Annotated in this window: 89 protein-coding genes, 3 tRNA genes and 1 pseudogene; 58 read left to right on the forward strand and 35 right to left on the reverse strand. The window is 71.3% G+C overall.

Features of this window, described 5'->3' with window-relative positions:
- Window positions 1-48: 48 nt before the first annotated feature.
- From mshA to QSK26_RS27280, 3 genes are read left to right on the forward strand one after another with little or no spacing between them, the layout of a single operon-like run.
- Entirely contained in the window at window positions 49-1,326 is a 1,278-nt protein-coding gene (gene mshA / locus QSK26_RS27270; protein WP_285778117.1) for a D-inositol-3-phosphate glycosyltransferase, read from the forward strand.
- Window positions 1,327-1,335: 9 nt separating this feature from the next.
- Window positions 1,336-1,824, forward strand: coding sequence for a type III secretion system chaperone family protein (locus tag QSK26_RS27275; RefSeq protein ID WP_285778118.1), 489 nt, complete (start codon window positions 1,336-1,338; stop codon window positions 1,822-1,824).
- Window positions 1,825-1,834: 10 nt separating this feature from the next.
- Window positions 1,835-2,578: a phosphoglyceromutase gene (locus tag QSK26_RS27280; protein WP_285778119.1), complete on the forward strand. Its 744-nt coding sequence runs from the start codon at window positions 1,835-1,837 to the stop codon at window positions 2,576-2,578.
- Window positions 2,579-2,597: 19 nt separating this feature from the next.
- On the opposite strand, the gene phoU is transcribed toward QSK26_RS27280, so the two are convergent.
- Window positions 2,598-3,251, reverse strand: coding sequence for a phosphate signaling complex protein PhoU (gene phoU, locus QSK26_RS27285; protein WP_285778120.1), 654 nt, complete (start codon window positions 3,249-3,251; stop codon window positions 2,598-2,600).
- Window positions 3,252-3,412: 161 nt separating this feature from the next.
- On the opposite strand from phoU, the gene QSK26_RS27290 reads away from it, so the two are divergent.
- Together QSK26_RS27290 and QSK26_RS27295 are read left to right on the forward strand one after the other, a co-directional pair.
- Entirely contained in the window at window positions 3,413-4,597 is a 1,185-nt protein-coding gene (locus tag QSK26_RS27290; RefSeq protein ID WP_285778121.1) for a sensor histidine kinase, read from the forward strand.
- Window positions 4,594-5,283, forward strand: a complete 690-nt coding sequence (locus tag QSK26_RS27295; protein ID WP_285778122.1) for a response regulator — start codon at window positions 4,594-4,596, stop codon at window positions 5,281-5,283. The genes QSK26_RS27290 and QSK26_RS27295 overlap by 4 nt, the downstream gene beginning before the upstream one ends.
- Before the next feature lie 122 nt (window positions 5,284-5,405).
- On the opposite strand, the gene QSK26_RS27300 is transcribed toward QSK26_RS27295, so the two are convergent.
- The gene (locus tag QSK26_RS27300; protein ID WP_285778123.1) at window positions 5,406-6,092 is read right to left on the reverse strand and encodes a copper chaperone PCu(A)C domain-containing protein; all 687 of its coding nucleotides are present in this window, start codon (window positions 6,090-6,092) and stop codon (window positions 5,406-5,408) included.
- A gap of 292 nt (window positions 6,093-6,384) precedes the next feature.
- Between QSK26_RS27300 and QSK26_RS27305 the strand changes: the two genes are divergently transcribed.
- The 4 genes from QSK26_RS27305 (at window position 6,385) to QSK26_RS27320 (ending at window position 8,429) form a co-directional block, all read left to right on the forward strand.
- Window positions 6,385-6,867 carry a CarD family transcriptional regulator gene (locus QSK26_RS27305; RefSeq protein ID WP_285778124.1) on the forward strand — a complete coding sequence of 161 codons (483 nt, stop codon included), beginning with the start codon at window positions 6,385-6,387 and terminating at the stop codon, window positions 6,865-6,867.
- A gap of 17 nt (window positions 6,868-6,884) precedes the next feature.
- Complete coding sequence (gene ispF / locus QSK26_RS27310; protein ID WP_285778125.1) at window positions 6,885-7,343, forward strand: 2-C-methyl-D-erythritol 2,4-cyclodiphosphate synthase; 459 nt, start codon at window positions 6,885-6,887, stop codon at window positions 7,341-7,343.
- A 328-nt stretch (window positions 7,344-7,671) separates the two neighbouring features.
- Window positions 7,672-7,941 carry a GlsB/YeaQ/YmgE family stress response membrane protein gene (locus tag QSK26_RS27315; RefSeq protein ID WP_285778126.1) on the forward strand — a complete coding sequence of 90 codons (270 nt, stop codon included), beginning with the start codon at window positions 7,672-7,674 and terminating at the stop codon, window positions 7,939-7,941.
- A gap of 221 nt (window positions 7,942-8,162) precedes the next feature.
- Complete coding sequence (locus QSK26_RS27320; RefSeq protein ID WP_285778127.1) at window positions 8,163-8,429, forward strand: GlsB/YeaQ/YmgE family stress response membrane protein; 267 nt, start codon at window positions 8,163-8,165, stop codon at window positions 8,427-8,429.
- A gap of 272 nt (window positions 8,430-8,701) precedes the next feature.
- Here the strand turns inward: QSK26_RS27320 and QSK26_RS27325 are convergent, their stop codons facing one another.
- Window positions 8,702-10,078, reverse strand: a complete 1,377-nt coding sequence (locus tag QSK26_RS27325; protein WP_285778128.1) for a DUF2637 domain-containing protein — start codon at window positions 10,076-10,078, stop codon at window positions 8,702-8,704.
- A 435-nt stretch (window positions 10,079-10,513) separates the two neighbouring features.
- Between QSK26_RS27325 and cysS the strand changes: the two genes are divergently transcribed.
- The 3 genes from cysS (at window position 10,514) to QSK26_RS27340 (ending at window position 13,033) form a co-directional block, all read left to right on the forward strand.
- Window positions 10,514-11,911, forward strand: a complete 1,398-nt coding sequence (gene cysS / locus QSK26_RS27330; protein WP_285778129.1) for a cysteine--tRNA ligase — start codon at window positions 10,514-10,516, stop codon at window positions 11,909-11,911.
- Window positions 11,912-11,930: 19 nt separating this feature from the next.
- Window positions 11,931-12,869: a 23S rRNA (guanosine(2251)-2'-O)-methyltransferase RlmB gene (rlmB, locus tag QSK26_RS27335; RefSeq protein WP_285778130.1), complete on the forward strand. Its 939-nt coding sequence runs from the start codon at window positions 11,931-11,933 to the stop codon at window positions 12,867-12,869.
- A gap of 91 nt (window positions 12,870-12,960) precedes the next feature.
- Window positions 12,961-13,033 (forward strand) — tRNA-Thr (locus QSK26_RS27340).
- Between the two features lie 266 nt (window positions 13,034-13,299).
- Here the strand turns inward: QSK26_RS27340 and QSK26_RS27345 are convergent.
- The 4 genes from QSK26_RS27345 to QSK26_RS27360 form a co-directional block, all read right to left on the reverse strand.
- Window positions 13,300-13,680 carry a hypothetical protein gene (locus QSK26_RS27345; protein ID WP_285778131.1) on the reverse strand — a complete coding sequence of 127 codons (381 nt, stop codon included), beginning with the start codon at window positions 13,678-13,680 and terminating at the stop codon, window positions 13,300-13,302.
- A gap of 158 nt (window positions 13,681-13,838) precedes the next feature.
- Window positions 13,839-15,158, reverse strand: coding sequence for a sensor histidine kinase (locus tag QSK26_RS27350; protein ID WP_285778132.1), 1,320 nt, complete (start codon window positions 15,156-15,158; stop codon window positions 13,839-13,841).
- Window positions 15,155-15,826 carry a response regulator transcription factor gene (locus tag QSK26_RS27355; RefSeq protein ID WP_285778133.1) on the reverse strand — a complete coding sequence of 224 codons (672 nt, stop codon included), beginning with the start codon at window positions 15,824-15,826 and terminating at the stop codon, window positions 15,155-15,157. The genes QSK26_RS27350 and QSK26_RS27355 overlap by 4 nt, the downstream gene beginning before the upstream one ends.
- 184 nt (window positions 15,827-16,010) lie before the next feature.
- Window positions 16,011-16,619 (reverse strand): hypothetical protein, encoded by a 609-nt coding sequence (locus QSK26_RS27360; protein ID WP_285778134.1) that lies wholly within the window; start codon window positions 16,617-16,619, stop codon window positions 16,011-16,013.
- A gap of 231 nt (window positions 16,620-16,850) precedes the next feature.
- Between QSK26_RS27360 and QSK26_RS27365 the strand changes: the two genes are divergently transcribed.
- The 3 genes from QSK26_RS27365 (at window position 16,851) to QSK26_RS27375 (ending at window position 21,133) form a co-directional block, all read left to right on the forward strand.
- On the forward strand, window positions 16,851-19,610 hold the full coding sequence (locus QSK26_RS27365) for a helix-turn-helix transcriptional regulator (protein ID WP_285778135.1): 2,760 nt from the start codon (window positions 16,851-16,853) through the stop codon (window positions 19,608-19,610).
- Window positions 19,611-19,684: 74 nt separating this feature from the next.
- Window positions 19,685-20,599 (forward strand): quinone oxidoreductase family protein, encoded by a 915-nt coding sequence (locus QSK26_RS27370; RefSeq protein ID WP_285778136.1) that lies wholly within the window; start codon window positions 19,685-19,687, stop codon window positions 20,597-20,599.
- Between the two features lie 63 nt (window positions 20,600-20,662).
- Window positions 20,663-21,133 (forward strand): MarR family winged helix-turn-helix transcriptional regulator, encoded by a 471-nt coding sequence (locus tag QSK26_RS27375; RefSeq protein WP_285778137.1) that lies wholly within the window; start codon window positions 20,663-20,665, stop codon window positions 21,131-21,133.
- Window positions 21,134-21,298: 165 nt separating this feature from the next.
- Here the strand turns inward: QSK26_RS27375 and QSK26_RS27380 are convergent.
- From QSK26_RS27380 to QSK26_RS27415, 8 genes are all read right to left on the reverse strand, one after another.
- A tRNA-OTHER gene (locus tag QSK26_RS27380) sits at window positions 21,299-21,435 on the reverse strand.
- A gap of 117 nt (window positions 21,436-21,552) precedes the next feature.
- Complete coding sequence (locus QSK26_RS27385) at window positions 21,553-22,284, reverse strand: DUF7873 family protein (protein ID WP_285778138.1); 732 nt, start codon at window positions 22,282-22,284, stop codon at window positions 21,553-21,555.
- A 75-nt stretch (window positions 22,285-22,359) separates the two neighbouring features.
- On the reverse strand, window positions 22,360-23,406 hold the full coding sequence (locus QSK26_RS27390) for a threonine ammonia-lyase (protein WP_285778139.1): 1,047 nt from the start codon (window positions 23,404-23,406) through the stop codon (window positions 22,360-22,362).
- Complete coding sequence (locus QSK26_RS27395; protein ID WP_285778140.1) at window positions 23,403-31,595, reverse strand: non-ribosomal peptide synthetase/MFS transporter; 8,193 nt, start codon at window positions 31,593-31,595, stop codon at window positions 23,403-23,405. The genes QSK26_RS27390 and QSK26_RS27395 overlap by 4 nt, the downstream gene beginning before the upstream one ends.
- A complete protein-coding gene (locus QSK26_RS27400; protein ID WP_285778141.1) occupies window positions 31,592-36,415 on the reverse strand; it encodes a non-ribosomal peptide synthetase in 4,824 nt (1,607 codons plus the stop codon). The genes QSK26_RS27395 and QSK26_RS27400 overlap by 4 nt, the downstream gene beginning before the upstream one ends.
- A 514-nt stretch (window positions 36,416-36,929) precedes the next feature.
- Window positions 36,930-37,640, reverse strand: a complete 711-nt coding sequence (locus QSK26_RS27405; protein ID WP_285778142.1) for an SDR family oxidoreductase — start codon at window positions 37,638-37,640, stop codon at window positions 36,930-36,932.
- Between the two features lie 166 nt (window positions 37,641-37,806).
- A complete protein-coding gene (locus tag QSK26_RS27410; RefSeq protein WP_285778143.1) occupies window positions 37,807-38,700 on the reverse strand; it encodes a diacylglycerol/lipid kinase family protein in 894 nt (297 codons plus the stop codon).
- A gap of 218 nt (window positions 38,701-38,918) precedes the next feature.
- Window positions 38,919-39,431: a GNAT family N-acetyltransferase gene (locus QSK26_RS27415; protein ID WP_285778144.1), complete on the reverse strand. Its 513-nt coding sequence runs from the start codon at window positions 39,429-39,431 to the stop codon at window positions 38,919-38,921.
- Between the two features lie 166 nt (window positions 39,432-39,597).
- On the opposite strand from QSK26_RS27415, the gene QSK26_RS27420 reads away from it, so the two are divergent.
- A complete protein-coding gene (locus tag QSK26_RS27420; RefSeq protein WP_285778145.1) occupies window positions 39,598-40,758 on the forward strand; it encodes an asparaginase in 1,161 nt (386 codons plus the stop codon).
- Between the two features lie 82 nt (window positions 40,759-40,840).
- Here QSK26_RS27420 and QSK26_RS27425 read toward each other — a convergent pair whose 3' ends face one another.
- The 3 genes from QSK26_RS27425 to QSK26_RS27435 form a co-directional block, all read right to left on the reverse strand.
- Window positions 40,841-41,581 (reverse strand): copper homeostasis protein CutC, encoded by a 741-nt coding sequence (locus tag QSK26_RS27425; protein WP_285778146.1) that lies wholly within the window; start codon window positions 41,579-41,581, stop codon window positions 40,841-40,843.
- A gap of 25 nt (window positions 41,582-41,606) precedes the next feature.
- Entirely contained in the window at window positions 41,607-43,064 is a 1,458-nt protein-coding gene (locus QSK26_RS27430) for a M81 family metallopeptidase (RefSeq protein ID WP_285778147.1), read from the reverse strand.
- Window positions 43,065-43,125: 61 nt separating this feature from the next.
- Complete coding sequence (locus tag QSK26_RS27435; protein ID WP_285778148.1) at window positions 43,126-44,238, reverse strand: ROK family transcriptional regulator; 1,113 nt, start codon at window positions 44,236-44,238, stop codon at window positions 43,126-43,128.
- 314 nt (window positions 44,239-44,552) lie between these two features.
- Between QSK26_RS27435 and QSK26_RS27440 the strand changes: the two genes are divergently transcribed.
- From QSK26_RS27440 to QSK26_RS27455, 4 genes are read left to right on the forward strand one after another with little or no spacing between them, the layout of a single operon-like run.
- Window positions 44,553-46,391 (forward strand): peptide ABC transporter substrate-binding protein, encoded by a 1,839-nt coding sequence (locus QSK26_RS27440; RefSeq protein ID WP_285778149.1) that lies wholly within the window; start codon window positions 44,553-44,555, stop codon window positions 46,389-46,391.
- A gap of 59 nt (window positions 46,392-46,450) precedes the next feature.
- On the forward strand, window positions 46,451-47,404 hold the full coding sequence (locus QSK26_RS27445) for an ABC transporter permease (RefSeq protein WP_285778150.1): 954 nt from the start codon (window positions 46,451-46,453) through the stop codon (window positions 47,402-47,404).
- Window positions 47,401-48,294 carry an ABC transporter permease gene (locus QSK26_RS27450; RefSeq protein WP_285778151.1) on the forward strand — a complete coding sequence of 298 codons (894 nt, stop codon included), beginning with the start codon at window positions 47,401-47,403 and terminating at the stop codon, window positions 48,292-48,294. Before QSK26_RS27445 ends, QSK26_RS27450 begins: the two co-directional genes overlap by 4 nt.
- A 10-nt stretch (window positions 48,295-48,304) precedes the next feature.
- Complete coding sequence (locus tag QSK26_RS27455) at window positions 48,305-49,987, forward strand: ABC transporter ATP-binding protein (protein WP_285778152.1); 1,683 nt, start codon at window positions 48,305-48,307, stop codon at window positions 49,985-49,987.
- A 22-nt stretch (window positions 49,988-50,009) separates the two neighbouring features.
- Here the strand turns inward: QSK26_RS27455 and QSK26_RS27460 are convergent, their stop codons facing one another.
- On the reverse strand, window positions 50,010-50,981 hold the full coding sequence (locus QSK26_RS27460) for an NBR1-Ig-like domain-containing protein (protein ID WP_285778153.1): 972 nt from the start codon (window positions 50,979-50,981) through the stop codon (window positions 50,010-50,012).
- Between the two features lie 256 nt (window positions 50,982-51,237).
- Here QSK26_RS27460 and QSK26_RS27465 point away from each other — a divergent pair, with 256 nt between their 5' ends.
- Entirely contained in the window at window positions 51,238-51,567 is a 330-nt protein-coding gene (locus QSK26_RS27465) for a hypothetical protein (protein WP_285778154.1), read from the forward strand.
- Between the two features lie 98 nt (window positions 51,568-51,665).
- Here QSK26_RS27465 and QSK26_RS27470 read toward each other — a convergent pair whose 3' ends face one another.
- Window positions 51,666-53,012 carry a hypothetical protein gene (locus tag QSK26_RS27470; RefSeq protein WP_285778155.1) on the reverse strand — a complete coding sequence of 449 codons (1,347 nt, stop codon included), beginning with the start codon at window positions 53,010-53,012 and terminating at the stop codon, window positions 51,666-51,668.
- A 13-nt stretch (window positions 53,013-53,025) separates the two neighbouring features.
- Here QSK26_RS27470 and QSK26_RS27475 point away from each other — a divergent pair, with 13 nt between their 5' ends.
- The 8 genes from QSK26_RS27475 (at window position 53,026) to QSK26_RS27510 (ending at window position 60,430) form a co-directional block, all read left to right on the forward strand.
- Window positions 53,026-54,930: a glycosyltransferase family 2 protein gene (locus tag QSK26_RS27475; RefSeq protein ID WP_285778156.1), complete on the forward strand. Its 1,905-nt coding sequence runs from the start codon at window positions 53,026-53,028 to the stop codon at window positions 54,928-54,930.
- 70 nt (window positions 54,931-55,000) lie between these two features.
- On the forward strand, window positions 55,001-56,029 hold the full coding sequence (locus QSK26_RS27480) for an energy-coupling factor ABC transporter permease (RefSeq protein WP_285778157.1): 1,029 nt from the start codon (window positions 55,001-55,003) through the stop codon (window positions 56,027-56,029).
- Between the two features lie 4 nt (window positions 56,030-56,033).
- A complete protein-coding gene (cbiQ, locus tag QSK26_RS27485; RefSeq protein ID WP_285778158.1) occupies window positions 56,034-56,786 on the forward strand; it encodes a cobalt ECF transporter T component CbiQ in 753 nt (250 codons plus the stop codon).
- The gene (locus QSK26_RS27490) at window positions 56,783-57,562 is read left to right on the forward strand and encodes an energy-coupling factor ABC transporter ATP-binding protein (protein ID WP_285778159.1); all 780 of its coding nucleotides are present in this window, start codon (window positions 56,783-56,785) and stop codon (window positions 57,560-57,562) included. Before cbiQ ends, QSK26_RS27490 begins: the two co-directional genes overlap by 4 nt.
- 104 nt (window positions 57,563-57,666) lie before the next feature.
- A complete protein-coding gene (locus tag QSK26_RS27495; RefSeq protein ID WP_285778160.1) occupies window positions 57,667-58,008 on the forward strand; it encodes an STAS domain-containing protein in 342 nt (113 codons plus the stop codon).
- Between the two features lie 48 nt (window positions 58,009-58,056).
- On the forward strand, window positions 58,057-58,833 hold the full coding sequence (locus QSK26_RS27500; protein WP_285778161.1) for an SDR family NAD(P)-dependent oxidoreductase: 777 nt from the start codon (window positions 58,057-58,059) through the stop codon (window positions 58,831-58,833).
- Window positions 58,834-58,867: 34 nt separating this feature from the next.
- Window positions 58,868-59,632: a crotonase/enoyl-CoA hydratase family protein gene (locus tag QSK26_RS27505; RefSeq protein WP_285778162.1), complete on the forward strand. Its 765-nt coding sequence runs from the start codon at window positions 58,868-58,870 to the stop codon at window positions 59,630-59,632.
- 144 nt (window positions 59,633-59,776) lie between these two features.
- The gene (locus QSK26_RS27510; protein WP_285778163.1) at window positions 59,777-60,430 is read left to right on the forward strand and encodes a rhomboid family intramembrane serine protease; all 654 of its coding nucleotides are present in this window, start codon (window positions 59,777-59,779) and stop codon (window positions 60,428-60,430) included.
- Here QSK26_RS27510 and QSK26_RS27515 read toward each other — a convergent pair.
- The 3 genes from QSK26_RS27515 to QSK26_RS27525 form a co-directional block, all read right to left on the reverse strand.
- The gene (locus tag QSK26_RS27515) at window positions 60,404-60,997 is read right to left on the reverse strand and encodes a TIGR00645 family protein (RefSeq protein ID WP_285778164.1); all 594 of its coding nucleotides are present in this window, start codon (window positions 60,995-60,997) and stop codon (window positions 60,404-60,406) included. The genes QSK26_RS27510 and QSK26_RS27515 overlap by 27 nt on opposite strands.
- Before the next feature lie 136 nt (window positions 60,998-61,133).
- A complete protein-coding gene (gene serC / locus QSK26_RS27520; RefSeq protein ID WP_285778165.1) occupies window positions 61,134-62,246 on the reverse strand; it encodes a phosphoserine transaminase in 1,113 nt (370 codons plus the stop codon).
- 109 nt (window positions 62,247-62,355) lie between these two features.
- Window positions 62,356-63,462, reverse strand: a complete 1,107-nt coding sequence (locus tag QSK26_RS27525) for a citrate synthase 2 (RefSeq protein ID WP_285778166.1) — start codon at window positions 63,460-63,462, stop codon at window positions 62,356-62,358.
- Window positions 63,463-63,604: 142 nt separating this feature from the next.
- Between QSK26_RS27525 and pdxH the strand changes: the two genes are divergently transcribed.
- The 5 genes from pdxH (at window position 63,605) to QSK26_RS27550 (ending at window position 69,841) form a co-directional block, all read left to right on the forward strand.
- Window positions 63,605-64,285 carry a pyridoxamine 5'-phosphate oxidase gene (pdxH, locus tag QSK26_RS27530; RefSeq protein ID WP_285778167.1) on the forward strand — a complete coding sequence of 227 codons (681 nt, stop codon included), beginning with the start codon at window positions 63,605-63,607 and terminating at the stop codon, window positions 64,283-64,285.
- Window positions 64,286-64,361: 76 nt separating this feature from the next.
- Window positions 64,362-65,609, forward strand: coding sequence for an MFS transporter (locus QSK26_RS27535; RefSeq protein ID WP_285778168.1), 1,248 nt, complete (start codon window positions 64,362-64,364; stop codon window positions 65,607-65,609).
- A 277-nt stretch (window positions 65,610-65,886) separates the two neighbouring features.
- Window positions 65,887-66,591 carry an iron-dependent transcriptional repressor DtxR gene (locus QSK26_RS27540; RefSeq protein WP_285778169.1) on the forward strand — a complete coding sequence of 235 codons (705 nt, stop codon included), beginning with the start codon at window positions 65,887-65,889 and terminating at the stop codon, window positions 66,589-66,591.
- A gap of 123 nt (window positions 66,592-66,714) precedes the next feature.
- Window positions 66,715-68,940, forward strand: a complete 2,226-nt coding sequence (locus QSK26_RS27545; protein WP_285778170.1) for an ATP-binding SpoIIE family protein phosphatase — start codon at window positions 66,715-66,717, stop codon at window positions 68,938-68,940.
- 91 nt (window positions 68,941-69,031) lie between these two features.
- The gene (locus tag QSK26_RS27550; RefSeq protein ID WP_285778171.1) at window positions 69,032-69,841 is read left to right on the forward strand and encodes an alpha/beta fold hydrolase; all 810 of its coding nucleotides are present in this window, start codon (window positions 69,032-69,034) and stop codon (window positions 69,839-69,841) included.
- 35 nt (window positions 69,842-69,876) lie between these two features.
- Here the strand turns inward: QSK26_RS27550 and QSK26_RS27555 are convergent, their stop codons facing one another.
- Entirely contained in the window at window positions 69,877-70,890 is a 1,014-nt protein-coding gene (locus QSK26_RS27555; RefSeq protein WP_285778172.1) for an aldo/keto reductase, read from the reverse strand.
- 105 nt (window positions 70,891-70,995) lie between these two features.
- On the opposite strand from QSK26_RS27555, the gene QSK26_RS27560 reads away from it, so the two are divergent.
- Window positions 70,996-71,892 (forward strand): helix-turn-helix transcriptional regulator, encoded by an 897-nt coding sequence (locus tag QSK26_RS27560; RefSeq protein WP_285778173.1) that lies wholly within the window; start codon window positions 70,996-70,998, stop codon window positions 71,890-71,892.
- A 229-nt stretch (window positions 71,893-72,121) separates the two neighbouring features.
- On the opposite strand, the gene QSK26_RS27565 is transcribed toward QSK26_RS27560, so the two are convergent.
- On the reverse strand, window positions 72,122-73,678 hold the full coding sequence (locus QSK26_RS27565; RefSeq protein WP_285778174.1) for a methionine--tRNA ligase: 1,557 nt from the start codon (window positions 73,676-73,678) through the stop codon (window positions 72,122-72,124).
- Window positions 73,679-73,898: 220 nt separating this feature from the next.
- Between QSK26_RS27565 and QSK26_RS27570 the strand changes: the two genes are divergently transcribed.
- Complete coding sequence (locus tag QSK26_RS27570) at window positions 73,899-74,243, forward strand: MmcQ/YjbR family DNA-binding protein (protein WP_285778175.1); 345 nt, start codon at window positions 73,899-73,901, stop codon at window positions 74,241-74,243.
- Between the two features lie 10 nt (window positions 74,244-74,253).
- Window positions 74,254-74,586, forward strand: coding sequence for a YnfA family protein (locus QSK26_RS27575; RefSeq protein ID WP_285778176.1), 333 nt, complete (start codon window positions 74,254-74,256; stop codon window positions 74,584-74,586).
- Between the two features lie 90 nt (window positions 74,587-74,676).
- On the opposite strand, the gene QSK26_RS27580 is transcribed toward QSK26_RS27575, so the two are convergent.
- Entirely contained in the window at window positions 74,677-75,822 is a 1,146-nt protein-coding gene (locus QSK26_RS27580) for an acyl-CoA dehydrogenase family protein (protein ID WP_285778177.1), read from the reverse strand.
- A gap of 235 nt (window positions 75,823-76,057) precedes the next feature.
- On the opposite strand from QSK26_RS27580, the gene QSK26_RS27585 reads away from it, so the two are divergent.
- Window positions 76,058-77,416 carry a hypothetical protein gene (locus QSK26_RS27585; protein ID WP_285778178.1) on the forward strand — a complete coding sequence of 453 codons (1,359 nt, stop codon included), beginning with the start codon at window positions 76,058-76,060 and terminating at the stop codon, window positions 77,414-77,416.
- 16 nt (window positions 77,417-77,432) lie between these two features.
- A complete protein-coding gene (locus tag QSK26_RS27590) occupies window positions 77,433-78,269 on the forward strand; it encodes a class F sortase (RefSeq protein ID WP_285778179.1) in 837 nt (278 codons plus the stop codon).
- Window positions 78,270-78,418: 149 nt separating this feature from the next.
- Here QSK26_RS27590 and QSK26_RS41895 read toward each other — a convergent pair whose 3' ends face one another.
- Window positions 78,419-78,745, reverse strand: a complete 327-nt coding sequence (locus tag QSK26_RS41895; protein ID WP_352244400.1) for a SipW-dependent-type signal peptide-containing protein — start codon at window positions 78,743-78,745, stop codon at window positions 78,419-78,421.
- Between QSK26_RS41895 and QSK26_RS27595 the strand changes: the two genes are divergently transcribed.
- The 3 genes from QSK26_RS27595 (at window position 78,699) to QSK26_RS27605 (ending at window position 81,434) form a co-directional block, all read left to right on the forward strand.
- Window positions 78,699-79,334, forward strand: coding sequence for a hypothetical protein (locus QSK26_RS27595; protein ID WP_352244401.1), 636 nt, complete (start codon window positions 78,699-78,701; stop codon window positions 79,332-79,334). The two genes, QSK26_RS41895 and QSK26_RS27595, sit on opposite strands and share 47 nt — an antisense overlap.
- A 12-nt stretch (window positions 79,335-79,346) precedes the next feature.
- The gene (locus QSK26_RS27600; RefSeq protein ID WP_285778181.1) at window positions 79,347-80,210 is read left to right on the forward strand and encodes a class F sortase; all 864 of its coding nucleotides are present in this window, start codon (window positions 79,347-79,349) and stop codon (window positions 80,208-80,210) included.
- 78 nt (window positions 80,211-80,288) lie between these two features.
- The gene (locus QSK26_RS27605) at window positions 80,289-81,434 is read left to right on the forward strand and encodes an acetyl-CoA C-acetyltransferase (RefSeq protein ID WP_285778182.1); all 1,146 of its coding nucleotides are present in this window, start codon (window positions 80,289-80,291) and stop codon (window positions 81,432-81,434) included.
- 452 nt (window positions 81,435-81,886) lie between these two features.
- Here the strand turns inward: QSK26_RS27605 and QSK26_RS27610 are convergent, their stop codons facing one another.
- From QSK26_RS27610 to QSK26_RS27630, 5 genes are all read right to left on the reverse strand, one after another.
- Window positions 81,887-82,729 (reverse strand): carbohydrate ABC transporter permease, encoded by an 843-nt coding sequence (locus tag QSK26_RS27610; RefSeq protein ID WP_285778183.1) that lies wholly within the window; start codon window positions 82,727-82,729, stop codon window positions 81,887-81,889.
- Window position 82,730: 1 nt separating this feature from the next.
- Window positions 82,731-83,636 (reverse strand): carbohydrate ABC transporter permease, encoded by a 906-nt coding sequence (locus tag QSK26_RS27615; protein WP_285778184.1) that lies wholly within the window; start codon window positions 83,634-83,636, stop codon window positions 82,731-82,733.
- 75 nt (window positions 83,637-83,711) lie between these two features.
- The gene (locus QSK26_RS27620) at window positions 83,712-84,977 is read right to left on the reverse strand and encodes an extracellular solute-binding protein (RefSeq protein ID WP_285778185.1); all 1,266 of its coding nucleotides are present in this window, start codon (window positions 84,975-84,977) and stop codon (window positions 83,712-83,714) included.
- 208 nt (window positions 84,978-85,185) lie between these two features.
- On the reverse strand, window positions 85,186-87,060 hold the full coding sequence (locus tag QSK26_RS27625) for an acyl-CoA dehydrogenase family protein (RefSeq protein ID WP_285778186.1): 1,875 nt from the start codon (window positions 87,058-87,060) through the stop codon (window positions 85,186-85,188).
- Window positions 87,061-87,140: 80 nt separating this feature from the next.
- Complete coding sequence (locus tag QSK26_RS27630; RefSeq protein ID WP_285778187.1) at window positions 87,141-87,869, reverse strand: class I SAM-dependent methyltransferase; 729 nt, start codon at window positions 87,867-87,869, stop codon at window positions 87,141-87,143.
- A gap of 221 nt (window positions 87,870-88,090) precedes the next feature.
- Between QSK26_RS27630 and QSK26_RS27635 the strand changes: the two genes are divergently transcribed.
- Both QSK26_RS27635 and QSK26_RS27640 read left to right on the forward strand, forming a co-directional pair.
- A complete protein-coding gene (locus QSK26_RS27635; RefSeq protein ID WP_285778188.1) occupies window positions 88,091-90,388 on the forward strand; it encodes an ATP-binding protein in 2,298 nt (765 codons plus the stop codon).
- A gap of 182 nt (window positions 90,389-90,570) precedes the next feature.
- On the forward strand, window positions 90,571-92,595 hold the full coding sequence (locus QSK26_RS27640; RefSeq protein ID WP_285778189.1) for an ATP-binding protein: 2,025 nt from the start codon (window positions 90,571-90,573) through the stop codon (window positions 92,593-92,595).
- Between the two features lie 24 nt (window positions 92,596-92,619).
- Here the strand turns inward: QSK26_RS27640 and QSK26_RS27645 are convergent, their stop codons facing one another.
- A complete protein-coding gene (locus QSK26_RS27645; RefSeq protein ID WP_285778190.1) occupies window positions 92,620-93,648 on the reverse strand; it encodes an adenosine deaminase in 1,029 nt (342 codons plus the stop codon).
- Between the two features lie 98 nt (window positions 93,649-93,746).
- Between QSK26_RS27645 and QSK26_RS41900 the strand changes: the two are divergent.
- A pseudogene (locus QSK26_RS41900) lies at window positions 93,747-93,920 on the forward strand (sigma factor); the annotation flags it as partial.
- Between the two features lie 5 nt (window positions 93,921-93,925).
- Here QSK26_RS41900 and QSK26_RS27650 read toward each other — a convergent pair.
- Complete coding sequence (locus tag QSK26_RS27650; protein ID WP_285778191.1) at window positions 93,926-94,216, reverse strand: hypothetical protein; 291 nt, start codon at window positions 94,214-94,216, stop codon at window positions 93,926-93,928.
- 155 nt (window positions 94,217-94,371) lie between these two features.
- Here QSK26_RS27650 and QSK26_RS27655 point away from each other — a divergent pair, with 155 nt between their 5' ends.
- Entirely contained in the window at window positions 94,372-94,728 is a 357-nt protein-coding gene (locus QSK26_RS27655; RefSeq protein ID WP_285778192.1) for a hypothetical protein, read from the forward strand.
- Between the two features lie 99 nt (window positions 94,729-94,827).
- On the opposite strand, the gene QSK26_RS27660 is transcribed toward QSK26_RS27655, so the two are convergent.
- A complete protein-coding gene (locus tag QSK26_RS27660) occupies window positions 94,828-96,042 on the reverse strand; it encodes a pyridoxal phosphate-dependent aminotransferase (RefSeq protein ID WP_502888752.1) in 1,215 nt (404 codons plus the stop codon).
- Window positions 96,043-96,290: 248 nt separating this feature from the next.
- Between QSK26_RS27660 and QSK26_RS27665 the strand changes: the two genes are divergently transcribed.
- The 12 genes from QSK26_RS27665 to rpoB all read left to right on the forward strand — a co-directional run.
- Window positions 96,291-96,363, forward strand: a tRNA-Trp gene (locus QSK26_RS27665).
- A gap of 76 nt (window positions 96,364-96,439) precedes the next feature.
- Complete coding sequence (gene secE / locus QSK26_RS27670; RefSeq protein WP_285778194.1) at window positions 96,440-96,682, forward strand: preprotein translocase subunit SecE; 243 nt, start codon at window positions 96,440-96,442, stop codon at window positions 96,680-96,682.
- A gap of 64 nt (window positions 96,683-96,746) precedes the next feature.
- Window positions 96,747-97,556 (forward strand): transcription termination/antitermination protein NusG, encoded by an 810-nt coding sequence (nusG, locus tag QSK26_RS27675; protein WP_285778195.1) that lies wholly within the window; start codon window positions 96,747-96,749, stop codon window positions 97,554-97,556.
- Window positions 97,557-97,667: 111 nt separating this feature from the next.
- On the forward strand, window positions 97,668-98,099 hold the full coding sequence (gene rplK, locus QSK26_RS27680; protein ID WP_285778196.1) for a 50S ribosomal protein L11: 432 nt from the start codon (window positions 97,668-97,670) through the stop codon (window positions 98,097-98,099).
- Between the two features lie 74 nt (window positions 98,100-98,173).
- A complete protein-coding gene (rplA, locus tag QSK26_RS27685) occupies window positions 98,174-98,890 on the forward strand; it encodes a 50S ribosomal protein L1 (protein WP_285778197.1) in 717 nt (238 codons plus the stop codon).
- Between the two features lie 228 nt (window positions 98,891-99,118).
- Complete coding sequence (locus QSK26_RS27690; RefSeq protein WP_285778198.1) at window positions 99,119-99,943, forward strand: SCO4651 family lipoprotein; 825 nt, start codon at window positions 99,119-99,121, stop codon at window positions 99,941-99,943.
- Between the two features lie 289 nt (window positions 99,944-100,232).
- The gene (gene rplJ, locus QSK26_RS27695) at window positions 100,233-100,796 is read left to right on the forward strand and encodes a 50S ribosomal protein L10 (protein ID WP_285778199.1); all 564 of its coding nucleotides are present in this window, start codon (window positions 100,233-100,235) and stop codon (window positions 100,794-100,796) included.
- Window positions 100,797-100,866: 70 nt separating this feature from the next.
- Entirely contained in the window at window positions 100,867-101,259 is a 393-nt protein-coding gene (gene rplL, locus QSK26_RS27700) for a 50S ribosomal protein L7/L12 (protein WP_285778200.1), read from the forward strand.
- A gap of 186 nt (window positions 101,260-101,445) precedes the next feature.
- Window positions 101,446-102,687 carry an ABC transporter ATP-binding protein gene (locus QSK26_RS27705; RefSeq protein ID WP_285778201.1) on the forward strand — a complete coding sequence of 414 codons (1,242 nt, stop codon included), beginning with the start codon at window positions 101,446-101,448 and terminating at the stop codon, window positions 102,685-102,687.
- Between the two features lie 259 nt (window positions 102,688-102,946).
- Window positions 102,947-103,426 carry an Rv1363c family protein gene (locus QSK26_RS27710; protein ID WP_285778202.1) on the forward strand — a complete coding sequence of 160 codons (480 nt, stop codon included), beginning with the start codon at window positions 102,947-102,949 and terminating at the stop codon, window positions 103,424-103,426.
- Entirely contained in the window at window positions 103,423-103,974 is a 552-nt protein-coding gene (locus tag QSK26_RS27715; RefSeq protein ID WP_285778203.1) for an Rv1363c family protein, read from the forward strand. Before QSK26_RS27710 ends, QSK26_RS27715 begins: the two co-directional genes overlap by 4 nt.
- A 523-nt stretch (window positions 103,975-104,497) precedes the next feature.
- Window positions 104,498-106,646 (forward strand): DNA-directed RNA polymerase subunit beta (gene rpoB, locus QSK26_RS27720; protein WP_285778204.1); only part of this gene is annotated, 2,149 nt, incomplete at its 3' end.

A 106,646-nucleotide genomic window follows, 5' to 3' on the forward strand; every position in this document is an offset into this window, starting at 1 on the left:
ATCACTCGTGATTTCGGGTGGTTGAAAACCGCTTGGAGGTGGTGCCAGGTGAGGCGACGACGGGTGAACCGGGTCGCGACGATCAGTATGCACACGTCCCCGTTGGACCAGCCGGGCACCGGCGACGCGGGTGGCATGAACGTCTACGTCGTCGAGGTCGCCAAACGGCTTGCTCAGCTCGACGTCGAGGTGGAGATCTTCACCAGGCAGACCGCCCGCGACCTCCCGCCGGTGGCCGAGCTGGCCCCGGGGGTCCTGGTCAGGCATGTCACCGCGGGTCCCTACGAGGAGCTGGACAAGGCCGACCTGCCCGGCCAGCTGTGCGCCTTCCTGTCCGGCGTGCTGCGCACCGAGGCGATGTACGACCCGGGCCGCTACGACGTCATCCATTCGCACTACTGGCTTTCCGGTCAGGTCGGCTGGCTGGCCAAGGAGCGCTGGGGCGTCCCGCTGGTGCACACCATGCACACCATGGCCAAGGTGAAGAACCTGCTGCTCGCCGAGGACGACAGGCCGGAGCCGAGCGCCCGCGTGTTCGGCGAGGAGCAGGTCGTCGACGTCGCCGACCGGCTGGTGGCCAACACCGAGGCCGAGGCGGGCGAGCTGATCGACCTGTACGGCGCGCCGCGCGAGCGGGTCGCCGTCGTCAACCCCGGCGTGAACCTGTCGGTCTTCCAGCCCGCGTCCAAGGGCGCCGCCCGGCACCGGCTCGGCCTGCCGCAGGACGCCCACGTGCTGCTCTTCGTCGGCCGCATCCAGCCGCTCAAGGCGCCCGACGTGCTGCTGCGTGCCGCGTCCCGGATGCTCGTCGAGGAGCCGGGGCTGCGTTCCCGGCTCGTCGTCGCCTGCGTCGGCGGCCCCAGCGGCAGCGGGCTGTCCCGCCCCGCGCTGCTCGCCGAGCTGTCCGCCGAGCTCGGCATCTCCGACGTGGTCCGCCTGGTGCCGCCCGCCCCCCAGGACGAGCTGGCCGACTGGTACCGCGCCGCCGACGTGACCGTGGTCCCCTCGCACAACGAGTCCTTCGGCCTCGTCGCGCTGGAGTCGCAGGCGTGCGGCACCCCGGTCGCCGCCGCCTCGGTGGGCGGCCTGCGCACCGCCGTACGGGACGGCGTGTCCGGCGTCCTCGTGAACGGGCACGAGCCGGAGGAGTGGGCCCGGGTGCTGCGCAGGTTCGTGCACGAGCCGCGGTGGCGGGCCGGACTGGCCGCCGGGGCGGTCGAGCACGCGGCGGCCTTCGGCTGGACGGCCACCGCGGTCCGGCTCGCCGAGGTCTACGCGGGCGCGCTGGCCCATCTGCACCGTGCCCCCGTCGCGATCAGCTCGTAGGGTGGGGACATGACCGTCGCGGACGTGGTGGAGTCGGCGCTCAAGAGCGCCGACGTCTCCTACGAGCGCCCCCGGCCGGAGGCGTTCCTGGCCCGCCTGCCCGGAGCGCACAAACTGGCCACCATGACCTGGCTCATCGTCGGCGACCAGGCCCTGCACGTCGAGGCGTTCTTCTGCCGCAGGCCCGACGAGAACCACGCCGCGTTCTACCGCTGGCTGCTGACCAAGAACGGCTCGACGTACGGCGTGCACTTCGCGCTCGACCAGACGGGTGACGTCTACCTCGTGGGGCGGCTGCCGTTGGCGGCGGTGTCGGAGGAGGAGATCGACCGGCTGCTCGGCTGCGTGCTCACCTACTCCGACGAGTCCTTCGACCGGGCCCTTGAGCTGGGCTTCGCCTCCTCCATCCGGCGGGAGTGGGCGTGGCGGGCGAAACGTGGCGAATCCCTCGCCAACCTGCAGGCGTTCGCCCGTTTCGCCGACCCGGACCGTCGATAAGCTTGCCCCCATGGCGACTTTGGTGCTGTTGCGGCACGGCGAGAGCGACTGGAACGCGAAAGGGCTGTTCACCGGGTGGGTGGACGTCAGCCTCTCGGCCACCGGGGAGAGCGAGGCGCGGCGCGGCGGGCAGCTCCTGCTCGACGCCGCGGTCCGGCCCGACGTGGTGCACACGAGCCTGCTGACCCGGGCGATCCAGACCGCCAACCTGGCGCTGGGCGCGGCCGACCTGCTGTGGCTGCCGGTCAAGCGGTCCTGGCGGCTCAACGAGCGCCACTACGGCGCACTCCAGGGGAAGAACAAGGCGCAGACCCGCGAGGAGTTCGGCGACGAGCAGTTCATGCTCTGGCGCAGGTCCTACGACACGCCGCCGCCGCCGATCGCCGACGACGACGAGTACAGCCAGGCCGGCGAGGCGCGCTACGCGCTGCTGCCGCCGGAGCTGCTGCCGCGCACCGAGTGCCTCAAGGACGTCGTGGACCGCATGCTGCCCTACTGGTACGACGAGATCGTGCCCGACCTCTCCGCCGGTCGCACGGTGCTGGTGGTCGCGCACGGCAACTCGCTGCGGGCGCTGGTGAAGCACCTCGACGGGATCGGGGACGAGGAGATCGCCGGGCTCAACATCCCGACCGGCATCCCGCTGCGCTACGAGCTGGACGACAGCTTCAAGCCGCTGGTCAAGGGCGGCGAATACCTCGACCCGGAGGCGGCGAAGGCCGCCATCCAGGCCGTGGCGAACCAGGGTAAGTGACCCCGGCCGGGCCCCACCCTCAGGCGAGGTCCTGGGGGTGGGAGCCGGTCACCAGGTAGACGACGTCACGGGCCACCCGGACCGCGTGGTCGGCGTAGCGCTCGTAGTAGCGCCCGATCAGCGTCACGTCGATGGCCTGCTCCACACCGTAGGTGGAGTCCTTCGCGAGCAGCACCCGGAACAGCCGCCGGTGCAGCCTGTCCATCTCGTCGTCGTCCTGCTCCAGCTCCATGGCCGCCTCCACGTCGCGGGAGGCGACGCAACTGCCGGCCTTGGTCACCAGCCGCTCGGCGATCTGCCCCATCTCCAGGATGGTCGAGCGGATCTCCGGGGGGATGGCCGAGTCGGGGTGCCGCAGACGGGTGATCTTGGCGACATGCTCGGCGAGGTCGCCCATGCGCTCAAGGTCGGAGCCCATGCGCAGCGCCGTGATGACCATCCGCAGATCGACGGCCACCGGCTGCTGCCTGGCCATCAGGTCGTAGATGGAGGTCTCGATCTCCTTGTAGATCCGGTTGACCTCCTCGTCCTGCGAGATCACGCTCTCGGCGAGCTGGAGGTCGGAGTCGAGGAGGGCCGTGGTCGCCCGGGAGATCGCCGAGCGAACCAGGCGGGTCATCTCCACCAGACGATCGGTGAGGGCGTCAAGCTCTTCATGGTACGCGTCGCGCATGGGAAAACCGTACGGCCGCGACAATGAACGAACTCCTACCGGTACGTGAACTTTGTGGGAAACGGCGTGGTCATGAGCCTGTGACCATCCCTTGCCACGGAACCCCGCGCCTACCATCGAGGTATGGAAGGACAGGGTGAATCACCAGTGGTAGTGAACAGGTGAACGAGTTGTTGGCGAGCCTGACGGCGCTTGCCGGGTTCGTCGTCGGGGCCTTCGCCGTTCTCGCGATAAGGAATCACGGCGACAACCGGCGCGCCCTGGAACCGGCCGAAACGGTGGAGCCGGGAGTGCTGCCCCAGGGCGTCGCCTCCGTCCTCGCCGTCCTGCCCTCCTCGGCCGTGGTGCTCGACCACACCGACCGGGTGCTGCGGGCCAGTTCGGCCGCGCGGGCCTTCGGCCTGGTCAAGGGTGATCATCTGATGGCCGCGGAGCTGCTCGCGCTGGCCAGGCAGGTGCGCAGGGACGGCGAGATCCGGGAGAGCGAGATCGAGGTGGCCGGGCACAAGTTCGGCCTGGAGGCGACCACCTTCGCCGTACGGGTGGCCCCGCTCGGGTCGCACGGCCAGGTGCTGGTGCTCGCCGAGGACCAGACGGAGCGCCGCAGGGTCGAGGCCGTGCGGCGGGACTTCGTGGCCAACGTCAGCCATGAGCTCAAGACGCCGGTGGGCGCCCTCAGCCTGCTGGCCGAGACGATCCAGGACGCGGCGGACGATCCCGAGGCGGTCACCCGCTTCGCCGGTCGCATGCAGCACGAGGCCGCCCGCCTGACCTACCTCGTCCAGGACCTCATCACGCTGTCCAGGATCCAGGGCGGCGAACCCATCCCCACCCCGGGCCCCGTGCCGGTCGACGAGACGGTGCACGAGGCCATCGACCGATGCAACACCAAGGCGGCGGCCAAGGACATCACGCTCGTCGCCGGAGGCACCCAGGGCCTTCGCGTGTGGGGCGACGACGAGCTGCTCGTCACCGCCCTGCGCAACCTCATCGACAACGCGGTCGCCTACAGTCCGGAGCACACCCGAGTGGTGGTGAGCGCACGACCCGCCGGTGACGCGGTCGAGGTCAGCGTGAGCGACCAGGGCATCGGCATCCCGGAAAGCGCCCAGGAGCGGATCTTCGAGCGGTTCTTCCGCGTGGACGCCGCCCGCTCCAGGGCCACCGGTGGCACGGGCCTCGGCCTGGCCATCGTCAAGCACGTCTCCGTGGCGCACGGCGGCGAGGTGACGGTCTGGAGCAAAGAGGGCTCCGGATCGACCTTCACCCTGCGGCTGCCCGCCTTCGGTGGCACGGCGGTAGCCGTACCCAGCACGAACACCAATCCCCTGGAGGCCGCGAAGTGACCCGCGTACTCGTCGTCGAGGACGAGGAGTCGTTCTCCGACGCGCTGTCGTACATGCTGCGCAAGGAGGGGTTCGAGGTCGCGGTCGCGGCCACGGGCCCCGAGGCGCTCGACACCTTCGACCGCAACGGCGCCGACCTCGTCCTGCTCGACCTCATGCTCCCCGGCCTGCCCGGTACGGAGGTCTGCCGGTCCCTCAGGCAGCGGTCCAAGGTGCCCGTCATCATGCTGACCGCCAAGGACAGCGAGATCGACAAGGTCGTCGGCCTGGAGCTCGGCGCCGACGACTACGTCACCAAACCCTTCTCCTCGCGGGAGCTCGTCGCGCGGATCCGCGCGGTGCTGCGGCGGCAGGGTGACGTGGAGGAGGTCGAGTCGGCCATCCTGGCGGCCGGCCCGGTCCGGATGGACGTGGACCGGCACATCGTCGCCGTCCGCGGCCAGCAGGTGCAGCTCCCGCTCAAGGAGTTCGAGCTGCTGGAGGTCCTGCTCCGCAACGCCGGCCGGGTGCTCACCCGCGGCCAGCTCATCGACCGCGTCTGGGGCGCCGACTACGTGGGCGACACCAAGACGCTCGACGTGCACGTCAAGCGGCTGCGGGCCAAGGTCGAGTCCGACCCCTCCAACCCGCGCTGCATCCTCACCGTGCGCGGTCTCGGCTACAAGTTCGACCCCATCGAAGACTGATCCCCGCCACAGCCGGAAAACGCCACCACCCGTCCCGGGTGGTGGCGTTTCCTGGTTGTTCCGCTTGTTCCGGTCGCCTTCGTGGCAGGCCGCCGCGCGGGCCCAGGCGGGCCCAGGCGGGGCTAGTGGCCGGCGGCGGAGTCGGTGGGCGTCGCCGTCGGCGCGCCCTCAGGGGCGTCCGTCGGGGTCCCCGTGGGGGTCTCCGCCGGGGTCGCCGGCGCGGTGGCGCCGTCGGTCGGGGTCGCCGTGGCGGTGCCGGACGGGGCGGTGTCGGACGGGGCGGTGTCGGACGGGGCGGCGCTCTGGGCCGGGGCCAGGGACGCGAACTCGCGGCTGCGGGTGATCACCGGGAGGATGACGTCCACGACGCCGGCGTTGGTGAACTGCAGCTTCACGTTGACGTGCTCACCGCCGGTCAGCGGCTTGGCGAGCCCCTGCACGGTGATCTGGGGCGTCGGAACGCCGGTGTTGACCCGCTGGTTCTGCGGCAGCGAGATCGGGGCGGCGACCTGAACCCCGCTGGCGCCCTCGGCGGTCGCCGCGACCAGCGTGTCGGTGGTGCGGTTGGTGTTCACCACCGAGAGGTACATCGGGGCGGAACCGCCCGCGGGCAGCGTGGCGCCCGAGTCGGGGCCCAGGATGAACGCCTGGGAGATATGGATGTCCCCGCTGCTGAGGATCTTGGCCTCGGTGGGGGCGTACGGCTTGATCGTGTTGGCGTCGAAACCGGCGGCGCAGCCGGCCAGGACCGGGGCAGCCGCGAGGAACGCGGTGGCGGCGATCGCCCAGCTACGGCTGGTGCGGGTCACGGACGGATCTCCTTGTCACACGAACGGACATGTGGTACTTGTCGCAGGTATGGCATGTGGTAGTGCAGGCCAACCCTATCCGCCGCCGAGCGCGGTCTCCGCGCCGCCCCGACGCCTACGGCGCGGCTGCTAAGACGCAGGTCACCCCCGTGTAATGGCCCCGTGTTTCACATTGTCGAGCCGTTGTCAAGCCCTAAAATGGTGCTTTGACCTGCAGTTATGGGTATTTCACTGTTCCGGGAGTCCGTGAATGCGTGGTACCCTGGAGTACAGCGGAAGGGGTACTTGTCACATGACTTTCCAGGTCGGCGACACTGTCGTCTACCCCCACCATGGGGCTGCTCGCATCGAAGCCATCACAACCCGGACCATCAAGGGTGCGGAAAAGACTTACCTGGTGCTGAAGGTCGACAAGGGCGACCTTACCGTACAGGTGCCGGCTGAGAACGCCGAGCTCGTCGGCGTGCGCGACGTGGTCGGCCAGGAAGGCCTCGAGCGCGTCTTCGACGTTCTCCGCATGCCGCACACCGAGGAACCCACCAACTGGTCCCGTCGCTACAAGGCGAACCTCGAAAAGCTGGCGTCCGGCGACGTGAACAAAGTCGCCGAGGTCGTCCGCGACCTGTGGCGCCGCGACAAGGAGCGCGGTCTGTCCGCCGGTGAGAAGCGCATGCTGGCCAAGGCCCGCCAGATCCTGGTCAGCGAGCTCGCGCTCGCGGAGAAGACCAACGAGGACAAGGCCGAGGCCCTTCTCGACGAGGTTCTCAACACCTGAACACTTCACTTCCCAGGGTGGGCGTCGGAGTCGACGTCCACCCGTTCGCTTCTGGCCGGGAGCTCAACCTCGCGGGCCTGCACTGGCCCGGTGAGACCGGGCTCGCCGGTCACTCGGACGGCGACGCCGCCGCTCACGCGGCCTGCGACGCCCTGCTCTCCGCGGCCGGCCTCGGCGATATCGGCGGCCTGTTCGGCACCGCCGATCCCCGGTGGGCCGGCGCCTCGGGTCTCACCCTGCTGGAGGAGACCGCGCGCCGGGTGCGCGCGGAGGGCTTCACGATCGGCAACGTGGCGATCCAGGTGATCGGCAACCGCCCGAAGCTCGCGCCACGCCGCGCCGAGGCCGAGAAGGCCCTCAGCGAGGCCCTGGGCGCCCCGGTGAGCCTCAGTGCCACCACCACCGACGGCCTGGGCCTGACCGGCCGTGGTGAGGGCGTGGCCGCGGTGGCCACCGCTCTCGTGATCGCCCTCTGAGTCCCTCTTCTTCCCGATACCGCTGTGACTTGCGTGGTTGGCGGTATTGCGGTGATTCATGGTAACTTGACTGAGATCTTGACGGATGGCGTCTCGCGTTTGGCAACTTTTTCGTCAGGCGCCTGCCAACCCGGCGTAGGGGACGGACGTCTCATTTACGGATGCCGTTGCGGTCTCCCGGCGGGTGGCGCGGATGCTCGCCGATTCAAGTGGCGGGTGGTGGTCCGTTTACTGGCGCGGTGCGGACCACCGCCCGCTTTATCGTGTTCGGTTATGGGTAGTTCCTCCGGTTGAGAGAGACATGTCGGGCCTAACGGGGGAGCTGGACATGATCGGAACCATCATCTGGGCCATCGTGATCGGCGCCGTCATCGGTGCCGTGGCGCGGCTCATCGTTCCCGGCCGCCAGTCGATGAGCTGGGGCCTCACGCTCGTCGTCGGCATCGTCGCCGCGCTCATCGGCACGCTGATCGCGCAACTCCTCGGGGTGGCCACCACACCGGGAGTCGACTGGATCGAGCTGGTCCTGCAGGTGGTTCTCGCGGTCATCGGCGTGCTCCTGGTCACGCGGGTCATGGCGGGGCGTTCCAAAGCCTGACCCGGGGCCGTGCCCGGGCCCCTCTCGCGGACCCGCCCGAGGACCCGCCGCGGACCTCCCTGGGACCTGTCTGGACCTGCCTGAGGACCTGTCGCGGGACGGTCGTAGAGCTCGAAAAGGGCCTTCTACCTGCGAGTTTAAAAGTTCCGCGATAATCGCCCGATTCTGGGGTAACCGCTCCCCGTGAGAGTGAAGGTCTCGCCCTCACGGGGAGGTTGGACATGACCATCGAAAGCATCATCGGCGCCATCGTCATCGGCGCGATCATCGGCGCCATCGGTCGGCTACTGCTTCCCGGCAGGCAGGCGATCGGCTGGATCCTGACCATTGTCGTCGGCATCGTCGCCGCCCTCATCGGCACCCTGATCGCTCAGTCGGTCGGTGTCGAGACCACTTCCGGCATCGACTGGATCGAGCTGGTGATGCAGGTCGTCCTGGCGGTCGTCGGCGTCGGCCTGGTGGCAGGCCTGCGACGCAGCAGGGTGTAATCCCCAAAAGGCTTCGCGCCCGGCCCCGCACAGGGACCGGGCGCACGCCTGCGCCCCCGGTCCTCCCACCCGCCCACGCTCCACCGATCCGGGCGCGCTCGCCTGCGGTCCGCGGATCGCTCAGGTCGCCGTCCGTGCTTCGCGGGTTCTGTTCGATCGGCCACGGCGTGGGCTGTTCGATCGCCCGTCGCGCCGCCCGCTCCACCCGGGGCCCGTCGCACCGTATCCCTCCCACGGTGCCCGCCCCGACGAGTGGAGCGGGCGGCGGCGGGCTACTGTCCGGCGTCCTCCAAGGGGGGCACCGGGGTGCTGCGGGTGCGGGCGGAGGGCGGGGCCGACTCGTCCTCGCGCGCGCCGGCCGTACGGGGCTCGTCGCGGTCGGCCATCTCGGAGCCGTGGGCCCGGTCGTCGATCTCGATGGGGTCCATCGGCCCGGTGTCCTCCAGCGAACGCTCCACGGCGTCCTCGGCGGGCCTCTGAGCGCCTCTGGCGGCCGGCACGGCTCCGGGACGAGTGTCGGGGAGGGTGCGCAGCGGCTGGGTGTCCCGATCCTTCTCAGAGGCTCGGGCGGTCTGACGATCCGCTTCGTCCGTGTCGCCGCCGTGCCGCGAGGGCGCCGCCGCCCACGTCTCGACCCGCTCGCCGAGAGGGTGCGCGGACTCGGTCTCCCTGCGCGGGTGCACCAGCACGTCCTCCGGCTCGCGGCGCGGGTTGCTGCGGATCACGTCGCCCCAGCGCAGGGGCATGTCGGGCTGCCGCTGGGGCCGGGGGCGCCGCCCCAGGGCGGGACTCCCCGTGTCGTCGACCGCCTGGAACGCCGGGACCGGGTTGCCCGGAGCCGGTTCGTCCAGGGCCGCGCTCTCCGGAACCGCGCTCTCCGGAGCCGCGCTCTTCGGGGCCGGGCTCTTCGCGGCCACGGATGCGGCGTGGGCCACGGGCGCCCCGGAGGGCACGGAGGCCCCGGCGGAGGGCACGGGGGCCATGGGCTCGGCCGCCGGGACCATCTCGGGGAGGGGCCTGGCGGGCTCGGGCAGGGGGTGGGCGGGCTCGGGGAGCGGCTCGTCCCGCGCGGCGCGCTCCGCCGAGGGAGCGATCGGCAGCGGGGGCGCCGCCTCGGGCCGCTGGAACGGCACGAACTCCCCGGCCGCCGGCTCCGCGTCCACCGGCTCCCGCCGCGCGTGCGCGTGCTTGATCATCAGCAGCCAGAGCCACAGGGCGATCGTGAGCATCGCCCAGGGGGCCACGGCGACGACGATGGCGGCCTGCCGTACGTCGACCGTGGCCTGCATGGCGGTGGCGACGTCGGCGGCCACCGCGCCGGCGATCAGCAGCACCAGGACCGCGCCCGCCTGGAGGCGCACCGGCAGGCGGCCCGTGCACAGCAGCAGCACGCTGATCAGCGCGACCGCGAGCAGCGCGTCGAACGCGGCGGGATAGAGGTAGGCCAGGTCGGGGCGGGCCCGGCCGGTGACGGCCAGGGCGCGGAGGTCGTCGAAGGAGAGAACGCACGCCGTGGCGCCCAAGGCGGCGACGCCGAGGCCCACAACGGCGATCCCGAGGCGGCGCAGGGTCAGCGTCATGCCGCTCTGCCGGACTGGTGCGGACGGGCGGGAGGACGTGCCTGCCGCCGCGGGGGGAGTGACGTTCATGGCCCTTCGAGCCTACAGAAGGCGTCAGACATGATCGATGTGCCGGAAGAGCGGGTCTGGGCGCCCGGCGGCGTACGGGAAATGCCGGCCTCGTCCCGGTCACCGGTCATCCGGGGTGAAACCGGCGGTTGCCCGACCGCGGCCCGGTCCGGGGAAGCTGTGCGACCCGTGGACGTTCTCACTGGTCACCGGGCCGGTGGACGGCTGCCGCCGTGCCGGGCCGGGTGGCGCAGCCGGTTTCGCCGGGGCCCCGATCCGGGAGCTTTCCCGCAAATACCCCGACACGCCGTGGGCAAAGGACACGCCGGATGTACGACGCGGGATCGCCCGAATCACGTCAGACCGGGTTCACCTGCACGAGTGAACAACGTTCACGCGATTTCAACGTCGCGCAACGTGGCTTGTGAGGCGGGGTGAGGCGTTAGCCTAGCCTTCGTGAGCCTGCACCTCTACGACACCAGCACACGGACGATCCGTGAATTCGTACCGGTCGAGCCCGGAAGGGTATCCATCTACCTGTGCGGAGCCACCGTGCAGGCTCCGCCGCATATCGGGCACATTCGCTCGGGCGTCAATTTCGACGTCCTGCGGCGGTGGCTGCTCCGGTCCGGCTACGACGTCACCTTCTGCCGCAACGTGACGGACATCGACGACAAGATCATCAGGGTTGCCGCCCAGGACGACGTGCCGTGGTTCGCCGTCGCCGAGCGCAACCAGCGCGCCTTCACCTGGGCCTACCAGATGCTCGGCTGCCTGCCGCCGACCGTCGAGCCGCGGGCGACCGGCCACGTGCCGGAGATGATCGAGCTGATGCAGCGGCTCATCGAGCGCGGCCACGCCTACGCCTCGGCCGGCGACGTCTACTTCGACGTCGTGTCGTACGCGGATCGTTACGGCTCCCTCTCCAACCAGAAGCTGGAGAACATGCGGGCCGCCGGTGACACCGACACCGACTCCGCCAAGCACGACCCGCGCGACTTCGCCCTGTGGAAGGGCGCCAAGCCGGGCGAGCCCACCTGGCCCACCCCGTGGGGTCCCGGTCGTCCCGGCTGGCATCTGGAGTGCTCCGCGATGGCCACCAAATACCTCGGCGCGACCTTCGACATCCACGGCGGCGGCGTCGACCTGATCTTCCCGCACCATGAGAACGAGCTGACCCAGTCCCAGGCGGCAGGCGACGGCTTCGCCCGCTACTGGATGCACAACGGCCTGCTCACCATGGGCGGCGAGAAGATGAGCAAGTCGCTGGGCAACTCGCTGCTCATCCCCGAGATGCTGAAGAAGGTCCGCCCGGTCGAGCTGCGCTACTACCTCGTGGCCCCGCACTACCGCAGCGTCATCGACTACTCCGAAGAGGCGCTCCAGGAGGCCGCGACCGCCTACCGGCGGATCGAGGGCTTCGTCACCCGCGCCGCCGAGGTGATCCACGACGTCGACGCGCACGCGCCGCTCCCGCAGGCGTTCGCCGAGGCGCTCGACGACGACATGGGCGTGCCGCAGGCGCTGGCCATCGTGCACGAGGTCGTCCGCGAGGGCAACGTCGCGCTCGCCCAGGGCAACAAGGAGCAGGTGGCCCGGCTCCTCGCCGAGACCCAGAACATGCTCGACGTGCTCGGCCTCGACCCGCGCTCTGAGCAGTGGCGTTCCTCCGGCGAGGGCTCCGGCCTGCGCCAGACGGTCGACGCCCTGGTCGCGGTCGCGCTGGAGCAGCGCCAGGCCGCCCGCGCCCGCAAGGACTACGCCGCCGCCGACCTGATCCGCGACCAGTTGCACGCCGCGGGCATCGTCGTCGAGGACACCCCTTCCGGTCCGCGGTGGGAAGTGACTCGTTGAAGCCCTTAGGCTGATGGTCATGGCTGGTGGGGCGAAAGGGGCCGGTAGGCCCGCGAAGAAGAAAGGCCCGTCGAAGGGCACCGGTGGCAACCGCCGTCGTGGTCTTGAGGGCAAGGGGGCGACTCCGCCGGCCCATCTGAGGCACTGGTACAAGGACAAGCAGCGCGAGGCGGGCACCGCCCGCCCCGCGGCTTCCCGGCCCAGGGGCCCGCGCCGCGACGACGCGCCGGAGACGATCGGCGGGCGCAACCCGGTGCTGGAGGCGCTGCGCGCCGGCGTGCCCGCCAACACGCTCTACGTGGCCCAGCGCATCGACAACGACGACCGGGTCCGCGACTCGATCAAGCTGGCCACCGAGCGGGGCATCGCCCTGCTGGAAGTCACCCGTGAGAAGCTCGACCGTCTCACCGAGGGCTCGGTGCACCAGGGCATCGCCCTGCAGATCCCGCCCTACGAGTACGCGCACCCGGAGGACCTCGTCTCGGCGGCCCGCGAGGCGGCGGAGATCCCGCTGATCGTCGCCCTCGACGGCGTCACCGACCCGCGCAACCTCGGCGCCATCGCCCGCTCGGCCACCGCCTTCGGCGCGCACGGCCTCCTGGTCCCCGCCCGCCGCTCGGCCGGCGTCACCGCGGGCGCCTGGAAGACCTCGGCCGGCACGCTCGCCACGCTGCCCGTCGCCCGAGCCGCCAACCTCACGACCGCGCTGCGCGAATACCGCGACGCCGGCATCTTCGTGATCGGCCTGGACGGCGAGGCCACCGTCGACCTCGCCGACGCCGACCTCATCACCGAGCCCCTCGTCATCGTCATCGGCTCGGAGGGCAAGGGCCTGTCCCGCCTGGTCCGGGAGAACTGCGACCTGGTCGTCCGCATCCCCATGCGCGCCGCCGCCGAGTCCCTCAACGCCGGTGTGGCCGCCGGAATCGCCCTTTACGAGGTCTCCCGCAGCCGCTGACCGCGTCACGATCGTAAGCAGGTCGTTAGCGTGTTAGCACTGTCCGGCAGTGACTCTGAGCGTTCGACCCCACTAGACTTGTTAGGCCATTGCCGACGTAGCTCAATCGGCAGAGCAGCTGTCTTGTAAACAGCAGGTCAGGGGTTCGATTCCCCTCGTCGGCTCGCTGCTCGGAGGCCCTCCACGATCTTGTGGGGGGCCTCCATGTTAACGTCTTCGTCACCTGCCTGTCCCCGGTTCTTGATCGTCTCAGGGAAGATTTCGGACGCTGCGGCCGTGCGGGTTTGGGGCGGCCGGACGGGGGCGCCGGGGCGTTGTGCACTGGCGCGGATCGCTTCCGCCACGGCGGGCCGAGTCACCGGCGGCGCCGCGATCACCCCCTGCAGCCGCGCGGTACGCGGGTGGGGGACGTCCCGCCGCTTCCGCGGTCTCATCTGTCGTGGACGCGGCCCAGTTTGGAGGACAGCCCGATGTTCTGCTTGTTCTTGCAGGTGCGTAGTCCTCTGGTGCACTTGCCGAACTGAATGGCGGAACCTCCGTCGCCGGTGATGACGCTCTGGGTGCCTCGGATAATCTTGGGAGAGTTGACCGTGAAATCCAGCTGATTACGCCGGGCGCTGCCGGTTTTGATGATGACCGGCCCCCCGTCGTCGTCATGGGCCGCGAAGTCGTGATGTATCGCCGCCGTGCTCGCGCTCGCCGGGAGGGCGGCGGCGATGCCGCTCATCGCGATGGCGACCGGGATGAATATCATGAGCTGCCGGCAAGTGACCATGTTGCCGTGCGCGTCTGCCCGACGGTGCTTTGTCATGCTGGCCTGCCACTTCGCGGTACGGCATGGATGAAGACATTATCGACCACCTTGCGTATACCCAGGTCCTCGTCGCTGCTTTCCTGGCATGCCATGCGCGTTGCGTAAGATGACGGGCATTTTGTCTTCCCGCCTGGATGTGAAAGTGATGGGCCCGCTCAATGTGTGGGCGGGAGGGACATGCGGAGCTGTACGCCGCGGTTCAGTGGCTCGGCGGTGACGGTGCCGCCGTGGGTTTCGGCGACCTGGCGGACGATCGCGAGTCCGAGGCCGGAGCCGGGCATGGAACGGGCGGACGGGGAGCGGTAGAAACGGTCGAAGATGTGTGGCAGGTCGGCGGCGGGGATGCCGGGTCCCTGATCGGTCACCGAGACGGTGCCGCCCGCCTCGACCCGGACGAGGACGCGTCCGCCGCCAGGGCTCCACTTCACGGCGTTGTCCACCAGATTGCCCACCGCCCGCTCCACCGCGTCCGGGTCGGCGTGCACCAGGCACGGCGCCGACTCGACATGGAACTCCAGATGCGGGGCCCGGCGGGTGGCGCGTGCCACGACGGCTTCGGCCAGCAGGTCGAGCCGGGTGTCCTCGGTGTGGGTCTCGGTGCGACCGTATCTGCCCAGGTCGATGAGGTCGTTGACCAGTGCCTTCAGTTCCTCCGCCTGCCGGCGGGCGTCGTCGACCAGCGCCGGGGCCTCCGGATCGGTCAGCCCGTCCTTCTCGGCGAGCAACTCCAGATTGGTGTTGAGGCTGGTCAGCGGGGTGCGCAGCTCATGGGAGGCGTCGGCGACCAACTGCCGCTGCGTCCGGACCGACTCCTCGACCGCGCCCATCATCAGGGAGAACGACCGTGCCAGGCGGGCGATCTCGTCGTTCCCGCCGGCCTCGACCCGTGCGGAGAGGTCCTGTGTGGCGGTGACGTGCTCCACGGCCTCGGTGAGCCGGCTCACCGGCCGCAGGACCCCGCCCGCCGCGAGACGTGCGCCGCTCGCGGCCAGCACGGTGCCGGCGACAGTGATCATGCCGAGGAGGGCCAGCAGCCGGTCCAGGGTCGCGTCGATCACCGAGACCGGTACGGCGGCCCGCACCAGCAAGCCGTCCGCCCCCGGGTACGGGGCGGTGTAGACGCGGTAACCGACCCCGTCGTGCACGGCGTCATGGAAATACGGGGCCGCCTCCCGTGCCGCCACCCTGACGTCTCTGCGGTCGACCGGGAGGAAACCGCTTTTGATGCCCTCGATGCCCTCCAGCGGGAGTTGCAGCCATATGGGGCCGACGCTGACGACCACCGCAGGGGGCAGTCCCCGCTGCTTGAACGCGCTCAGCAGCTCCGGGGTCTGGGCGACGGCGGCGACCAGCTCGCTGTCGTGCCGGTCCCTCAGGTTGGCGCCCTGCCACAGGTAGAGGATCAGCGAGGTGAGCAGGAGGGCGCCGAGCACCACCGCGCCGCCGGCCAGGGTCACCCGGTTGCGCAGGCTCATCCGTGTTCCCGCAGGACGTATCCCAGTCCGCGCACGGTCTGGATCAGCCGGTCCTCGCCTCCGGCCTCCAGCTTGGCGCGCAGATAGCTGATATACACCCACAGCGCGTTGGAGGAGGGGCCGAAATCGTAGCCCCAGACCGACATGAAGATCAGGGTCCGGCTGAGCACTCTCCGGGGGTTGCGCAGGAACAGTTCCAGCAGCGCGTACTCGGTCTTGGTGAGGTCGAGGGTCCGCCTGCCCCGGCGGGCACGGCACGCCGCGGTGTCCAGCTCCAGGTCGGCGAAACGCAGGACGTCCTCGACGGCGCCGCTGCGCCGCAGCAGGGCGCGCAGCCGAGCGCGCAACTCTTCGAGCTCGAACGGCTTGACGAGATAGTCGTCGGCGCCCGCGTCCAGACCGGCGACCCGGTCGGCCACCAGGTCACGTGCCGTCAGCATGAGGATCGGGGTGCGGTCACCGAGCTCGCGGATCCGCCGGCACACCTCCAGGCCGTTGGGCTCCGGCATCAGGATGTCCAGGATCACCGCGTCATGGCGGGATCCGGTGATCATCCGCAGAGCCGAACCGCCGTCGGGCACCGCGGCCACCTCGTACCCGTCCCGAGTCAGCGCGTGGGCCAAGGAGCGGCGCACCGCGTCGTCATCGTCGACAACAAGTAATCGCATGTCTTGGCGGCCTTACTGGACGTGGGAACGGTAAGGAACAGCCAGTATCCGGCCCCGGGTGTCTGGCCGACGTGAAGCGGGACGGATCATCAAGTGGGCTTCCCTCCGTTCCGCCGGCCCTGGCCGGAGACCGGGACTCGGTTCCAGCCAGGGCCGGGCCGCGCGGGGCCGCGTGCCGTCGTGCCTATTGCCCGGTTTCCTTGAGGACCTTCAGCTCCTCCAGCCCGGAGGCCAGCCGCTTCGGCGAGACGCGCAGCTTCTTGGCGAACTCGACGCACTTGGGGTTCTTCGGGTCGACCTTGATGATCTTCCCGTCAGGCTTCGTCGCCCAGTCCAGCACCGGGTCCACCTGGAGTTCCTTCACTCCCAGCTTCTTGGCGAACCACTTGCCCTCGTCGAGGTCGGCGGGCGGGAGGCGCTTGCAGGACCTCGCGTGCCCGCCGATCAGCTGCTTGAGGATCGGGGCCGCCTCGGCGGGGGTGACTCCGAGCTTCCGGGCGAACCACGTGACGTCGGCGGGGTCGCCGAAGTCCCGGCCCTCCGCGGCCCCGCGCTCGAAGACGACCACGGCCTGCTTGAGCCGCTTCTCGGAGACGCCCGTCTTCTTGCCGGAAACCAGGAGCTTCCTGTCGGCCCTGAACTTGCAGCCCGGCTTCCCCGTCCACGAAACGGCCGCAGCAGGCACCCCGCCGGCCTGGTCCGCGGTCGAGGCCGAGGCGGCGGTCGTTCCACCGACGCCCATCATCACCCCGGCCACCAGCCCCGCGGCGAGCAGTCCAGTCCTGAAGCGCATCCGTGTTCTCCATTCCCGTTTCGGGTCCGGCCCTGTACCGGTCCCTTCCAGAGGGAAGAAGATCAGGCGCGACTCAGCGCAACTCTCGGGAAACCTTAGAATCACCGTAGATCTGAGGACCCGGACCGCCGGGATCTGCCCGGTCGCCGTTCGACAGGGGCGCGGCAGTGGCGACCTGACGGAGCCGTGGGGCCGGCGGGGGTCGCGTCGGCGGGTGGGGGAGTTTCGCTGATGGTTCGGACGGCCACGCTGTGGGGGCGCGACGCCGAGCGGGCCGAGTTCGCGCGGTTGACGGCGCGGGCGCGGGCGGGGCGGAGCGGGGTCCTGGTGCTGCGTGGGGAGGCGGGCATCGGGAAGTCCGCGCTGCTCGAACAGGCCGCCCGGGACGCCGCGGACCTTCGGGTGCTCCGGGCCACGGGGGTGGAGGCCGAGGCGGGGCTGCCGTTCGCCGGTCTGCAGATGCTGCTGCGTCCCGTGCTGGACCGGCTGGACTCGTTGCCGGGCGCGCAGGCGGACGCGTTGCGCGGCGCGCTGGGCCTGGCCGAGGTCGTGGGCGTGGACCGGTTCCTCGTCGGGCTGGCCGTGCTCACCATGCTGTCGGACCTGGCCGGGGAACGGCCGCTGCTCTGCCTGATCGACGACGCGCACTGGCTCGATGCGGCCTCCGCCGAGGCTCTGCTGTTCGTCGCCCGTCGCATCGACGCCGAGGGTGTCACGATGCTCTTCGCGGCCAGGGAGGGATTCGAGGCTCCCGCGCTGCCCGAGTTGCCCCTGGGCGCACTGGACCGCGACGTCGCCGCCGGTCTCCTCGCCGAGCGGGTCCCGGACCTGACCCCTGCGGTCCGGGGGCGGATCGTCGAGGAATCGGCCGGCAATCCGCTCGCGCTGACCGAACTGGCGGCCGGGCTCACCGCCGAGCAGCGTGCCGGGCGGGTGGACCCGCCGGCCGTGCTGCCCGTCGCCGGGCGGGTGCTCGCCGCGTTCGGGGCGCGGATCGACCGGTTGCCGCCCCGGGCCCGGCTCGTGCTGACGATCGCCGCCGCCGAGGGGACGGGCGACCTGGGGACGGTGCTCCAGGCGGCGCGGAGCCTGGGCGCGTCCGCCGGTGACCTGGACGCCACCGAGGAGGCCGGCCTCGTCCGGATCGCCGGTACCACGATCAGCTTCCGGCATCCGCTGATCCGCTCGGCCGCCTACCAGCGGGCCGCCTTCACCACGCGCCTGACCGTTCACGAGGCGCTCGCCGGGGTCGTCGGCGGGGAGCGGAGGGTGTGGCATATGGCCGCGGCCGCCGCGGCGCCCGACGAGAGCGTCGCGGCCGAGCTGGAGCACGTCGCCGAGAGCGCGCGGGGACGCGGGGCGGCCGCGGCGGCGGTACCCGTCTACGAGCAGGCCGCCCGGCTCAGTCCCGGCCGGGCCGAGCGGGCCAGGCGGATGACCCTGGCCGCCCAGTCGGCGATCACGGCGGGCCGTACCGAGCAGGCGGCCGCGCTGGCCGGGCGGGCGGCCGCGCTGACCGAGGACCCGTCGCTGCGGGCCGGTCTGGCCATGGTCCGGGCGACGGTCGAGTCGGAGCGCGGCGCGCCGGGTGGGGCCGCGCGGCTCCTGATCGAGAACGCGGTTCCCGTCGCGGGCGACGACCCGGAGCTGGCGCTCGTCCTGCTCGTCATCGCCGCGGGGAGCGCCTGGTCCGCCGGCGAGGACGCCGAGGTGCGGGAGGTGGCCCGGCTCGCCGGCGGCCTCGACCTCGGCGGCGGAGCCGACGCGTCGACCGTGGCGGCCATCGCCGGGCTCGGACGTCTCATCGACGGCGACTACGCGCGGGCACTGCCCGTTCTCGACGCCTTCGTCACGGAGATACGCTCGCGGCCGCCCGGCGGGCTCATCGTGCGCATCTTCGCGGGCAACGTCGCCCTGCTGCTCGGCGACGACGAGGCGGCGTTGGAGCTGTCCGCCGCCGATGTGGCCCGCGGTCGCCGGCTGGGCCAGGCCGGCGCGCTGCCCGGAGTCCTGCAGATCCAGGCGCAGGCACAGGTCGTGGCCGGTCTGCACCACGACGCCGCCGCCGCGGTCGCGGAGGCCCTGACCCTGGCCCGCGACACCGGCCAGAGTCACCGGGTCGGCCGCCTCGGCGCGGTCGCGGCCCGGATCGCGGCCGTGCACGGCGACGAGGACCGCTGCCGTGAGCTGGCCCGGGGCGCGGCGGCGGGCTTGCCCCGGGAAGGTGCAGCGGTCCGGGACGAAGGTGCGGTGGGTTTCGGGCGTATCGCGGAGGCGGCGGCGTACGCGGAATGCGCGCTGGGGCTGCTCGACCTCACCCTCGGGCGATACGAGCAGGCGGCGCGGCGGCTTGAGGAGATCGTCCGCGGGCCCGCCCGGCACACGGCCGCCGCCCTGTTCGCCGTCACCGACCTGGTCGAGGCCGCGGTCCGCGCCGGTGCGCCGGAACGGGCGCGGCAGCCGTTCGCGCGGTTCGCGGCGTGGGCGCGGGCGGCGGACAGGCCGTGGGCGGACGCCGTCGTGCTGCGCTGCCGCGCTCTGCTGAGCCCCGCGGGCGAGGCCGGTGAGCTGTACGCGGAGGCCGTGCGCCTGCACGGGCGGGGCGGGCGGCCCTTCGAGCGTGCCCGCACCGAGTTGCTGTACGGGGAGTGGCTGCGCCGGAGCCGTCGCAGGTCGGACGCGCGTACGCCGCTGCGCTCGGCGCTGGAGATCTTCGAGCGGCTGGGAGCGGTGCCGTGGGCCGAGCGCGTCCGGGCCGAGTTGCGCGCCTCGGGGGACGCCGTGCCGGGCGAGGCCGCCGGGCAGGACGCGCTCGGACGTCTCACCCCGCAGGAGTCGCAGGTCGTCCGGCTGGCCGCCGAGGGGGTGAGCAACCGGGACATCGCCGCGCGGCTGTTCCTCAGCCACCGGACCGTCGAGTACCACCTCTACAAGGCCTATCCCAAGCTGGGAATCGGTTCGCGCGCCGAGCTCGCCCGGTTCCGGTGGTGACTACCGTGGTGCCACGGATTCGGCCCGGTGCCGCCGGCCTCTAGCGTCGTGACCGGTGACGAGAGGAGCTCAAGGTGAGCAAGGCGATCGGGTTCTTCGAGCCGGGCGGGCCGGAGGTGCTGCGGCTGATCGAGGTGGACGAGCCGCAGGCCGGGCCGGGACAGGTGCGCGTCCGGGTCAAGGCGGCCGGCGTGCAGCCGTACGACGTCGCGGTGGTGGAGGGGTGGGTCCCCGCAGGCGTGGACCCCGGCTTCCCGCGGATCCCGGGCAACGAGTTCGCCGGGGTCGTGGACCGTGTGGGTGCGGGAGTGACCGGTTTCCTCCCGGGGGACGAGGTCCTCGGCTACGGCAGGCTCAACGGGTACGCCGAGCAGGTGGTGGTCCCGGCCGGCCAGATCACGGCCAAGCCGCCCGCCATGTCCTGGGAGGTCGCGGGCGGTTTCCCCGCCGGGGCGCTGAACGCCTACGTCGCGCTGCGGGAGCTGGGCGTGGGCGCGGGCGACACGGTGCTGATCCACGGCGCCGCCGGCGCGGTCGGCGCCGTCGCCGTGCAGTTGGCCCGCCGGTCGGGTGCGACGGTGGTCGCCACGGCCCGCGAAGCGCAACACGACTACCTGCGCGCACTCGGCGCGCTTCCCGTCGGCTACGGCGACGGCTTCACGGATCGGGTACGGGCCCTGGCGCCGGAGGGGGTGGACGCCTCCCTGGACGGAGTCGGCGGTGAAGCCCTCGACGCCACCCTCGACCTCGTCAAGGACCGGGACCGCATCCTCACCCTGGTCGAGCATGGGCGGGCGGCGGAACTCGGCATCCGCACCATGCCGCCCGACCGCTCGCCCGCGTGGCTGGCCGAGCTCGCCGACCTGTACGCCCGGGGCGAGCTGACCGTCCATGTCCGTGCGACGTTTCCGCTGTCCCGGGCGGCCGACGCGCTGCGGGCGTACCAGGCGGGGAACGGTCGCGGGAAGATCGTCATCCTCGTCGACTGACCCGCCCGCCATCGCTGTGCACACTCGCCGGCCGAGGCCGGCAGGACGAACGGGGACGAGACCATGGAGTACACCGACGCCGAGCTGGCCAGGCAACCGATCGGCTACTGGTCCGGGGCCGCGCACCGGGCGATCATCGCCTGCATCCGGGGCGAGCTGGCCGCCCTCGGCCTCTCCCAGCCCCAGTACTGGGTGCTGCGTTACCTGTCGGCGGGCGACCTGTCGCCCGACGGCCAGGGCCTGACCCTCGCGGAGCTGACCGACAGGGTACGGACCTACCTGGGCGACCGTGACGACCTGGAGGCGGATGTCGCGGACCTCCTGGAACGCGGGTGGATCACCCGGGACGCCGGCCACCGGTTGTGGATCACGGAGGCCGGGAAGGAGGCGCACGCCCGGGGGAAGGCGCACGCGCCGGGGCTGCGGGCACGCATCCACGACGGCATCGACGACGCCGACTATGTGACCACGCTGAAGGTGCTGCGCCGCATGATCCGCAACGTCGGCGACGACCCGGACGCGTCCGGCACCTGACGTCCAGGCCCGGGGAAACACCTGGCCGGGAAAAGGAGCGGCCCCCCGGACTGCCCAAGCCGGGGGGCCTTCGATGTGCCGCCATATGTGGTGCCGGCGTCTTTTAAGAGGGCGGATCAGCTCTTACGACGTGCGCCCTGCCATTGGGCCACCGGGGCAGGAAAGAGCCCCGGGCCGGATTCGAACCGGCATCTCAACCATCAAAGTCCACCCTCGTTCGATCCGGCACTCGACGGCGATACTGAATCTGGAGCGAGAATCTGAATGTGATCGGCCGCCTCTGCCAATTGGGCTACCGGGGCACGTAGGCGCCCCGGGAAGGATTCGAACCTTCGCTTGAACCGTCGGTCAGCTTCAGCCTCAGCCTCAGCTTGCGCTCCTGGCGCACCCTCGCACGATGGCGAGGGGGTTCATGGCGCCTACCCGAGCAGGTAGGCGAACACCCTGTCGCCGATCTTCTGATCGGTGACACCGGTGCCGTTGGCTTCCTCGCGGGCGTACTTCACCGCGTCCTGCAGCTTCTGCACGCGGACCAGCAGCTCGTTCACCCGGCGCTGCGGCAGGGCGCCGGAGAAGGCGACCTTCGTCCAGTAGCCGACCACGACGTCCTCGGTGAACACCTGCACCTGGGCGGGGTGCTTGTCCGTCGCCTCGGCGAGGACGTGGTTGCGCGGCACCTTCTTCGTCCGGGTCGTCCTGACCGGCTCGGTCCGCCACGTGTCGGTGTTCTCGTCCACGCTCCACGTCTCGGCCGGGTCGAGGACCGGCAGCTTGGAGATGAACGCGTGCACGTCGGTGAGCTGCTTCTCCAGGAACAGCAGGTACGTCACCGGGACGTCCTCCAGGAGGACCGTGCCGTCGATCCGCACGCTGGCCCTGGCCGCGCAGTTGGCCCAGTCCTTGGTCGCGGTGACGTCGAAGAGCCTCGTCAGCGCCGTTCCGACATCCTTCAGCACCTCGCCGGCCTGTACCTGGACGCGGGTCGATTCGGAGGGAAGCTGCTCGCCCTCGTCGTCGATAGGCTGATAAGTGCGCGAAATACCCGACAGAAGCGGCGTCTTCTGGATCGCGTGATATGCGTCCGTCACCTTACGCTGGACGTCGGACTTCACGCCTTTCTCGACGGCGAGGATCTGATTGAGCTTGGTCACAACACGACCTTAACGCCATAGAGCATCGCAACACACCTGAATTACGGCCGATCCAACACGTGAGTGGAAATGTCGTTATATGTGGCTGGGTTCGATGGCAATCCGGCGGGAAGTCGTCCGCCATTCCTCCGACGGGAGCGCGTCCTTCCTCGCCGGGGTGGCAGGGGCAGCGGTGGTCGCGTTGCCGCCGGACAGGACGGCGACGACGGGGCCGGGGGGCAGGGTGGCCCGGTGGGTGAGGTAGGCGGCGGTGGCGACCGCGCCGCTCGGTTCGGCGCGTTCACCGGTCTCCCGGGTGAGCAGGCCGGTGGCGTACTCGATGCTCTCCTCGGTCACGGTGAGCATGTCGTCCACGTATCGGTGGATGTGTTCCCAGGCCAGCGCGCCGAGGACCGGGGCGCGGAGGCCGTCGGCCCGGGTGCGGTAGGTGTCCTGGACCGGCCACTCGGTGCGTCGGCCGGCGCGGAAGCTGGCCGCGCCGTCGGCGGCCAGCTCGGGTTCCACGCCGATCACCCTGATGGCCGGATCGAACGCCTTGGCCGCCACCGCGATCCCGGCCAGCAGGCCGCCGTTGCAGACCGGCACCAGGATCGTGCCCGGCGCCCGGGGGCCGTAGCCGCCGGAGCCGGGGCCGCTGGAGCAGTCCGGCAGGTCTGCGGCTATCTCGGCGCCGGCGCTGCCGTGCCCGGCGATGATGTCGAAGTCGTCGGAGCGGACCACCGTGGCGCCGAACCGGTCGGCGAGGGCCAGGCAGGTGACTTCCCGCAGGGCGGGGGGCGCGATCACCACCTCGGCGCCGAGCCGGCGGGCGGCCGTCACCTTCAGCTCCGGCGCGGTGTCCGGCAGCACCACGGTCGCCCGCATCCCGTGCTCGGCCGCGGCGTACGCGATGGCCTGGGCGTGGTTGCCGGAGGACTGGGCGACGACGTGCCCGACCCCCCGCCCGGCCAGGCGCGCCACGGCGTTCACCGCGCCGCGTACCTTGAACGAGCGGGTGGGCTGCCGGTTCTCGGGTTTGATCCACAGGCGTTCGCCGGGCACCCGCAGCAGCGGGGTGCGCCGGACGTGGGGCGCGATCCGGGCCGAGGCGGCGGTCACGTCGGCCGTCGTCACGAGGTTCATCCGTTCAGCACCTTCCGCTGGATGGCGTCCAGGTCGGCTTCGGCCGCGGGGGGCGGCGCCGCGTCGGGGACGAGGTCCTCCAGGTGGCGCAGCGGGCGATACCGCAGCCCGAGCAGGCCCCAGAGCACCAGGAACACGCCGCTGGCCAGCAGCACCACGGCGGCGCCGCCACCGGGGCCGGAGGCGTACCCGTCGGCCCAGCCGGCGAGCGGGCCGGCGGCCAGGAAGCCGAGCGGCTGCATGGCCGTGGCGAGCATGACGTTGACGGCCAGCACCCGGCCCTGCAGCTCGGGGCCCACCTTCACCTGGATGATGGACAGCCAGTGGGCGTTGCCGATGCTCATGCAGGCCAGCCGGACGAACAGACCGGCCGCGATCAGCCACACCGCGGGCCACACGCCCATCAGCACCACGCCGACGCCGGACCCGACCACGAAGCCGATCATGCCGGTGGCCCGGCGCCGGGTACCGCCCCACACCAGCACCACGCCGGCGCCCACGGCCGCGCCGAGACCGCCGGCCGCGGTCACCGCGCCCAGGGCGGTCTCCGACCCGATGGCCAGCACGACCGGGGTGACCAGCACCCACATCAGCGCGGTGCAGAAGTTGACCACCGCGAAGTAGAACGCCATCACCAGCAGCGGCGGGCGCCGGCGCAGGAACCGCCAGCCGCCGGTCAGCGCCGCCTGGAACGTCTCCTCGCGGCGGTGGAACAGCCGGTCGGGGAAGCGGACCACCAGCAGGGTCACCACGCCCACGGCGAACGTGACCACGTCGACGGCCACCACCGCGGACAGCCCGAACAGGCCGATCAGCGCGCCTCCGGCGAGCGGCGCCACCACGTTCCCCGCCCCGAATCCCAGGTTGGCCAGGGCGTTGGCCTGCGGGAGGTACGGCTTGGGCACCAACTGGGCGATCGCGGCCAGATAGGCGGGCTGCTGGAACGCGGTGACCACCGAGGTGACGCCGACGATGGCGCACACGTTCCACAACGCCAGCCCGCCGGTGGTCATCAGCAGGACGAGCGCCACCATGGCCAGGCCGGAGATCGCGTCACAGGCCAGCATGACCTTGCGCCGGTCCACCCGGTCGGCCAGCGCGCCGCCCAGCGGGGTGAGCAGCACGGCCGGGATCTGGGACAGCATCGTGACCAGGGCCAGGTCCAGGATCCGGCCGCTCTGCTGGTAGGCCCAGACGCCCAGCGCGAACGAGCTGAGCGCCGTGCCGATCGCGGAGACGATCTGCCCGCCCGCGACGGTGTAGAAGGGGCGCAGCCCGGTCTTCCCCGAGGCGCGCACCGGGTCGGGCAGCCGCCCGGACGCCCAGTCCCGCAGGCGTCCGATCAGCAGGTCGGCCAGCGGTTCGGCCTGGTGCCGCAGGAAGTAGTGCCCGGCCCGGGGCAGCACGGCCAGCTCCGCCCGGGGCGCGAAGGCCGCCCACTCGGCGTAACGCTCCTCGTGCAGCTCGGTGGCCCGGTCGCGTTCGCCGACCACGCACAGGATCGGGGCGGCCAGCGGCCGGCCGTCTCCGGCGAGCTCCCGGGTGAACCACTCCTGCGCCTGGTCGGCGTCGTGGCGCATGGCCCGCACCGCGGTGCGCTTGGCGGCCTCGTCCATGTCGTCGAGCAGGCCGCCGGAGGCGCGCAGCGCGTCCCGGAACATCCGGTCGGAGACCCAGCGGTCACCGCCGAAGAGCCGCCGGGCCAGGCCGGGCAGCTTGGCGGTGGGGAAGCTGCCGGCCGCTATCACGCCCAGCACCGGGACGCCGTCGGCCTCCAGCCTGCGGGCCAGCGCCACCGCGGGCGCGGAGCCGACGCAGTGCCCGTAGATCGCGATCGGGCCGGACGCGGCCTTGGCCACCTCGGCGGCCAGCGCGTCCACGAGACCGGCGAGCGGCAGCGGCGTCTCGTCCGGCCGGGCCGGGTCGTGGCCCGGCGGCTCCACCGCGAGCACCTCCACCCGGTCGCCGAGCGCCCGGGCCAGCGGCTGGTACACCGCCGCCGACCCGCCGCCGTACGGCACGCACACCAGGGTGAACTCGCTGGCGGGGCCGCCGCCGAGGCGGTGCAGGAGCCCGCCGCCGTCCCGGTCGTCCAGGAACGCGGCCAGCTCGGCGACCGTCGGCCGGGTGAACAGGTCGATCACCCGCAGCCCGTGGCCGATCTCCTTGACCGCGCGCACCGCGGCGAAGGAGTCCCCGCCCAGGGCGAAGAAGTCGTCGTGCGCGCCGACCTCGGTCACGTCGAGCACCCTGGCCCACGCCCTGGCGACGAGTTCCTCGCCGGCGGTGCCCGGGGGCGTGAACTCGGTGACCTCAGGTCGCGGTTCCGGCAGGGCGGCCCGGTCCACCTTGCCGTTCGGGTTGAGCGGCAGCCGGTCGAGCACCACGAGCTGCGCCGGGACCATGTAGTCGGGCAGCCGCTCGCGCAGCGCGGACCGGACCGCGGGCGGGTCCACGGCGCTTCCGGCGGCCGGGGTCACCCAGGCGGCGAGCTGCCGGGCCCTGCCCTCGCCCGTCGGCAGCACCACGGCTTCGGCGATCTGTGGCAGGGCCCGCAGCGCGGTGCTCACCTCGCCCAGCTCGACCCGGTAGCCGCGCACCTTGACCTGGTCGTCCACCCGGCCGCGGAACTCCACCTGCCCGCCGGCGGTGACCCGCAGCAGGTCGCCGCTCCGGTAGCAGCGTCCCTCACCGGTGACCGGGTCGGGGACGAACCGTTCCGCGGTCAGCTCCGGCAGGCCGATGTACCCGCGGGTGACGCCGGGGCCGCCGACCACGAGCTCGCCCGGCACGCCCACCGGCACCGGCCGCAGGTTCGCGTCCACCAGGTGCCCGTACACCCCAGGCAGGGGCCGGCCGAGCGGCACGATCCCGGTGCGGTGCCCGGCCGGGATCTCCTCGGTGTCGCAGACGAGGCAGATCATCGTGGACTCGGTGTGCCCGTAGTGGCTCTGGATCCGCAGTCCCGGCCGCGCGGCCCTGGCGCGTTCCACCAGGTCCCACGGGCACGCCTCGCCGGCCAGGATGAGCAGCCTGCCCGGCAGCACGGCGGCGAGGTCGCCGCCCGCGGCCAGCAGTTCCAGGTGGCTGGGCACGCACTTGACCACGTCGACGTGGTGCTCGCTCAGATAACCGGCGAACGCGGCGGGGTCCATCGCGGTCTCCCGCGGCACCAGGTGCACCGTCCCGCCCGTGGTCAGCGCGCCGAACACGCAGGTGAGCCCGAAGTCGGCGGCGGGCGTGGAGACGACCGCGTACGAGCCGCCGGGCACGTCGATCCGGGGCAGCATGCCGCGCAGGTAGTTCAGCACCCCGCGGTGTTCGGCGGCCACCGCCTTGGGCGTGCCGGTGGAGCCGGAGGTGAAGATCACGTGGTGCAGGTGCTCCGGCCGCACCTCGACCCGTGGCCGGGTGTCCGGCAGGGACGGCGGCCGGTCCAGTGTGAGCACCTTGCGACCGGGTCCGGCACGGTCGGCGAACTCGGCCGTGGTGACCACGGCGGACACCCCGGCCGCGTCGAGCATGGCGGCGATCCGGGCGGGCGGGTAGGCCGGGTCCAGCGGCAGGTAGCCGCCGCCGGACTTCTGGATGCCGAACAGCGCGCAGGCCAGGCCCGCCCCCGGCTCCAGGAGCACGCCGACCGGCTGGTCGGCGGCCACCCCGGCGGCCAGCAGCCAGTGGGCGATCCGGTTGGCGACCCGCTCCAGCTCGGCGTAGGTCAGGCCGCGGTCCGCGCCCACCACGGCGGGCGCGTCGGGGGTGGCGTCCACCCAGTGCTCGATCAGCCGGTGCACCGGCAGGTCGGCCGCGTCCTGCCGCGGCTCACCGGCCAGGACCGGACCGGTCACCGGCGCGAGCGGCCACGCGCCCACCGGCGCGTCCAGGTCGGCGAGCATCCCGTCCAGCAGGGCCACATACCACCGGGTGAACCGTTCCGCGGTGGCCGCCTCGAACAGGTCGGTGCGGTATCCGAGCCCGCCGCGCAGCGGCCGGCCCGGTCCCGCGTCGATCACGTGCCAGTTCAGGTCGAACTTCGTGGTCTGCTCGGGCGACCGGATCTCGGTGACCTCCAGGCCGGACAGCTCCGGCAGGCCCCCGTCGGTGACGTAGTTGAGCATCACCTGGAACAGGGGAGTGGCGGCCAGGTTCCGTTCCGGGCGCAGCCGGTCCACCACCCGGTCGAACGGCGCGGCGACGTGGGCGAGGGCGCCCAGCGCGGCCTCCCTGACCCGGGCCAGCAGTTCGTGGCCGGTCGGGTCGCCCGCGACGTCGGTGCGCACCACCACCGTGTTGAGGAAGCAGCCCACCACGCCCTCGGTGTCCGGGTGGTCCCGGCCGGAGACCGGCACGCCGACGGCGATGTCGGATCCGGCCGACAACCGGGCCAGCAGGGCCTGCAACGCGGCCAGCAGCACGATGAACGGCGTCACGCGGTAGGCGGTGGCCACCGCCCTGACCCGCTCGCTCAGCTCCGCGGGCAGCTCCAGGTCCACCGAGGCGCCGCCGGGGTCGGCGACCGCGGGCCGCGGCCGGTCGGTGGGCAGGTCCAGCACCGGCGGCAGGCCGCGCAGTCGCTCGGCCCACCAGTCCAGCTCGGCCAGGTCGGGCACCGGGGCCACCTGGGCGTACTGCGCGGGCGGCGGTTGCGGCGGCGGGCACAGGCCGAGCCGGGCCGCGTACAGCGCGGACAGCTCCGACAGCAGCAGGCCGCGGGTCCAGGCGTCGGTGGCGACGTGGTGGAAGGTGAGGGAGAGCACGTGCTCCTCATCCCGGAGATCGTCCACCCGGACCAGCACGGCCCGCATCGGCGGCTCCCTGTCCAGCGTGAACGGCGTGGCGAGGTGCCCGGCCACCGTGTCCTCGACCCGTGACCGCTCGACGCGCACCATGGACACCGGCACCGCCTCGGCCGGCCGTACCACCATGACCGGTTCGGCGCCGGAGTCGTCGATCACGCCGCGCAGCACGTGGTGCCGTTCGGCCAGGTCGCGCACCGCGCCGAGCAGCGCCTCCTCCCGGACCGGCCCGCGCAGCCGCAGCGCCACCGGCACGTTGTACGCGGTGCTCGCGGGCTCCAACTGGGCCATGAACCAGAGCCTGGCCTGCGCCCCGGACAGCGGGACCGGCCCGTCCGACGGCGCCCGCCGGGTCCTGACCGCACGCTCCCGGCGGGGCAGGGCGGCGGCCAGGTCGGCGAGCACCGGGTGCTCGAACAGCAGCCGCACCGCGACCGGCGCGCCCAGCCGCTCCCGCAGCCGGCCGGCCACCCGGGTCGCGGCGAAGGAGTGCCCGCCGAGCGCGAAGAAGTCGTCGTCGGCCCAGAGCGTGGACCGCTCCAGCACCTCGGCCCAGACCTCGGCTACCAGGTGCTCCAGCGGTGTGCCGAGCGGCACCCGGGCCGCCGTGCCGGTCGTCTCGGGAACCGGCAGCGCGGCGCGGTCCACCTTGCCGTTCGGGGTGAGCGGCAGGGCCGCCAGCACGCCGATCGCGGCCGGCACCATGTAGTCCGGCAGCCGTTCCCGCAGCGCGGCCCGGACGGCCGCCGTGTCCACCGCGCCCGCGGCCGGGGTCACCCAGGCGGCCAGCCGCCGCCCGGCCCCGGAGCCGACGGGCTGCACGAACGCCTCCGCCACCTGCGGAAGGGCCCGCAGCGCCGCGGTGACCTCGCCCAGCTCGACCCGGAAACCGCGCACCTTCACCTGGTCGTCGATCCGGCCCAGGAACTCCACCAGCCCGGCCGGGTTCACCCGCACCCGGTCCCCGGTGCGGTACCAGCCGCCCGTGAACCGTTCCTCGGTCAGGTCCGGCCTGCCCAGGTAGCCGCGGGCCACGCCGGGGCCGCCGATCCACAGCTCTCCCGGCACGCCGGGGGGCAGCGCCCGCCCGGCGGGGTCCACCACCCGGCACACGACGCCGGCCAGCGGCCGGCCCAGCGCGACCGCGCCGGGCGGCGCCTCGGCCGCGTCGCAGCCCAGGGCAGACACCGTGGTCTCGGTGGGCCCGTAGTGGATCTGCACCGCGAGGTCCGGCCGCGCCTCGCCGATCCGCGCCACCAGGTCGGCGGGCACGGCCTCCCCGGCGAGGATCAGCAGCTTCGCCGGCAGGGCGGTCATGCCCAGGAGTTCGAGCTGGCTGGGCACCATCTTGACCGCGTCCACCGGGTGCGCGGCCAGGTAGGCGGCGTAGGCGGCCGGGTCGGTGGCCGTCTCGTGGTCGATCAGGTGCAGCGTGGCGCCCGAGGTGAGCGCGCACAGCACGTTGGTCAGCCCCAGGTCGGCCGCGGCCGTGGACACCAGGGCGAAGGAGGTCAGCCCGGCGGGGAGGCGTCCGGCGACCGCGCCCAGGTAGTGGGTGATCTGCCGGTGCTCCACGGCGACCCCCTTGGGCCGCCCGGTGGAACCGGAGGTGTAGATCACGTATGCCAGGTGGCCGGGCGGCACGGCCACGTCCGGGCGGTGCCCGGGCTCCGCCGCGGCCTGCGCGATCTCCGGCTCGGTGAGCACGATCCGGGCCCCGGCGTCGGCCAGCACGGCCTCGGTGCGCCCGGCCGGGTAGACCGGGTCCAGCGGCAGGTAGGCGGCTCCGGCCTTGAGCACCCCGAGCAGGGCGACGACCAGCTCGGGCCGCCGCTCCAGCAGCACGCCGACCGGTTCCTCCGGGCGCACCCCGCGGGCCAGCAGCCAGTGCGCCACCTGGTTGGCCCGCCGGTCCAGCTCCGCGTAGCTGAGCGAGCCGACCGCGACCGCGCCGGGCCGGGCGTCGGCCACCCTCTCGACCAGCGCGTGCAGCGGCAGGTCCACCGGGAGGCGGTCCGCGGCCGGGCCGCGCAGGTCGGAGCCGGCGGGCAGCAGGACGGGCGCGTCCGGATCGGTGAGCATCCCGTCCAGCAGCGCCAGGTACCACTCCACCAGCCGCCGGGCGGCGGGCTCGTCGAACAGGTCCGTCCGGTAGCGCAGTTCACCGGTGAACCGGGTCCCGTCGTCGCCGAGTTCCAGGTTCAGGTCGAACTTGGCCGTCGGCGCGGGCAGCGGTTCGGCCCGCGTCCCGATCCCGGGCAGGTGCGCCGGGGCGCCCGCGTCGTACAGGTTCAACATCACCTGGAACAGCGGGGTGACCGACAGGTTCCGCTCCGGCCGCAACCGTTCCACGATCCGCTCGAACGGCGTGCGGGCGTGCGTGAACGCGTCCAGCGCGGACGCCTTGGCCCTGGCCAGCAGTTCGGCGCCGGTGGGGTCGCCGGAGGTGTCGGTGCGGATCACCAGGGTGTTGATGAAGCAGCCCACGACCCGCTCGGCGTCCGGGTGGTGCCGGCCGGCGTGCGGCACTCCGACGGCGATGTCGTCGGAGCCGGACAGCCGGGACAGCAGTGCCTGCAGCCCGGCCAGGAACACCATGAACGGCGTGGCGCCGGGCACCGCGCGCACCTTGGCGGACAGCGCCTCGGACACCTCGACGCCGATCGCGGCGCCCCGCCCGTCGGCCACGGCCGGGCGCGGCCGGGCGGTGGGCAGGTCCAGCACCGGCGGCAGGCCGGCCAGCCGGTGGGTCCACCACTCCAGGTCGGCCTCGGGCTGCCCGGCCTCCCACGCGGCCACGTCGGCATACTGCAGGGCCGGAGGCGGAGGCGGCGGGGCCACGCCGATCGCGGCGGCGTAGAGGGCCGAGAGGTCCTGTGACAGCAGGCGTTCCGACCAGGCGTCGGTGGCGATGTGGTGCAGGGTCAGCAGGAGTACGTGGTCGTCGTCGCCGGTGCGGAACACCGTGGCCCGCATCGGCGGCTCGGCGTCCAGCCGGAACGGGCGCCACGCCGCGGCGGCCAGCTCCCGGTCCAGGTCGCCGGGGTCCACGTCCACCACCGAGACCGGCACGTCGGCCACCGGCCGCACCCTGTCGCCCGCCACGACGCCGCGCAGGATCCAGTGCCGCCCGGCCAGGCCGGACAGCGCGGCGGTGAGGGCGGCGACGTCCAGCGGGCCGGTCAGCCGCAGCGCAAGCGGCACGTTGTAGGCCGGGGTGTCCGGCTCCAGCTGGGCCAGGAACCACAGCCGCTCCTGGGCCGGCGACAGCGGCATGTCCTCGGCGGACAGCGCCGGGATGCCTCCTGTGCCGGGGATCTCCACCGCGGCCCTGGCGGCGGTCAGCCGGGACCGGAGCAGTTCCGCCATCCGGTCCTCTCGAACCTCGGTCATGCGTCGCTCCCGTTCGTCAGTTCGGTGACCAGCAGTTCTTCCAGACCGGCGGCGAAGTCGGCGAGAACCGGCCGGTCGAACAGCAACCGCACCGGAACGGCCAGTCGCAACGTCTCCCGGAGCCGCCCGGCCACCCGGGTCGCGGCGAAGGAGTGCCCGCCGAGGGCGAAGAAGTCGTCGTCGGCCCAGATCGTGGGCCGCTCCAGCACCTCGGCCCAGACGGTGGCGACCAGGTGTTCGGCGTCGGTGCCGGGGGCGACCCGGGCGGCCCGCGGGAGGCCGGCCGGGTCGGGCAGGGCCGTCCGGTCCACCTTGCCGCTCGGCAGCGTGGGCAGTTCGGGCAGCGCGACCCACCGGCGGGGCACCATGTGCGCGGGCAGCCGGGCGGCGACGTGCCGTTCGACGGCGGCGAGGTCGGCCGTCTCCGGCACGGCGTAGCCGACCAGGTGCGCCTGCGCCCCGGAACCGGCCACGGTCACCGCGCCGTGGGCCACCTCGTTCAGCACCGTCTCGATCTCGCCGAGTTCGATCCGGTAACCGCGTACCTTCACCTGGTGGTCGCCGCGGCCGTGGAACTCCAGCCTCCCGTCCGGCCGCAGGCGGACCAGGTCCCCGGTCCGGTAGCACCGGCCGCCGGGCGTGAACGGGTCCTCGACGAACGCCGCCGCGGTCAGGTCGGGCCTGCCCCGGTAGCCCCTGGCGACGCCGGCGCCGCCGAGCAGCAGTTCACCCGTCGTGCCGGGTGGCACCAGCCGCAGTTCGGCGTCGACCACGTAGGCGCGTTCTCCCGGCATCGGCACGCCGATCGGCACCCGCCCGTTCTCGTGCGGGCGCACCCGGTGCAGGGTCGAGGTGACCGTGGCCTCGGTGGGCCCGTAGGCGTTCCACAGCTCGCCGACCCGGGCCAGGATCTGCCCGGCGAGGGCCGGGTCCAGCGTCTCCCCGCCGACCACGGCCCGCAGCGCCGGGCCGCCGGTCCAGCCCGCGGCCAGCAGCATGCGGTACGTGGTGGGCACCAGGTCGATCACCGTGCTCCCGCTGATCGCGAGCACCCCGGCCAGCGCGTGCCCGTCCACGGCCGTGGCCCGGTCCACCACCACGCTGGTGCCCCCGGCGGCCAGCACGCTCCACAGCTCGGAGGCGGACGCGTCGAAGGTCAGCGGCGCCACGGCCGGCTGGACGTCTCCCGGGCCGAGCCGCAACGCGCCGGTCATCCCGGCGACCAGGGCCGCGAGCGCGCCGTGGGTGACCTCCACGCCCTTGGGCGTCCCGGTGGAGCCGGAGGTGTGCAGCACGTAGGCCAGGTCCTCGGCCGTCACCTCGGGCAGGTCCACCGGTCCGGCGTGCCCCTCCGCCAGGCGGTCGAGATCCAGGGCGGCGATGTCCGGGGCGGCGATGTCCGGGGCGGCGATGTCCGGGGTGGTCAGGTCCGGGGTGGGCGGGTTTGGGGGGAGCGGGTGCGGGGTGGTCAGGTGTGGGGCCGTCACGTCGCCTCGGGTGAGTACCAGGCGCGCCCCGGCGTCCCGCGCGAGCAGGCGCAGCCGCTCGGCCGGGTGCTCGGGGTCCAGCGGCAGGTACGCCGCGCCCGCCCGCCACACCGCCAGCAGCGCGGCCGGCATGAGATGGTCGCGCGGCAGGCACACGCCCACCACCTCGCCCCGAGTCACCCCGTGGGCCACCAGCGCCGCCGCCACCCGCCCGGACCACTCGTCCAGTTCGGCGTGGCCGAGCGAAGAACCGTCCGGCCCGACCACGGCCGTCCCCTCCGTGTGCGCGGCCAGCGCCCTCGGCACCGTGGGGAGGCCGTCCGGCAGCTCGGGACCGGCGGCGGCGGCCAGCAGGGCGGCCCGCTCGTCCGGCGTGACCAGGTCGAACGCGCGCAGCGGCCGGTCCGGGTCGGCGAGCGCGCAGGACAGCAGCCAGACCAGCCGGTCCAGGTAGGCCCGCGCCCGGACCGCGTCCAGGTGGGCCTCGGCGTACTCCACGTGCAGTTCGGCGCCCGCGGCGGTCCGGTTGACCAACACGCCGAGCTCGTGGACGGCGGCGCCCGAGCCCAGCTCGGTGAGCAGTTCCAGGTCGCCGAGACGCACCGGCACGTCCGCGTGCTGCATGGCCAGCAGCACCGGGGCGCGGGGCAGGGCGGCGGGCGGGACCTCCTGGTGGACCAGTGCCCGCGTGCTCGCGGCGGCGGCCTCCCTGACCAGGTCCCTGAAGGTCTTCGCGCCGGCCGGCCGCAGCCGCACCGGCAGGGTGTCCACCAGCGGGCCGATGACCCCGGTCAGCTCCGGCCGGGCCCGCCGCGCCGCGACCATCCCGACCAGCGTGTCCGGCTCGCCGCCGGCCAGGGCCAGCGCCGCCAGGTACACCGCGTACGGCGTCGCGCCGCACTCCCGGGCCAGCGCGCCGACGCCGGAGACGAACCCCGCGGGCAGCGGCCGGAACACCCGGCCCGCCGTCAGGTCCGCGGGCGGCGGGCCGGCCACCGGGGCGCCGGCCAGCTCGGTCCGCCAGAACTCGCGCAGCCGCGCGGAATCCCGCTGTTCCCCCTGCTGCGCGGCCACGTCGCCGACCTGGACCGCCGGACCGGGAACCGGCTCACCGGCGAGACCGGCGGCCAGCTCGCCCATCAGCACTCCGGCCGAGCCGCCGTCGAAGGCGATGTGGTCCACGACGACGACCAGCTCGGCCGTCCCGTCGTCCATCCGGCACACCTCGGCGCGGATCAGCGGCACCTCGGCGGCCAGGTCGAACACGTGCGCCGCCGCCGCCCTGGCCACCTTCTCCGGGTTCTCGCCCACGGCGTGCTCGACCAGCGGCACCGCGACCGGCGGGTGCACCACGGCGTACGGCAGGCCGTCCTCGCCGGTGGCGAACGTGCTGCGCAGCACCTCGTGCCGGCGCACGACCGCGTCCAGGGCCGCGCGCAGCGGCGCGACGTCGCGCAGGCCGCGCACCCGCAGCCGGACGCCGACGGTGGTGACCGGGCTGTGCGGGTGGAGCCGGCGGAGGGTCCAGAACTCGCGTTGCGTGCCGGTGAGCGGATGCCGGGTCCGGCCGCCCTGGCGCACCGGCGCAGGTCCGGCCTCGCGGAGCCGGGTGGCCAGGCCGGCCGCGGTCGGGTCGGTCAGGAAGGCGGCCAGCGGCACGGTGCGCCCCAGCCGGCGGGACAGCTCGGTGACGACCCCGGCCGCGGACAGGGAGTGCCCGCCCAGGTCGGTGAACCGGTCGTGCACGCCGACCTCCGGCAGCCCTAGCACGCCGGCGATCACCTCGGCCACCAGGCGCTCGTCGTCGGTGCGCGGCGCGACCGGCGCCGCGCCGCCCGCCCGGACCGCGCCGAGGGCGGGCAGGGCGGCCCGGTCCACCTTGCCGGTGGGCGCGATCGGGAGGTCCTCGACGACGCCGATCCGGGTCGGCACCAGGTGGTCGGGCAGCCGGGCGCGCAGCCAGTCCCGCAGCTCGGGCTCGCCGGTCCCGGTGGCCGCCACGTGCGCGACCAGATAGGCGATCCCGTCGTCGTCCGTGGCGGCCAGCACGACCGCCCGGCGTACGGCGGGATGCCGGTCCAGCACGGCCTCCACCTCGCCCAGCTCGACCCGGTAGCCGCGGATCTTGACCTGGTGGTCGGCCCGCCCGGCGTAGCGCAGCTCCCCGTTCACCCGGCGGACCAGGTCTCCGCTGCGGTAGACCCGGCTGCCGTCCGGCTCGGTGCGGAACGCGGACGACTCCCGCCCCAGGTAGCCGCGGGTCACCCCGGGCCCGCCGATCCACAGCTCGCCCAGCTCGCCGTCCGGGACGTGGCCGCCGTCCTCGTCGCGGACGGAGAACACCGCGCCGGCGGTCGGCTCGCCGAGCGGCGGCTCTCCTACGTAGTCCCGGGGCACCTCGACGCCCGCGCAGGCCGTGGTGCACTCGGTCGGGCCGTACAGGTTGAGCAGCCGGCGCACGCCGGGGTTGGCGTAGATCCGCCGCACCAGGGCGGAGGTCAGCGGCTCGCCGCCGGAGAACACCGCGCGCACACCGCCGGGCAGCGGCTCGCGCAGCAGCACCGACAGCGCGGAGGGGACCCCGTAGACCGTGGTCACCTCGTCCCGGGCCGGCAGGGTGGGCAGCGCGAGGACGTTGTCCGCCAGGATCACCGTCCCGCCGGCGACCAGTGGGACGAAGATCTGCGTGATCGAGGCGTCGAAGCAGATCGAGGAGCCGGCCAGCATGCCGCCCAGCTCCTCGGCGGTGTACGCCGACGCCTCCCAGCCGAGCAGGTTCATGGTGTTGCGGTGCTCCACGACGACGCCCTTGGGTGTGCCGGTGGAGCCGGAGGTGTAGATCACGTACGCCGCGTCGCCCGGTTCGCCGGGTACGTCCATCGTCCAGTCGTCCGGCGTCACGTCCTCGACGTACACGGCCTCGGCCCTGGTCAGGGCGGCGGTCTCGCGCAGCGCGGCGGAGGTGAGCACGGCGGCGACGGCGGCGTCCTGGGCCATGAACCTCAGCCGCTCGGCCGGGTAGGCGGGGTCCAGCGGCACGTAGGCCGCGCCCGCCTTCCACACTCCCACCAGCGCGGGCACCAGCCACTCGTCGCGTTCCAGGCACACGCCGACCAGGTGGCCGCGTCCGATGCCCCGCCCGGCCAGGGCGCGGGCGACGTCGTCCGCCCTGCGGTCCAGCTCGGCGTAGCTGAGCCGGACGGTGCCCGCCACGACAGCCGTGCGTTCCGGCGTGCGCCGGCTCTGCGCCTCGATCGCTTCGTGGACGCGACCGGGTATGCCGTTCCCGTCGCTCGCGGCCGGACGACGGCATGCCGCATCGAGGCGTGTCACATCAACGATCACTTCGTCCTCGTCTTCCCCAGCAAGATCCTGTGCGCTGACCGAGAATGCCCCCCAGTGATCAGCGTCTGCGGCACAGATCCTGAATTACGAGACTTGCAGTCACCTTGGAGTGCGGTTGCAGTCGTGGTGGGAGGGGATAAAGGCGCCCAGAGCGCCCGCGACCGGCCCTTCCGCGCCGCCCGAGCAGCCCGGCTGGGCCTTTACCGTCGCTTATGCCATCACTGCCGTCTCGACAAGAACGGGCGGACCGGATCACTCCGGCCCGCCCGCGGGCGTGTCGGCATGAGTCAGGTGAGGGGCGGGAAAGCGGTGGTCACGGCCATCCGTGCGCCGCTCGCCGGGCACACCCCTGGCATGCCGTGCGCACTCCGCAGGCGATATTCGCCGCCATTACCGGATGACGTGAGTTCGCTTACTCCAGGGAAAGGGATCGGCAATGGGATTTCTGACATGCGTGTTGACATAAAGGGTTTCTCGCGTGCGACCCCGATGGCCGAGAGGGCTAATTCGGCTTCGGCGTTTCCGGTTGGGCGCCGGAGGTGAGGCGGTGGGCGCGGCGGACGATCTCGTCGTGCCAGGGGGCCGGGATCACGGCGAACCGCCCCTCCCGGACGGCTTCGAGGGCCTCGGCGGCGACGGCCGCGGGATCCTCGCCCTCGGCGGACATGGCGGTGCGGACCAGGGCGGGGCACACGACGGTCACGCCGATCGGAGTGCCGGCCAAGGCCAGGGCGGACTGCTCGGCGAGGGTGACGACGGCGTGCTTGGAGGCCGCGTAGGCGCCGCCGGCGGGGAAGGTGGCCAGCCCGGCCAGGGAGGCGGTGATCAGGAGGTGGGCGGGGCGCCCGGCGGCGAGCAGCCGGGGGACGAAGGCGCGCAGTCCGTTGACGACGCCGCGCACGTTCACCGCGAAGACCCGGTCCCAGTCCTCTGGGCCGACCTCCCATGGCGCGCCCAGGTCCCCGCCGACGACGCCCGCGTTCAGGCACACCAACTGGACGTCCGGCACGGCGGCGGCCAGCGCTTCCATGGCGCCGGGGTCGGAGACGTCGGTCCGGACGGCCGCCGCCCCCAGCTCCAGGGCGACCCCGGCGAGGGCCGTCTCGTCGATGTCCGCGAGGACGACCCGGGTCCCGGCCGCGTGCAACCGGGTGGCCAGGGCCCTGCCGATCCCGCTCGCGGCACCGGTGACGACGGCGGTGGTGATGTCCATGACCTGCTTCCGGTGGGGCTCCGCTGGATGCCCAGATTATCCGCGTCCGCCGGGCCTGCGTCCGCCGGGCCCGGCGCGGTGTCACGGGTGGACGGATGGTTGCCCCGGATCCGGGACGGGTGGAACTCGTCGCCCTCGGGATCGCGGCGGGCGGTACCCGGGTCCGCTATGCCGGGTCGGCGGGGAGGGTCAGGTGCCAGGCGTGCGGTTCGACGGTCCAGGTGCGGGCGGTGTACGGGCCCGTGAGCTCGCCGTCGATGTTGACGTGGACCGGGGGGCCGGACAGGCGGACCCGCCTGCCGCGCACCGTGACGACCTCGGGGCGGGCGTCGTGCCGGCCGAGGCGGAGCAGGACGCCATACGCCAGGCGCTGGAACGGGCCGACGGCGAAGGAGACGACGACGTCGGCGAGCCGGTCGGCGGGGTGGGCGTCGGGGGTGAGCGGGGTGCCGCCGCCGATGGTCCTGCCGTTGCCGATCCCGGCCATCAGCACCCGGCGCCGCCCGTCGGCCACGACCTCGCCGTCCACCTCCACTCTCAGCGGCAGCCCCCTGGTCCGCGTCCCGGCGATGACGCTGCCCACCGCGTAGGCGAACCGGCGCAGGTACGGCTTGAGCGGCGTGGCGGTCTGGGCGGCCTCCACGCCCACCCCGGCGTGCACGGCGTTGACCACGATGCCGCCGTCGTCGTCGCGGAGCAGGTCCAGCGGGCGGGCCTCGCCCAGGGCGGCCACCCGTGCCGCCTCCACCGGGTCCAGCGGTACGCCGAGGCCGCGGGCCAGGTCGTTGCCGGTGCCCAGCGGGACCAGCCCGACCGTGCGCGAACCCAGTTCGCCGCGCTCGGCGAGGGCCGCCACCAGGCAGTGCAGCGAACCGTCCCCGCCCAGCGCCACCGGGTCCCGCTTCGGGTGCCCGGCCAGCAGTCCCGGCAGCTCGGCCGGGTCGCCGATCCGGGCCTCCACCGTGTCGGCGTGCTCCGCCAGCACGGCGAGGACGCGTGCCAGGACCTCTTCGTCGGCGCCTCCGGCCGAGGAGTTGACGATGGCGAGCAGTCGCCGCATCCCGGTCCCCTTTCCAGCGATGTCCACCGCGACTACCCGGTCCCGCGCCCGCGAACCCCGCGTGGCGTGTCCCGGCGCCGCGCACCACGGGAGGGCCCGCCCGTCCCGGCAAGCCGTCGCCGCCCGTCCCGGCAAGCCGTCGCCGCCCGTCCCGGCGAGCCGTGGGCGCCCGTCCCGGCGAGCCGTCGGCGGGCTCCGGTGGCCGGGCGCGGGATGGATCAGGCGGCGTCGGGCGGCAGGGGAGCGCGCCAGAGCCGTTCGCCGTGGTGGAACTCGTCGGTGGGTTCCAGGCCGACGCGGCGGGCCACGGCGGCGGAGGCGGTGTGGTCGGGGTGGATGTGCGCCACGATCTCCACGATGCCGCGGGAGCGGAGCCAGGCGACCATGGCCCGGGCGGACTCGGCGGCGTACCCCCGGCCCTGCCAGGCGAGGCCGACCACCCAGGCGATCTCGGCGCGCCCACCGTTCTCGGTGACCGTCGCCTGCACGTAGCCGACCGCCCGCCCGCCGGCCGTCGTGCGGATGATCCAGTTGTGCCACTCCTGCCGGGGGTCCGGGGACCCGGCGGCCTGCCGGGCGTAGCGGTGGCGGAGCTGCTCCAGGGTGGGCGCGGAGCCGCCGATGAAGGTGTAGAGGGCGTCCCCGGCGAGCACCTCGGCCATCTCCGCGGCGTCGGTCTCGGCCAGCGGGGTCAGGTGGACGCGGCCGGCGGTCAGGGGAGGGGTCCTCACGGTGTCGAGAGTGTAGAGGTCGTACGCCCGCCGCGGAGCCGGAACCGGAGCTTGTCCCATCCGCCCAATTAATCACTTCGGCATATCACAGAAACAAAGATCGCCATTGGTAACGATCTTCTTGGACGCGTACTTCGGGGGCAGAACGCGCACAAGGAGAACGTTGATGACCCGCAACGGTAGAAGGCTCGCGTCAGTCACCAGTCTGGTCCTTTTCACCGGGATGGCCGTCGTGTCCACCGGCGGTGCGGCGCAGGCGGCCCCGGAGCCCCCGCCGACCCCGGCGGCGGCCGTGGCGAAGCAGGGCGGCAAGCCGAGGATCGTCGTCATCGGCACCGGCGGCACGATCTCCGGGGTGTCCGACACCAGGGTGAGCTTCCAGAGCTACCGGTCCGGCCAGCTCAGGATCTCCGACATGGTGGGCGAGCTCCAGCCGGAGATCGGCCAGGTCGCCGACGTCTCCACGGTGCAGTTCGGCAACAAGGGGTCCGGCGGTTACACGATCAAGGAGTACTACGACCTCACCAAGGCCGTGGACAGGGAGCTGGAGCGGGCCGACGGCGTCGTCGTCACCACCGGCACCGACACGATGGAGGAGTTCGGCTACTGGCTGGACCTCACCGTGCGCAGCCGCAAGCCGGTGGTGCTGACCGGCTCGATGCGCCCCTGGACGGTGATCGGCACCGACGCCCCCGCGAACCTGTACAACGCCATCACCCTGGCCGCCAGCGGCAGGACCGAGTGCAACGGCGCCGTGATCATGCTGAACGACGAGATCCAGGCGGCCCGCGACGTCACCAAGACGAACGCGCTGCGGATGGACACCTTCCAGTCGCGCGAGGTCGGCGTACTGGGCTACGTCGACGAGACCAGGATCCGGATGCTCCGCTCGACCCCGCGCGCGCAGTACTGCGAGGACGCGAAGAAGTGGGCGACGCCGTTCGACCTGAAGCGGGTGGACCGGGAGAAACTGCCCAGGGTGGAGATCGTGTACGGCTATCAGGAGGCGGGCGGCGAGGCCATCACCGCCTTCGCGGACGCCGGGGTGCGCGGCATCGTCACCGCCGGGACCGGCTCGGGCGGCGTCTCCGGCGCGCAGAGCGCGGCCCGCGCCGCCGCCGTCGCCAAGGGCGTGACGTTCGTCAGCACCACCAGGACCGGCACCGGCGCGGTGTACGGCGGGTCCGACGGGGTCGTCCCCGGCGAGGACCTGCTGCCGCAGAAGGCCAGGCTGCTGCTGCTCCTGTCGCTGGCCAGGACGAGCGACAGGAAGACCATCGGCGAGTGGTTCGCCACCTACGGCGTGCCGCAGTTCTCCGCCGGATGACCGGAATCCGGTAGGAGGGCGGCCGGTGCCCTCCTACCGGCGCGGTGTCTCCCTGGCCCCCGAGGCGGGGAGACGGGTCCGCTCAGACCGCGGCGGCCATGATGCTGCGCACCCGGGTCGCCGTGGTGACGGCCTGGACCGTCTCCGGCGGGTAGAGCGCGCCGCCCATGTAGATGCCGTCGCGGGTGAACCGGGAACGCGACGAGACGGCCTCGGTGGCGGTGAAGTGCAGCTCGGTGGCCCCGGTCTCGCGGGCCACCCGGGCGGCGGTGGCCTCGGTGATGCCGCCCGCGGGCAGGATGATGATCCGCCCGCCGGCCTTCCCGACCAGCTCGGCGATCAGCTCGGAGCCCTCCAGCGCGCTCGGCGCCGCGCCGGAGGTGAGCAGCCGGTCCACACCCAGCGAGATCACGTCCTCGAACGCCGCCAGCGGGTCGCGGGCCACGTCGAAGGCGCGGTGGAAGGTGACGCTCAGCGGGCGGGCGGCCTCGACGAGCCGCGCGCACAGCTCGGTGTCGATCTCGCCCTCCGGGGTCAGCGCCCCGATGACGACGCCGTCCGCGCCGGCCGCCTTCACGGCCTCGATGTCCTCCAGCATCACCTCCACCTCGGACGGGGTGTAGATGAAGTCCCCGCCGCGGGGCCGGATGATGACGTGGACCTTGATCCGGCCGGCCGCGACGGCGACCGCCTCCTTGATCATGCCGAGGCTCGGCGTGATCCCGCCCTCGAACAGGCCGGCGCAGAGCTCGACCCGGTCGGCCCCGGCCTCCGCCGCCGCGGCCACGCCGTCAGCGGATTCCAGGCAGATCTCGTAGCGCACTTTCTTGGGTTCCTTTCGAAGAGGATCAGAGGAGTTCGGGCGTGAGGTCGGGGGAGGTCATATCGGCGTCGAACGGGAACAGCGGACGCCGTACACCGTGGTGGCCGAGCCGCAGCAGGTCCTGGTCCACCCCGCCGGGCGTGAGGGCGAGCAGCCAGTCGGCCGCCAGGTCGTACAGCTCCGGCTCCAGGTAGCCGATCTTGACGATCACGAGGTCGGTCTCCGCAGGGGCGAGCCCGAGCCGGGTGAAGTCGGCGATCTCGTGGTACGGCTTGCGCAGCGAGGTCAGGATGACCCGCAGCCCGCCGGTCTCGATCACGGCGATGTCGCCGCCCACCGGGTCGTCGCGCAGCAGCGAGTACACGGTGCCGGTCAGCTCGACCGGTCCGGCCGGGCCGGGGTCGATCTTGCCGCCGGCGTAGACGGTCACCGTGGCCCCCTGACCGGCGGTGCGCGCGACGGCGACCGCGTCCGGGTCCACGATGCTCGCGTAGATGCCGCTCACCGCGCCGGAGCGGAGCTCGTCCACCTCCAGCAGCCGGCCCAGCGTGGCGGACACGTCGCCGGCCCCGCCCGCGGTCGGGTTGTCCCCGGAGTCGCTGATCAGAAAGGGCTTGGCGCCGGCGATGGCCGCCGTGACGCACTCGTCCAGGGTGCCGGTGGGGGCGACGAAGGCGAAGTCGTCCCTGGCCGCCCAGTAGGACTCGGCCAGCGTGCGGGCCTGCTCGGTGATGACCTCGGCGTCGTCGCCGGTGACCACCACGGCCGCGCGGCAGCGGGGCTCGTCGGCCCACGCGTACCCCACCCAGATCGCCGCGTCCAGCACGCCGGGGAGCGCCTCCACCTCGGGGACGCGGGCGTAGATGCCCTTGGCCGGCTCGATGCGGGTGCTGGTCTTCTCGCCGGGCAGCAGCACCGGCACCTGCACCCACGCCTTGAGCGGCCGGCCGCCGTCACGCAGCCGGGCCACGAGGTTGCGGGCCGCGCGCTCCTTGGACTCCCAGGCGTCCTCGTGCGGCGCCATCCGGTAGCAGGTGATCAGGTCCACGGTGGTGGCCAGCTCGCGGGAGACGTTGCCGTGCAGGTCCATCGAGGTGGAGATCAGGGTGTCCGGCCCGACCGCCTCGCGGACCGCCCGCGCCAGGCCGGCCTCGGCGTCGGTGCGGCCGACCACGCTCATGGCGCCGTGGATGTCGAAGAACAGCCCGTCCAGCGGGCCGGCGGCCTCGGCGCGTGCCACGATCTCGGCTTCCAGCGCGTCGTACACCTCGGGCTCGACCGCGCCGCCGGGCAGCGAGACCGCGTGCAGCAGCGGCACCCAGGTGACCTCGGCGCACCACGGGCGCGGCTCCTGGATCCACGGGTACCGGGCCAGCAGCGCCTCGTCGCGGGTGACCCTGAAATCGGGCAGGCGGGTGCGATGCGGCGAGAAGGTGCTCGACTCGATCGCGATGCCGGCGATGCCGATGCGCAGTGGTGTCACGGGTTCTTCCTTGATTCGTGGTGCGATTCGTGAATGCGGTTCGTGGGTGCGGTTCGAGGGGTCAGGAGGCCGGCGCGGGCATGCCCTGGTCGATGACGAGCCTGCCGATGCCGAGCAGCCCGGCGTCCGGCCCCGCGGTGCTCTCCCCGATCTCCAGCTCCTGGGTGGTGAGCGGCAGGCAGCGCTCGTAGAGGACGCCGCGGGCGGCGGCGACGAAGAGGTCGCAGCCGCTCAGCGCGCCGCCGAGGATGACCGCCTGCGGGTTGAAGAAGTTGACCACCGTGGCCAGCACCTCGCCGAGCTGGCGACCGGCGAAACGCAGGTTCGTGGTGACCGTGGGGTTGCCGTCGTGGGCGAGGCGCACCAGGTCGGCGGTGTTCCGTACGGCGACGCCGTCCCTGCGGACGGCCGCGACCAGGGCGGCGCCGCTGGCGATGGTCTCCAGGCAGCCGAAGTTGCCGCAGCTGCACGGCTGGTCGCCGCCGGCCGGGACGCGCAGGTGACTGATGTCGCCGGCGACCCCGCGGGCGCCGCGGTGCAGCCGGCCGTCGGTGACGACGGCGGCGCCGACGCCGGTGCCCGCCTTGATGAAGACGAAGTCGCGCAGCTCACGCCCCCGGGCGACCGCCTCGCCCATGGCCATCAGGTTGGCGTCGTTCTCCACGACCAGCGGCGCGCCGAACCGTGCGGCCAGCCAGTCGCGGACGGAGAAGCCGCTCCAGCCGGGCATCCGGGACGGGCCGACCACCACGCCGGTCAGGCCGACGGGCCCGGGCAGCCCGACGCCGATGCCGCGCACCGGCCGGCCCGCGCACAGCTCGCCGAGGGCCTCCGCGACCCGTTCCAGGACCGGTGCCGGACCGGCGGCGATGTCCAGGTCGATGTCCTCGATCCTCTGCGGTCGTCCGGTGCCGTCCAGGACGGCGACCCGGCCGTGGTGGCCGCCGAGGTCGGCGCCCAGGATCACGCCGTCGCCGTCGCGGACGGAGAGCAGGCGGGGCCGCCGCCCGCCGCGCGAACTTCCTTCGCCGGATTCCTCCAGCAGGCCGGAGTCGAGCAGCTCCTGGACGTGGGCCGACACCGTAGAGGGGGCCCAGCCGAGCACGCGGGACAGTTCCGCGCGCGAGGTGGCCTGGCCTGACGCGACGAGCCCCATGATCTGTGCGGCCGACATGGTGGCTCCTTCACTTCTGTGATCCACGGTTGCGATCCAACCATGAGCCTCGATCATCGATACCTGCCCGAACTAAGTGGCAACTTACTTCGGAAACGAACGTTGTCGAGGCAAGCTGAGCTGGACGATAGCAAGCGCGCTGGCCCTAGTCCACCAGGAGACGGACATATCGGACGTGTTACGACCGAGTTACCTGGGCCTCCTGTGCCTACTTTCTTCGATCGAAGGTTGTTTTCGTTCAAAGTTGCGATGTATCGTCGCCGCCAACGTCTAGCCGAACTTCGCAGACGAGGCACCTCGCATCAGGAGCACCGATGAACAGACCCCTGCCATCCCTTTTGAGGGCTGCCCGCCCGCTGGCCGTACTGGGCGTGGCCGCGACCCTCCTGGCGGCCGGATGCTCCTCGGGCGACGGTTCGGCCCCGGGCGGCGGATCGGCGAGCGGCGGCAAGCCGCAGCAGGGCGGCTCGATGACCTTCGCGATGCCGCCGAACGCCACCCCCAACTGGATCTTCCCGATCGGCACCCCCGGCCACAGCGCGAGCTACAACGGCGCGATCCGGCAGCAGGTCTTCCTCCCGCTCTACACCTTCAACGGGAACGACAGCAGCAAGCCGGACATCAAGGCGGGCGCCGCCGAACTGCCGGAGTACTCCAGCGACGGCAAGTCGGTCACCATCACGCTGAGGGACAACCTGACCTGGGCCAACGGCCAGAAGGTCACGTCCAGGGACGTCGAGTTCTGGTTCAACCTGGTCAAGTACAACAAGGAGAAGTGGTCCGCCTACAACAAGGGCCAGTTCCCCGACAACGTCGCCAAGTTCACCGTGGTGGACGACAAGACGTTCAAGATGGACCTCACCCGGGCCTACAACCCCGACTGGTTCACCGCCAACCAGCTCGTCCGGATGTCCCCGATGCCGCAGGCGGCCTGGGACATCCAGCAGGCGGGCGGCCAGGTCGGCGACTACGACCGCACCGAGGACGGCGCCAAGAAGGTCTTCGACTACCTGATCGGCGAGGCCGGGAAGCTGTCGGAGTACGCGACCAACCCGCTGTGGAAGGTCGCCAACGGCCCCTTCACGGTCAAGGAGTTCACCACCACCGGCCAGGTCACCCTCGCCAAGAACCCCAAGTACACCGGGGACGACGCGGCCCACCTGGACAGCATCACCTTCAAGCCGTTCACCTCGGCCCAGGCCGAGTTCAACGTGCTGCGCTCGGGCGGCGTCGACTACGGGTACATCCCCGCGCTGGCGCTGTCGCAGCAGAAGACGATCGAGGGCATGGGCTACTCGGTCAAGCGGTGGGACGGCTGGGCCATCACCTACATCCCGTACAACTTCAACAACCCGGAGATGGGCCCGGTCTTCAAGCAGCTCTACATCCGCCAGGCCGTGCAGATGTCGGTCGACCAGGACACCATCAGCAAGGTCATCTGGCACGACCAGGCGACCCCCGGCTACGGACCGGTGCCGCAGATCCCGCCGTCCTCCTACCAAGGTGAGGGCCAGAAGACCAACCCCTACCCGTTCGACGTCGAGAAGGCCAAGGCGCTGATCGCCTCGCACGGCTGGGAGATCCAGAACGGCGTGGCGACCTGCACCAAGCCGGGCACCGGCGACGACCAGTGCGGCGAGGGCGTCGACCAGGGCACGCAGCTCAAGTTCGAGCTGCTCACCCAGAGCGGCAGCACCGAGACCGACAACATGATGCAGGAGCTCCAGTCGTCCCTGTCAAAGATCGGCGTCGCCCTGACGATCAAGTCGGAGCCGCTGAACTCGGTGCTCGACCACTCCCCGGTCTGCAAGCCGGCCGACTCGACCTGCTCCTGGCAGCTCTCCTTCTTCGGCACCTCGGGCAGCTGGTACTACCCGGCCTACCCGAGCGGTGAGGAGATCTTCGCCACCGACGCCGGCACCAACCTGGGCAGCTACAGCGACCCCAAGGCCGACGAGATCATCGAGCGGACGACCAGCTCCACCGACTCCACGGCGATGCAGGAGTACAGCGACTACCTGGCCAAGAACCTGCCGGTGATCTGGATGCCGAACCCCGCCTACCAGGTGTCCGCCATCAAGAACACCATCGGCGGCGTCGAGCAGGACCCGATGGCCGGCATGACGCCCCAGCGCTGGTACCTGGTCAAGTAACCGATCCGCCCGGGACGGCCACCCCGTCCCGGGCCCCAACCCCTGGTCGGAGGCTCCTCGTGATCCGCTTCCTGGCAAAGCGGTTCGGGCAGGCGCTCGTCGTCATCGCACTGGTGACGGTGATCGTCTTCCTGCTGCTGCACTCGGTCCCCGGCGGACCCGCCCGCGGCATCCTCGGCCCGCAGGCCACCACCGAGGCGATCGCGGCGTTCAACCACGAGCACGGCTTCGACCGGTCCCTGCCGGAGCAGTACTGGATGTACGTCAGCGGCCTGCTGCGCGGCGACCTCGGCGAGTCCTACACGCTCAACCAGTCGGTCAGCTCGCTGATCGGCCAGCGCATCCCCAAGACGCTGGTGCTGACCGGCCTGTCCACCCTGCTCGCGCTGCTCATCGCGATCCCGCTCGGGGTGTGGCAGGGCCGGCGGCGCAAGGGGCTGGCCGACTACGCCATCACCACCCTGGTGTTCATCGGGTACGCCACCCCGGTCTTCTTCCTCGCGCTCATCCTGGTGATCGTGTTCGCGGAGAAGATCCCCATCCTGCCGGTCCAGGCGCCACAGGCCGAGACGCTGGCCGGGCTGTTCGCCGACTCGCGCGGACTCATCCTGCCCATCCTCGCCGGGGCCATCGCCAGCGTCGCCGTGTTCAGCCGCTATATGCGCTCGGCCGTGCTGGACAACCTCGCCGAGGACTACGTGCGCACCGCGCGGGCCAAGGGCGCCTCCGAGCGGCGGGTCGTGTGGCTGCACATCATGCGCAACTCCCTGACGCCCATCATCGCGATGCTCGGCTACCAGCTCCCGGTCCTCTTCTCCGGCGCGCTCATCACCGAGTCGGTGTTCAACTATCCCGGCATGGGTCTGCTCTTCTGGAACGCCGCGCAGACCTCCGACTTCCCGATCCTGCTCGGCTCGGTGCTCGTGATCGCGGTGGCGACCGTCGTCGGATCGCTGATCGCGGACATCCTCCAGGCGTTCGTCGACCCGCGGGTGCGAGGAGCCATCACATGACCGTTTCCACGCCGCATGTCGAAGCCGAGCACGTCCCGGTGGCCGGGCCCTACCGGCGCATGGTGAAGCTGTTCTTCGCCAACAAGCTCGCCGTGACCGGGCTGATCATCCTCGCGCTGCTGCTGGTGTTCTGCTTCCTCGGCCCGCTGGTGCACCCGACGGACCAGATCCACACCCAGCTCGCCGACGCCAACCTGGCCCCCGGCACCAAGGGCCACCCGCTCGGCACCGACGACGTCGGCCGCGACGTGCTCGGCCGCCTGATGATCGGCGGCCAGACCTCGCTGGAGATCGGCATCGCCGCCGGGCTGCTGGCCACCCTGATCGGCACCGTGTGGGGCGCCATCGCCGGGTACGCCGGCGGCTGGCTGGACACGGTCATGATGCGTGTCGTGGACGCGGGCATCGCGATTCCGGCGCTGTTCCTGCTCCTGGTCAGCGCGACGATCTTCCGGCCCACCGTGCCGGTGCAGATCGTCATCATCGGCTGCGTCTCGTGGCTGGTGCCGGCCCGGCTGGTGCGCGCGGAGGCGCTGTCGCTGCGCAGCCGCGACTTCGTGCAGGCGATGAAGGCGATGGGCGGCGGCCACGGCCGCGCGGTGTTCCGGCACATCATCCCGAACGCCATCGGCACCGTCGTGGTCAACGCGACCTTCCAGGTGGCCGACGCGATCCTGCTCATCGCCTACGTCAGCTTCCTCGGCCTCGGCGTGGCCCCGCCCGCCACCGACTGGGGCGCCATGCTCAGCAAGGGCATCTCCTACACCTACGACGGCTACTGGTGGCTGATCTTCCCCGCCGGCATCGCCATCGTGCTCGTGGTCTCCGCCTTCAACTGCATCGGCGACGGCCTGCGCGACTCGTTCGAAGTACGGCTGCAAGGCCGATGAGGAGGATCCAGTGACCGAATCTCCAGCGCTCGCGATCCGCGACCTGCGGGTCTCCTTCGGCAACGGCGGCAACGGCGGCAACGGGGCCAACGGCGGCGACGGCGGCGACATCGTGCGCGCGGTCGACGGGGTCACCATCGACGTGCGCCCGGGGGAGATCGTCGCCGTGGTGGGCGAGTCGGGATCGGGCAAGAGCGTCACGTCGATGTCCACGCTGGGCCTGCTGCCGCGCACCGCCGAGGTCTCCGGCTCGATCCAGGTGGGCGGCGTCGACGTGACGACCCTGGACGCCGGCCGGCTGCGCGCGATCCGCGGCGCCGAGGTGGCGATGGTGTTCCAGGAGCCGATGACCGCGCTGAACCCGGCGTTCACGGTCGGCTGGCAGGTGGCCGAGGCGCTGCGCCTGCACATCGAGGACATGTCCAAGAAGCAGGCTTACGACCGGGCGGCCGAGCTGCTGGCCATGGTCGGCATCCGCGACGCGCGGCGGCGGCTGGACCAGTTCCCGCACGAGCTGTCCGGCGGCCTGCGCCAGCGGGTGATGATCGCGATGGCGATCGCCTGCGAGCCCAAGGTGCTCATCGCCGACGAGGCCACCACCGCGCTCGACGTCACCGTGCAGGCGGAGATCCTGGACCTGCTGCGCGACCTGCGGACGAGATTCGGCATGGCGATGCTGGTGATCACGCACAACATGGGCGTCGTCGCGGACATCGCCGACCGGGTCGTGGTGATGTACCAGGGCAAGGTCGTCGAGCAGGCCACGGTGGAGGACCTCTTCGCCCGCCCGCGGGCCGACTACACGAAGAAGCTGCTGACGTCGGTGCCCCGGCTCGCCCCCGGGCAGCGGCGGGCGCGGACCCGGGCCCGCGAGCAGGGCGAGGCTCCCGCGCTCGCCCTGGACAACCTCGTCGTGGAGTTCCGCGGCAAGGGCGGCGGCACGAACCGCGCGGTGGACGAGGTGTCGCTCACCATCGGCAGGGGCGAGGTCCTCGGCCTGGTCGGCGAGTCGGGCTCGGGCAAGTCCACCGTGGGCCGGACCGCGATCGGCCTGATCAAGCCGGCCTCGGGCGCGGTACGGCTGCTCGGTGAGCCGCTGACCGGCGCCAAGGGCCGTGACCTGCGGCGGTTGCGCCGCCGGTGCAGCATCGTCTTCCAGGACCCGGCCTCGTCGCTGGACCCGCGGATGACGGTGGGCGACTGCATCGCCGAGCCCATGGTGATCAACAAGGTGGGCGACCGGGGCGACCGGGACGACCGGGTGGCCGCGCTGCTGAGGAGCGTGAAGCTCGACCCGGCGGTCCGGTCGCGGTACCCGCACGAGCTGTCCGGCGGGCAGCGGCAGCGGATCGGCATCGCCCGGGCCATCGCCCTGGACCCCGAGCTGATCATCGCCGACGAGCCGACCAGCGCGCTCGACGTGTCGGTCCAGGCGGCCGTGCTCGACCTGTTCCTCGAACTCCAGGACCGGCTCGGCTTCGCCTGCCTGTTCATCACGCACGACCTCGCCGTGGTCGGCCTCGTCGCCGACCGGGTGGCGGTGATGAACTCCGGCCGCCTGGTCGAGGAGGGCCCGCGCGACCAGGTGCTCTTCGACCCGCGGCAGGACTACACCCGCCGTCTGGTGGCCGCCGCCCCCGTCCCCGACCCCGCCGCCCAGCGTGAACGCCGCGCCCAGCGCCTGAGCCTCTGACCTGCGGGCCCGCAGCGGGCGGTCAGGATCTCACGGCGACGGTGAGGTCGAACGTCACCGGTTTCCGGTCCGGGAACAGCAGGAAACCGTGCGCGTCGGTCATGTTCCACTCCGCGTAGCACCGGGTGGGCACACCGGGCGTGGCGACCTTGACGCTGATCTCGGTGGTCTCGCCGGGACGGGTGTACGGGATGGGCACCCGCCGCGCCGTGAGGCAGTCGTGGTCGACGGTCATCTCGCCCATGCGCTGCAGGAAGCGGTTCCGCCAGGGGACGGAGCCGGAGTTCTTCAGCGCCCAGATCTTGAGGTAGGACCGGTTGGGGGCGAGCTGGATGCCGTCCGTCAGCGTGATGCCGGTGACGTGCATCGCGTCCCCGGTGGCCAGCGGGGAGGGCCCGGCATGGTGCTTCTCCTTGGCCGGGCCGGTGATGCGCATTTCGTCGGGCGCGTTGAGCAGGCCGAAGAGCCCGGCCACCACGGCGGTGAGGACCGCGCCCGCCAGGCCGATCAGGGCGACGACCAGTGGTCCGGCCCGCCCTTCCAGCCGCGGCTCCGGCTCGGGGGGCGCTAGCAGCCGCCGCGCGTCCCTGGCCGTCGCGGGCGACCCGGTGACCAGCACGCAGCCCCCGTCGCGGACGCGGCCCGAGGCCAGGGTGAGCGCCTCGCCGAGACCCGCGGCCGTGAGCACCCGGTCCGGCCCGAAGACCTCGGCCGCCCGCGCCGCGAGCGCCTCCGGCGGCAGTGAGCGATATGCGGAGTTCCCCGTGACGACGAGCGTGCCGACCGCCGGCTCAAGCGTTTTAAGAATGTTGAGGGTGTCGGCCTGGCTGGTGACCGCGAGCACGCCCACCACGTCGGTGAAGGAGTAATCGCTTTTCAGCGCCGCCAAGGTCGAAGCGACGGCCTCCGGCCCGCGCGCGGGATCGACGAGCACCGGCGGGTCGCCGCGCAACAGGTCGAGCCGGCTTGTCGGAGCATCGGAGTTTCTGGCCATGGTGAGCCCTATTATGCGCCGCCCCAGTTTCCTCCGCCGCGCCGCCGAGCTCGCTTTTCAGAGCTCGATACACCGTCTTGGCGGGAGTAATACGAAAACCGCTCTTTTGGCGGAGTGGCGGGACCGTCGCGTTTTTCGAGGACCGGCTCATGGATAAGCAACAAAAAGCACGATAAATGAGAAAATTTGATGCAAAAGCCTGAAGTTGGATGACATAGTGGTCGTCGGTGAGCCGGTAGATCGTTAGGCTGGGGCGATGCCCTCCGCGACGCCGGGAAGAGACCCCGAGCTACACGTCGACCAGCACAGCCTCCGGACCGCGTCCGCCGACATCCACAGGGTGGCCGACCGGCTCGACGAGCTCGTCAGGCGGACGCTCGGCGGCGTCCCCGGGCAGCCGGTGGAGGACCCCGAGCATCCCGGGGCCGAGTTCGACATGGAGTACGCGAGCCTGATGGGCTTCACGCCGCAGGCGTACGCGTCGCTGGTGGCGAGGCTGCGCGGCGTCGCGGGCGGCGTGTCGGAGCACTCGGGCAGCCACGAGCGGGCCGAGCGGGCCAACGAGGCGGTGTCGCGGGAGGTGTGAGGGAGATCTCCCGCGGGTCGCGGGGGTCAACGGCCGCGGGAGCCCCGCGTCCGTGGGAGAACCGCGTCTGTGGGAGAACCACGTCCGTGGGAGAACCGTCAGCCGTCGTGCAGAAGCCACTGCAAGGCGAACTGCTCGGGGTATGACGTGTTCCTGATGAGGAAGGTCTTCAACTCCGCGCGGCCCCCGAGATCGCCGATCGCGTGCAACTCCGCGCCGGCCGCGGGCGGATCGCCGCGCAGTCGCCGGGCTTCCTGTTCCGCGTAGACCGCGTGGTCATACCCGGCCTTGTAGGCGTCGTACCCGTAATTCTCCTGAACGTCCGTGCCACGCTCCTGCTCCAGCGCGGCGGCCAGTTCGAAGGACTTCACCTTCCCGTCGACTTCTTCGTCGATGGCCTTGCTTATGTAGTCCTTTTGTGATGGGTTCGACGGATCCGGTGCCCCGGAATGGCGGGCGTGGTTCACCTCGTGCACGAAAGTCTGGGCGAGCTGGTCCGCGGGCGAACCGTTGGTGTTGAGCTTGATCTCGTTCCGCTCGTCACTGTAGGTGCCACCGGTCCCCGGTTCGAGGTCGACGTATTCGATGTCGATCCCGTGTTCGCGTGCGTACGCCAGCGCCTCCCGCCCGAGGGCCGTCTCGTTCAGCACCTTTTCCGTTCTCTCGCGTGCCGTCACAGGGGAGAGTGTTCTGTTCTCCAGGTACATGAGGGCGCCGAGCGGGCCGCCGCCCAGCGTCAGCAACAGCAGCGCGGCGCGTTTGACGGTCTTCACGACGAGCTCGCCGATGTTCCGTTTGACCGCCTGACGGAGCGCGTGCAGCGCGGCGCGTACCCCACGGATCTGGCCGGTGGCGAGGGCCCGGCCCGCCACCGGGCCCGAGAGCGCGGCCCACACCAGGGAGATCGCCAGGACGCCGAGCAGGAAGATGACGGCGCTCACCCACAGCTTCCGCAGGACCGCGACGAACAGGGTGCCGATGCCGATGTCGTCGGCCGCCTCGGCGCTGTCGAGCAGTTGCCGGCGGGGTCCCTGGTCGGCGTTCCAGTGGGCGTGGAAGGCGGTGGCGTCGCCGCCTTCGTTCGCGGTCCACACGTGCGCGGCGGCGGGTTCCACTTCGCCGACAGCTTTCTTCAGGTCGGCGCTCAGGGCCAGCCATGCCCGGCCCGTTCGCAGCCGCTCTTCGGTGTCGTCGGGTGGCAGCGGCGCCAGATCTTTGACCAGCCCGTACACGCGCGCGAGATCCGGTGGGAGTTCCACGCTCAGACCTCCCGCTTCGGACACACGATGTCCACGTCCGGCGGCCCGGCCTGCGGGCCGCCATGTTCGTCGATGTGCACGGTTGAGTGTACCGATCATGCTCGCGACGACGCGAAGCGCGGTGGGGGTCCCGGGCGGCGGGCGGGAAGATTGCGGATCCGCCGCGCGAAGCGCGCTCGTCGTCACATAATGAAGCGCAATGGATGCGGAACGTGAGCGCTTTGCCGTACGCGCGGAGCCTTGGGCGCCGGCCGAGCATGACGTGGACGTCAGCGTGCTCGTGCCGGTGTACAACTGCCGGCCGTGGCTCGACCGTTGCCTGACCTCGCTGCTGGTGCAGCGGGTGGCCAAGGAGATCGTGGCCGTGGACGACGGCTCGACCGACGGCGGCGGCGCCCTGCTCGACCTCTACGCGGCGCAGCACCCGGGCGTGATCAGGGTGCTGAGGCCGGGCCCGCCGCACGGGGCGGGGCGGGCGCGCAACCTGGCGCTCGCGCAGGCCCGCGGCCGCTACGTGTTCTTCTGCGACGCGGACGACTACATGGGCCCCGAGGCGCTGGAGCGGATGCTGGCCATGGCCGACCGCAACGCCTCGGACATCGTGCTCGGCAAGATCGTCGGCCACGGCCGCCGGGCGCCCTCCTCGATGTTCCACGTCAACGCCGACCGCGTCGCGCTCCAGGACAGCCCGGTCTACAACAGTCTGAGCTGCTTCAAGCTGTTCCGCAGGGCGATGCTGGAGACGCACGGCATCCGCTTCGACGAGTCGCTGCGGGTTGGCGAGGACATCATCTTCACCACCCACGCCTACTGCCACGCCGAGGTGATCTCGGTGCTGGCCGACTACGACTGCTACCACCTGGTGGACCGGCCCGACGGCTCCAGCGTCATGCAGCAGCCCGGCAGCCGCGACCCGGTCGGCTGGCTGCGGATGATCAGGCGGCCGATCGAGCTGATGGCCCGGCACGTGCAGCCCGGCCCGCTCCGCGACCACATGCTGCGCCGGCACTTCAAGATCGACGCGCTGGCGCAGCTCGGCGCGCCGTTCCTGGCCGCCGACGACATCCAGCGCAAGGAGATCGCGGCCGAGGTGGCCGACCTGTGCGTGCGCTGGCTGACCGACGGCGTGCGGGCCCGCCTCGACGAGGTCGACCGGCAGCGGCTGCTCTCCCTCGCCGACATCGACCGCCTGGTACGGCTGGCCAGGATCGAGGCGGCCACGATCCGCCGCACCCTCGCCGAGCTGCGCTGGGAGGGCACCCGGCTCGTGCTGCGCGGCCGGGTGGGTCTTGAGGGGGTGCGTACGGCCGGTCCGACGAGCTGGGGCGCGGGCCGGGCGCACTGGTCCGCCGATCCCCGTACCTTCGAGCTCTCGCTGGTGCTGCGGCCCAGGCGGGAGAGCGAGGGGGTGGCCGAGCGGGTCTTCCCGGTGACCCGGCGGGATGAGGAGTTCACGGCCGTGCTGGAGGTCGCCGACCTGCCGCCGGAGGTGTGGAGCGTGTACGTCGCGATCGAGTGCGAGGGCGTCACCCGCCGGGTCAGGCTCGGCGCCGACCGCGACTCGCGGATCGCCCGCCCGGCCCCGCTGGCCGTCGGCCCCACCATCGTCCTGCCCTACTTCACCAGGTCGCACGGCAATCTCAGCATCGACGTCGGCGGCCACGTGATCGCGGTGCCGTGCGGCGTGCGGCTGGCCAGGGCACGCTGGGGGTTCGGCCACCGGCTGCACCTGGACGGGCGGGTCACGGTGGGGGACGGCGTGCCGGCGGCCGGGGCGGTGCGCAGGATGGTGTGGCGGGAGCGGCAGTCCGGGCGGGAGCGGAGCGGCGCGGTCGCCCTGCTGCCCGGCGGCGCGTTCTCCGCCAGGCAGGCGCTCGGCCGGTTCGGCCCCGGCATCTGGGACGCCTACCTGGAGCTGGCCTTCGGCGGCCCGTCGATGCGCATCAGGATCGAGACGGGGACCGACCCGCTGCCGGCCAGGACGTGGTGGCGGTGGGCGGTGCGACGGACCGTGCGCCCCTACTCCACGGCGGGCAAAGGCCGCCTGAGCGCGGTGGTCCGCATCGTTACTCCACGATCTTTGCTACGGCGTATCCGAGGTTAATGCGAAATTCTTGCAATAGTACCGATCTTCCGTAAAGTGTGCTTAAAAATGCCCACTTGGGAGGCTTGGGGTGCACGTACCCGATGGATTCTTCAACGCCGTGGTGTCCGTATCGGCGGGTGCCGTGGCGGCGGCCGGTGTCGCGGTCTGCCTGCGCGGCGCCCGGCGTGAGCTGGACGACCGTACGGCGCCGATGGCCGGGCTCGTGGCCGCGTTCGTCTTCGCGGTGCAGATGCTCAACTTCCCGGTGGCGGCCGGCACCAGCGGCCACCTGATGGGCGGCGCGCTGGCGGCCGTGCTGGTCGGGCCGTACACGGCGGTGTTGTGCGTGGCCGTGGTGCTGGCCGTGCAGGGATTCTTCTTCGCCGACGGCGGGCTGACCGCGCTCGGCGTCAACATCACGATCATGGGCATCGTCACGGCCGTGGTCGGCTGGGCGGTGTTCCGGCTCATCGCCAGGTTCGCCGGCGGGAGCAGGGGCGGCCTCGCGGCGGCGGCGTTCGCGGGCGCGCTGGTGTCGGTCCCCGCCGCGGCGCTCGTGTTCACCCTGCTGTTCTGGATCGGCGGCAACGCCCCCATCGCGGTGGCCGACGTCGCGCTCGCGATGGGCGGCGTCCACCTGCTCATCGGCATCGGCGAAGGGCTGATCACCGCCCTCACGGTGAGCACCGTGCTGGCCGTACGGCCCGACCTGGTGTTCGGCGCGCGCGGGCTCAAGCGCTCCCTCGTGCTGCGCGGCGCCGACGGCGCGACCGAGCAGGTGCCCGCGCAGGCGCCGCGGCAGGCCGCGCCGGGCAGGCCGGGCCGGTTCGTGCTCGGCGGCATCGCGGTGACCGCCCTGCTGGCCGGGATCGTCAGCTTCTACGCCTCCTCCTCGCCCGACGGCCTGGAGCGGGTGGCGCAGGACACCGGCTTCGGCGTCGTGGCCACCGACCACCAGCTCGTCGGGCAGCCGCTGGCCGACTACGGCGAGGCGGGCGGGATCCCGGTCGGGGTGGCCGGGCTGATCGGCGTGGCGGTCACGCTCGCCGTGGGCGGCGGGCTCTTCTTCGCCGTGCGCCGCCGCGCCGGGGAGACCCGCGAGAGCGTGGGCGCCTGAACCGATGGGCGCGGGACACCACCACCACATCTACCGGCCGGGCGACACCGTCGTGCACCGGCTGCCGCCGCAGTGCAAGCTGCCGGCGGTGCTCGGCTTCGCCGTGGTCGTCGTGGCCACCCCGAGGGAGATGTTCGCGGCCTTCGCCGGGTACGCGCTGATCCTCGCCGGGGTCGCCGCGGCGGCGAGGGTGCCGCCGTGGTTCGTGCTGCGGCGGATGGCGGTGGAGCTGCCGTTCGTGGTCTTCGCGCTGGCCCTGCCGGTGATCGGGCTGGGCGAGCGGGTGTCCTTCGCCGGCATGTCGCTCAGCCTCGAAGGGCTGTGGGCGGCGTGGAACATCCTGGTCAAGGCCACGCTGGGGGTGGTGGCGAGCATCCTGCTGGCCGCCACCACCGAGCCGCGGATGCTGCTGCTCGGCGCCCAGCGGCTCAGGGTGCCGCCGCTGCTGGTGCAGATCGCGATGTTCATGCTGCGCTACATGGACGTGATCCTCGACGAGATGCGGCGGATGCGGATCGCCAGGGAGTCGCGCGGGTTCACCGCCAGGGACGTCCGGCACATCCCGGTGATCGCGCGGTCGGCGGGCGCGCTGTTCATCCGCTCCTACGAGCGGGGCGAGCGGGTGCACCTGGCGATGCTGAGCCGGGGCTATGGTGGCTCGATGCCGATGATTTCCGACCTGTCGGCGTCGTGGAGGCAATGGATGCTCGCCGGACTGCTGCCGGTCCTGGCGCTGCTGGTCCTGGGAGTGCTGTGAACGCCGTGGAGACGCCCGCGGGGGAGACCCCCTCACTGGAGGTCAGCAGGCTCGCCTACGCCTATCCCGATGGCACACAGGCGCTCTACGGGGTCGATCTGCGGATCGGCCGCGGCGAGCGGGTGGCGCTGCTGGGCCCCAACGGCGCGGGCAAGACGACCCTCGTCATGCACCTCAACGGCATCCTCACCGCCGGGCACGGCACGGTGAGCGTCGCCGGGCTGCCGGTGCGCCCCGGCACGCTCAAGGAGATCAGGCGCAGGGTCGGCCTGGTCTTCCAGGATCCCGACGACCAGCTCTTCATGCCGACCGTGCGGGAGGACGTCGCGTTCGGCCCGGCCAACCTGGGCATGCGCGGCGACGAGCTGGCCCGCCGGGTCGAGGACGCGCTGGCCAGGGTCGGCATGCTGGAGGCGATCGACCGGCCGCCGCACCACCTGTCGTTCGGCCAGCGCCGCCGGGTCGCGGTGGCCACCGTGCTCGCCATGGAGCCGGAGATCCTCGTGCTCGACGAGCCCTCCTCCAACCTCGACCCCGCCTCCCGGCGCGAGCTGGCCGAGATCCTGCGGTCCCTGGAGGTGACGGTCCTCATGGTCACCCACGACCTGCCGTACGCGATGGAGCTGTGCGAGCGCTCGCTCATCCTGTCCGGCGGCGTGATCGCCGCCGACGGGCCCACCCGCGAGCTTCTCGCCGACCCCGCGCTGCTCGCCGAGCACCGCCTGGAACTCCCGTACGGCTTCGCGGTTCCCGCCCCGGGTGTACCGGGAGTGTGACGATCTCCCGCCAGTCCCTCGTGCCGGACCCCCCGTAGGTCATTCGGGAAGTAAAGTTGGGGCTGGCCTCGTCGCCGTGAGGTGTCGCCGGGGAGGATGGGCAGATGAAGCTACGGCTGGCACGGCACGCGGTGGGCGATGCCGTGGTGGTGGCCGTCGAAGGTGAGCTCGATCTCTTCACGGCCCCGTTCCTGCGTGACGAAGTCCGCGACGCGATCAAACAGGACGGCTCCCGGCTGGTGCTCGACCTCACCGCGCTGTCGTTCATGGACTCCAGCGGGCTGTCCGTGCTGATCGAGGCGTGGCGGCTCGCGACCGGCGAGGGCGGCGGCGTGTGCCTGGCCGCGCCGCAGGCGCCGGTGGCGCGCATCCTGCGGACCACCGGCCTGGACCGCCGGATCAAGGTCTACCCGGATGTGAACACCGCCGTGGCTACCGAAATTTAGCCCACCCTGAGTAGAACTTCATTCGGTGCGGGCGTTAGGGTCCGCATCATGGAGCTGAATGGAGCAGCAGCAATCATCTCGGGCGGTGCCAGCGGTCTCGGTGAGGCGACGGCCCGGGACCTCGCGGCGCAGGGCGTGACCGTGGTCATCGCCGACCTCAACGAGGAGCGCGGCAAGGCGATCGCGGACGAGATCGGCGGGGTCTTCGTCAGGTGCGACGTCTCCGACGAGCAGCAGGTGCAGGCGGCGGTGGACGTCGCCGTGGCCACCGGCAAGCCGCTTCGCGTCGTCGTCAACAGCGCGGGCATCGGCTGGGCCTCGCGCACCGTCGGCCGGGACGGCTCGCCGCACGACCTGGCGAGCTACCGCCGGGTGATCGACGTCAACCTGATCGGCACGTTCAACCTCATGCGCATCGGCGCGGCGGCGGTCGCCAGGACCGAGCCGGTCGACGCGGACGGCCAGCGCGGCGTCGTCATCAACACGGCGTCGGTGGCGGCCCTGGAGGGCCAGACCGGCCAGGTGGCCTACTCGGCGTCCAAGGGCGGCATCGTCGGCATGACCGTGCCCGCGGCCCGCGACCTCGCGGCCATCGGAGTCCGGGTCAACACCATCTGCCCGGGGATCATCGACACCCCCATCTACGGCTTCTCCGGCGGCGACGCGGAGGCGTTCAAGGCCAAGCTGGTCGCGCCCGTGGTCTTCCCCAAGCGGATGGGCACCGCCGCGGAGTTCGCCCACCTGGTGCGCTCGCTCATCGAGAACGACTACGTCAACGCCGAGGTCATCCGCTTCGACGGCGGCATCCGCTTCCAGCCGAAGTAGCCCGTGCCGCGCGGTTCACGAAACGGAGGTCAGTGTGTCTGACGAGGTTCTCGTCGAGGTCGACGGCGCGGTCGCCGTCATCACGATCAACCGTCCGCAGTCCAGGAACGCGGTGAACGGCGCGGTGGCGCGCGGGATCGTGGCCGCCGTCGACGAGCTGGAGGAGCGCGCCGACGTCTCGGTGTACGTGCTCACCGGCGCGGGCGGCACCTTCAGCTCCGGGATGGACCTGAAGGGCTTCCTCAGCGGCGACCTCCCCGTGGTCAGGGGGAGGGGCTTCGGCGGGCTCGTCGAGTCGCCGCCGAAGAAGCCCATGGTCGCCGCCGTGGAGGGGTACGCGCTGGCCGGCGGCTTCGAGATGGTGCTCTCCTGCGACGTGGTGGTCGCCTCGCAGGAGGCGAAGTTCGGGCTGCCCGAGCCCAGGCGCGGACTGGTCGCGGGCGCGGGCGGCGTGATGAGGCTGCCCCGGCGCATCCCCTACCACGTGGCCATGGAGATCGCCCTGACCGGCGACCACTTCTCCGCCGCCCGGCTGTACGAACTCGGCCTGGTCAACCGGATCACCCCCGCGGGCGAGGCGCTGACCGGCGCCCTCGACCTGGCCCGCAGGATCGGGGCAAACGCGCCGCTGGCGCTGGCCGCGACCAAGCGGGTGATCGTCGAGTCGGCCGACTGGAGCATCGACGAGATGTTCGCCAGGCAGGCCGAGATCGTCAACCCGGTCTTCTCCTCCAAGGACGCCATGGAGGGCGCGGCGGCTTTCGCCGAGAAGCGCACGCCCCGCTGGAAGGGCGAATGACCGGAGAATGACACGACCGCGTCGCTCCCGGGCACTCGATGCCGGGGGCGACGCGCTTTTGTGATTTCCTGCGTACGGTAAAGGTGTGAGCGGGTACGCAAAGGGCAGATCCCGCACATCCCATCGGTCGGGCCAGGAGAGTCAATGGACAACTTCCCGAGCGGCTACCGCGCGTCGAGATCCGAGCGTTTCAAGCGCGAGGGGGTCAACCTCATCACCGGCGCCCTCGGCAGCGCCCTGGTGATGATCGGCATCGTGGCGGTCATGTGGGCGGTGGAGATCATCGACTACATCTCGCCCGCCGACCTCGACCTGTACGGCATAGTCGCCGGCGATCCCGACCACCTGTCCGGCATCCTCCTCGCGCCCTTCCTGCACGCGGGATTCGCGCACCTGATGGCCAACTCGCTGCCGCTCGCCATCCTGGGCTTCCTGGCCGCGATCCGGGGCATCGGCAGGTTTCTCGCGGCCAGCCTGATCATCATCCTGATCAGCGGGGCGGGGGTGTGGCTCACCAGCGACCCGAGGTTCGTCACCGTGGGGGCCAGCGGGCTGGTCTTCGGCTACTTCGGCTATGTGGTGGCGCGCGGGCTGTTCGACCGGAGGATCTTCGACATCGTGGTGGGCATCGGCGTCGCCATCGCCTACTACTCGCTCGTGTGGGGGCTGTTCCCGAACCAGGAGGGCATCTCCTGGCAGGGACACCTCTTCGGCCTCATCGGCGGCGTGGTGGCCGCGTGGGTGCTGCGCCGCAAGCGGGCCGTGCGCGGCTCAGACGTGCGCGCGCTCGGGTACTGACGGGCGCAGCAGGCGGTCGATGAACGCCAGCCCGATCGCCGAGATGACGAACGTCAGGTGGATCAGCGTCTGCCACATGAGGTTCTTGGAGTCACTGCTGTCGGCCTTGATGAAGCTGAGTAAAAGGTGCACCGACGAAATGCCGATGATCGCGGTGGCCAGCTTCACCTTGAGCACGTTGGCGTTCACATGGGAGAGCCAGTCGGGCTCGTCGGGGTGGCCGTTGAGCCTTATCTTCGACACGAAGGTCTCGTAACCGCCCACGATCACCATGATCAGCAGGTTGGAGATCATCACGACGTCGATCAGTCCCAGCACGGCCAGCATCACCGCCACCTCGGGTTTGAACTCCGAGGGCAGCGTGCTGTACACGATGTTGTGGATGAGATGACAGAGCTCCACCATGAACTGGTAGACGTAGACGCCCTGCGCCACGATGAGACCCAGATAGAGCGGCACCTGGAGCCACCGGCTGGCGAACATGAGATAGCCCAGGCTGCGCGCTTGGGCGGGGGCGGGGCGCAATCCGGTCGCCGCCCTCCATTCCGCCACCGTGCTGAAGCTCACGTCTTGACCTCCCGTCAGACTCTTCAGTCAACTCGCTGCGAGAGCAAACTCTAATCAGGTTCCGCGCCGGAGGGCACGGAACCTGTAAGACCGAGTCAACGGAGAGTAATCGGCGGGCGGCGATTCGCCCCTATCGTCAGAGCCGCTCGACCACGTGGTCGATGCAGACGGTGAGCGCCTCGACGTCGGCCGGGTCGACGGCCGGGAACATCGCGATCCGCAGCTGGTTGCGGCCGAGCTTGCGGTAGGGCTCGGTGTCCACGATGCCGTTGGCGCGCAGCACCTTGGCCACGGCGGCGGCGTCGACGCTCTCGGCGAAGTCGATCGTGCCCACGACGCTGGACCGCTGCGCCGGGTCGGTGACGAACGGCGTGGCGTAGGACGACTTGTCCGCCCAGGTGTACAGGCGCTGCGCGGAGTCGGCCGTGCGGGCCGTGGTCCAGGCGAGGCCGCCCGAGGCGTTCATCCACTCGATCTGGTCGGCGAGCAGGAACAGCGTCGCGACCGCCGGCGTGTTGTAGGTCTGGTCCTTGGCCGAGTTGTCGATCGCCGTGGGCAGGCTGAAGAACTCGGGGACGAACCGGCCGCCGGCGTCGATCTCCTCGACCCGGGCCAGCGCCTTGGGCGAGAACAGCGCGACCCACAGGCCGCCGTCGGAGGCGAAGCTCTTCTGCGGCGCGAAGTAGTACACGTCGAACTCGCTCGCCCGCACGGGCAGGCCGCCGGCGCCGGAGGTGGCGTCCACCAGGAGCAGCGAGTCGTCGTCGGCGACCCGCTTGATCGGCATGGCGACGCCGGTGGAGGTCTCGTTGTGGGTGAGCGCGTAGACGTCCACGCCCTCCTCGAAACGGGCCTGCGGGTGGGTGCCGACCTCGGACTTGATCACGGTCGGCTCGCCCAGCCACGGCGCCTTCTTGGCCACGGCGGCGAACTTCGAGGAGAACTCCCCGAAGCTGAGGTGCTGCGACCTGTCCCTGATGAGCCCGAAGGCGGCGATGTCCCAGAACGCCGTGGTGCCGCCGTTGCCCAGCACCACCTGGTATCCCTCGGGCAGGTCGAACAGGCTGGTCAGCCCCTCGCGGACCCGGCGGACCAGGTCCTTGACCGGTTTCTGCCGGTGGGAGGTGCCCATGACCGCGCCTCCGGCCGAGGCCAGGGCGGCGAGCTGCTCGGGGCGCACTTTGGAGGGACCGCAGCCGAAACGGCCGTCGGCGGGTTTGATGTCAGCGGGAATCACGATGTCAGCCACCCGACCTAGGTTAGTGAGCCGGACGGATGCTTCCCGCCGCAGGTCCGGATGATGAGATGACTCCGGGCGTGACCATTACCCGGTCACGCCCGGACACCCGGTACCCGGGTCAGTGCTTGCCGACGACCTCGGCCGCACCCGGAACTTCGTTGACCGACCGCTGCGGCGGGCCCACGTACCTCGCGCTGGGGCGAACGAGCCTGCCCGTGCGCTTCTGCTCCAGGATGTGCGCGGCCCAGCCCGCGGTGCGGGCGCAGGTGAACATCGAGGTGAACATGTGCGGGGGGACCTCGGCGAAGTCCAGCATGATCGCGGCCCAGAACTCCACGTTGGTCGCGAGCACGCGGTCCGGCTTGCGCGCCTGGAGCTCGGCCAGGGCGGCCTTCTCCAGGGCCGCGGCCACCTCGTAGCGCGGCGCGCCCAGCTCCTTGGCGGTGTGCCGGAGCACGCGGGCGCGCGGGTCCTCGGCGCGGTAGACGCGGTGGCCGAAGCCCATGAGACGCTCGCCGCTGTCGAGCGCCTGCTTCACGTAGGTCTCGGCGCTGCCGATGCGCTCGACCTCTTCGATCATGTGCAGCACGCGGGCGGGGGCCCCGCCGTGCAGCGGGCCCGACATGGCGCCCACCGCGCCGGACAGCGCGGCGGCGACGTCGGCGCCGGTGGAGGCGATGACCCTGGCGGTGAACGTGGAGGCGTTCATGCCGTGCTCGGCGGCCGAGGTCCAGTAGGCGTCGATGGCCTTGACGTGGCTGGGGTCGGGCTCTCCGCGCCAGCGGATCATGAAGCGCTCGACGATGCTCTGGGCCTCGTCCACGCGGCGCTGGGGGACCATCGGCAGGCCGAGGCCGCGCGCGGACTGGGCGACGAAGCTGAGGGCGGTCACACTGGCCCGTGCGAGGTCATCGCGGGCCTGTGCCTCGTCGATGTCGTGCAGCTGGCCGAAGCCGTACGCCGGGGCCAGCATGGCCAGCGCGCTCTGCACGTCGACGCGGATGTCGCCGGAATGGACGGGGATGGGGTAGGGCTCAGCCGGGGGGAGGCCCGGCTGGAACTTGTTGTCGACCAGCAGGCCCCAGACGTGGCCGAAGGAAACCCGGCCGACCAGCTCTTCGATATCGACGCCCCGATATCGCAGGGCGCCCCCTTCTTTGTCCGGTTCCGCGATCTCCGTCTCGAAGGCCACCACGCCTTCGAGCCCGGGTTTGAAGTCGGACATTCTCGGCCGCCTCCCTTTCTTGAAGTCAAAGCCTTGATGTCGAGATACCGGCGGGTCTTATTCAACCCCCTGCCTGGGGGAGACTTGTTGCCGGACCCGCCGAAACGCGAAACTCCCTGGTGGGGGGTGTCGCGACAGGAGCATGCCAGGACCGGGAGAATGGTGTCCCGTGGACGCCGTATCGCCCCTGCCCCGGTTGGCGGGGCTCCGCCGTACGTACGAAGGTCTGCCCTTGCTTGAGGCGGACCTCGCACCCGACCCGTTGACGCAGTTCCTCGCCTGGTTCGACGAGGCGGTGGCCGCGGGGTTGCCCGAGCCTAACGCCATGGTGGTGGCCACGAGCTCCGCGGGGGGCCGTCCGACCGCGAGGACCGTGCTGCTCAAGGACTGCTCGCCCGAGGGTTTCGTCTTCTACACCAACTACGAGTCGCGCAAGGGCCGCGACCTGCGGGAGAACCCGCAGGCGTCGCTGCTCTTCCCCTGGCATCCCATCCGCCGCCAGGTCCGGGTGGAAGGCCGGGTGGTACGGCTGTCGCGCGAGCAGTCGGCCGCGTACTTCAACTCGCGGCCCTACCCTTCGCGGATCGGCGCCTGGGCCTCGCGGCAGTCGGCCGTGGTCGGCTCCAGGGAGGACCTGGACCGGCGCTACGAGGAGCTGACGCGGCGCTGGCCGGAGGAGCCGCCGGTGCCCGACTTCTGGGGCGGTTTCCGGGTGATCCCGGCGGAGGTGGAGTTCTGGCAGGGGCAGCTCGCCCGGATGCACGACCGGCTGCGCTATCGCCTGTCCGGTTCCGAGTGGATCGTCGAACGCCTGGCGCCCTGACCCCGTTGTCCCCTTTGGCCCGATCACATGGTTCCCTTTTGGGGTATTTGTTCGGGCCAGTGTAGGGAGTTGGCGCATGCCTGGGGGCCTGTGGAGCCGGATCGCCGTGGACACGACCCCCCTGAAGATCCTCGACTACCGGCGCCTGTGGGCCGGCCAGGGCATCTCCTTCATCGGCTTCCAGCTCACCACGGTCGCGGTCAGCGCCCAGATGTACGAGATCACCGCGTCGTCCTTCTGGGTGGGCATGCTCGGCCCGGCGACGCTCGTCCCGCTGGTGGTCTTCGGGCTGTGGGGCGGCGCGGTCGCCGACGCGGTGGACCGCCGCCGGCTGCTCATCTACGGCTCGCTGCTCGCCTGGGTCGCCACGGCCGCGCTGATGGTGCACGCCGCGCTGGGCATCGACAGCGTCGGCCTCCTGCTCGTCATCGTGGCCCTGCACTCCACCGGGTTCGCGGTCACCGGCCCGACCCGCGGCGCCATCGTGCCCAGGCTGGTGCCCGCCGAGCAGGTGCCCGCGGCCAACACGCTCAGCTTCCTGGTCAGCAACGCGGGCTCGGTCGCCGGGCCGCTGATCGCCGGCGTGGTACTGGCCACCGGCGGCTACGCCACCGCCTACCTCATCGACACCGTGCTCTTCGCCGCCGGTTTCTACGCCGCCGTGCGGCTCCCCGCGCTGCCGCCCCTCAACGAGACCCCGGCCAGGCCGGGCCTGCGCGCCGTCGTCGAAGGGCTGCGGTTCATCGCCGGGCACCCCGTGGTGCTGATGTCGTTCGTGGTGGACATCATCGCCATGGCGTTCGCGCTGCCCCGCGCGCTCTTCCCCGAGTACACCGCCGAGCACTTCGGCGGCTCCCCCGTCGCCTTCGGCTGGCTGTCGGCGAGCATCGCCATCGGCTCCGTCGCCGGCGGCCTCATGTCCGGCTGGGTGGGCAGGGTGCGCAACCAGGGACGCGCCCTCACCCTCGTCATCGCGGTGTGGGGGCTGTCGGTGGCCGCCGCCGGGCTGTCCAGGGAACTGTGGCTCATGGTCGCCCTGCTCGCCGTGGGCGGCGCCGCGGACCTCGTCTCGTCGGTCTGGCGGCAGACGATCCTGCAGACCTACGCCCCCGACGACATGCGCGGCCGGCTCCAGGGCGTCTTCTATGTGGTGGTGGCGGGCGGCCCGCGCCTGGGCGACCTGCGGGCCGGCGCGACCGCGGCCGTGGTCGGCGTCGTGCCCGCCTGGGTGGGCGGCGGCGTGGCGGCGGCCGTGCTCGTGGTCGCCGCGGGGCTCGCCGTACCGGCCTTCTGGACGTACCGGCCCGAGCGGCTCCGGCCGTGATCGCTGAGTCGCCCCCGGGCGTACGGGAAACGCGTGGCGGGCGCACCTCGGCGAACACCGCGGGAACGGCCGCGCCATGTAGATCACAACATCGACAACCGGCCGCCGGGTGCCGTAATCCCGGTAGTGTGAACCCGGCAGGAACGAAACGCTCCGCGCCGGTGTTGCCGTTGTCAACCAGCTGGATCGTTCGTGCGATCGAATGGTTTTGTGCCCTCGGCATGTGGTCTCACTCCCAGGACGACGGGCGTAGCATCGAAAGTGGACGGGAGGAGCCTTGACCGCACACGGCCTGATCGACACGACGGAGATGTATCTCCGCACGATCTACGAGTTGGAAGAAGAGGGCATCGTCCCACTCCGGGCGCGCATCGCCGAGCGGCTGACGCAGAGCGGGCCGACGGTGAGTCAGACGGTCGCGCGGATGGAGCGCGACGGTCTGGTGCGAGTCGAGGGCGACCGTCACCTCACCATGACCGAGCTGGGCCGCGCGCTGGCGACCCGCGTCATGCGCAAGCACCGTCTCGCGGAGTGTCTGCTCATCCAGGTGATCGGCCTGCCCTGGGAAGAGGTGCACGTCGAGGCCTGCCGGTGGGAGCACGTGATGTCCGAGTCGGTGGAGGCCAGGCTGGTCACCCTGCTCGGCCACCCGACGATGTGCCCGCACGGCAACCCCATCCCCGGCCTGTCCGAGCTCGGCGTCAGCGACGCCGGGGACGACGCCGAGGACCCCGTGATCGCGATGCTCGACGTGGCCGGCGCCAAGGGGCTGGCCGTCGTCGTGCGCCGAATTAGCGAACAAGTGCAAAGCGATCCTGCTGTGATGCTTAAACTCAAGCAAGTTGGGATACAACCCGGACGCGAGGTGACGCTCGCGGCGAGCGACGACGGTGTGCGGGTGACAGGTGACGACGAGACGGACAACTCTCTCGCGGAGCTACCGCGTGATGTTGCCGCGCACGTTTTTGTCTCCAAGCGCTGACCTCGCCGCGACTGCTTGGTTGAATCCCATAGGGGAGCGCCCGGCCCACTCCCCGGCCGAGACTGCAGCAGGAGCGCCCGTGGTTCTTAACGCGCACGGTCACCGCCAAGAGGTGGTAACCGGATGAAGCGCTGGGGGGATCTGTCACAGGATGCCACCGATCACCTGTCGCCCGGTTCCGTCCTGGACCACGCGGAGATGGCGGTGGTCGTCACCGACAGGTTCAGCAATCTCCTCTACTGGAACCCGTTCGCCGAGAAGCTGTTCGGCCGTCCCGGGCGGCACGGCCCGCGTGACCAGCCGGTGCTCTCCCTGGGGATCATGGAGCGGGACCACCCGCTGTCGGTGGAGCTCGCCAAGCACGTGCTCAAGGGCGGCGTGTGGGAGGGCACCGTAGACGTCCGGCGCGGCGACGGCACGATGATCTACGTCCGGGCCCAGGCCGTGCCGCTGCGGCACTCCTCGGGCTCGGTGACCGGCATCGTCATCACCGCCCGCGAGGCGATGCGCAGCAACGAGCGGGAGAAGGACCGCTTCGGCCTGCTGGAGCGCATCGGCGAGCGGCTGGCCGGATCGCTCTACGTCGAGGAGACCCTGAAGCGGGTCGCCGAGATGCTGGTCCCGCAGTTCGCCGACCACTGCTTCATCGAGCTGATGGAGAACGACCGGCTCATCCGCCGGGTGTCCACCCACGTGCCCGGCTGGTCCCCGCCGCCCGGCACCTGGCTGCCGGTGGGCTCGGAGATCCGTTACCCCGCCGGGCATTACGTCGACGCCGCGCTGCGCCGCCAGGAGACCATCCTCGTCGAGGACTTCTCCCAGGTCAGCTACCCCGCGCCGAGCCCGGGCAGCGTGCGGCTGTCCGGCGAGATCGGCCTGACCTCGGCGATCGCCGCCCCGCTGGCCGTGCGCGGCGAGATCCTCGGCCTCATGTACCTCGGGCTGTCCAACCTGACCGACCGGCGCAGCCCGCACTACGACGCCTTCGACCGCGACTTCGTCGGCGCCATCGCCACCCGCGTCGCCCTGGCCGTGGACAACGCGCTGCTCTTCGAGGAGGAGCGGCACACCGCCGAGTCCTTCCAGAAGTACCTGCTGCCCCGCGCCCTGCCCCAGCTCGACGGGCTGGACATCGCGGTGCGCTACTTCCCCGCCGCCCCGCTCGCCTCGCACGGGCAGGGCATCCAGACCCAGGTGGGCGGCGACTGGTACGACGTGATCCCGCTGTCCGCCGGCCGGGTCGGCATCGTCATCGGCGACGTCGAGGGCCGGGGCGCCAAGGCGGCGGCGGTCATGGGCCAGCTCCGCGCCGCGCTGCGCGCCTTCGCCCAGGACGACAAGTCGCCCGCCGACATCCTCGCCAGGCTGGACGACTGGACCCGCATCGTGGCCGACCGGGGGAGCGGTGAGGCCGACGTCGACGGCCCGGCCATCGTGACCTGCCAGTACATGGTCTACGACGCCTGGTCCCGGCAGCTCTCCTTCGCCAACGCCGGGCACGCCCCGCCGCTGCTCCTCATCGACGGCGTCTGCCAGGAGCTGGAGATCTCCGAGGTGGGCCAGCCGCTCGGCGTGCACGCCAAGGGTCTGCCCGCCGACCTCGTCTACAAGGAGGAGACGCGCACGCTGCCGCCCGGCGCGGCGCTGCTCCTCTACACCGACGGCCTGGTCGACCGCCGCCCCTCCCGTGACGCCGACGGCAACATGCCCGGCGAGGCGGAGACGCTCGGCGTGCTGTGCGACAAGCTCGCCAAGATGCACACCGCGTCCGTCGAGCAGATCGCCGAGGCGGCCACCGCCGCGGTGCCCGGCGAGATCGACGACGACATGGCGATCCTGGTGATCCGCTCCAGCTCCACCGACCTCGACGTCGAGGAGCGCACCTTCCCCGCGCAGCCGATCATGGTGGGCGAGGCGCGGCGGATGGCTTCAGAGGCATTCTCCAGCTGGAACGTGCCGGAGGAGCGGGCCGAGCTGGCCTGCCTGCTCGTCTCCGAGGTCGTCACCAACGTCGTGCTGCACGCCGCCGCCGCGAGCACTCCGCGCCGGGGGCTGGCGATGGAGGGCCCGCCGCTGCCGTTCGAGGACCCGTGGGATCTTCCCGAGCTGGAGGAAGCGGAGACCGTGGGCGAGAAGGAGTTCATCCTCCGCCTGCGCCGGGGCAGGGACGCCGTCTGGGTCGAGGTGTTCGACCAGGATCTCCGCCTGCCGCGCATCCGCAGCGCGGGGGAGAACGACGAGGGCGGCCGCGGCCTCTACCTCGTGGACCAGCTCGCCCGCCGCTGGGGTTCGCGCCCCACCAGGGAGGGCAAGGCCGTCTGGTTCGAGATCCCCACCCGTTCCCGCTGATCCGGGACCGTCTGGGCCGGGCCGGCTGAGCGGGGCCGCCGCCTGGGGTTCCAGGCGGGCGTCGGTGGTAGGCAGCGGCGGGGATCGGTGCTTGACTCGGATTATGGAGCTGACCTACGAACGTCGTGGTCACGGCCCGCCGCTGGTCCTGCTGCACGGGATCGGGCACCACTGGCAGGCGTGGGCGCCGGTGCTGGACCGGCTCGCCGCCGCGCATGACGTCATCGCCGTGGACCTGCCCGGGTTCGGCGGCTCACCGCCGCTGCCGCCCGGCACGCCGTACACCGCGGAGGCGATGGCCGACGCGATCGACGCGTTCTGCACCCGGCTGGGCGTGCGCGAGCCGGACGTGGCGGGCAACTCCTTCGGCGGGTACGTCGCCCTTGAGCTGGCCTCGCGCGGGGTGATCAGGACCGCCGCGGCGCTGTCGCCCGCCGGGTTCTGGTCCGAGCCCGAACTGGTCTACGCGCGGGCGGTGCTGAAGCTGCTGCGCTCGGCCACGAGCACCATGCCGCCCGGCCGCAGGGCCGCCGTCGCCGAGTCCCCCCTGGGGCGGATCCTGTCGCACGGCCTCCTGGTCGCGCACCCGTCGAAGCTGAGCCCCCAGGCGGTGACGGACGCGGCCCAGGCGCTGCGCGAGTCCCGGGGGTTCGACCAGACGCTCGACTCCTTCGTCTGGATGATGCCGCCCGCGCCGCCCAAGGTGCCGGTCACCATCGCCTGGGGCGAGCGCGACCGCCTGCTGCTGCGCCGCCAGGCCGTACGGGCCGCGCGGTGGTCCGGGCAGCGGGTCAAGCTGCTGAAGGGGTGCGGCCACGTGCCGATGAGCGACGATCCCGCACTGGTCGCCCGGGTGCTGCACGAGGCCACCCTGCCCGGCGCACCCGAAACGGCGGACTGACCCCGTGGGCCGAGCGGGCGTGGGCCGGTCCGGCCTCAGGGTTTGATCGGGCCCTGGCCTGCCCCGGTGTCGGCCAGGGCCGAGGCGATCTCGGTGAGTTCGGCGGGGGTGAGGCGCAGCGCGTCCGCCCCGGCCCAGCCGTCGACGTGTTCCGGCGTGCGGGCGCCCACGACGGCGCCGCTGACGCCGGGCCAGGCGAGCGTCCAGGCGACCGCCATCGCCGCGGTGGAGACGCCGCGCTGTTCGGCCAGCGCGGTCAGGGTGCCGGTGACGGCCAGGTTCGCGGCGAGGCGGGTGGTGAACGCCGGTTCGTGGCGCCGCCAGTCGTCCCGGGGCAGGCCGATCGCCCGCCGCCGGGAGAACGTGCCGCTCAGCAGGCCCGAGTGCATCGGCGAGAACGCGATCGCCGCCGAGCCGTTCTCCCTGGCCCAGGCCAGTTCGGCGGTCGCGGACCGGTTGATCAGCGACAGCGGGAAGCTGACGGCGTCGACGTGGGCGACGCGTTCCGCCGCGTCAAGCTGGACGATGTCGTGGTTGGACAGCCCGATCGCCCCGACCTTGCCCGCCCGCCTCAGATCCGCCATGACCTGCCAGTACTCCTCCAGCGGGGTCGGATCGCCGGACACGCCGGCCAGGCCGACGGCGTCGCCCAGCGGCGGCCAGTGCACCCCGTAGAGGTCGATTCGCTCGGTGCGCAGCCTGCGCAGCGAGTCCTCCACCGCCCGCCGCACGCCGACCGGCGTCATGATCCGGTACGGCCCGCCGCCCCGGTCGCCCTCCTCCCACATCATCCCGGTCTTGGTGAAGACATGCGGACGATCAGCGGCGGGAAGGGCGGCGAGCGCCTTGCCGAGGATCTCCTCCGCGTGGCCGAAGCCGTAGATGGCGGCGGTGTCGATCCAGTCGATCCCCCGCTCGACCGCGCGGTAGACGGTCGCGATCGAGTCGGTGTCGTCGGCCGGGCCCCACGAGAACCGCCAGCCCGAGCCGCCCATGGCCCAGGTGCCCAGGCCGACGCCGCCGGACATCCGCATGTCTGCAAGGTCCATGGCCACCACTGTCATGCCGGGAGCGGGGACTTACCCAGGGCCGCGCGATGCCTAGGAGTCATACGGCTAGTCACACCTGTGGGAATGCTGTGGATACTGTGTGGTATGGGTAGGGACCTGGGAGAATTCCTGAAATCGCGCCGTGCGCGGGTCCGCCCGGAGGATGTGGGGTTGCCGACCTTCGGACGCCGTCGCGTACCCGGCCTGCGCCGTGAGGAGCTGGCGCAGCTCGCCGGAATGAGTGCGGATTACTACATGCGCCTCGAACAGGGACGTTGCGGGAACGTGTCGGAAGAGGTGCTCGACGCGCTGGCCCGCGAACTTCGCCTGGACGCCGACGAACGGACGTACCTGTACAACCTGGTCAAGCCGGTCCGCGGCCGGGTGCGGACGACGCACACCGTCGTGCCGCACCTGCGATACCTGCTGGACTCGATGGACAGCACACCGGCCTACGTGATCGACCATCGCGTCGACATCCTGGCCTGGAACCGGATGGCCGCCGCGCTGATCTTCGACTTCGGGGAGCTGCCGGCGGACCGGCGCAACTGGCTGCTGCTCTGCTTCCTCGACGACCGCGTCCGCGACATCTTCCCCGACTGGGAACGCAAGGCCAGGGACACCGTCGCCATCGTCCGGCTCAACGCCGCCCGCTTCCCGGACGACGCCCGGCTGACGGCCCTCATCGGCGAGCTGTCGGTCAAGAGCGAGCTGTTCCGCCAGTGGTGGGCCGACCTCAACGTGCGGGAGAAGACCTACGGGACCAAGCGGTTCACGCATCCGCTGGCCGGCGAGATGACCCTGCACTTCCAGACCTTCGGCGTCGCCGGGCGGAGCGACCAGTCGCTCGTGGCCTACGCCGCCGAGCCGGGCACCGCCGCGGCCAGGGGCCTGTCCCTGCTGGCGAGCTGGACGCTAGCGGAGCGTCTGGCCCCAGACCGCGAGCATGACGATGATGAACGCGACCATCACGCCGGCATAGCCGATCGGGCTGAGCCGTAGCGTCCGCCGGACCCGGTTGAGCCCCCAGGCGAACAGCAGAGCCAGGAACACCAGCAGTATCAGACCGCTGTCCACCGCCACCGCCTCCGTCCGGGCCCGCCTGCCCCCCAGTATGCGCCGCCCGGGTCCCGCGCGTCAGGATCTCACGCCGGGTGGGCTGTCACGCGGGGCGAGTTCTCACGCCGTGGGGGTTCGTACCCCCTTGCGCGTGCTTATGCCGGGCGGGTGCTCATGCCGGGCGGGGCGGGCGCGCCGGTGAGCCGAGCCTTGTGAAGAGCGGGCGGGGCGCGGGCAGGACGCCGTCCACCGGCGCGCACTGCGCGGTGACGCGGGCCGCGGCGCCGGGCAGGAAGGGCTCCAGGTGGTCGCCGACCGTCCGGCAGGCGCGCAGCAGGGCGGCGAGGACGGCGTCGAGGGCGTCGTCGCCGTCCCTGGCCAGTTCCCAGGGACGGGCCAGGTTGACGTAGCGGTTGGCCTCGTCGGCCACCGCCCACACGGCCGAGGCGGCCCGGCGGAAGTCGAACTCGGCCAGCGCCGCGGCGACCCGCTCCGGCGCCTCCCGGCAGGCCCGCTCCAGCTCCGCCGTGCCGGGCGCCCCCGCCGCGACCCGCTCCAGCTCCGCCGTGCCGGCCGCGCCGGCCGCGCCCGGCACGTGGCCGGCGCGGTAGCGATGGATCATGGAGACCACCCGGTTGACCAGATTGCCCACGCCGTTGGCGAGCTCGTCGTCGGCGCGGGCGATCAGCCGTTCCACGGTGAAGTCGGCGTCGCCGACGCGGGGCACCTCGCGGAGCAGCCACCAGCGCACGGCGTCGGTGCCGTACGCCCGGGTGAGGGCCACCGGGTCGGCGGCGTCCCCACCGGAGTTCCCGCCGGACTTGCTGATCTTCCTGCCGTTCGCGGTGAGGTAGTCGTGCACCACGACGTGGGTGGGCAGCGGCAGGCCGGCCGACAGCAGCATCGCGGGCCAGTAGACGGCGTGGAACCGGAGGACACCCTTGCCCACCAGGTGGACCCGCCGGTCCGCGCCGGTCCACCAGCGGCGCAGGTCGTCGCCGCCGGTGCCGTAGCCCAGCGCGGTGAGGTAGTTGCCGAGCGCGTCCCACCACACGTAGACGACCTGGCCGGGGTCGCCGGGCACGGGGATGCCCCAACCGCGCGCCCGTGCGGTGGACCGGGAGATGGAGAAGTCGGCCAGGCCGCCGGCGATGAAGGCGAGGACCTCGTTGCGGCGCTCGGCGGGCTCGACGCGCAGCCGCCCCCCGGCGATGGCGTCGTGCAGCCGGTCGGCGTGGCGGGACAGCCGGAAGAACCAGTTCTCCTCGGCGACCCGCTGCGGCTCGGTGCCGTGTTCGGGGCATCGCCCGCCGGTCAGCTCCGCCGGTTGGTAGAACTGCTCGCAGCCGACGCAGTAGAGACCCTCGTAATGCTCGCGGTAGAGGTCGCCCGCGTCGGCGCAGGCCCGCCACAGCCGCTCCACGCCCGGCCGGTGCCGCGGGTCGCGGCTGGTGCGGATCACGTCGTCCACCGCCAGCTCCAGCGGCTCGCGCAGCGCGACGAACGCCTCGGCGTTGCGGTCCACGAACTCCTGGACGGGCACGCCGGCGGCCTCGGCGGCCAGCACGTTCTTCAGCGAGTTGTCGTCGGTGCCGGTCTGGAACCGGACCGCCTCCCCCCGGCGGCGGTGGAACCGGGCGAGCACGTCCGCCTGGACCAGCTCCAGCGCGAATCCCAGATGGGGACGGGCGTTGACGTAGGGAATCGTGGTCGTGATGTAGACGGTCACCGGAACCTCCGGGGGAGAAGGGGGCTCCGAAACGCGTCGAGGCCCCGTGAACAGGGCCTCGGAAGATCGTCCGTACGCGCGTCAGCGGCCCCGTGAGCGGGGCGCCATGGTCTGGCGTGCGGATGCGGACATGAGATCAGGATAGGCGTCCTCCGCGCGCGGCACCGCCGGTTTTCCGCCGCATCCCGGAACGTCGGTGGCATCTGGTTACATGTGGGCCATGAGCGTGAGCGTCGAGGACTTCCTGTCCATGCTGGACGAGCTGCCCGAGGTGCAGCAGAGCGACGGCGGTTCCTGGGTCTCGCTGAAGGTGCGCGGCAAGGGGTTCGGCTACCTGTGGGAGAAGACGGAGACCGTCGGCCTCAAGGCCACCATCGAGGAGCAGATAGCCATGGTCGCCGAGCGCCCCGACGTCTTCGAGCCGCAGTTCACCGCGGGCCGCTTCGGCTGGGTCGTCGTCCACCTGGCCAGGATCGACCCCGACGAGCTCTTCGAGCTGGTCACCGAGGCATGGTCCCTCACCGCGCCCAGACAACTGGTCGAGTCCCACGAGGCCGGCCGGTAGCGTCGCGCTCATGACGGTGCTGCGGTCACTGTTGCTGTTCGGGCTGGCGGCGCTGGCTGAGATCGGCGGGGCGTGGCTGGTGTGGCAGGGGGTGCGGGAGCAGCGCGGGCTGGTGTGGATCGGGGCGGGGGTCGTCGCGCTCGGGCTCTACGGGTTCGTGGCCACCTTGCAGCCCGACGCCAACTTCGGGCGCATCCTCGCCGCCTACGGCGGGGTGTTCGTCGCCGGGTCGCTGGTCTGGGGCGTGCTGATGGACGGGTTCCGGCCGGACCGCTGGGATGTGATCGGCGCCGCCGTGTGCCTGGTGGGAGTGGCCGTGATCATGTACGCGCCGCGCGGCTGAGACCGGTACGGCGGCGCCGGCTGGTCAAAGGCCGGATGCTGGGTGGGCAGAGGCCGGGTGCCGGGTGGGAAGGGGCCGGGGGCTGGGTGGTCAGAAGCCGAAGGAGCGGCCGATGATCTCCTTCATGATCTCGGTGGTGCCGCCGTAGATGGTCTGGACCCGGCTGTCCAGCCACGCCCTGGCCACCGGATACTCCATCATGTAGCCGTAGCCGCCGTGCAACTGGAGGCAGCGGTCGATGAGCCTGGTCTGCAGCTCGGTGGTCCACCACTTGGCCTTGGCGGCGTCGACGGCGGTCAGCTCGCCCGCGTTGAGGGCGAGGACGCACTTGTCGACGTAGTGCCGGGCGATCTCGACCTCGGTGGCCAGCTCGGCGAGCACGAAGCGGGTGTTCTGGAAGCCGCCGATGCTGTGCCCGAACGCCGTGCGATCGCGGCAGTACTCGACGGTCAGGTCGAGCACCGTCTCCGCGGTGGCCACCGCCGCGACCGCGATGGACAGCCGCTCCTGCGGCAGGTTGCGCATGAGCTGGTAGAAACCCTGCCCGTCCTGGTCGCCCAGCCGGTTGGCCACCGGGACCCGGACGCCCTCGAAGAACAGCTCGGCGGTGTCCTGGGCGTGCATGCCGACCTTCTCCAGGTTGCGACCGCGGCCGAACCCCTCCATGCCGCGCTCGACCACGAGCAGCGTGGTGCCGCGCGCCCCCTTCTCCGGGTCGGTCTTGGCGACCACCACGACCAGGTCGGCGTTGATGCCGTTGGTGATGAAGGTCTTCTGCCCGTTGACGACGTAGTGGTCGCCGTCGCGGACAGCCGTGGTGCGGATGCCCTGCAGGTCGCTGCCCGCGCCCGGCTCGGTCATCGCGATCGCGGTGATCAGCTCGCCGGACGCGAAGCCGGGCAGCCAGCGTTGCTTCTGCTCCTCGTCGGTGAGGTCGGTCAGGTAGGGGGCCATGACGTCGTTGTGCAGCGAGAAGCCGAGGCCGGTGGCGCCGATCCGGAGGATCTCCTCCAGGATCACCGCGTTGTAGCGGAAGTCGGTGATCCCCGCCCCGCCGTACTCCTCCGGCACCCCGAAGCCGAACATGCCCAGCTCGCCGGCCCGCTTCCAGATCTCGCGCGGGACGATGCCGTCCTTCTCCCACTGCGCGTGGTGCGGGGCCACCTCGCGCGCCATGAACTCGCGGACGGTGTCACGGAAGAGCAGGTGCTCCTCGTCGAAGAGATCTCGCCGCATTCGTGCCTCCCTGGGGCCAGAACAAGGTTCATGTTACTCTCCGGTACGGCAAAGTGGCCGAGTCGTGTTGGATGCGTCATTGTCACAAGTCCGCCACATTCGCTATAAGTGCGTCTTGCCCCTTTCCGTAGTGAGTACGATCCCACGGGGCTTGTGATCAGCCGGCTGGTTTCCGGCCGGATCCGTGGGATCGGAGAATGCGGTGGTCAGGTGGGGAGTTCGGCTCCGTAGAACGGTGGCCGCCTCGGCGTTGACGCTGGTGGCGGGGGGATTGTTCGTACTTCCAGGGGTTCCCGCCGTCGCCGACACGGTCGGTGTCGTGCTGGATTACACATGTGAGGGCGGCGTTGGAGACGGCACCAAGCTGCGAGTCACAGTAACGGCGCCGACCACAATGACCGTCGGTGCTCCGATAGATGTGAAGTGGGACATCAAGTATCGGGACCAGACAGCTTTCACTTCGCCCGGTTACCTGGCTGAGGGATCGGCGCTTTCCGCCAAGGGATTCCTGAACATCGCGGGCCCCTGGACCGGTAATGACGCCGCCGAAGGGTCCATCGATCAGGCGGCGCTCCGCATCGGCGAGCGGCTCAGACTGCCCGAGTTGGTGACAGGTGAGGTTGGCGCGAGCGCGCCGGGCGAGATCACGATCTCACCGCGCAGGTTGGTGGTCGATTTCACGCCCTCGGCGTCCGACCGGATTGTCAACGACGATGACCCTGCGCTGGACTACAGGAACGGAACGGGCTGGGGCGACTACAACAACAGGGAACTGGCGTGGAACAACCACGGTCGTGACGTGCACGGCACCACCACGGCCAACGACAGCGTGACCCTGACCTTCGCCGGCACGGGCGTGGAGTTCATCACCGAGAAGGACCTCAACGCGGGCAACCTGCACTTCTGGCTCGATGACGCCAACGGCGTCCCCGCGAACGCCGACCCGTCGAAGAACGACGACGGTACGACGGTGAACACGGTCAACGCGGGCGGCTACACCCTGTGGAGCATGCGCAACCTGCCCTACAAGGCGGACCACAAGCTGACGATCACCAATCTTCAGCAGGACAAATGGGCGATCATCGACGCGTTCAAGGTGATCACCAGGGACCTCAACAACCCGCCGCCGATTTTCAGGTCTACCTGTACCCCGGACGTTCAGCGCGCCTCGTTCAAGATCACTGTTGGCGGCGGGGCCTCCGAGAGCCCGAGCCCGACCCCGAGTGCGACCCCGACGGACGAGGAGACGCCGCCGGACGATGACGACAACGGCGACGACAACGGGAACAACGGCGACAACGGGAACAACGGCAACAACAACACGGGCAACAACACCACGACCACCGGTACGCAGACGACCTTCACCACCACGACGCCGCGGCCCACGACCACGGTGACCGCCACCGCGACCGCGCAGGTGCGGGTGACGCCGCTGGGCGCGGCGCAGACCGGTGAGGCGCCGGAGCGCGGCCCGATGGGGGCGATGCTGATCGGCGGGGGCGGGGTCATGCTCGCCGGAGCGGTGCTGGGCGGGGTCGCGGTACGGCGACGGGCCCTGCACGCCGGCGCGCGCTCGGACGCAGGACTCGGCTGAGAGCGGGGGAGACGCGGTGTCAGATCCAGGTACGCGGCCGTCCGGCCCGGTGAACGACCCGGGCCCCGGTGCGAAGCGCGCGCGTGCGGCGGCCCTGCCCACGCTTCTCGTCGTCGGCTCCCTCGGCGGGATCGCGGCGATCATGGCCGGGTTGCTGACCTACCTGACGCCGGCGTCGAGTGAGGGTGAGCCGGTCGCCAACGCGGCCGCGCTCGCCCCCGTGCCGGGACCGGGGCAGGTGCCGGACGCGGCGACCGTGCAGCAGGTGGCGCAGCCGGTGGTGCTGCCGAGCGTCGGCCCGGGGGGTCCGGGTGTGCCGCTGACCCCGGCGGAGCCCGCCGCGCCGCCGCCGCTGCCCGCCGTACAGGCGCCGCCGCCGGTGAAGACCGCCAAGGCGACCCGGCCCACCAGGCTGTCCATCCCGCACATCGGCGTGTCGGCGCCGCTCAGCTCGCTCGGCCTGCAGAAGAACCGTGAGATCGAGGTGCCGCCGCTGAACGAGCGCAACCTCGCCGGCTGGTACCGGCTCGGTCCCGTCCCGGGGGAGATCGGCCCGGCCGTGATCGTGGGGCACGTGAACAACAGGCAGGGGCCCGCGGTCTTCAGCCGGCTGCGCGAGGTGAAACGCGGGGACAAGATCAAGGTGTCCCGCTCGGACGGCAGGACGGTGGAGTTCACCGTGGACGGTGTCGAGCAGGTCAGCAAGAGCACGTTCCCGACGAACCGGGTCTACAGCAACCTGAACGACGCGAGCCTGCGGCTGATCACCTGCGGCGGGGTCTTCAACCCGGCCAAGCACAGTTACACGGACAACATCATCGTCTATGCGACCCTGTCGAAGACGCCCCGTTGACACGCGCTTTACACTCTACGTGAGGGATCTCCCGTTACGAGGGAGAATCTATGCCCGATTTCTACGGACAGACACCATTTGGCAGTCCGAGTTCATAGGATCTCCATCGAACCGTGACTGGCGACTGGGATGCTGGCCTGTCGAATCGGTCAAGCCGCGTGGAAACGGAGTTGGACAGTGCATATGTCGAAGGCGCGACGTCGCGTCGCCCTGAAGACCGCTGCCCTGGGTGTCGTCGGAGGAGGTCTGGTCTTCGGAGCTCTCCCCGCCATCGCGGTGCCCTCGACCGTGACGTACACCTGTACCGACGCCGATGCCACCGACGGCGTGGGCGGCGGGGGCCCCACCCAGACCGTGTCGTTCCAGATGGAGCTCGTGCCCCCGGCGGCCACGCCCGCGGCGAGCGCGACGGCCACGATCACCTGGAACGTGTCGCAGCCCGCCAGCAACGCCCTCACGGCCACCGCGGCGGTCACCGCGAACGCCCCGGTGGACGTCTACGCGACGGTGACCGCCAGCGGCACCCCGCTCACCACGGCGACGACGGGCGTGAACGTCCCCGCCGACGGCTCCGCCACCCAGGCCGCCGCCCTCGCGGCCGGCGCCACCCTGCCGGTGCCGCCGATGACGCTGCTGATCACCCCGACGGCCACCGGGACGGTCGCGCTGAAGGCCGGCGCCTTCAACCTCGACGTGGGCAACCAGGCTTACCTGTGCAGCCCGGGAACCGGCGGCGGCCCCTCGCTCAACGTCGTCGTGGCCTCGGGGACCGCCAGCACCACGCCGAGCGCGACCCCCAGCAGCACCACGACGAGCGGCACCCCCACTCCCACCCAGACCACCCCCAGGCCGACGACCACGACGACGCACACCGTCACGGCGACCCCGCCCGGCGGGAACGAGCAGGTCACCAGGACGCCCGGTGGTGGCGCGGCGACCGGTGGCGGCGGCGAGATCGGCCCGGACGGGCGGATGTTCCTGCTGGTCGGGTCGCTGCTGGTGATGGGCGCCGGGGCCGGCGGGCTCTTCCTGCGCCGCCGTACGGCTGCCGGCCCACGATCCTGAGCTGGGACGACGGTGACCACGCCACCCGGACAGCCGCCCTATCCCGGGGACCCGCAGGGGTACCCGCAGCAGTACTACGGGCAGCAGCCGCCGCCGATGGTCTTCCCTCAGCCGCAGCCGCAGTGGGAGGCGCCTGAGCCGGCGACCGGCGGCACGGGGCTGAAGCCGGTCGTGATCATGCGGTCGGTGCTGATCCTGGCGGCGGTGGTCGGTGTGGTCACCGTGCTGGTCGGGCTGCTGTTCATCGGGTCGAACCCGGAGGAGTACGACCTGAGCGACGGGCGGAGCGACCTGCCGATGCAGGCGCAGCCGCCGGTGCCGAACAACGGGGGACAGGCGCTGTTCGAGGCTCCGGCCAGCGTGCCGCCGCCGCTGCCGCCGATCCAGCCCGCGCCGCCGATGCAGCCCTCGACCCCGCAGCGGCTGATCGTGAAGAAGCTGGGCATCAACGCCCCGATCAGGTCGGTGGGCACGGCGAAGGACGGCACGATCCAGGTGCCGCCGGCGGACAACCCCAACCTGGTCGGCTGGTACCGGTACGGGCCGACGGCCGGGCAGGCGGGTCCCGCGGTCATGCTGGGCCACAAGGACACCCGCACCCGCAGCGCGGTCTTCAGCCGGTTGCACGAGTTGCGCAACGGCGACCAGATCGAGGTGCAGCGGCAGGACGGCACGGTGGCGGTGTTCACGGTGGGCGGGGTCGAGCAGGCCGACAAGAGGACCTTCCCCACCGAGCGGGTCTACGGTCCGCAGGCGAACGCGCAACTGCACCTGATCACCTGCGGCGGCACCTACAACAGGACGACCGGCCACTACACCGACAACGTCATCGTCTACGCCACGATGACCGGCAGCCACCGCGCCGGTCGGTCCTGAACCGTCCCGCCGAGCGTGGCCGGACATGTTGTAACCTCCAAGTAACCGAACTTTGCTCGGTTTGGCAGAGGAGGAACTGTGGCAGAGGCGTACATCGTCGGGGCGGTCCGCACCCCGGTGGGGAAGAAGAAAGGCGGGCTGTCCGCCGTCCATCCCACCGACCTGGCCGCACACACCCTCAAGGCGCTCATCGAGCGGACCGGCGTCGATCCCGCCGCCGTCGACGACGTCATCATGGGCTGCGTCATGCAGTTCGGCCCGCAGAGCATGGACATCGCGCGCAACGCGTGGCTGTCCGCCGGCCTGCCGGAGAACGTCGCGGGCGTCACCATCGACCGGCAGTGCGGGTCCTCCCAGCAGGCCATCCACTTCGCGGCCCAGGGCGTGCTGTCCGGCACGCAGGACCTCGTCGTGGCCGCCGGGGTGGAGTCGATGAGCATCGTCCCCATGGGGTCGAGCATCACCGCCGCACTGGAGAAGGGCATGCCGTTCCCGTTCGGCGAGGGCTGGGTGGCCAGGTACGGCAAGCAGGAGATCTCGCAGTTCCGCGGCGCGGAGCTGATGTGCCAGAAGTGGGACCTCAAGCGCGACGAGCTGGACCGCTACGCCTACGAGAGCCACCAGCGGGCCGCCAAGGCCATCGTCAACGGCCACTTCAAGGAGCAGATCGCCCCGATCGCCGGGGTGTCGGACGACGAGGGGCCGCGGCCGGACAGCACCCTGGAGAAGCTGGCCCAGCTCAAGACGCTGCGCGAGGACGGCCAGATCACCGCCGCCACCTCCAGCCAGATCTCCGACGGCTCGGGCGCGGTGCTGATCGCCTCCGAGGCGGCGGTGAAGGCGCACGGGCTCACGCCCAGGGCCAGGATCGTCACCCTCGCGCTCACCGGCGACGACCCGGTCTACATGCTGACCGCGCCGATCCCGGCGACCCGCAAGGCGTTGCGGAAGTCCGGCCTGTCCATCGACGACATCGACGTCGTCGAGATCAACGAGGCGTTCGCCCCGGTGCCGCTGGCCTGGCTCAGGGAGCTCGGCGCCGACCCGGCGCGGACCAACCCGAACGGCGGCGCGATCGCCCTCGGCCACCCGCTGGGCGGCACCGGCGCGATCCTGATGACCAAACTGCTGCACGAGCTGGAGCGCACCGGCGGCAGGTACGGCCTGCAGACCATGTGCGAGGGCGGCGGCCAGGCCAACGTCACCATCATCGAGCGGCTCTGACACCGCCGGCGGTCACCTGACCGGCCAGGGCCTCGGCGGCTCCCGGGCCGGTGCTGACACCGGTGCCCCGCGCCGCGCTGGGCGCGGGGCACCGGCGTTCTCCCTGCCGGCCTACTTACTCTTGGGCAGCCGCCGCGGCTGCTGAATGGGCCGCAGCGGCGTCTTCGGCATCGGCACCCGCCTGGGCTGGTGCCGGGGCAGGGGCGGGAGCTGGCCAGGGTTCTTACCGGTTTTGCCAACGAAACGGGCACGCATAAAGGTCTCCTTCACGGATACGGCGACGCGGCGACGAGAAAGTCGAACCGTGCCGTGGTCTCAGCCACCACGTCTGCGACGAACGGGGTCGGAAAGCTGAGCCGAAGCGGACCGGGATGAACCGGTCGACGCCGACGATCAGGAGAAAATCCACATGCCTGGACCGTACGTGGCGCCCGCGCGCGCCCGCAACCGAATTATTTGATGGAGCCCGCGGTCAGCCCGCCGACCACCTTCCGCTCGATGAGGGCGAACAGGATGATCACCGGGACGGTCGCGATCACCGAACCGGCGAAGAGGTTCTGCCAGTCCACCTGGTACTGCCCGATGAAGGAGTTCAAGGCCACGGTGAGCGGCTGGTTCTCCGGCGAGGTGGTCAGCGTCAGGGCGACCACGAACTCGTTCCACGCGGCGATGAACGTGAAGATCAAGGCGGTCACGACGCCGGGCATGGCCAGCGGCAGCGTGATCCGGAACAGCGCCCCGGCCCGCCCGGCGCCGTCCATGAACGCCGCCTCCTCCAGCTCCCTGGGGATGGAGGAGAAGTAGGCGTTGAGGATCCACACCGCGAACGCCAGGTTGAACCCGCCGTTGACCAGGATCAGCGACCACACCGAGTCCACCAGGCCGAGCTGGAAGAACTCCCGGTAGATGCCCACCAGCATCGCGGTCGGCTGGAACATCTGGGTGACCAGCACCAGGATCAGGAACGCCGTACGCCCGCGGAAGTCGAACCGCGCGGTGTAGTAGGCGGCCGGCAGCGCCACCAGCAGCACCAGCACGGTGGACCCGGCGGCCACCTGGAGCGTGACGCCGAGGTTGCCGACCAGGCCGCCGGTCCAGAAGTCGGTGAAGTTGGACCAGGCGAAGGTGCTCGGCAGGTAGGTCGGATCGCGCAGCTCGTCCTGCGGGCGCAGCGCGGTGAGGATCATCACCAGGTAGGGGAACAGGAAGACGAACGCGACGACGTAGGCGCTCGCGGCGACGACCACCGTCCTGATCGACGGCAGGCCCCGCCGGGGCAGCGGCTGCACGGTCATCTCAGGCCACCTCGCTCTTCCACCGGCTCACCTTGAGGAACACGATGACCAGCACCACGACCATGCCGAAGTTCACCACGGACATGGCCGCGGACTCGCCGATGTCGGAGCCCTTGAGGATGAACATGAAGATCGTCGAAGTGGCGGTGGAGTAGCCGGGCTGGCCGTGCGTCATCGCCCAGATGATCGGGAAGTTGTTGAAGACGTTCATGACGTTGATGAGCATCGCCACGGTGAGCGCGGGACGCAGCATCGGCAGCGTGATCGACCAGTAGATCCGCGCCCGGGAGGCGCCGTCCATCCGCGCGGCCTCGTAGACGTCCGCCGGGATCGTGGACAGCCCGGCCAGCAGCGCGTACGTGGTGAACGGCACCGAGACGAAGACCGCGACGAAGATCAGCCACGGGAAGGCGGTCGAGGCGTTGCCCAGCGGGTCGGCGCCCGCGCCGCCCATCGCGTCCAGGAGGCCGAGGTCGTGCAGCACCATGTTGACGAACCCGACCTCGGGGTCGAGCATCCACTTGAAGATGATCGCGGTCATCAGCACCGACGCCGCCCAGGGCGCGATCAGCGCCCAGCGGGCGACGTTGCGCAGCGGGAAGCGCTGGTTGAAGAGCTGGGCCAGGGCGAGCGAGATGAGCACGGTGAGGGCGACCACCGCGACCACCCAGACCAGGCTGCGGACCATCACCCCGCCGAAGTCGGGCTCGGCGAAGAGCTTGGCGTAGTTGTCGACCCCGTTCGACCCCCTGACCACGCCGAACCGGCTGATCTCCAGGAACGACGACTGGATCATGACGACGACGGGCCACACCACGACCACGCCGATCAGCGCCACCGCCGGGCCCACCCAGGCCAGCGGCACCAGCGCCCGCCCCACCCGGGTCAGGGGGGATTCGTGCTGCATGAGAACTCGATTCTCCGATCGAAGACGTGCGCCACGCCGCCCCCACCGGGCACGGCGGGGGCGGCGTGGCGGGGATCAGCCGGCCGCGGTCTTCTGGATGGCGCCGAGGACCTGGGCGGGATCGCCGGTGACGGCGCCGCCGATGGTCTGCTTGATCTGTGTGTTCACCTCGGACCACTTGGGGTCGGTGAAGGGGTAGAACGTCGCGTTGGGCAGCGCGTCCAGGAACGGCTTGAGGTTCTGGTCCGACGACAGCTTCTCGATGCCCGACTTGGTCACCGGGAGCAGCTTGTACGTGTCGCTGATCCGCTGCGCGGCGTCACCGGAGTAGAAGAAGTCGAAGAACTTCTTGATCTCCGCGGCGTGGCCGTTCTTGTTGAACGCCATGATCCAGTCCTGCACGCCGAGCGTGGTGGACAGCGGGCCGGTCTTGCCCGGGATCGGGACGACGCCGAAGTTCTTCAGGCCGCCCTTCTCGAAGATCGGGATGGACATGGGGCCGCCGTTGACCATGCCGACCTTGCCCGCCCCGAAGTCCTCCCAGACGACCTTGCGGTCCTTGGTGCCCGGGTTCGGCGTGGTCAGGCCCGCGTCCACCAGGCCCTTGAGGAAGTTGAAGGTCTCCACGTTCTGCGGGGAGTCGATCGCCCAGTTGCCCGAGGCGTCCTTGTAGCCGCCGCCGTTGCCCATGAACCACAGGAACGACTCGGCCTGCGCCTCCTCGGCGCCCAGCGGCAGGCCGAACGGCTGGCTGACCCCGGACGCCTTGAGCTTCTCGGCGTCGGCCTTCAGCTCGTCCCAGGTCTTCGGCGGCTCGGCGATGCCGGCCTTGGTGAACAGGTCCTTGTTGTAGAAGAGCGCGCGGGCCGAGGAGACGAACGGGATGCCGTACCCGGTGCCGTCCACCTTGCCGAAGTCGGCGAACTTCTCCAGCAGGTCGCTCTGCGTGGCCGGCGAGAGCACCTCGTTCACCTTGTACAGCAGGCCGTCCTGGACGAAGCCGGAGTAGTCGCCGGTCTGCAGGATGTCGGGCGCCTGCCCGTTCTGCACCATCGTGGCGACCTGCTTGTCGATGTCGTTCCAGTTGATGACCTGGACGTCCACCTTGATGTTCGGGTTGGCCGCCTGGAACTCGTCCACGACGCTCTTCCAGAACTTGTCGCCGCTGTTCGCCGCGGTCGGGCCGTCGCCGTAGTCGGCGGCCACCATCTTCAGCGTGACCTGGCCGCCCGCGGCGGCGTCGCCGCCACCGCCCTCGCCGCCGCTCCCGGAGCCGCAGCCGGTCAGAACCAGCGCAGCCGCCAGCCCGAACGCGGCCGCGCCCGCATACTTCTTGTTCACGTGTGTCTACCGCCTTGACTGTCGGACAATACGGGGGTGTGGTCCGTACCAGATGTGCCGCGCGCGGTGCCGGTGTCCTGCGCGTTCGGCCCACTGTAAGGCGGGATTAAACAACCGGTCTATACCGGGTTGTATCGGTTCGGCAACGAGGCAGCCACGCCCGGGGGGAGGCGGGCTGACTGGTCTATACCGGTGAGTGTGAGAAGGATCAGCGGATCGGGCGGTGCACGTTCTGCGCCGTCGTGGCGCCCGGCCGGGCCTCGGAGATCCACGGGCCCTCCAGCGACGGGTCCAGCACGCCCTCCTCCACGAAGCCGAACCTGCCCGCGAGGACGCTCCGGGCGAGCCGCTCGTCCGGCGCGTCGGTGTTGTCCCACAGCCGGTCGAACAGCGCGTCGATCCGCAGCCGCGCCTGCCGGCAGAAGGCGTCCGCCAGCTCCTGCGGCGCCGCGCCGTGCTCCCTGGCGTCCTCGGCGGCCCGCACGCAGACCGCCGTCATCGCGAACAGCTCGGCCCCGATGTCCACGATGCGCCCCAGGAAGCCCTGCTTGTGCTCCAGCCGCCCCTGCCAGCGCGACATGCCGTAGAACGTCGCGCGGGCCAGCTTGCGGCTCGTGCGCTCGATGTACCGCAGGTGTACGGCCAGCGGGCCGAAACCGGCGTAGGACCCGGGACGCTGGCCCGGACCGACGACCAGCGTGGGCAGCCAGCGGGCGTAGAAGCCCCCGGCCCTGGCCAGCGCCCGCGCCCGGTCACCGGTGGACGCCGAGGGGTCGATGAGCTGCCCGGCCGCCGAGAGGTGGGCGTCCACCGCCTCCCGGGCGATGAGCAGGTGCATGATCTCCGTCGAGCCCTCGAAGATCCGGTTGATCCGCACGTCGCGGAGCATCTGCTCGGCGGGCACGCCGCGCTCGCCCCTGGCGGCCAGCGAGGCGGCGGTCTCGTACCCGCGCCCGCCCCTGATCTGGACCAGCTCGTCGGCGATCCGCCAGGCCATCTCCGAGGCGTAGAGCTTGGCCAGCGCGGCCTCGATGCGGATGTCGTTGCTCTCGTCGTCGGCCATCCGGCTGGTGAGGTCCACGACCGCCTCGACCGCGTAGGCGGTGGCGGCGATGAACGAGATCTTCCCGGCGACGGCCTCGTGGTCGCCGATCCGGTGCCCCCACTGGACCCGGGCGCCGCTCCACTCGCGGGCGATCTTCAGTGCCCACTTGCCGTTGCCGGACATGCACGCGGGCAGCGAGATGCGCCCGGTGTTCAGGGTGGTCAGGGCGATCTTCAGTCCCTGTCCCTCCCGGCCGATGAGGTTGGCGGCGGGCACCCGGACGCCGTCGAACCGGGTCACGCCGTTCTCGATGCCGCGCAGGCCCATGAAGGCGTTGCGGCGCTCGACGGTGATGCCGGGGGAGTCCGCCTCGACCACGAAGGCCGAGATGCCGCGCTCGGTGCGCGCCATGACCACGAGCAGGTCGGCGATCACGCCGTTCGTGGTCCACAGCTTGACCCCGTCCAGCACGTAGTGGTCGCCGTCCCGGCGGGCGGTGGTGGCGAGCCGGGCCGGGTCGGAGCCCACGTCCGGCTCGGTCAGCAGGAACGCCGACACCTCACCTGCGGCGCACCTCGGCAGGAAGGCGAGCTTCTGCTCCTCGGTGCCGAAGATCCTGAGCGGCTGCGGCACGCCGATCGACTGGTGGGCCGACAGCAGCGTGGCGACCGCCGGGGAGTAGGAGCTGACCAGCATCAGCGCGCGGGCGTAGTAGAAGTGGCTCAGGCCGAGCCCGCCGTACTGCTCGTCGATGGTGACGCCGAAGGCGCCGATCCCGGCGAGTCCCTTGATCACCTCGTTGGGCACGCGGGCGTCCGCCTCGATGGCGGCCGGGTCCACCCGGGTCTCCAGGAAGGCCCGCAGGGCGGTCAGGAACTCCTCGCCCTTCCTGGTCTGCGTCTCCGGCATCCGGGGCGCGGGATGCACCAGGTCGAGCCGGAAGTCCCCGAGGAAGAGTTGCCTGCCGAAGCTGGGGCGGGTCCACTCGATCTCCCTGGCCTGCTCCGCGACCGCACGCGCCTTCGCGTAATCCGTCATCTGGGCCCCCTCACAGGTTGCTCCTGTCGGAGAACTACCCGTGAGTAGGCCCAAGAACTACCCAGAAAAGGGCATTCTTCTCACACGACGCGTGCGACGCAGAAGACGGTCTGCCCGAACGGCGGGCGGATCAGGCGCTCGATGAGACGGGTGGCGGGCACCACCGTGCGGTCGTAGATCTTCACCAGACGCGGGTCGGGATAGCCCACCCCGCCCCGGCGCACGGCCAGCCACCAGGCGATGCCGCCCAGGAAGTTGATCGGCTTGAGCACCTCGATCCGCAGCCCCGCCTCGGTGACCGTCTTGCCCAGGGTCGCCGGCGTGTAGCGGGTGACATGGCCGACCTTGCGGTCGAAGTCCCCGTAAAGCTGCATGTAGCCCGGCACCCAGATGATGATGCGGCCGTCCGGCAGGGTGACCCTGGCCAGCGAGCGCAGTGCCTCCACGTCGTCCTCGATGTGCTCCAGCACGTTCATCATCACGACCGTGTCGACCTTGTCCTTCAGCGGGATCTCGGTCGGCAGGCCGAACTGCAGCACGTCGATGTCGTCCCGGCCGGCGAACCGCTCACCCAGGCGCTCCACGCAGTAGGGGTCGAAGTCGCTGACCACCAGCCGGTCCAGCCGGGGCAGGAACTGCTCGGCGAAATGGCCCAGACCGGACCCGATCTCCAGCATGGACTTTCCGACATGCGGCGAGACCATGTCGAACTCGTACTGCCGGTAATTTCTGGCCTCGTCCCCACCCAGGTGGTTCTCCAGGGCCTCGTCACCGGCCGCCGGTTGCACTACGCGGTCATATCCAGACATGCGTTTCCGTCCAGCTCGTTTACACAGTCTCGCTTACAGAGCGCCGCGGCCCGGAGCCGCGATGCAGACCGGGCAGAGTCTAACGCCAGGTGGTGGGGGCGACTCCCATTCCCAACAAGTAATGACCCCAAACTCCCCTCACCCTGAGTAATGTTCTCTTCTCTCGACGTGATGTTCCCGATAGGATTCGATGACCAACCTCCCCCTAATAGAGGCGCAAAATGGAGCGAAGCAATCTGCCTGCCGAGGTCACCAGCTTCGTGGGCCGGCGTGCGGAGCTCGCCGAGATCAAACGGCTCCTGGGCGTTTCACGCCTGGTCACCCTGACCGGTCTCGGCGGTGTGGGCAAGAGCCGGCTGGCCATGCGCGCGGCCAGGGCGGTCCACCGGTCGTTCCCCGACGGAGTCCGGCTGGTCGAGCTCGCCGACCTGGAGGACCCCGACCTGCTCGGGCACACCGTCTGCCAGGCGCTGGGGCTCGCCGACCACACCACGCGCGCGCCGATGGAGATCCTTATCGACCATCTGCGCGACCTGCGGGTGCTGCTGCTGCTCGACGGCGCCGACCACCTGGTGCAGGCGTGCGCGCCGCTCGTCGACTCGCTGCTGCGGGCGGCGCCCCGGCTGCGCATCATGGCCACCAGCCGCCAGGCGCTGGACATCCCCGGTGAGCACCTGCTGGTCATCTCGCCGCTGCCGATCCCCGCGCCGGACGAGCGCGCCTCCGCCGCGCGGCACGAGAGCGTCGCGCTGTTCGTCGAGCGCGCCTCCGCCGTGAGCGGCTTCCGGCTCACCGAGCGCAACAGGGAGGCCGTCGCCCGGCTCTGCGCCCGGCTCGACGGCATCCCGCTGGCGCTGGAACTGGCCGCCGTCCGGCTGCGCGCGATGTCGGTGGAGCAGATCCTCGACCGTCTCGACAGCAGGTTCCGCCTCCTGGTCGGCGGCGGCCCGACCCGGCCCACCAGGCACCAGACGCTGCGCACCGCGATGGGCTGGAGCCACGAGCTGTGCACCACCGAGGAGCGCCTGCTGTGGGCCCGGCTGTCGGTCTTCGGCGGCTCCTTCGACCTCGACGCCGCCGAGCGCATCTGCTCCGACGACAAGCTGCCCACCGACGACATCCTCGACGCGGTCTCCGGCCTGGTGGAGAAGTCGATCGTGATGCGCGAGGACGGCGCGGGCGCCGTGCGCTACCGGCTGCTCGACACCGTCCGCGAGTACGGCGCCGAGTGGCTGCGCCGCCTCGACCCGTCGGCGTCCGGCCGGCTGCGCGCCCGGCACATGGTCTACTTCGCCGAGCTGGCCCGCGAGTGCGAGACCGCGTGGTTCGGCGCGGGCCAGGTGGAGATCTTCGCCCGCACCCAGGCCGAGCACGGCAACCTGCGGGCCGCGCTCGACTTCTGCCTGACCTCCCCCGGCCACGCCCGCGAGGGCATGGAGCTGGCCGGCGCCCTGTGGTTCTACTGGATCGGCTGCGGCTACCTCGGCGAGGGCAGGCACTGGCTGGACCAGGCCCTCACCCTCGACGCCGGGTCCAGCCTCCAGCGCGCCAAAGCCCTGCTGGCCTGCGGTTACGTCTCCTCCAGCCAGGGTGACTACGAGCACGCGATCAAGCTGTTCAGCGAGTGCAGGGCGATCGGCGACGAGACCCTCGCGGCCCAGGCCGTGCACCGGATGGGCTGCGCCACCCTGCTCAACGACGACCTCGAAGCCGCCATCCCGCTCTTCGAGGAGGCGCTGCGGCTCTACAACGGCCTCGAAGCGGTCAGCGACAAGATCGCCACCGCGTCCACCGAGCTGGCCCTCGCGATGGCCTTCGGCGGGCGCTGGGAGCGCTCGGCCGAGCTGTGCCGCAACGCCCGCGCCATCTGCGAGCGGTACGGCGAGCGGTGGGTGCTCGCCCATCTGGACTACGTGGAGTCCTACCGGGCCTGGGCGGTCGGCGACCAGAAACGGGCGATCGAGGCGGCCCGCGAGTCGCTGACCACGCATCACCTCTTCCACGACACGCTCGGCTGCGTGATGGTGATCGAGCTCATCGCGCTGCTGCTGACCGAGTCCGACGCGCACGAGCGGGCCGCCGTGCTCCAGGGCGCCGCCGAGCACCTGTGGCACTCGATCGGCCTGCCCCTGTTCGGCTCGCGCAACTTCAACGACGCCCACGTGGAGTGCGCCAGGCGGGCCCGCGAGGCGCTCGGCGACCGCCGGTACGCCACGGCGGTCGCCCGGGGCCGCCGCCTCGGCCTGGACGCCGCCGTCGTCTACGCGCTGGAGGAGGACCACCGGGTGGAGGGCGTGGCACGGCCGACGCTCACCTCCGTCGAGACCCAGATCGCCGAGCTGGTCGCCGAGGGCCTGACCGACCAGGAGGTGGCCGAGCGCCTGGAGATCGCCGACGAGACGGCCGAGGCACAGGTGGCGGACATCCTCGCCAAGCTGAGCTTCTCCTCCCGCGCCCAGCTCACCGTGTGGATGACCCAGCAGGGCCGGTTGCCCGGAATGCGGTCCGGATCCGTCTGACGCCGTCCGGGAAATCGGGTGAACGGGATGAGCGACTCGAACGCGGAAGGGCTTGACCCTACCCAGTGGCTGAAATATGCACTAGGAAGGGAGTGGTTCACGCTGGGTGACAGTGAGAACCGAGTCCGTGAACAGGTGGGCCGTCTCGGTGGAGGGGTCGGGGTCCGTTGATGGAGGCGCGGTTGCGGCGAGGCAACCTGCCGGCTGAGACGAGCAGCTTCGTCGGACGCTCGCGGGAGTTGGAGACGGTGTGCGCGTTGCTGGCGGAGACCCCGCTGGTCACGCTGACCGGCGTGGCGGGCGTGGGCAAGACCAGGCTCGCGCTCAAGGTCGCGGCCGTGCTGGCCCGCGACTTCCCCGACGGCGTCTGGGTCACCGAGCTGTCCGCCGAGCAGAATCCCGACCTGGTCGCGCACAACGTCGCCGCCGCGCTCGGCCTGATCGAGCAGTCGGTCCGGCCGCAGGGCGAGGTCGTCGCGGAGTTCCTGGCCGGCAAGAAGATGCTGCTGGTGCTGGACACCTGCGAGCACCTGATCGTGGCCTGCCGGGAGCTGGTGCGCCTGATCTTCCGGGCCGCGCCCGACGTGCGGGTGCTGGTCACCAGCAGGCAGGCGCTCGCCCTGCCGGTGGAGCGCACGTTCGGCGTCGAGCCGCTGCCCGTCCCGAAGCAGACCGCGCTCGACCCCGACGGCTACTGCTCGGTCCGGCTGTTCCTGGACCGGGCACTCGCCCTGGTGCCGGACCTCGATCCCGACATCGACGCCGTCGCCCGGCTGTGCCGACGGCTCGACGGCATCCCGCTGGCGATCGAGCTCGCCGCGCGCCGGGTCCGATCACTGTCGGTGGACCAGATCGCCGACCGTCTCGACGACCGCTTCGCGCTGCTCACCAGCGGCAGCCGTACGCCGCTCGGGCGGCACCAGACGCTGCGCACCGCGGTGGGCTGGAGCCATGAGCTGCTGTCCGCCGAGGAGCGGCTGCTGTGGGCGCGGCTCACCGTCTTCTCCGGGTCCTTCGACTCGGTGACCGCCCAGGCGGTCTGCGCGGACGACCGGCTGCCCGACATCAGCGGGCCGCTCGACCGCCTCGTCGACAAGTCGATCGTGACCGTCGAGGGCGACCGGCACCGGATGTTCGGCATGGTGCGCGACTACGGCCGGGAGTGGCTGCGCAGGCTCGGAGAGCACAACCGGCTCGCCCGGCGGCACCGCGAGCACTACCTCTTCCTCGCCCAGCGGGCCGACGAGGAGTGGTACGGCCCGGAGCAGGCCGAGTGGGCCGACTGGGTGCACCTGGAGTTGCCCAACCTGCGCGTCGCCCTGGACGGCGGGCTGAACGAGCAGGTGGGCCTGGAGCTGGCCGGTTCGCTGTGGTTCGCGTGGTTCTGCCTGGGACACGCCCGGGAAGGCCGCTACTACCTCGACCGCGTCCTCGACGCCCACCCGCACCCGAGCGCCGCGCGTACCAAGGCCATGTGGGCGGCCGGCTGGGTCGCCCTCACCCAGGGCGACCTGGACACCGCGGAGCTGCGGGCGAGCGCAGCCCTGGCCGAGGCGCGCTGCCGCGAGGACGACACCGGCGTCGCCTACTCCACCTACACGGTGGGCGCGATCCAGTTGTTCCGCGGCGACCTGGCGCAGGCCGACATGCTGCTCGCCCAGGCCCAGGAGCGCTTCGAGCGGGCCGATCGGCCCGAGATCGGGCTGCCCGTCACCCAGGCGGCCCGGGCGCTGCTGTTCAACCTGCGCGGCGACCACGACCGCGCGCTCGCCACGCTCGGCTCGCTGCGCGGGCACTGCGCGGAGCGGGGGGAGGTGTGGGCGCTGTCCTGGGGTGATCTGACGCGGTCCCACGCCCACCTGGGGCTCGGTGAGGTCGCCGCCGCCGACGCCGCCGCGCGCTCCGCCCTCGACGTCAAGTGGCGGCTGGGTGACGCGATGGGCAGCGCGATGGTGATGGACCAGCTGGCCGCGACCGCCGTCGCCCGCCGCGACCCCGAGCGCGCGGCCTATCTGCTCGGCGCGGCGCAGCGGATGTGGACCACGGTCGGCCTGCCGCAGTGCGGCGCCGAGGGGCTGACCGGCGCCCGCGCGAAGCTGGAGAAGTGGATCCGCGGCGTGATCGGCGACGCCGCCTACGGCGCGGCCTTCGCCGTCGGTCTCACCACCGACCCGGACACCGCCGTCGCCCGCATCCGCGAGGACTGAGGGGCCGGGCCCGCCGCGCGGCCTCTACTCCGCCGGGTCCGGGGCGGCGAGCCAGGCGTCGACCTCTTTGAGGAGGTCGTTCCTGACCCCTTCCGGAGCCGCCGAGGAGCGGATCGACTGGCGGGCCAGCTCGGCCAGCTCCGCGTCGCGGAAGCCGCACACCTCGCGGGCCAGCTCGTACTGCGCGAGCAGCCGGGAGCCGAAGAGCAGCGGGTCGTCGGCGCCGAGCGCGATCGGCACACCCGCCTCGAACAGCCTGCGCAGCGGCACGTCCTGCGGGCTCTCCGCCACGCCGAGCCCGACGTTGGAGGTCGGGCAGACCTCGCAGGTGATCTGCCGGTCGGCCAGCCGCTCCATCAGCCGCCGCGACTCCGCCGAGCGCACGCCGTGCCCCAGGCGGTCGGCGTCGAGGTCGTCCACGCACTCGGCCACGCTGACCGGCCCGGACAGCTCGCCGCCGTGCGGTACGGCCAGCAGGCCCGCCCGCTTCGCGATCCGGAACGCTCCATCGAAGTCGCGCGCCCGGCCCCTGCGCTCGTCGTTGGACAGCCCGAAACCGACCACGCCTTCGCCCGCGTACTGCGCGGCGAGCCGGGCCAGCGTCTTGGCGTCGAGCGGATGCCTGGTCCGGTTGGCCGCCACGATCACCGCGATGCCGACGCCCTCGGCCCGCTCCGCCGTCCGCGCCGCGTCGAGCACGAGGTCCAGCGTCGCCGACAGCCCGCCGAACCGCTGCGCGTACCCGGAGGGGTCCACCTGGATCTCCAGCCACCGGGAGCCCTCGGCCGCCTCGTCCGCCGCCGCCTCGCGCAGCAGGCGGTACACGTCCTCGGGCCGCCGCAGGACCGAACGCGCGATGTCGTAGAGCCGCTGGAAGCGGAACCAGCCGCGCTCGTCGGTGGCGCGCAGCTTCGGCGGCCACTCCTCCTTCAGCGCCTCGGGAAGGTGCAGCGCGTGTTCCCTGGCCAGCTCGATCAGCGTCGAATGCCGCATGGAACCGGTGAAGTGAAGATGAAGATGGGCTTTCGGCAGTTTGTCGAGTGGACGTGGCATTTCCCCATGGTGCCGTACCGTCACCGCTCCGCGAGGCGGGTCCGTCTCAACCTCAGGCGCTTCCGGGGCGTTGTGAGGGGCGAAAGGGGACCTGGCTGATGACTGAAGAAGACGAGGCGGCCTTCGACGAGTTCGTGGCCGCCCGCGGTACGGCGCTGTTACGCACCGCGATCCTGGTCTGCGGCTCCTCCCGGCACGACGCCGAGGACCTTCTCCAGAGCGCCCTGGAGAAGGTCTACCGGCACTGGCCGAGGGTCCGGCACGACCGTCCGGAGTCCTACGTCAGGCGTGTGCTGGTCAACGCCGCCATCTTGGCGGCCCGGCGGCGGAAGGTGATCAGGGAGATCTCCTTCGCCAGGCCGCCGGAGACCCCCGTGCCCGCCGCCGACCTCGACCTGCGCGAGGCGCTCCTCGCCGAGCTGCGGCTGCCGTCCAGGCCCCTCCCGGGCTGGCCACCGCCGTACGCCGCGCGCGCCGCGCCTCCTCCGCCCGGTCCCGTACGGCGGGCGTGGCGCTGGCCACGGTGGCGATCGCGGGAGCGGTGCCGGTCTTCCTCACCGAGAGCCACGTCCTGCGGGAGGCGGCCGGGGATCCGGCGACCGCCGTGCCGTCACGGGTCACCGTGCCGGACGTCCGGGGGATCATGGCCGAGCAGGCCGACCGGGTGCTGGAGGCCGCGGGCGTGCTGCGCGAGTTCGGCGCCACGCCGTCCACTCCTACGGCGTGCCGCACACCTACTCCACGTCGTGGGACATCGAGGGCGAATGGTTCGGCGCCCTCGCCTTCTCGGCGACCGTCTTCACCGCAGACGCGGTCCGGGAGGCGAACACGACGATCTCGCACCTGCGTGACGCGGGCGCCGAGCCCGTCGAGATCCGCGACGGCGTGCACGCCTACCTCGCGGTCCTCGGTGAGGGCGGGAGTGTGCCCGGCGGCGAGGGCGCCCTGACCCTGTCCTGGGTGGAGTCGCCCGGTCTCGCCGTGCAGCTGTTCCTCAGCGAGGCGTTCGACCGGCGGCCCGGGGTGGACGGCCGCGCCGAGCTGATCAAGGTCGCCGAACGGCTCCGCGTCGTGGACTGATCCGGCCGGGGCACGGAAAGGGCCCCGGACCGCCTGGGTCCGGGGCCCCGTCGCTTCGTCAGCGCTTTCCGCCAGCGGGCCTTCGCGGGCGGGCCTTCGTCAGTGAGCTTCGGAGAGCAGCTTGGCCAGGCGGCCGACGCCCTCGGCGAGATCGTCGTCGCCCAGCGCGTAGGACAGCCGGAAGTAGCCCGGGGTGCCGAACGCCTCGCCCGGGACCAGGGCGACCTCGGCCTCCTCCAGGATCAGCTCGGCCAGCTCGGACGAGGTCTGCGGACGCCGGCCGCGCAGCTCCTTGCCCAGCAGCCCCTTGATCGACGGGTAGACGTAGAAGGCGCCGAACGGCTCGGGGCAGACCACGCCGGGGATGTCGTTGAGCATCCTGACGATCGTCTGGCGGCGGCGGTCGAACGCCTCGCGCATCGCGGCGACGGCGGACAGGTCGCCGGAGACGGCGGCCAGCGCGGCGGCCTGGGCGACGTTGGAGACGTTGGACGTGGCGTGCGACTGGAGGTTGGTCGCGGCCTTCACGACGTCCTTGGGGCCGATCAGCCAGCCGACCCGCCAGCCGGTCATCGCGTAGGTCTTGGCGACGCCGTTCAGGACGACGACCCGGTCGCCCAGCTCGGGGACGGCGGTGGCGATGCTGGTGAAGCCGGCGTCGCCGTACACGAGGTGCTCGTAGATCTCGTCGGTGACGACCCACAGCTCGTGCTCGGCCGCCCAGCGGCCGATCTCCTCGACCTGCTCGCGGGAGTAGACCGCGCCGGTCGGGTTGGACGGGGAGACGAACAGCAGCGCCTTGGTGCGCTCGGTGCGGGCCGCCTCCAGCTGCTCCACGGACGCGAGGTAGCCGGTGGTCTCGTCGGTGACCACGTCGACCTGGACGCCGCCGGCCAGCTTGATCGCCTCGGGGTAGGTGGTCCAGTAGGGCGCGATGACCAGGACCTCGTCGCCCGGGTCGAGCAGCGTGGCGAACGCCTCGTACACGGCCTGCTTGCCGCCGTTGGTGACCAGCACCTGCGACGCGTCGACCGCGTAGCCCGAATCGCGCAGCGTCTTGTCCGCGATGGCCTGCTTCAGCTCGGGCAGGCCGCCGGCCGGCGTGTACTTGTGGAAACGGGGCTCGGCGCAGGCCGCGACGGCCGCCTCCACGATGTAACCGGGCGTGGGGAAGTCGGGCTCGCCCGCGCCGAAGCCGATGACCGGACGTCCGGCCGCCTTCATGGCCTTTGCCTTGGCGTCCACGGCCAGAGTCGCGGACTCGGAGATCGCGGAGATGCGCGCTGAGATGCGAGGTCGGGTCATGCCTCCCATGGTTACAGACGGCCGGGGCTGCTACCGCCGGATATCCACGATCTGGACGAGCGCGTCGGAAAGGGGTGGTGACCTGCGTTGTCGCGGGGAACGAGCGGCCGGGGCCGCGCCGCCCGGGAGTTTCGGTTCGACGTGCGGGCCATTCACCCGTAGACTTCGGCATGGCCGAGCCGCAGCGTGTCGCTGCACCGGCCGAGTGAGTCACGGCTACACTTCGGCTAAGCCGGGGTATGGTTGGGTCACTACTTAGGGCACTAGCGCAATTGGTAGCGCACCGGTCTCCAAAACCGGCGGTTGGGGGTTCGAGTCCCTCGTGCCCTGCGAGGAGCGGTCCGCGCGGCAGGCGTGATTAGCGCGCCGCAGGTTGCGACGGACACGATGAATTCGGGTGAGGACTGTGGCGATCGACACGCGCGGCGAAACCTCCGACACGCCGAGCAGGGGGAAGAAGCGCACCACCCCCGCCCTCTTCTACCGCCAGGTTGTAGCGGAGCTGCGGAAGGTCATATGGCCGACGCGTAAGGATCTCATCACCTACACCACCGTCGTGCTCGTTTTCGTGTTGATCATGGTGGCAATCGTGACCGCGCTAGACTTCGTGCTTACGGAGGGTGTGCTGGTGATTTTCGGCGGTTCCTGAGCCGAGATCGACGGCATCGCCCGCCGGTGCCGCCAGTCCATTCGACGAAAGAGAAAGAGTCACCGTGTCCGAGTCCCCACTGTCGGCCGGCGAGTCCCGCGAAGAGTGGGAAAGCGAGCCGGACAAGGCGGCCGAGGCCGCCGACGAGGCCCTTGCCGCCGAGACCGACTCCACCGTCTTCGAGTCCGACGAGGATGACGACGACGAGCAGTTCACGGAGTCCGACGAAGCCGCCGAGGCCGCCGAGACTCCGGCCGTTGACGAAGACGGTGACGTCCTGCCCGATGTCGACCCGGTTGAGGAGTTCAAGCGCCAGATGCGCGGCCTCCCGGGCGAGTGGTATGTCATCCACTCCTACGCGGGCTACGAGAACCGGGTGAAGTCCAACATCGAGAGCCGTACCGGGTCTCTCAACATGGAGGACTACATCTTCCAGGTCGAGGTGCCCACGCACACCGTGACCGAGTTCAAGAGCGGCAAGAAGGTGCCGGTCAAGGAGCGCGTGCTGCCCGGCTACGTGCTGGTCCGGATGGACCTGAGCGACGAGTCCTGGGCCGCGGTGCGGAACACGCCCGGCGTGACCGGGTTCGTGGGCCTGTCCAACAAGCCCAGCCCGCTGAGCCTCGACGAGGTCGCCAAGCTGCTCGCGCCCGAGCCGGCCGAGGAGACCAAGAAGTCCTCCGCCAAGACCGCCGCCGCCACCGTCGACTTCGAGATCGGCGAGTCCGTCACGGTCATGGACGGCCCGTTCGCCACGCTGCCCGCCACGGTCAGCGAGATCAGCGCGGAGTCGCAGAAGCTCAAGGTGCTGGTGTCGATCTTCGGCCGCGAGACCCCGGTGGAGCTGTCGTTCAACCAGGTCTCGAAGATCTGAGGGCACGCATACACTGGTTAGTCGTCCCCACGGTCACGTGGGGGATGAGCCCTGGTTTCGGCACGTCGTGCGTCAGGGCTCTTGTTCCAAAAAGGACCCGGAGAAGGACACATGCCTCCAAAGAAGAAAATTGCGGCTCTGGTCAAGGTCCAGCTCCCCGCTGGCCAGGCCACGCCCGCGCCGCCGGTCGGTACCGCCCTCGGTCCGCACGGTGTCAACATCATGGACTTCGTGAAGCAGTACAACGCTGCCACCGAGGCCCAGCGGGGCAACATCATCCCCGTCGAGATCACCATCTTCGAAGACCGCAGCTTCACCTTCATCACCAAGACGCCGCCGGCGCCTGAGCTGATCAAGAAGGCCATCGGTCTGGACAAGGGCAGCGCCAACCCGCACCGCGACAAGGTGGGCAAGCTCACCAAGGAGCAGCTGCGGCAGATCGCCGAGACCAAGATGCAGGACCTCAACGCCAACGACATCGAGGCGGCCGAGAAGATCATCGCGGGCACCGCCCGTTCGATGGGCATCACCGTCGCCGACTGAGGCGGCCCCACCAGCCCAGTGGGAGGGCCGTGCGCCGGCCCGCACCACGAGCACTCGTACAACAGGAGTGAGCAGTGAAGCGCAGCAAGTCCCACCGCGACGCGACGAGCAGGATCGACCGCGAGCGGCTGTACACCCCCTCCGAGGCCGCCGTGTTGGCCAAGGAGACCTCGGTCACCAAGTTCGACGCCACGGTCGAGGTCGCCCTCCGGCTGGGTGTCGACCCCCGCAAGGCCGACCAGATGGTGCGTGGCACCGTCAACCTCCCGCACGGCACCGGCAAGACCGCCCGGGTCCTGGTCTTCGCGACCGGTGACCGTGCCGAGGAGGCCCGCCAGGCGGGCGCCGACATCGTGGGCGCCGACGAGCTGATCGAAGAGATCGCCAAGGGCCAGCGGCTCAACGAGTTCGACGCGGTCGTCGCGACCCCCGACCTCATGGGCAAGGTCGGCCGCCTGGGCCGCGTGCTCGGCCCCCGTGGCCTGATGCCGAACCCCAAGACCGGCACCGTCACCCCGGCTGTCGGCAAGGCCGTGACCGAGATCAAGGGCGGCAAGATCGAGTTCCGTGTCGACCGGCACGCGAACCTGCACTTCATCATCGGCAAGTCGTCCTTCAGCGAGCGCCAGCTCGTCGAGAACTACGCCGCCGCGCTGGACGAGGTGCTCCGTCTCAAGCCGTCCGCCGCCAAGGGCCGCTACCTCAAGAAGGTCACCTTCGCCACGTCGATGGGCCCGGGCATCCCGGTCGACCCCAACCTGACGCGGGCGCTGACCGAGGTCGAGGCCTGACCCTTCGGGTGTGAGAAAACCCCCGCCGTCTTTCGACGGCGGGGGTTTTCGTTTCACCCCTAAGGGCGTTTTGTCAGCTTTTGTCCGGTTCATTTCTGGGTCGCATAGAGATGGACGGTCAGGGTAAACCCCGGGAAATCACCGATAAGACGGCGGATCGCATCACAGGCCCGCTCCGCCCACGTAGTGTCAGGGTCATAGACGGGGATATGAAGGGACACTGAGGCAATGCGCCGAATCACTCTCGCGATCGCGGCCACGGGAACGGCGGCCGCTCTCGCTCTCACGGGCTGCGGCTCATCGAGCCAGCCGCTCGGCAACGTTCAGCTGGCGGCGGCCGAGGCCATCCAGCAGAGCGCACAGCAGGCCGCAGCCGTCACCAGCTACACCGTCGACGCCGTGGCCGACTTCTCCGGCCAGGAGGGCAACGGCAAGGTCCAGGGCCGCATGGTCTACCAGCGCGAGCCGCTCGCCGCCGACGTGACGCTGAACACCGTCAACTTCGCCGGGCGTGACCTCCCCGGCGGGGTGCGCGCGGTCCTGACCGGTGACACGGTCTACGTCAACGTGGAGGCGCTCAAGACGCTCGTCGGCGCCTCCAAGCCATGGATCAAGGCGTCCGTCTCCGACCTGGACTCCTCCGGCCAGGCGCAGGCCAGGGACGTGCTGGCCAACATCCAGCAGTTCGACCTCGCCGGCGCGGTCAAGATGGCGACCACGTCGGACGACGTCAAGGCGGTCGGCACCGAGACCGTCGGAGGAGTGGAGACCACCCACTACTCGGGCACCTTCCCGGTGAACGAGGCGCTGGCCCAGCTCGACCCCGAGCACCGGGAGCGCGCCCAGGCCGACATGGGCTCGGTCAAGGACATGAAGTTCGACCTGTGGGCCGACGCCCAGAGCCTGCCCCGCAAGATCACCATGAGCGGCAAGGCGGACGGCGGCTCGTTCGACGCCACCATGCTGTTCAAGGGCTTCAACGAGCCCGTCCAGATCACCGCGCCGCCCGCGGCCGAGGTGGGAGAGCTGCCCCGGCACACCACCACCGGCTGATCCCGTCGCCTGCCGCCGGGTTCCCGCCACGGGCTGGGAACCCGGCGGTTCGCATTCTGTGGCCCGGTCGAGTACTCTCTTGAATGCCGAAGACCGCCGGTCGTCGCCGGGTTCATCATGGCCCGGTGACCGAAGGATTCACGCGAGTGGACGACCAGCGTAGGTGATGCGAGTTTCCCCGTGGGTGACGCCGGTGCGTTCATCCCGATGAGAGCCCCGCGCGCCTGCGCCGGGGCTTGTTTCTTGTGTGGAGCTCTCCTTCGCCGGCGGCACATCTGGAAGGAGGCCCATGGCGAGGGCAGACAAGGCAGCGGCTGTAGCCGAGCTCAAGAGCGACTTCGACGCTTCGAGCGCTGCCGTTCTGACCGAATACCGCGGTCTCACCGTCGCTCAGCTCAAGGAGCTGCGCGTTTCACTCGGTGGGAATGCGAAGTTCGCCGTGGTGAAGAACACGCTGACGAAGATCGCGGCCAATCAGGCCGGGATCTCCGCCCTGGACGACCTGCTCGCGGGTCCGTCCGCGATCGCGTTCGTCAAGGGCGACGTGGTCGAGGCCGCCAAGGGCCTGCGTGACTTCGCCAAGGCCAATCCCCTCCTGGTCATCAAGGGCGGTGTCCTCGACGGCAAGTCGATGACCCCGACCGAGATCACCAAGCTTGCCGACCTTGAGTCGCGCGAGGTCCTCCTCGCGAAGCTGGCCGGTGCGATGAAGGCGAAGATGGGCCACGCGGCCGCCGTCTTCAACGCGCTGCCCACCAACATGGCTCAGCTCGCCGAGGCCCTGCGCGTCAAGCGCGAGGACGGCGAGGGCGCTCCCGCGAGCGCCGCCGAGGGCGAGAGCGCCGGCGAGTAGGTCCCGGGGATTGCTGCGCACACCGCGGTCCCAGTTCTTTGATTTCTAAGATCCACACGGAGGAACCATCATGGCGAAGCTCACCACCGACGAGCTGCTCGACGCTTTCAAGGAGATGACCCTCCTTGAGCTGTCCGGGTTCGTGAAGCAGTTCGAGGAAGTCTTCGACGTCAAGGCCGCCGCCCCGGTCGCCGTCGCGGCCGCCCCGGCCGCCGGTGGTGCCGGTGGCGCCGCCGAGGAGGTCGAGGAGCAGGACGAGTTCGACGTCATCCTCGAGGCTGCCGGCGACAAGAAGATCCAGGTCATCAAGGAGGTTCGCGCCCTGACGAGCCTCGGCCTCAAGGAGGCCAAGGACCTGGTCGACGGCGCGCCCAAGCCGCTGCTCGAGAAGGTCAACAAGGAGGCCGCGGAGAAGGCCAAGGCGCAGCTCGAGGGCGCCGGCGCCACCGTCACCGTCAAGTGACGCTCTAAACAGCCCACGGAAAAGGGCGGTCCACCCAGGTGCCGGGTGGCCGCCCTTTTTCCATGCCCTTCCGTGCCCGCCCTCCTCTCCGCCGGCCGGAGCCGATTTACGGGAACTCCGGTAGGGGAATTGGGGCCCGAAGTAAAGTGCACTCTAAGCGAAGCCGCTGTTGCTTGGAGTGATGGCATGGGCGTCGAGGTCGTGATCGAGGGGTTGACCAGGTCGTTCGGGCGGCAGGTCATCTGGGAGGACGTGTCGCTCACCCTTCCCGCGGGGGCGATCTCGGCACTGCTCGGGCCGTCCGGCGCCGGTAAGACGGTCTTCCTGCGGACGCTGGTCAGATCGCTGCGGCCGGATCGGGGCCGCATCCTCGTCGACGGGCGCGACCTGACCGGCTACGACGAGCCCGAGATCAGGCGGCTGTTCGGCGTGCTGTTCCAGGACGGTGCCCTGCCGGGGGCCGTGAGCCTGTACGACAACCTCGCCCGCCCGCTGCGCGAGCACACCGGCCGCACCGAGGCCGTGATCCGCCGGACCGTGATGGAGAAGCTGGAGCTCGTCGGGCTCCTCGGCGCCGAGGGCAAGCTGCCGGGGGAGATCTCGCCGGGGATGCGCAAGAGGGCCGGCCTGGCGCGGGCGCTGATCCTCGACCCGGAGATCGTCCTGTGCGACGAGCCCGTGCTGGGGCTCGACCGGGTCCGCACCGCCTATCTGAACCAGCTCATCGTGGACCTCAACGCCGCGACCGCGGCCACCTTCCTCATCCTCACCCACGACGTCGCCACCGCCCGTACCGTCCCCGACGACATCGGCCTGCTCTTCCGGCGCGAGCTGGTCATGTTCGGCCCCAGGGAGAAGCTCCTCTCCTGCGACGAGCCCCTCGTCCGCTGGCTCCTCGACGCGCGCCGGACGGCGGGGCAGGGGGACGCGGCGGCCCGCCCGGGGCGGGCCGCCGGGGCGCACAGAAGGCGCGAGCCGGGCGCCGCCCGCGGTGCGGGGAACGCGGGGCCGTGGGGTGCGGGTGACGGTGCGGGGGACGCGGGGCCGTGGGGTGCGGGTGACGGTGCGGGGGACGCGGGACCGTGGGGTGCGGGTGACGGTGCGGGGGCCGCCGGAGCGCGCCGGATGGGCGACGGGGGAGCGCGTGCGGCGGGGGACACGGCGCCGGGCAGGGCGGCACTGGACGCGGTGGCCCGCGGGGCGGAGGCGGGGCCGTACGGGGGCGAGCAGGGGCGGCTGGCGCCGATTCCGCCGCAGCTCATGCCGAGCGGCGGGCGCATGCGCCGCACCCAGCGTCCGCCCGGCGCCTGGCTGGCCGCCAACAAGGTGGTCCCGCCGCCCGGCTCCTTCGTGGACGAGCGCGGCCGTGACTGGCTCAAGGAGTATCCCCGCCTCTTCGCCGCGGGGACGTACGCCCCCGAGTGGTGACCCGTTCCGTAGACCGGACGCCGCGCGACGGATCGTGATGCCCTGTCGGTGATCTCCGGGCCGAATCGGGGCTAGATGATCTACGGGCCGGGTTATGATCCGGCGACTGGAGGGCATACCGGCGTGCGCGGCATCGGTCGTGCGGCGCGGGAACGCGTGTCCGGTGACCAGGCGAGGGGAGAGAACGCATGGCATTCGCTGCCGCTCGGCCCGTTCCCCGGTTGACCGTGCCCGGGAGGGGTTCGCCGGGGCAGTCCTTATGAGGGCGCTCGTGCTCGGCGTGCTGTGCGTCCTGGCGGCGGTGGCGGGCGGTCTCGGTTACCTGGTCAGCGGCGACCTGCGGGCCGCCCAGGCGGTCACGGACGATCGGCGCGCGGCCGTGCGGGCGGCGTCGGGCCACGCGGTGAACCTGCTGTCGGTGAGCCACGAGAGCGTGGACACCGACATCGGCCGGCTGCTCGACACCTCGACCGGCGCGGCCAGGGCCGGTTACGTGCGCGACGCGCCGGGGCTGAAGGAGACCACGGTGCGGGACAAGGTCATGCAGACCGGGGTGCTCCGCGCGGCGGGGCTGGTCTCCCTGCGCGGGAACAGCGCCCGGGTGCTGGTGGTCGCCGACGTGGTGATCCGCTGGGAGGACTCCGAGACGCCCGCCCAGGAGCGGTTCCACCGCTGGCGGATGGACCTCGCCAGGGTCGGGGGCGTGTGGCTGGTGTCGCAGGCGGAGCAGGTGCCGTGAGCCGGCAGGAGGCGCGGCGGAGGGCACGGTCGCGGTCGCGGCTGTTCAAGGCCACGGTGGCCCTGCTCACCCTCGTGGTGCTGGGCCTCGCCGGGGTCGCGATCGTGGGGTACGCCAACCTGCGCTGGATGCGGGCGAGCGACGCGGCGGGGACCGAGGCGCTGGCCACCGCGCGGGCTGTCGCCGTGGACATGCTTTCGTACAACCACGCGACGATCGAGGAGGATCTCGCCCGCGCCGAGAGTTACACCACAGGGGAACTCACCGATCACTACCAACGGCTGTCCGAAACCCTGGTTCCGAGTGCGAAACGGCAACAGGCCGTGCAGCAGGCGTCGGTGGTGGACGCGGCGGTCGAGGCGGCCGAGCCGGACCGGGTACGGGTGGTCCTGTTCGTGAACATGTCCGTGACGAGGGTGGTCTCGGGGGAGCCGGAGCCCCGGACGGAGGCCAGCCAGAGCCGTGCCAGGTTTGTCATGGTCAAAGAGGATTCGCGGTGGCTCGTGGCGGAGCTGTCCACCTTGCTGGGTAGCGTCCCGTCGGAGTGATTCGTTCCTTCGGGAGTCCCAAGAGTGGCCGTGCGGTGAGGAATCTGATCTCCCCAGGTCAGCCCGCGCGCCGGTACGCTTGGATCTAGGACGGCGTGTCCCTGTTACTTAATTGTTAGTCAAGTTCGGGTTTGAGATTCGTAGAGCCGTGGGTACCTCTGTCTCCGGAGTGTCGATCGTCGGCAAGGGTTCGAGCCTCCGTGTGACCGAGCGTTAGCCCCACCCGCTCGCGGGTATCGTCTGGGGTCCGGCAGCGCATCCGGTCCACACGAGGGGGAAAACCCAGCGTGCTGGCTATTAGTTGGCCGAAATGTCAGCTCTCGGGCTTGACGTTTCGGCTCCGACGGGCGATGCTGCGGACAACGTGGAGCATGCAGCGAGAGTGGACTGGACAGGTGTGTGCCGTTCGGCTACACTGCCCCTTTGCGCTGCCCTTTGACGACCCCGCATTTCGATCTTGTTTTGCGATGTCGTCTGGCGTGCGTGTAGATCAGTCCGCCGCGAGCCCTCGGAAGGACATCTGTTGGCAGCCTCGCGCAACGCCTCCGCCGTACCCGCCGGTCCCCGTCGCGTGTCTTTCGCGCGTATTCAGGAGCCGCTCGAAGTTCCTGACCTTCTCGCTCTCCAGACCGAGTCCTTCGACTGGTTGCTCGGCAACGAGAAGTGGAAAGCCCGGGTCGAGGCGGCTCGCCAGGCCGGGCGCAAGGACGTTCCGGCCCAGTCCGGCCTCGAAGAGATCTTCGAGGAGATCAGTCCCATCGAGGACTTCTCCGGAACCATGTCTTTGTCGTTCCGCGACCACCGGTTCGAACCGCCCAAGTACTCGGTCGACGAGTGCAAAGACAAGGACATGACCTTCTCCGCCCCGATGTTCGTGACGGCGGAGTTCATCAATAACACCACCGGTGAGATCAAGAGCCAGACGGTGTTCATGGGCGACTTCCCGCTCATGACCGCCAAGGGCACCTTCATCATCAACGGCACCGAGCGTGTCGTGGTCTCCCAGCTGGTGCGTTCTCCGGGTGTCTACTTCGACCGCAGCGTCGACAAGACCTCCGACAAGGACATCTTCGGCTGCAAGGTCATCCCGTCGCGGGGTGCCTGGCTGGAGTTCGAGATCGACAAGCGGGACTCCGTCGGGGTGCGCATCGACCGCAAGCGCAAGCAGGCGGTCACGGTGCTGCTGAAGGCTCTCGGGTGGACCAGCGACCAGATTCTGGAGCGTTTCGGACAGTACGAGTCCATGCGCGCCACGCTGGAGAAGGACCACACCTCGGGTCAGGACGACGCCCTGCTCGACATCTACCGCAAGCTGCGTCCGGGCGAGCCGCCGACCAAGGAGTCCGCCCAGACCCTGCTGGAGAATCTCTATTTCAACCCCAAGCGTTACGACCTCGCCAAGGTCGGCCGCTACAAGATCAATAAGAAGCTGGGCGTCGACGCCGAGATCACCCAGGGCACGCTCACCGAAGAGGACGTCGTCGGGACGATCGAGTACCTCGTGCGGCTGCACGCCGGCGAGGACTCGATGCCGGGCGCCTCGGGCGAGGTCGTGGTGGAGACCGACGACATCGACCACTTCGGCAACCGCCGTCTGCGCACGGTCGGCGAGCTGATCCAGAACCAGGTCCGGCTGGGCCTGGCCCGTATGGAGCGGGTCGTCCGTGAGCGGATGACCACCCAGGACGTCGAGGCCATCACGCCGCAGACCCTGATCAACATCCGCCCGGTGGTGGCGTCGATCAAGGAGTTCTTCGGCACCTCCCAGCTGTCCCAGTTCATGGACCAGACCAACCCGCTGGCCGGCCTGACGCACAAGCGGCGCCTGTCCGCGCTCGGCCCCGGTGGTCTGTCCCGTGAGCGGGCCGGCTTCGAGGTCCGTGACGTGCACCCGTCCCACTACGGCCGGATGTGCCCGATCGAGACCCCCGAAGGCCCGAACATCGGCCTGATCGGCTCGCTGTCCTCCTACGGCAGGGTCAACTCCTTCGGCTTCGTCGAGACGCCTTACCGCAAGGTCGTCGACGGCAGGGTGACCGAGCAGATCGACTACCTGACCGCCGACGAAGAGGACCGTTTCGTCAAGGCCCAGGCGAACACCCCGCTCAACGCGGACGGGTCGTTCACCGAGTCCCGCGTCCTGGTCCGCACCAAGGGCGGTGAGACCGAGCTCGCCCGCGCGGAGGAGGTCGACTACATCGACGTGTCGCCGCGCCAGATGGTGTCGGTCGCGACCGCGATGATCCCGTTCCTGGAGCACGACGACGCCAACCGGGCGCTCATGGGCTCCAACATGCAGCGCCAGTCGGTGCCGCTCCTCAAGAGCGAGTCGCCGCTGGTGGGCACCGGCATGGAGTACCGCGCCGCCACCGACGCCGGTGACGTCATCAACGCCGAGAAGGCGGGTGTGGTCGAGGAGGTCTCCGCCGACTACGTCACCGTGATGAACGACGACGGCACCCGGACCACCTACCGCGTCGCCAAGTTCAAGCGTTCCAACCAGGGCACCTGCTTCAACCAGAAGCCCATCGTCCACGAGGGCGATCGGGTCGAGGTGAACCAGGTGATCGCCGACGGTCCGTGCACCGACAACGGTGAGATGGCGCTGGGCAAGAACCTGCTGGTGGCGTTCATGCCGTGGGAGGGTCACAACTACGAGGACGCGATCATCC

Source organism: Microtetraspora sp. NBRC 13810, assembly GCF_030268685.1.
GTDB lineage: Bacteria > Actinomycetota > Actinomycetes > Streptosporangiales > Streptosporangiaceae > BSRQ01.

Bases quoted from the DNA above. Each gene is read 5' to 3' on its own strand.
- QSK26_RS27275 (WP_285778118.1), top strand. From the start codon at position 1,336: ATGACCGTCGCGGACGTGGTGGAGTCGGCGCTCAAGAGCGCCGACGTC.
- QSK26_RS27280 (WP_285778119.1), top strand. From the start codon at position 1,835: ATGGCGACTTTGGTGCTGTTGCGGCACGGCGAGAGCGACTGGAACGCG.
- phoU (WP_285778120.1), bottom strand. From the start codon at position 3,251: ATGCGCGACGCGTACCATGAAGAGCTTGACGCCCTCACCGATCGTCTG.
- QSK26_RS27305 (WP_285778124.1), top strand. From the start codon at position 6,385: ATGACTTTCCAGGTCGGCGACACTGTCGTCTACCCCCACCATGGGGCT.
- QSK26_RS27315 (WP_285778126.1), top strand. From the start codon at position 7,672: ATGATCGGAACCATCATCTGGGCCATCGTGATCGGCGCCGTCATCGGT.
- QSK26_RS27320 (WP_285778127.1), top strand. From the start codon at position 8,163: ATGACCATCGAAAGCATCATCGGCGCCATCGTCATCGGCGCGATCATC.
- QSK26_RS27325 (WP_285778128.1), bottom strand. From the start codon at position 10,078: ATGAACGTCACTCCCCCCGCGGCGGCAGGCACGTCCTCCCGCCCGTCC.
- rlmB (WP_285778130.1), top strand. From the start codon at position 11,931: ATGGCTGGTGGGGCGAAAGGGGCCGGTAGGCCCGCGAAGAAGAAAGGC.
- QSK26_RS27345 (WP_285778131.1), bottom strand. From the start codon at position 13,680: ATGACAAAGCACCGTCGGGCAGACGCGCACGGCAACATGGTCACTTGC.
- QSK26_RS27350 (WP_285778132.1), bottom strand. From the start codon at position 15,158: ATGAGCCTGCGCAACCGGGTGACCCTGGCCGGCGGCGCGGTGGTGCTC.
- QSK26_RS27355 (WP_285778133.1), bottom strand. From the start codon at position 15,826: ATGCGATTACTTGTTGTCGACGATGACGACGCGGTGCGCCGCTCCTTG.
- QSK26_RS27360 (WP_285778134.1), bottom strand. From the start codon at position 16,619: ATGCGCTTCAGGACTGGACTGCTCGCCGCGGGGCTGGTGGCCGGGGTG.
- QSK26_RS27365 (WP_285778135.1), top strand. From the start codon at position 16,851: ATGGTTCGGACGGCCACGCTGTGGGGGCGCGACGCCGAGCGGGCCGAG.
- QSK26_RS27375 (WP_285778137.1), top strand. From the start codon at position 20,663: ATGGAGTACACCGACGCCGAGCTGGCCAGGCAACCGATCGGCTACTGG.
- QSK26_RS27390 (WP_285778139.1), bottom strand. From the start codon at position 23,406: ATGAACCTCGTGACGACGGCCGACGTGACCGCCGCCTCGGCCCGGATC.
- QSK26_RS27395 (WP_285778140.1), bottom strand. From the start codon at position 31,595: ATGACCGAGGTTCGAGAGGACCGGATGGCGGAACTGCTCCGGTCCCGG.
- QSK26_RS27405 (WP_285778142.1), bottom strand. From the start codon at position 37,640: ATGGACATCACCACCGCCGTCGTCACCGGTGCCGCGAGCGGGATCGGC.
- QSK26_RS27410 (WP_285778143.1), bottom strand. From the start codon at position 38,700: ATGCGGCGACTGCTCGCCATCGTCAACTCCTCGGCCGGAGGCGCCGAC.
- QSK26_RS27420 (WP_285778145.1), top strand. From the start codon at position 39,598: ATGACCCGCAACGGTAGAAGGCTCGCGTCAGTCACCAGTCTGGTCCTT.
- QSK26_RS27435 (WP_285778148.1), bottom strand. From the start codon at position 44,238: ATGTCGGCCGCACAGATCATGGGGCTCGTCGCGTCAGGCCAGGCCACC.
- QSK26_RS27440 (WP_285778149.1), top strand. From the start codon at position 44,553: ATGAACAGACCCCTGCCATCCCTTTTGAGGGCTGCCCGCCCGCTGGCC.
- QSK26_RS27450 (WP_285778151.1), top strand. From the start codon at position 47,401: ATGACCGTTTCCACGCCGCATGTCGAAGCCGAGCACGTCCCGGTGGCC.
- QSK26_RS27460 (WP_285778153.1), bottom strand. From the start codon at position 50,981: ATGGCCAGAAACTCCGATGCTCCGACAAGCCGGCTCGACCTGTTGCGC.
- QSK26_RS27465 (WP_285778154.1), top strand. From the start codon at position 51,238: ATGCCCTCCGCGACGCCGGGAAGAGACCCCGAGCTACACGTCGACCAG.
- QSK26_RS27475 (WP_285778156.1), top strand. From the start codon at position 53,026: ATGGATGCGGAACGTGAGCGCTTTGCCGTACGCGCGGAGCCTTGGGCG.
- cbiQ (WP_285778158.1), top strand. From the start codon at position 56,034: ATGGGCGCGGGACACCACCACCACATCTACCGGCCGGGCGACACCGTC.
- QSK26_RS27495 (WP_285778160.1), top strand. From the start codon at position 57,667: ATGAAGCTACGGCTGGCACGGCACGCGGTGGGCGATGCCGTGGTGGTG.
- QSK26_RS27500 (WP_285778161.1), top strand. From the start codon at position 58,057: ATGGAGCTGAATGGAGCAGCAGCAATCATCTCGGGCGGTGCCAGCGGT.
- QSK26_RS27510 (WP_285778163.1), top strand. From the start codon at position 59,777: ATGGACAACTTCCCGAGCGGCTACCGCGCGTCGAGATCCGAGCGTTTC.
- QSK26_RS27525 (WP_285778166.1), bottom strand. From the start codon at position 63,462: ATGTCCGACTTCAAACCCGGGCTCGAAGGCGTGGTGGCCTTCGAGACG.
- pdxH (WP_285778167.1), top strand. From the start codon at position 63,605: ATGCCAGGACCGGGAGAATGGTGTCCCGTGGACGCCGTATCGCCCCTG.
- QSK26_RS27535 (WP_285778168.1), top strand. From the start codon at position 64,362: ATGCCTGGGGGCCTGTGGAGCCGGATCGCCGTGGACACGACCCCCCTG.
- QSK26_RS27545 (WP_285778170.1), top strand. From the start codon at position 66,715: ATGAAGCGCTGGGGGGATCTGTCACAGGATGCCACCGATCACCTGTCG.
- QSK26_RS27555 (WP_285778172.1), bottom strand. From the start codon at position 70,890: ATGGACCTTGCAGACATGCGGATGTCCGGCGGCGTCGGCCTGGGCACC.
- QSK26_RS27560 (WP_285778173.1), top strand. From the start codon at position 70,996: ATGGGTAGGGACCTGGGAGAATTCCTGAAATCGCGCCGTGCGCGGGTC.
- QSK26_RS27570 (WP_285778175.1), top strand. From the start codon at position 73,899: ATGAGCGTGAGCGTCGAGGACTTCCTGTCCATGCTGGACGAGCTGCCC.
- QSK26_RS27575 (WP_285778176.1), top strand. From the start codon at position 74,254: ATGACGGTGCTGCGGTCACTGTTGCTGTTCGGGCTGGCGGCGCTGGCT.
- QSK26_RS27580 (WP_285778177.1), bottom strand. From the start codon at position 75,822: ATGCGGCGAGATCTCTTCGACGAGGAGCACCTGCTCTTCCGTGACACC.
- QSK26_RS27610 (WP_285778183.1), bottom strand. From the start codon at position 82,729: ATGACCGTGCAGCCGCTGCCCCGGCGGGGCCTGCCGTCGATCAGGACG.
- QSK26_RS27615 (WP_285778184.1), bottom strand. From the start codon at position 83,636: ATGCAGCACGAATCCCCCCTGACCCGGGTGGGGCGGGCGCTGGTGCCG.
- QSK26_RS27625 (WP_285778186.1), bottom strand. From the start codon at position 87,060: ATGACGGATTACGCGAAGGCGCGTGCGGTCGCGGAGCAGGCCAGGGAG.
- QSK26_RS27630 (WP_285778187.1), bottom strand. From the start codon at position 87,869: ATGTCTGGATATGACCGCGTAGTGCAACCGGCGGCCGGTGACGAGGCC.
- QSK26_RS27635 (WP_285778188.1), top strand. From the start codon at position 88,091: ATGGAGCGAAGCAATCTGCCTGCCGAGGTCACCAGCTTCGTGGGCCGG.
- QSK26_RS27645 (WP_285778190.1), bottom strand. From the start codon at position 93,648: ATGCCACGTCCACTCGACAAACTGCCGAAAGCCCATCTTCATCTTCAC.
- QSK26_RS27660 (WP_502888752.1), bottom strand. From the start codon at position 96,042: ATGGGAGGCATGACCCGACCTCGCATCTCAGCGCGCATCTCCGCGATC.
- rplK (WP_285778196.1), top strand. From the start codon at position 97,668: ATGCCTCCAAAGAAGAAAATTGCGGCTCTGGTCAAGGTCCAGCTCCCC.
- QSK26_RS27690 (WP_285778198.1), top strand. From the start codon at position 99,119: ATGCGCCGAATCACTCTCGCGATCGCGGCCACGGGAACGGCGGCCGCT.
- rplJ (WP_285778199.1), top strand. From the start codon at position 100,233: ATGGCGAGGGCAGACAAGGCAGCGGCTGTAGCCGAGCTCAAGAGCGAC.
- rplL (WP_285778200.1), top strand. From the start codon at position 100,867: ATGGCGAAGCTCACCACCGACGAGCTGCTCGACGCTTTCAAGGAGATG.
- QSK26_RS27705 (WP_285778201.1), top strand. From the start codon at position 101,446: ATGGGCGTCGAGGTCGTGATCGAGGGGTTGACCAGGTCGTTCGGGCGG.
- QSK26_RS27710 (WP_285778202.1), top strand. From the start codon at position 102,947: ATGAGGGCGCTCGTGCTCGGCGTGCTGTGCGTCCTGGCGGCGGTGGCG.